This window comes from Ochrobactrum sp. CGA5 (assembly GCF_006345815.1).
Lineage (GTDB): Bacteria > Pseudomonadota > Alphaproteobacteria > Rhizobiales > Rhizobiaceae > Brucella.
The window spans coordinates 1-112534 of sequence record NZ_VCIG01000007.1 but is presented as its reverse complement, the minus strand read 5'-3'; the positions used below and the strand labels follow the sequence as shown (position 1 = coordinate 112534).

Below are 112534 nucleotides of genomic sequence, written 5' to 3'. Positions count from 1 at the left end.
AAAGCATTCGCAATGCTGGAATCACCAGCGAATGCGCATCGGTTGGTCCCGTAGCTCAGTAGGATAGAGCGCAAGATTCCTAATCTTGAGGCCACTGGTTCGAATCCAGTCGGGATCACCACTGAACCATCACTCCTCATACGGCCAGTTGGCCTGCGAAAAGACACCGCCATCGACCCAGATCGTCTGGCCGGTCACAAAACGTGCCGCGTCGGAAGCCAGAAACAGAACTGGCCCGGAAATATCTTCCGCTGTTCCCACCCTCCGTAGCGGCGTGATGCGCGCCCAAGTGCCTGCATAATCGGGTTGCTCCTCCGCCGTGCGCTCATTAAGGATCGCGCCGGGAGCAACACAATTCACCCGGATGCCATGCGGCCCAAGCTCCACTGCCGAGGCCTTGGTGAATTGCTCTATGCCGCCTTTCGATGCCGTGTAGGACACCAGTTTCGGAAAGGCGAGCTTGTTGCAGCCGGAGCCGATGTTGACAATGGCTCCGCCCTTATCTGCCTCCACCATGCGCTTGGCGGCAGCCTGCGTGTTGAGAAAACAGCCTTTCAGGTTGGTGCGGATGACATCATCCCACCCGTCTTCGGAAAGTTCCAGCAGGGGTGCCCAGGTCTGGATGCCAGCATTGTTGACCAGCACGTCAGGCGCGTCGCCGAACCAGTCGCAAACCTCATCAAAGAAGGTTTCCACCTCGACACGCCTACCGACATCGCAGCCGAGCCCCAACGCCTGACCGCCAGCTTCCTCTACTGCCTCCACCAGCGATTGTGCGGCTTCATCATCATGGCGATAGCTGAAAGCCACTGTGTAGCCCGCTTCGGAAAAAGCGGAAACCAGATGTCGTCCAATGCCGGTGCTGCCGCCCGTCACGACTGCGAATTCACCCATGAGCCCTCACTCCAAGACCTGTTTCAGGCAATAAACTTAACCGGTTTTCAGCGGTGGTAAATCGTCCAAAAAGAAAATATCCTTCGGCTGAATGCGAGGAGACAGAATGAACCCCGATATTAAGGAAGCCAACGGAGCATGCCACTGCGGAACCGTGCGTTTTCGCGTCAAATTATCCGATGGCCTGCATACAGCTCGCCGCTGCACCTGCTCCTATTGCCGGATGCGCGGAGCCGTCGCTGTTTCCGCAGGACTGGACGGACTGGAAGTTCTTGAAGGCGAAGATGCGCTGACGCTCTACCAGTTCAATACCGGCGTGGCGAAACATTATTTCTGCTCGAAATGCGGGATCTACACCTTCCACCAGCGTCGCTCCAATCCGCAGCAGTATGGCGTGAATGCAGCGTGTCTGGAAGGTGTATCACCGTTCGATTTTGCGGTCGTCGAAGTGAATGACGGTGTGAACCACCCATCCGACAATCCGAACCGGAAAAGCTCGGGCGTGGCAGGCTATCTCCGCTTCGAGCCGATTGAAAACGATTAGCGCCGGATCACCTTCCGCGCGTTCTTCTCCCATGAAAACACGACTGGCGGCAGCGGATCGAGGCCGCGAATAATATCCGCGCCCTTTTCTCCGACCATGATAGTCGGCGCATTGGTGTTGCACGATGGAACGCGCGGCATGATCGAACTGTCGCAAACCCGCAGACCTTCAAGACCGCGCACTTTCAGATCAAGATCGACGACTGCCATAGCATCAATCCCCATCTTGCAGGTGCCGACCGGATGGTGATCTGTCTTGGCGTTGGCACAGGCATAGTCGAACAGATCATCATCGCTCATCACCTTTGGCCCCGGCAGGCGTTCGGCCATGACATAAGGCTTCAAGGCATCCTGTTGCATGATTTCACGCGCGATCTTCAATCCTTCGAGCGACATTTCACGATCATGCGGATCGCTCCAGTAATTGGGATCAATCAGCGGCGCTGATGCCGGATCATTAGAAGCCAGTCGCACGGTTCCACGTGAGCGTGGATGCAGATAGGCGGAATTCAACGTCACGCCTGCATTCTTGAGCTTCTCGACGCCCGCTTCAATGCCCGATCCAAGCCCCAGATGGAACTGGATGTCCGGTGAACGGGCATCGGGATCAGCATACCAGAAACCGCCGGTTTCAAACAGGCTTGATGCAACCGGACCGGAACGCAGCAGGATATATTGCAGACCCGCGCCAAGCGTGCGGTGCAGTTTCGCAACGCCGTCATAGGTGTGATCGCCGGTGCATTCGGCAATCACAAACAGATCGAGATGATCCTGCAGGTTCTCGCCTACGCCGGGCAGGTCATGTTTCACCACGACTCCCATCTGCTCCAGATGATCAGCAGGGCCGATGCCTGATTGCAACAGGAGTTTAGGCGAACCGACCGCACCGGATGAAACGATCACCTCACGTGAAGCGCGCACGGTTTCGCCGCTCATCAGCGTAACACCGCCTACGCGGGTCTTTTCCAGCTCGAGATTGCGCACCGGCGCATTCATCCGCACTGTCAGGTTTTTGCGGTCCCTGGTCGTCGCAAGATAAGCAAGGGATGCCGAAGATCGGCGGCGATTGCGCTGCGTGAGCTGATAAAAGCCTACACCTGCCTGTTCGCGACCATTGAAATCCGGATTATAAGGAATCCCAAGTTCCTGCCCCGCGCGGATATAGGCATCACAGATCGGCAATGGCGCGGACGGCATTGAGACACCAAGCGGCCCGCCATAGGCATGAAAGTCATCATTGAAACGCTGATTGTCTTCGGCGCGTTTGAAATAGGGCAGCACATGGCGATAATCCCAGCCGGTGCAGCCTTCTTCCCCGGCCCATAGATCATAATCGGCTGCATTGCCGCGCGTATAAATCTGCGCATTGATGCTGGAGCCTCCACCGATCACTTTCGCCTGCGTATAGCGCAGAACGCGGTTTTTCAGGTGCTTCTGCGGCACGGTTTCCCAGCCCCAGCTCGCCACGCCCTTGGTCATTTTTGCAAAGCCGGCTGGCATATGAAACAAGGGATTCCAGTCGCTGCCACCTGCTTCCAGCAGCAGAACGTTGACAGATCCATCCTCGCTCAGACGATTGGCGAGAACGCAACCGGCAGGCCCGCCCCCGACGATGATATAGTCGTAATCCATCTCGCTGTTCCTAAAGCTTGGCAATCGACAGGCCGCCATCGGCATTGATTATCGACCCTGTGGCAAAAATGAAGTCGCCGCCTGCAAGGCTTGCAACAATAGCGCCCACATCGCCCGCCTCGCCCCAACGTTTCATCGGCACCAGACCGCCTTCGATCAGCGCGTCATAACGTTCGGCGACACGGGCCGTCATGTCAGTTCGGATGATACCGGGGCGCACCTCAAACACGCCGATCCGCGCCTCTGCCAGGCGCAGCGCCAATCCCTGCACAAAGGCCGAAAGCCCCGCTTTGCTGATGCAGTAATCAAGCCGTTCGGGCGAAGTCATCACCGATGAAACCGAACTGATCGTCACAATGCTGCGTGAAAAACGCACTTCGGTCGCAGCCAGCATGGCCGCCACCACAGCCTGCGTGAAAAACACCGTGCCGCGCAGGTTCACGCCCATGATCGTGTCGAAATTCTCTGGCTTCAGCCCGAGAAAATCGCCGCGCTCAACGGAGCCCATGCCGGCATTGTTCACCAGGCAGTCAATACCGCCAAACTCGTCCAGCACGGCAGAAACGGTTTTCTCATGCGTCTCGACCGCGGCAAGATCATTTTCAAAGAAAGCCACTTTTCGGCCCACCGCCCGCAATTCATGGATGACGGCCTCGTCACTTTCACGGTCAGTGATCGCCAGATCAAAGCCCTTGGCGGCCAAAGCGCGGGCAATACCCAGCCCGATACCGCGCCGCCCACCAGTCACCAATGCAACAGGTCTTTCACGGTTCATGCCAGTATCTCCCGGTTCAGATGATCTGCCACACGCAAAGCCTGCGCCGCGATGGTCAGCGCCGGATTGACCGCCGCCGATGTCGGCAGGAACGACGCATCGACCACATAAAGGTTGGGGTGGCCGTAAGCGCGGCAATAAGGATCCAGCGGTGCCGTCGCGGGATCGTTGCCGATACGGACCGTACCGCATTGGTGCGACGGCGTGCGCCGGTCAAAGGCTCGCGAGAACACGATCGGAAAGCCTGCCCGTCTGAGCGCGGATTTGAGCTTGTCGACCAGCATCAGATGCGCTTTCCAGTTGCTGCGCACCCAATGCAGAACAATGCGATCGCCATCCACGCTCACGCGGCTTTCCGGCGATGGCAGGTCTTCGCTCATCGCGTAGAAATCGATCGTATGTCCGGCAATCCGGTTCAAAAGCCATTCCGGCACTTGGCGCATATTGGACTTCAGGATTGCGCCCGAAACACGGCCCAGCAACTGCACATTGCCAAGCGGCGGCCCACCTGCCCCATCAGACAAATAGTAATCGTTGAAGCCGAAGGTCTTCTGGTAGACACTGTCATTGCGATAACGCGGATCAAATCCGATTACCGCACTGGCATTGTGATTCATGAAATTGCGGCCGACCTGATCAGAACCATTGGCCAATCCGCAACGCAGCAGAAGTGCTGCCGACTGCACCGCACCCGCTGAGAGAATGACCAGCTTCGGACGCAGAACCAGCGTCTGGCCGTTCTTCATATAATGCACCGCTGCAATAGTCTTTCCATCCGGCCCAGCTTCCAGTCGCGTCACCCGCGCCGATGTTTCAAGCCGCACATTCGGATGTCTGAGTGCCGCCGCAAGTGGACAGGTTTCCGCATCCATCTTGCCATCATCGCAATTGGGATGCGCATCCCACGGCGTTTTGGCCTTTGCCAACCAGCGCTCAATATCAACACCCAATGGCAAGGAAGCCGGATGTAGCCCGGCTTTCTTCAGCCGCACCCGTACATCAGCAATAGCCGGTTCATCGCTGATCGCCGAATGGGAATAGGGCTTTGAGTGATTGGGCTCGGTCGGGTCATCGCCCAACGCACCGCGCACCTGAAAAAGCTCTTCCGCCTTGCAGTACCAAGGCTCAAGTTCATCATATGTAAAGGGCCACGCGGGCGACACACCTTCCAGATGCGCAAGCTCTTCAAAATCCTCGCGGCGATAGCGGATCAGCACCGCACCATAGAACTTGGAATTACCGCCGACATTGTAATAATTACCGGGATTGAAAGGCGTGCCATCGGCCTCATACCAGAACTCTTTCGGACGAAAAAAGCCGCGCTGGAAAATGGCACGTGGATCGCGGTTTTCCGGCCTTTCAGCGAGCCGCTCCCCCGCCTCCAGAATAAGAATGTCAGCACCCGATGCGGCCAGACCGGCGGCAACCGTCGCGCCGCCGATACCCGATCCGATGATGACGATATCCGGCTGTCCTCCCAAAGCCATCACTCCTACTTTTCTTGCGGCATCCACCAGCCCGTGCGTGCACCGATATGCATGTTGAGTGTCTTGGTTTCGGTGTAATCCTCCACCGCGTGACGGCCCAGCTCGCGCCCCAGACCCGACTGGCGATAACCACCGAAAGGCAGTTCCGGCGTGCCATCCATGAAGGTGTTCATCCAGACTGTGCCAGCACGCACCTTGCGACCGATGCTCATGCAGGTGTCGAAATCGCGGCTCCACACACCGGCGGAAAGCCCGTAATCGACCGCATTGGCAATAGAGATCGCCTCATCCACCGTATCAAAGGAAAGCACCGAGAGAACCGGCCCGAACACCTCCTCGCGCGCCACGGCCATATCCGCCTTCACCCCGGCAAGAATGGTCGGCCCCATATATTGACCAAGGCCGAGATCGAGCACATCGCCGCCATGCGCAATTGCGGCACCGGCCTTCTTGGCCTGATCGACATAGGCACCGACCTTTGTCAAATGCTCACGCGTGATGATCGCGCCGACCTGCGTGCTGACATCCAGCGGATCGCCAACAATCACCTTTTTTGACAGATCGGCCACGCGCCCGACAATCTCATCGACAATAGAGCGATGCACGATCAGTCGCGAACCGGCATTGCAGCACTCACCGGCATTGAACCAGGCGCCGAACACTGCCGCATCGATGAAGGCATCCATATCCGCGTCCGGGAATAGGATTTGCGGGTTCTTGCCGCCAAGCTCCAGCGATACTTTCTTGAGCGTTTGCGCCGCATTGGCCATGGTCAGCTTACCCACACCCGTGGAGCCGGTGAACGACACCATATCGACGTCTGGATGCGTGCTCATATGCTGGCCAACCTCGGAACCCGTCCCGGTGACGATGTTCACAACACCGTCCGGCAGACCTGCCTCGGCCAGAATTTCACCCAATAACAATGTCGAACCGGAAGTCAGTTCCGAAGGCTTCACCACCGCCGTACAGCCTGCAGCCAGCGCAAATGGCAGCTTCTGCCCAACGATCAGGAACGGGAAATTCCAAGGCGTGATGATCGACACCACACCAATCGCCTCGCGCAGCACGACACCCAACGACCCATCGCCCAGATTATTGTAGCTTTCGCCGTGCAAATCGCGCGCGAGTGCGGCTGCGTAGCGCCATATATCGACCGAACCGGCAATCTCGCCGCGCACCTGGGAAATGGGTTTGCCGGCTTCAATTGCATCGAGATAGGCAAGCTCTTCTGCCCGCGCTTCGATCAGATCAGCGGCCTTCAACAGAACCAGCGAACGCTGCGAAGCGGTTCTGGAAGACCAGCGTCCATCGTCAAAAGCCTTGCGCGCAGCCGCAACAGCGCGTTCCACATCAACCTTGTTGCCGGCCGGATAGCGGCTGACCGTAACGCCATGACCAGGCGCCACACGTTCAATGGTTTTCCCGCTTTGGCTCTGCACCCATTCGCCATCAATCAGCATGGAGAATTCGCGGACTTCCAGCCCATTCAGCGGCTGTGGCTTTACGACGACGCTCATTACCATTTTCCTTCAAAATTTGCTTCGCGCTTTTCACTGAAAGCAAGCGTACCTTCTTTGAGATCGCCGGTCTTGGCGACGAGGATAGAACCCAGCGCCTCGACTGCCGTGCCATTGTCCTCACCATTGGCGACAGACAGCATCAGTTTGGAAATCTCCAACGCCGCCGGTCCGCGCTTGGCCACCCGCGCCGCATAATCCTGCGCCGCCTGCAACGCCTCGCCTGTCTCGACAACATGATCGACCAGCCCATGCGACAGTGCTTCATCCGCCGTGAACATTTCACCGCCCAACACCATGCGGCGCACGATCTGCGCGCCAAAGCGGCGCACAAGGCGCTGTGTGCCCGACCAGCCCGGGATCATGCCAAGCGAGGTTTCCGGAAGACCGATCTTCGCCTGACGTTCTGCAATGCGAATATCGGCAGCACCCGCCAGCTCCAGACCGCCGCCCAAAGCATGGCCATTCATGGCAGCGATCAGCGGCACCCGCAGAGTTGCAAGCCGCTCGAACACGCGATGACCGTAGCGCACCCATGCATGGCCGAACTCTGCCGGTTCCATGCCGCCCCATGCCTTGATATCACCACCTGCCGAAAAAGCCTTGCCCTCCCCGGTCAGGATCGCAACCCGGACGCTGCTATCCGCTTCCACCCGGTCACACGCAGCAGACAGCTCCTGCAACAGCTCAATATCAAAGGCATTGAGCTTTTCAGGCCGCCTGATCGTCATGACCGCGATATGGTTCTCAATCGAGATTCCTATCCGATCAATATTTACGTTTTCTGGCATTTAAGCCTCCAGCTTTCGCGCAGGCTTTTGCGGCAGTTCAAGCCCGATTGGCGCGTCACGGAACAGCGCTTCATCCATGAGTTTAAGCTTGTCCGAAACAATCAGCGGGAACTCGGCTTGATCGAGAATATGCGTCTGCAAATCCACGCCAGGCGCAATTTCTGTAAGCACAATGCCTTCCGGCGTCAGTTTCATCACGGCGCGTTCAGTGACATAGGTAATATCCTGCCCCTGTGCGACGCCGCGCGGACCGGAGAAGGTGACATGTTCAACCTCATTAACCAGCTTTTTGAGCTTACCGTCCTTTTCGATCACCAGCTTGCCATCAGCAACCGACAATTTCGCACCCGCATTGAACATGCCCGAAAAGACGATCTTTTTTGCCCTTGCGGTAATATCGACAAAGCCGCCAGCGCCCGCAGTGACATGCGGACGGAATGAAAGCTTCGACACATTGACCGAACCGTCGCGCCCGATCTCAAGAAATGAGAGCAGCGAAGCATCGAAGCCCGCACCCTGAAAATAGGTGAACTGATAGGGCGACGGCATATAGGCATCGGCATTGGATGCGCAGCCAAAGGCAAAATCGAGAAGCGGCACACCGCCGACAGCGCCCTGCTCGATCACCCATGTCACCGCACCATGCAAGCCTTCTTCCAGCAGAATACGCGGCACATTGGCGGAAATACCGAAGCCGAGATTGACCGCACTTCCTGCCTGCAACTCCTGCGCCACACGCCGTGCAATCGCCTTTTGAATATTGAACTCAGGCAAACGGAATGTGTCGAGCGGGCGAAAAATCTCGCCTGAGATCGCTGGATCGTAAAGCGTCTGCGTGGTCTGTTTCTGATCAGGATCAACCACAATATAATCAACCAGAACCCCCGGTACCCGCACATCATGCGGCTTCAGCGTGCCTTCCTTGGCAATGCGCTTGACCTGCGCAATGACAATGCCGCCATTGTTGCGCGCGGCCAGCGCCTGATCCAGCCCACCGAGATAAGCGCCTTCATGCTCATAGGTAAGATTGCCGCGTTCGTCTGCTGTGGTGGCGCGAATGATCGTGACCTGCGGCACGATATTGGGAAAATACAGCCAGTCTTCACCTTCAAAACTGACATGTTTGACAACCGGCTCCTCACGCGCCTTGTCGTTCATCGCCGTGCCCTGCCGCTTGGGATCAACGAAAGTATCAAGCCCCACCTTGGTCAACACGCCGGGACGCTTGGCAGCGGCTTCGCGGTGCATATCGAACAGGATGCCTGACGGAATATTATAGGCCGGTATCTCGTTATTGGTGATCATCTGCCAGATCAGCGGCGGCTCTGCACCCGACGGACCAGACGGATAGGAACCGCCGATGATCTTTTTCAAAAGCCCCTTTTTAGCGATGTAATCGACGCCCTTGATGCCGCTCATGTCGCCAGCCGCAATCGGATGCAGCGTGGTGATGTTTTTGGGATGGCCGGTTTCATCGAACCGTTCGCCAATCGCTTTCAGCATCATATCCGGACAGCCGAGGCCACTGGATGAAGACACCGAAACCACAGCACTGTCTGGGATAAGTGCAGCCGCTTGCGCAAATGAAATATGCTTGCTCATAATGCTCAAAGTCCTGAATGAATAGCGGTGGCCTTGCCGGTCTTGGCGGCCTCAGCAACGGCAAGTCCTGTCGCCAGCGACCAGATGCCGTCCTCCAGTGTTGCCGATGGCTGCCCCTTGAACGAAATTGCTTCGTGAAAAGCCTGCAAGGCGGTTTCGTAGAGATTTTTCTGATCAAGCGGCAATTCGTTCTCGCCGTCCCTGTCACGCAGGATGACGGTTCCAACTGGCTTTTGCGTCATCACATTGCGCGCCACCAGCGAGCCTTCGCTGCCATGCACTTCAAAGCCGGTTTCGGCATATTTGGTGGTAAATGCATCGTGGAACTGGGCAATTGCGCCGGATGGGAAGCGCAGAACACCCATCACGCCGTCCTCCAGCCCCTCGCCGCCAAGTCCCCCTTGCTGGCTGAAAGCCAGCGCCTCGAGCGGGTTTTCGCCCAGCACAAAACGCAATGTGTCGACATCATGCACGGTGATATCGAGGATCACTCCGCCACCCGCATCAGGCCGCTCAATGCGCCAGCCCTGCAAATGCGGCGGCAGATAAACCGCATGAAAAACCCGCGCGCCCAGCACCTTGCCGATCCTGCCAGATGCAATCGCATCACGCATGGCACGGTGGCTTGCGGCATTGCGCAAGTGATGATTTGTGCCCGCCACGACACCTGCCTTGCGCGCTGCTTTCAGCATTTCATGCGCGTCGCTCAGCGTCAGCGCCAGCGGTTTTTCACAGAGAATATGTTTGCCGGCCTTGGCTGCGGCAATCGCCTGATCGCGATGCAGCTCATTGGTGGTGGAGATATAGACGGCGTCGATTTCCGGGTCGGACAAAAGCGCTTCAAGGCTTGTCACAGAGCGGGCAATACCGTTCTCGCAGGCATAGGTTTCGCCACGCTCAGCATTGGTGCTATAGACGGAAACGACCTCACCGCCGGTGGCACGAATAGCTCCGATCACCCATTCTTTTGCAATGGTGCTTGCGCCTATCAGACCCCACTTTGCCATTCGAATTTATCCTCCTGTTTTCTGAACGGCGCGCCGCAACTTGCACGCACCGCAAGACGCACCGACAAGCGCTGCGCCTCCGCCTCCACCCGTTCCGAATTGATCTGTTTCAACAAAAGCTGCGCCGCACGTTCTCCCAAACCCTGCGGATCGACTGCCACAGTCGTCAATGCCGGAACAGCCGTCTTGGCTTCGATCACATCGTCAAAACCGACAACGCCAAAATCCCGGCCCGGCTCCAGATTTGCAGCGCGCAAACCATCGCAAACGCCGAAAGCCACAGCGTCATTGAAGCACACTGCCGCCGTCGGCCTCTCGCCATGGCGCAGCATCTGTTCCACCGCTTCCGCACCGCCAGCGCGCGAAGGTGCGGCGGTATAAACCAGTGCAGCGTCATAAACGATCCCAGCCTGTTCAAGCCCCGCGCGATAACCAGCAACACGCTCGGAAAACACCGCCGTATCAGCATAGCCGCCCATGAAAGCGATAGACCTGTGCCCCAATGAGACCAGATGCTCGACCGCCTTTGCCACGCCGCCGCGATTATCCGAAACAATCGAAGAAACGCCCGATCCCGGCACATCGCGCACCATCTGCACGACCGGCAAGCCGCTTGTCGCCAAAGGCTTCAGGTCAATAGCCTCAGTACCCCGCGCAGGAGAAACGATCAGCCCGGCAATGCCGTGTTCGCGCATCGAGGCAATCACCTCGCGTTGCCGGTCGATACTTTCCGCCGTATTGGCCAGAAACTGCACATAGCCAGCGGACTGCATGACGCGATCAACACCAACGGCCAGCTCGGCAAAGAAACTGTTAGTCAGATCATTGACCACAAGGCCGATGATTTTCGACTTCGACTGGCGCAAATTCGCAGCCGAACGATTATAGACATAACCGAGTTTCTCGATTGCCGCCTGCACCTTGGTGCGGGTTTCTGCATGAACCAGCGGACTGTCACGCAGCACCAGCGAGACGGTCGATTTAGACACACCAGCCTCGCGCGCAATGTCGATAACGGTGACGCTGTTCTTGCTCATAACCTGCTCCGGTTTCGATTGCTGATTTAATTGGAACGTTCCAATATTGTCAAGAGCAGGAACGGAAACGGGCATTTCTCTTCACTTTGCCATAACTGAAAGCCGATTTTGAGCGCAAACTCTTTGCGAAAGTACCAGTTTAATACAAAGAATTGCTCAAATCATAATTCTGCCTTAATTTACAACCGGATTGCTATTTGGAACGTTCTAAAATAACAATCAGCCATTCAAGCGGAGGAACGATAAGGGTATGAGCGAGCATCAAGTAACATTGCCGGATGGCAAGGGAAGCCTGAGTTCATACAAGTTGAGCGGTACACCAACCCCGCGCCCGGCAAGCCCGCCGCAGTTCAATCGCATCGCTTATGCGGCGGCCCACGTCGTTTCCAATCCGCTCAAGGACCGCCTGCCATGGAATGATCCGGCAATAGACTGGGACGCGACCATGGCTTTCCGCCATCATCTTTGGAGCCTCGGCTTTCAGATCGCAGAAGCGATGGACACGTCACAGCGTGGCATGGGTTTGAACTGGACGGGCGCGCAGGAATTGATCCGCCGCTCGCTGGCAGAAAGCAAGACCGTAACAGGTGCCGACCTTGCCAGCGGTGCAGGCACCGATCATCTCGATCCGGCAGAAGCCAAAAGCCTTGATGACGTTATCAAGGCTTACGAGACACAGGCCAGTTTCATCGAAAAACACGGCGGGCGCTTCATCCTGATGGCCAGCCGTGCGCTGGCGCGCATCGCCAGATCGCCAGACGATTACATCAAGGTTTATAGCCATATTCTCGCCAATGCGCAGGACAAGGTCATATTGCACTGGCTGGGCGATATGTTCGATCCGCAGCTCAAGGGCTATTGGGGTTCGCAGGCATTTGACGACACGCTTGATACGGTGATCGGTATCATAGAAGCCAATCGCGACAAGGTGGAAGGCATCAAGATTTCGCTTCTGGAGGAGCGCTACGAAATCGCGTTGCGTAGCCGCCTGCCGGAAGGCGTGCTGTGTTTCACGGGTGATGATTTTAACTATGCGCCACTGATCGAGGGCGACGGAAACAAGCACAGCCATGCCCTGCTCGGCATTTTCGATGCCGTCGCACCACAGGCGTCCAGCGCTCTAGCCGCACTCGCTGCGGGCGACAATGCCCGCTTCCGCGCGATCATCGAACCGACCGTACCCCTATCGCGCAAAATCTTTGAAGCACCGACGCAATACTACAAGGCAGGCATTGTGTTCCTCGCCTGGCTGAACGGCCATCAAAGCCATTTCACCATGCCTGCCGGAATGCAGTCGGCGCGCGGCATCCTGCATTACGCCGAGATCTTCCGCCTTGCCGATCAGGCCAATGTGCTTGATCAGCCGAACCTCGCTATCCAACGCATGAAGCAGCTTCTGGCGATTTACGGCATAGAATGAAAACAGGCGGTGGGTCTGTTTGTACGCCTGTTCCCATCACGCCTCAACGCCAGCCAAGACCCGGCGCGACATGCTTGAGGATCGACTCGATCACATGCGCATTGTACTCCACCCCAAGCTGGTTTGGCACGGTGAGAAGCAGCGTGTCGGCTTCGGCAATCGCCTCGTCCCTGGCCAGCTCCTCGATGAGCCTGTCAGGTTCGGCAGCATAAGACCGCCCGAAGACGGCCCGTAGGTCTTCCTCGATATAGCCGATCGAATCCTGCTCCTTGCCGCCATTGCCGAAATAGGCCCGGTCGCGATCATCGACCAGTGCGAAGATGCTGCGGCTCACCGAAACACGCGGTGCGCGCGTATGTCCGGCTTCCTTCCAGGCTTCACGGTAGGCGCGAATCTGCTTGGCCTGCTGGATGTGCAGCGGCTCGCCGGACTCATCCTTCTTCAGCGTCGAGCTTTGCAGGTTCATGCCAAGCTTTGCCGCCCAGACGGCGGTGGCATCCGAGGCAGCGCCCCACCAGATACGATCCCGAAGGCCTTCCGAATGCGGCTCGATGCGCAACAGACCGGGAGGGTTCGGAAACATAGGACGTGGGTTTGGCTGGGCAAAGCCCTGCCCCTTCAGCGCTTCAAAGAACACCTCGCCATGCTGGCGCCCCATATCGGCATCGGTCTTGCCCTCCTCCGGCGCATAGCCGAAATAACGCCAGCCATCGATCACCTGTTCAGGCGAGCCACGGCTGATGCCAAGCTGCAGGCGTCCCTTGGAGATCAAGTCCGCGGCGCTAGCATCTTCGACCATATAGAACGGATTTTCATAACGCATATCGATGACAGCGGTGCCAATCTCGATCTTGCTTGTCTTTGCACCGATGGCCGCAAGCAGCGGAAATGGCGATGCAAGCTGGCGCGCAAAATGGTGCACGCGGAAATAGGCGCCATCCGCGCCCAGTTCTTCGGCGGCAACCGCGAGGTCTATCGATTGCAGAAGCGCGTCGCTGGCGGAGCGGGTTCCCGATTGCGGCGACGGCGACCAGTGGCCGAAGGAAAGAAAGCCGATTTTTTTCATGATGATGTTCCCTGCTGCGGGCGAAAGATTTGCTCCTGCCCAATATGGCAGCGCGCAACCGAATTGAAAGGCTGCCGAACACTGACACAGTGTTCAGCATTCTGCACCCGCTGCTTTCGCCTATTCCATACGGGCGCTTCCTTCGGATACGTTGACAGTCCCAGCGGACCCGATTAAGCCTCAAATCTGGCGGATAAACCTTCAATCTGAGGTTATTGGAGAAAAGGTGTTTGCCGATAAGCAACGCACCAAAACAGGGGAGATTTTAATGCGTTCTATGCTTCTGGCCTTGTTGGCCGCAACGGCCATTGCCACCTCAGCACAGGCAAAAGACGTAACTGTCGCAGTGACCGCCATCGTTGAACATCCAGCCCTCGACGCTGCACGCGACGGCGTGAAGGATGCGCTGGCCGAAGCCGGCTACAAGGAAGGCGAAAATCTCAAATTCGTTTATCAGTCCGCACAGGGCAACCCGGCAACAGCCGCGCAGATCGCCCGCCAGTTCGTCGGCGAAGCTCCAGACGTGATCGTTCCGATCTCCACGCCTTCGGCACAGGCTGTCGTTTCGGCCACACGCGATATTCCGATCGTCTTCACCGCCGTTTCCGATCCGGTCGGCGCGCAGCTCGTCAAGGACATGACGAAGCCAGGCGGTAACGTGACGGGTCTCTCCGACATGTCGCCTGTGGCAGAGCATATCAAGCTCATCAAGGAAGTGATGCCGAACATCAAGAAGCTTGGCTATCTCTATAATTCCGGCGAAACCAATTCCGTGTCGCTGCTGGCCGCGCTGAAGGAAGCCGCTGCTGCCGAAGGCATCGAAATCGTTGAATCGGCAGCCACCAAATCGGCTGAAGTTCAGGGGGCCGCCCGCGCCCTCGTCGGCCGTGCGGATGCCATGTATGTGCCCACCGACAACACCATCGTTTCGGCTCTTGAAAGCGCTGTCGGTGTCGCCGAAGAAAGCAAGCTGCCGCTCTTCACCGCGGATACGGACTCGGTCAAGCGGGGCGCGCTGGCTGCGCTCGGCTTCAACTATTACGACGTCGGCAAGCAGACCGGCGCTGTCGTGGTTAAAATTCTCAAGGGTGAAAAGCCGGGCGATATTCCGGTCAACATCGCCAAGGGAACCGATCTCGTCATCAATCTCAGCGCTGCCAAGAAGATGGGCGTAGAATTCCCGCAGGCCGTTATCGACCGCGCTACCAGCAAGATCGACTGATCGTCCGTCATATTTTCATTGCATGTCGCCCAACAAGGGAACCGCCTCCGCAGGGAAATCAGTTCACTGGACTGATTTCCGCCCCTGCAAAGATGGAATAAAGACATACATGAACACAAACGCTTAAAGCCTGTCGTACAATTACGGTGTAGTGCGGCACGATTTAACCGGAAAGGGCGGGATGAAACTCCCGCCCTTTTCTTTGGAGCCTCTTTCCAACATTTGAGCTTGTAAAAATGCCTGCTATTCGAATCCTTCCCGCTGACGACAACACCAACGGCTGGAGCAAGATATTGCCAGTTCGCGTGCCAAATTCGGCGCTTGAAGGTGATATCAAGGCCGACTGGATCGTGCTTGGTGCAGGATATGCGGGCGTCGCAGCCGCACGGCGGCTGGCCGAGAACCGTCCCAGCGACCGAATTGCATTGATTGATGCGCAGGAAGTTGGAAAAGGAACGTCAGGCCGGGCTGCCGGCTTTGCCATCGATCTGCCGCATAATGTCAGCTCTTCGATGGAGGAACTGGCCAAGTCCCACAGCTACCGCGCTCTGGCGCGCGCGGCCATTGACCATCTGAAGCAGCAGATCGACCGCTATGGCATCGACTGCGACTGGCGGCAGGACGGCAAGTTTCACGCAGCGGTTTCCGATCAGGGTGTGCGCGAGGTTCTTGAGCCGACCGTCAAGGAGCTGGAACGCCTCAGGGAACCATTCGAGTGGCTTGAAGGCGATGCGCTGGTCAAACGGCTCGGAACGCACCATTTCAAGGCCGCGATCTTCACCTATGGCACTTCACTGTTGAATCCGGCTGCCCTCGTACGCGGCCTCGCCGACAGCCTGCCGAATAACGTCACGCTTTACGAGAACTCCGCTGTCACCAAGGTCGATTACGGCGAGCGCATCCACATCACGACGGCAAAGGGCGGTATCGAGGCTCCAGCCATGATCCTGACAGTCAATGGCTTTGGCGAGCAGTTTGGCTTTTTTAGGCGAAAGCTCCTGAACTTTGCCGCCCATGCCAGCCTGAGCCGCAAGCTTACGGACGAAGAATACCAAGCCATCGGCGAAATCGCTCCATGGGGATTGACGCCTGCAAACTCTTTTTCCGGCATCACCATGCGCCTGACCTCTGACCGGCGCATTCTGGTGCGGCAGAACGTGCATTTCTGCCCTTCGCTCCGCCAGTCCGATGCGCGTCGGCAAACAATCAAACGTGAACACAAGCGGCTGTTCAACGAGCGTTTTCCGATGCTGCCGAATGTGGACATGGAGCACACATGGACGGGTTTCATCTGCCTGTCGCGTAACGGTGCGCCGGGCTTCGGCCAGATTGCAAAGAATGTGTACACATCCCTCTGCCAGAACGGCGTCGGTATTACCAAAGGCACCATTGGCGGCATACTTGCCGCCGACATGGCCTGCGATATAGACAATCCGTTGATCGACGACATGCTGAAGCTTGGTAGCCCGACAGGATTGCCGCCGCGGCCTTTCCTCGACGTCGGGGTTCGGGCACGATTTGCATGGGAACTGTGGCGTGCCCGCGGCGAAGTATGACCGAAAGCAGTCTAATCCGAATGTTGTAACAGTCCCACAGAATGGTGCTTTTTGGCGCATTACCAGCGATAGTGCTTGCGTGCTGCCGCGTTTTGCGTTGTATCCCCAAAACGATACAGCAAGAAAACCGCAAGCAAAGCGGCAAATGAAATTTGAAGTGCCCTGCACTCGGTTGGATGCAGGTTCGCTACAAGCATAAACCGGGGAGATGTTTCAGGTGACAGGTTCACCGGAAGCGGACTCAGAACAAAACCGGTCGTGACTGAGGCTGGCAGCGTGGAACATCCGGGATTTCCCGGTTTTCGCAACGCCGACGATGAAAGCCGCCCTGTAGCGGAAATCGTTCGTTTTGGTCGCGGCGAGAAACAAGGAATGACATTGTGAGTCAGATCGCCTTCTGGGGTGCGGTCGAATTGGGCCTCGTCTTCGCATTTGTAGCCATCGGCGTCTATCTGGCGTTCCGTGTCCTCGATTTCCCCGATCTGACGGTTGACGGTTCGTTTCCGCTCGGCGCTGCCGTGACGGGTGTGCTGATCCTTGCAGGCATGAATGCCTGGCTGGCTGCTGCCATCGCCATGGTTGCAGGCGCTGCCGCGGGGCTCGTAACCGCAACACTGAATGTGCGTTTCAAGATTCTCAATCTTCTCGCATCCATCCTGACCATGATCGCGCTGTTCTCCGTCAATCTGCGCGTCATGGGGCGTCCCAACATCGCCCTCATCAATCAGGATACCATGCTAACGCCGTTCTTCGGTCACGGCATTCCCGAATATTATGTACGTCCGATGTTCCTCCTGGTTCTGGTTGCCATTGCAGTGTTCATCGTCTGGCGCTTTCTGGAAAGCGACATGGGTCTTGCCATGCGTGCGACCGGGGCCAATCCGAGAATGGCGCGCGCACAGGGCGTTCGCACCGAACGGCAGATCTATCTCGGTATGGCGCTTTCCAACGCACTGGTGGCTCTCGGTGGCTCACTGTTCGCGCAGACAAACGGCTTTGCCGATGTCACCTCGGGCGTAGGTACAATCGTGGTTGGCCTTGCAGCGGTTATCATCGGCGAAACTTTGTTGCGCAGCCGCTTCATCCTGGTGATCCTGATTGGCTGCGTGCTTGGCTCGATCATCTATCGTATCGCCATCCAGTTTGCACTTTCCAACGGTGATGTTCTCGGCCTGCAGGCGTCCGATCTCAACATCGCAACTGCCCTTCTCGTCACCTTCGCCCTGATATTGCCGCGCCTGCGTCGCGGAGGAGCATCCGCATGATCGAACTTTCCAATCTCGATGTCGTGTTCGGCCGCGGCACTCCGCTTGAAAAGCAGGTTCTGAACAAGATCGACCTGACCATGGAGAAGGGTTCCTTTGTCACTGTCATCGGATCGAACGGTGCTGGCAAGTCGACGATGCTGGGCGTTCTTGCAGGCGACGTAATCCCGACCGCCGGCAAGGTCGTCATCAGCGGTAAGGACGTAACCCGCAAACCCACCGCCGAACGGGCCGGTCTCGTGGCTCGCGTGTTTCAGGACCCACTGGCAGGCAGTTGTGGTACGCTGTCGATTGAGGAAAACCTTGCGCTAGCCGCTTCACGCGGCAAGACACGCGGGCTCACCCACGCGCTCAACGCCAACCGCCGTGCGTGGTTTCGCGAGCGCGTTGCAAGCCTCAATCTGGGGCTGGAAAACCGCATGCAGGACCGCATGGAGCTTCTTTCCGGCGGCCAGCGTCAGGCCCTGTCGCTTATCATGGCGACACTTGCCGGTTCGGAAGTTCTGCTACTCGACGAACATACCGCAGCGCTTGACCCCGGCATGGCCGAGTTCGTGATGGAACTGACACGGACGCTGATTGCCGAGAACAAGCTGACCGCCTTGATGGTTACCCATTCCATGCGGCAGGCGCTCGATTATGGCGACCGCACGATCATGTTGCATGGCGGTAGGATCCTGCTTGACGTCACCGGCGACAAGCGCAAGACGCTTGGCGTTGAAGACCTTATCGAAATGTTCCGCAAGGTACGCGGCCAGACGCTCGATGATGATGCCCTGCTGATCGAATAGGTTTGCAAACAGCTTTGTTTCGCAGCCGTCGTTCAGCTTGAGCGGCGGCTGTTTTGTTTGAAGGCGAATTGCGCTAATGAATGGTCATGGCGCAAAAGAAAGCAAATGAAGTCGACGGTTTTCTGGCAAGACCGACCAGTTCGTTCCCGATCGTGCTGCTTTACGGCCCCGATAAGGGGTTGGTGAGCGAACGTGCGCGCCGCTTTGCCGAAGCGAGCAAATTACCGCTGGATGACCCCTTTGCCGTCATTCGCATGGAAGCCGACGAGATTGAGGCCGATCCTTCAAAACTCGCCGATGAAGCCCGCACCATTTCCATGTTTGGCGGCCAGCGGCTGATCTGGATCAAGAATGCCGCAGGCCATAAGAAGCTGGCCGAAGCGGTTAAGTTGCTTGCAACCGAACCGCCGCATGAAACATTCGTTTTGGTCGAAGCTGGTGATCTCAAGAAGGGTGCGGCCTTGCGCAGCGCCATAGAAAGCGCTTCGGCAGGCATGGCCCTGCCCTGCTATTCGGATGATAGTCGCGGTATTGACGGCGTCATTGATGACGTTCTTGCTGAATGGAAGATGCAGATCACGCTCGACGGTCGCCAACTTCTGCGCGCAAGTCTCGGCGGTGATCGTCTCGCCACACGTGGTGAGCTGGAGAAGCTCTGTCTCTATGCACGCGGCAAGGAGCGGATCGATATAGATGACGTGCGCGAAGCTGTCGGCGATGTCGCAGGTCTTTCGACCGACGAGGTGATCGATGCGGTCCTGGCTGGCGATCTTCCGCGTTTCGAAGTCTCCTTCGATCGCGTCGTGAAATCCGGCACAGCGCCTTTTCTGCTGCTTAATACGGCAATGCGCCAGTTCCAGCAGGTGCAAACTTTACGTCATATCGCCGATACGGAGCGTAAAAGTGCATCCGTTGTTGTGGCGGCTGCACGTCCGCCAATCTTCTTCAATCGAAAGAAGCTCATCGAAAACGCCGTAAGCCGATGGACAGGCGAAAGCCTTGCGCGCGTTATGGAGCGCCTACAGCGCGCTGTTCTTGAAAGCCGGCAGAATGCAGACCTTGGCGTCCCCATCATTCGCCAATGTTTGCTGGCAATCAGTGTCGAATCGCTGCGGAATTCCCGTCGATAATAGAAATTGGTTCAAGTATTAAAAAGTAAACTCGCCGCGCTTCACAGCGGCGAGTTACTATTGTCTCTATATTATTCCAATTATCAACTCTGAAGACGACGGCAAATTTCGTCAAGTTGCTCAAGAGAGCTATACCGTATCTTGACCTCGCCGCCTCGCTCACGGTGATTGATTTCAACTTTCATACCAGTAACATCAGAAAGCAACTTCTCGAGCGCTTTGGTGTCAGCATCTTTCTCAACTGGCCCTGCTTTACCGGGCTTGGCTTCGACACCACCACGCGCCTCCGCCTGCGCAAGCGCCTCCACCTGGCGTACCGACAAACCGTCTTTGACGATCCGTTCCGCGAGCGCAGTTGGGTTTTCCATTGTGATAAGGCTACGTGCGTGACCTGCCGAAAGCGCACCATCGACAATGAAGTCCTGCACTGGTTGCGGCAGTTTCAACAGGCGTAGCGTATTGGCGACATGGCTTCGGCTTTTGCCGATTACCTGTGCAAGATCATTCTGCGTATAGTCATGATTATCGATAAGCTGTTGATATCCCAGCGCTTCTTCAACCGCATTCAGGTCAGCACGCTGTACGTTTTCGATGATCGCGATTTCCAGTGCCACTCGATCATCCACATCGCGAACAATGACTGGGATCGTATCGACACCGGCTCGCTGCGAGGCGCGCCAGCGGCGCTCACCGGCAATCAGCTCGAAGCGGTCGGGCTGGCCCGGCGCGGGACGCACAACGATAGGCTGAACAACGCCATGTTCCTTGATCGACTGCGCCAGGTCTTCCAGCTCACCTTCCGAAAACATGCGGCGTGGATTGCGTGGATTGCGCGTCACAAACTCAATCGGAACATTCCGTTCAATTGGAACGGGTGCCTTACGCTCTTCGACAGGGCGGTCAATTTCACCGATCAGGGCCGCTAATCCGCGTCCAAGGCGCTTTTTTGAAGGATCGTCATTCATCGTTCGGCTTATTCCTGAATTGTTTCGTCGTCGAATCGATTGGTTTAAGCAGCCTGTAATTGTCGCTCGCGCTGGATAACTTCAGAGGCGAGCTGCAAATAGGCCTGGCTACCGGCACATTTCAGATCGTAGAGAATTGCCGGCTTTCCATGAGATGGTGCTTCGGATACGCGCACATTACGCGGAATCACGGTACGATAGACTTTCTCACCCATGAAAGCGCGAACATCGTCCACAACTTGCGCGGCCAGATTATTGCGGCTGTCAAACATGGTCAGCACGATGCCCTGGATCGATAGCTCGGGATTGATTGATGATCGCACCTGATCGACCGTCTGCAAAAGCTGGCTCAAGCCTTCCAGAGCGAAGAATTCACATTGCAGTGGCACCAGAACCGAATCGGCAGCGGCCATCGCGTTCAGGGTCAGGAGATTGAGCGACGGCGGACAATCGACAAGCACATAGGAAAAACGTTCAGAAACGCCTGAATCAAAACGTAGCGCGTCACGCAGGCGGCGCGTACGATCGGCTGACTGCGCTATTTCCATTTCAATACCAAGAAGATCCAATGTCGATGGCACGAGATGAAGATTTGGCACGTCCGTCAGCATCGCGGCGTCAGGAACCGACGACTCCTGCGTTAGCACGTCATAAGACGATAAAGGCCGATTGCGACGATCAATACCCAAACCGGTACTGGCATTTCCCTGTGGGTCAAGATCGACAATCAAAACGGTCTCACCGATTGCCGCCAAGGCTGTAGCCAGATTGATAGCAGTGGTCGTTTTACCGACACCACCCTTCTGGTTTGCAATGGTTATGATTCTGGACATTCTGTTCATCACCGTCGCCTTGCTGCTGCCCGTCCCTCTGAAATTCCAACCATTAGACAGCTTTACGCCGAAGATTGGATATTTCGAGTATGACTGAAGCCTGATCGATAGCACTGTGATGTTCTACCAGATCGAAACTCCAACCGACACGGCTTTCATCGATCTCGCGCTGATAATCCCGGCCTTTTTGGAAGAGGGCCTTGGCGCCATTGGTCAGCCAAGGCTCAGCCAGCGCAAAAAGATCATTCAGCGACGCCAAAGCACGCGCCGTAACCACTTGAGGTACTTCTATTTTCTGCCACGTCGCTTCAATGCGAACGGAATGGACGCGCGCCGGTACATGTAAATGTCCGGCTGCGGTGCGCAAGAACGCTGCCTTTTTCCCTGCACTTTCTACAAGATCGATAGCACCACCGGACCGATCAGCCAGGAAACAGGCCGTCACAATACCTGGAAAACCACCGCCCGAACCGATATCCAGCCAATGTTTGGCGTCACTTGCCAAGGGAAAGAGCTGCGCGCTGTCCAGAATATGACGGGTCCATAGTTCGTTCAAGGTCGAGGGCGATGCGAGATTGATCGCTTTAGACCATTTGCGAAACAGGTCTTCAAAGGCAATCAGACGGTCCGCTGTTTCACGTGAAACAGTGGGAACGATTGCTTTCAGACTCCCAATGCGAGTATCGGCGCTCATGCTGCGCCTTGCCCCTCAGACAACAACGACGCGCTCCGATGGCGATATCCAAACTTCCTGATCTGTGCAATAAGGAGAGCCAATGCAGCAGGCGTCATTCCGTCCACACGCTGCGCTTCGGCAATCGTTTCCGGCTTACGCTGTTTGAGCTTGTGCTTCAACTCATTGGAAAGACCGGATATTCCATCAATGTCCAAGCCTGCTGGAATGAGCAGTTGCTCCTCACGCTCCATCACCGCGATGTCGCTCTTCTGCCGGTCCATATAGACCGCATACTGAGCCTCAATCTCTAGAGCTTCCCGCGTCGCGGGATCGATAGCTACCAGCTCGGGCCAGATCGGCATTAGACGATCCAGATCGATTTCTGGATAGGACAAAAGATCATAGGCCGAACGACGCACACCGTCCTGATTGAGACGTAGATCATAATGGCCGGCCTGATTGGGCGTAATCGTCAGTGATTGCGTCAGCGATCGCGCCTCATCCAACGCCGCCTCACGCGATTCAAACCGTTCCTTGCGTGCTTGCCCCAGTATGCCAAGCTTGTCCGCCAATGGCGTCAGGCGTTGATCGGCATTATCTGCGCGAAGCGACAGCCGGAACTCTGCGCGGGATGTAAACATACGATAAGGCTCACTGACCCCCCGTGATGTCAGATCATCGACCATGACGCCGATATAGGCTTCCGTGCGCTGTATGATGACAGGTTCGCCACCAGATGCGCGCCGTGCCGCATTGATACCCGCAAGCAAGCCTTGCGCACCGGCCTCTTCATAACCGGTCGTGCCGTTGATTTGCCCCGCCAGAAACAGACCCGTAACTTTCCTGGTTTCCAAGCTGCGCTTTAACTCGCGAGGATCAATGAAATCATATTCAATTGCATAACCGGGCTGCAGCATAACAGCCTTTTCAAGACCTGGTATGGTTTTGAATATGTCGCGCTGCACATCTTCAGGGAGCGATGTTGAAATACCGTTCGGATAAACAGTATCGTCATCCAGTCCCTCCGGCTCCAGGAATATCTGGTGACCATCGCGATCCCCAAATTTGACGATCTTGTCTTCAACAGACGGACAGTATCGCGGACCAATCCCCTCGATAGAGCCAGAATACATGGCGGACCGATGCAGGTTGGCTCGAATGATTGCGTGAGTTTCCGGCGTCGTGCGCGTGATACCGCAATCAATCTGGGGTGTGGTTATCCCATCCGTCATGAGAGAGAAAGGTACAGGCTCCTCATCGGCAGACTGCATATCGAGGCTCTGCCAATCAATAGTACGCCCATCCAGCCGCGGCGGCGTGCCTGTCTTGAGACGACCAAGCGCAAAACCAAACGAGGTCAGGCGTTCAGACAGACCAAGCGCCGGCCGTTCACCCATACGGCCAGCCGGGATCTTCTTCTCTCCAATGTGGATCAAGCCATTCAGAAATGTACCGGTCGTCAGAACAACGGCACCGCACGCCAAAATCCGACCGTCAGACAGAACAACTCCCGTGATACGTCCCTCTTCCTCCCGAAGGTCGTATGCGCCACCTTCGATCACAAACAGATCGTTCTGGGCCGCAATCAGCTTCTGCATGGCAAGCCGATAGAGCTTGCGGTCCGCCTGGGTTCGAGGACCACGAACGGCGGGTCCCTTGCGGCGGTTCAACAGGCGAAACTGAATACCGGCTTCGTCGGCGACACGCCCCATCAGGCCGTCAAGTGCATCGATCTCGCGTACAAGATGCCCTTTTCCCAACCCACCAATGGCAGGATTGCAAGACATAACACCAATAGTATCAAAGTGATGCGTTACAAGAGCGGTTCTGGCGCCAGCACGTGCCGCTGCCGAAGCGGCCTCGCATCCCGCGTGGCCGCCGCCGATCACAATGACATCAAAGACTGTAGCTTCGGTCGAACTCATTTGGTTCATCCTGACGCAATTCGAATCCGCTTCTGAAAGATGTGTCTTTGCCACGAATGGGCAGAAAACGGAAGATCAAATCGGCCGGTTGGGTGATCAAATCTGGCGATGGGATGACTCATGAATGACAGAGGGAGTCAATCGCTCCTGCGAGATTCCACAGATGTTTCACGTGAAACAATCCTTAAACTGGATTCCTCCGTGTTTCACGTGAATCATTTCCCAATGCAGAACTGTGAAAAAATAACGTCCAGAATTTCTTCAACATCGACATCCCCGGTAATGCGTCCGAGATACTGGGATGCCAGACGCATGTTCTCCGCACGCAGCTCCAATGGTAGATGTGTACCGTTCACTGCCTTCTCTATCTCGGTGACGGTCGATTGCAGAAGACTGATATGTCTTTGCCGCGTGGGGACAGCATCTTCTATCCGGCCGATCTGAGATTCGGCGAAGCTTTGGAGATCGCTCAGCAGCTCATTCAACCCCTCACCGGTTTTCGTTGAAATGCGCCGCGTCCAGCTATCCGTGGACGCATCCTCAAGATCAGCCTTGGTCCCAATCTTCCACAGCACCGCTGACGTCTCCTCAGGCGCGACAGCAATCGGATCATTCATATCTTCGAGCAGGAGAACCAGATCAGCGTCAGCCATACGTGCACGGGCACGTTCAATCCCGATCCTTTCGACGGAACTATCGGTGTCCCGTAGGCCCGCCGTGTCTATGATGTAAACCGGGATGCCGCCCAGATCGAGTTTGACTTCCAGAAGATCGCGGGTTGTCCCGGCTTCTTCAGAAATGATCGCCACTTCGCGCCCTGCCAGAAAGTTGAGCAGGCTGGATTTACCTGCATTCGGCGCACCGACAATCACGACATGCAACCCGTCGCGTAGCATGGAGGCACGCTTACCGCTCGCTATATGGTCCTTGATCTTACTCTTCAACAGTGTCAGCGATTGCCAGACCTGTTCCGATATTGATCCCGGCACGTCACTTTCATCTGCAAAGTCCAGTTCGGCTTCGATGAATGCGCGCGCACGGAGCAAATGCTGACGCCATTCCGTGTAGAGCTGGCGCTGCGCGCCGGATGCGACTTGTAAAGCAAGTCGCCGCTGTCCTTCTGTCTCGGCTGCGATCAGATCCGCGAGACCCTCCGCTATGGTCAGATCCATCTTACCGTTGGAAAAAGCGCGCCGCGTAAACTCTCCTGCTTCCGCTATCCGACAGCCGGCCAGCTCACCCATTACCGATAAGAGCTTTTCGACAACGGCTTTACCGCCATGCAAATGAAATTCGGCGCAATCCTCGCCTGTAAAGCTGTTGGGTCCGGGGAAGAATAACACCAGTCCCCGGTCGATAGCGTCTCCATTTCGGCTACGGAATAGCTTGTAGGCCGCATATCGCGGCGTCGGTATATGTCCGATTATCGTTTCGAGTACGAACCGAACTTTAGGGCCAGAAATACGCACGACGGCAACACCGGACGGCAGACGCCCGCTGGACAGAGCAAAAATCGTATCTTGAAAGGAAGAGATCTCGCTCATTTCTTTTCCTGACCTATAATCAATAAGGACAAAAACAACCAAACGGATGCTGAAGGAATGGCATATTCATTCATGCCGTGAAAGAAAAGCCCTATGACAGAGTTAGACCGCAATCGCCTTGCCGAAGCACCCAGCGCCTATCTGCGCCAGCATGCCGATAATCCAGTCCACTGGCAGCCCTGGGGCAAAGAAGCATTGGGCGTTGCAAAAAAGCTCGACCGGCCAATTCTGCTATCGGTCGGTTATGCCGCCTGCCACTGGTGCCATGTTATGGCGCATGAGTCGTTCGAGAATCCTGACGTGGCCGCGGTTATGAATGCCTTGTTCGTCAATGTGAAGGTGGATCGCGAAGAACGCCCCGACATAGACCAGATTTATATGGCCGCGCTTGGGGCGATGGGACAACAGGGCGGCTGGCCGCTAACCATGTTTCTGAGACCGGACGGCAAGCCCTTCTGGGGAGGTACCTACTTTCCACCGCACAGGCGCCACAACATGCCGGGCTTTGTCGATGTGCTGCATGCGGTCAACAATCTGTGGCAGAAAGACAAAGAGAAAATTAACCATAACGCACAGGCCGTCTTCGATCATCTGGAAGGTCGTCTGGCAGCGCAGATCGCCCCGGTAACAAATGAAGTTGAGCGATTTGACGAGATCGCCACACGCATCAGCAGCCTGATTGATCGGGTTTGGGGTGGAATAGAAGGAGCGCCAAAATTCCCCAACGCGCCTTTCATGGACAATCTATGGCTCTCCTGGCTCTATGGGCGCAACGAAACCCATCGGGACAATTTCCTCCTGTCGCTCAAGGTTATGCTGCAGGGCGGGATTTATGACCATCTGGGTGGCGGGCTTTGCCGGTACTCTACCGATGCCAACTGGCTGGTGCCGCATTTCGAAAAAATGCTCTATGACAACGCCCAGTTCATTCGCCATGCGACTTACGCTTTCGCCGAGACCGGAAATGATTTGTTTCGTTTGCGAATCGAAGAGACCGTCGATTGGCTGATGCGGGAAATGCGTCTTTCCGATGGAAGTTTTGCTTCCAGTCTCGATGCCGATAGCGAAGGCGAAGAAGGACGGTTTTACGTCTGGAGCGAACAGGAGATTGATAAGGTGCTTGGCGACGATAGCCAAGCCTTCAAGGATTATTACGGCGTCACAACGGGTGGAAACTGGGAAGGGCACAACATCCTGAACCGCCTTCACGCAGTCGATAACGGCACATCCCTGCCCCCAATGATAAAAGCGTCACGACAAAAGCTGCTTGCGCGTCGCGAGTTGCGGACACGCCCCGGACGGGATGAGAAAGCGCTGACTGATTGGAATGGGCTAGCTATCAGGGCATTAGCCGAAGCAGGTCGGAGTTTTGGACGACAGGACTGGATCAATCTTGCGGTCGATGCCTATCGCTCCAAAGTGAGCAGCTTTCGCGACGGCCGGATCGCACATTGCCGCATGGAAAATTCGCTTCTCTACCCTGCCCTTTCAACTGATTATGCATCGATGATCAATGCAGCCATTGCTCTTTATGAAGCAACAAATGGGCAGGCTTTCATTGATGATGCATTAAACTTCAAGAAGGCGCTCGATGACAGTCACCGCGACGGTGCCGGTAATTATCGCCTGTCCGCACTGGATACCGATGATGTCATCCTACACGCCTATGGCGACTATGATGAAGCGATACCGAGTGCGACCAGCCAGATCATTGAAGCACTGACAAGACTGTTTCTCGCAACGGGTAATATCGATCTCTATCAGAGCAATGAGAAGCTGATCGAACAGGCGCTCGGGCGAGCCTTCGCGCAGCAATATGGACAGATTGGAATATTGAATGCGGCTCGCTTTGCAGCCGAACCGCTTTCCCTTGTTGTAGCGACCGAGGACGACGCCGGAGAACTTGTTTCGACAGCGAATCGAAATCCCGATCCGCGACGTGTGGACAAGTTTGTGCGATTTGAGACGGGCAGGACAATAGAACTACCGACCGGAGGAACTGCGGAGCCTGCGCATCCGTCGGCCTGGTTCTGCAAGGGCCATGTGTGCCTGCCACCCGTTGAAAGCGCCGACGCATTACGACTGCTTCTCGGCAAAACTTCCTGAAACAAGAAGCGCCGCAATGGTTTCCCGTGCGGCGCTTCTCAAACGGTTTGAACCGGACAATGTTTAGGTATTCATCGAGTCGAAGAATTCCGAATTGCTCTTGGTCTGCTTGAGCTTGTCGATAAGGAATTCGATCGCATCGGTCGTACCCATCGGTGCGAGGATACGGCGCAGAACGAAGATCTTCTGCAGATCGGCGCGCGGAACCAGCAGGTCTTCCTTGCGGGTGCCGGATTTGAGAATGTCCATGGCCGGGAAGATACGCTTGTCTGCAACCTTGCGGTCGAGCACGATTTCCGAGTTGCCGGTGCCCTTGAATTCTTCAAAGATCACTTCGTCCATACGGCTACCCGTATCGATCAGCGCGGTTGCGATGATGGTAAGCGAACCGCCTTCTTCGATGTTACGCGCAGCACCGAAGAAGCGCTTCGGGCGCTGCAATGCATTGGCGTCCACACCGCCGGTCAGGACCTTGCCGGAAGACGGCACAACCGTGTTGTAGGCGCGGCCGAGACGTGTGATCGAGTCCAGCAGGATCACAACATCGCGACCATGTTCGACAAGGCGCTTAGCCTTTTCGATGACCATTTCGGCCACCTGAACGTGACGTGCAGCCGGTTCATCGAAGGTCGAGGAAATCACTTCCCCCTTCACGGAGCGCTGCATGTCGGTCACTTCTTCCGGACGCTCGTCGATCAGGAGAACGATCAGATAGCATTCTGGATGATTTGCAGTGATCGAATGGGCAATGTTCTGGAGAAGAACAGTCTTACCGGTACGTGGCGGAGCGACGATGAGACCGCGCTGGCCCTTTCCGAGCGGGGCCACCAGATCGATGACGCGCGGCGAAAGATCCTTGGAGGTTGGAACTTCCAGTTCCATCTTGAAGCGCTCGTTCGGGTAGAGCGGCGTCAGATTGTCGAAGTGAACCTTGTGTCGGATTTTTTCCGGGTCTTCAAAATTGATCGTATTAACCTTGAGCAGCGCGAAATAACGCTCGCCTTCCTTGGGGCCGCGGATCGGGCCTTCGACCGTGTCACCGGTCTTGAGAGAAAAACGACGCAGCTGCGAGGGTGAAATATAAATATCGTCAGGGCCGGGCAGATAGTTGGCATCGGCAGAACGCAGGAAGCCAAATCCGTCCTGCAGCACTTCAACGACGCCCTCGCCGATAATTTCGACGTCCTGAGCCGCCAGCTTCTTGAGGATCGCGAACATCAGTTCCTGCTTGCGCATGGCGCTCGCGTTTTCGACCTCAAGCGTTTCGGCGAAAGCCAGCAGCTCCACCGGTGTCTTGTTCTTTAGTTCTTGTAGTTTCATTTCCTGCATGGATGAGGAACTCTTTTTAAAATGTAAGGAGAAAATGCAGTTGTTCGGAAAGGTGGCCACCTGAAGATCGTGACCGGCATCGAAGGCCTGCTGTCTTGAAGGGAAGAGGCTTACTACATACCGATTTGAAGCATGCAGAGCAAGTCTCATGTAGGGATAGCGGAAAATTTCTGCAACAGAAAAATGGCAGAAAACCGGCAATCGGTTTTGATTGTGAACGACGCCGGAGAAACGCCGACCAGAGCCAGATCGATCTAACTACCTGTTTCTAAACAGTTCCAGCAAAGCCACTTCCTACTCTGCTGGAACTGTTTAGTGGAATCAGAACGGTTTAACGATTACCAGTATGACGATCAGAATCATCAGAACCGTCGGCACTTCATTCATGATTCGCCAATGTTTGGCCGAGCGCATGTTGCGGTCTTCAGCGAATAGCCGCGTGGATTTTGCCAGATAGCCGTGCAGACCGGACATCAGCACAACCAGCAGCAGTTTCGCATGCAGCCAGCCGCCCTGGAAACCGAAGACTTCCCAGGCCATCCAAAGACCGGCAATCCAGCTCACGATCATGGCCGGATTGATGATGAAGCGCAGAAGGCGCTTTTCCATAACCTTGAAGGTCTCCGATGTTTCGGAACCGGGCTTTGCGGCACAATGATAGACGAACAGGCGCGGCAGATAGAGCATTCCCGCCATCCAGGCTATGACGGCGATCACGTGCAGCGATTTGATCCAGAGATAGGCATCGGCTGGATTCACGTGAAACAATGCCCAAACGCCGAGCGCCACGACGACCAGCGAAACGACAGTGCGTATGGCAACTGCCGAGCCGCGATTTTCTGGAGCTGTCTGGCTCATGATTTCCCTCCACGAATCCGATCAATCATACGATGTACATTTTCGATCGGTGCCTGTGGTGTAATCCCGTGCCCAAGATTGAAAATCAACGGGCCTTGGCCGAGACGTTCGAGGATAGTGTCCACGCCTTCATCCAGCGCATTGCCGCCTGCTACCACACGCAGCGGATCGAGATTGCCCTGTATCGCGCCTTCTTCTTGGAGCGCAGCGGCAAATGAAAAGGGAACGGACCAATCGAGACCAAGAGCGTCCACTCCAGTCTTTTCGCGATAGCCTGCATAAAGTATCCCTGCCCCTTTCGGGAAGCCGATGATGCGGGCCTCCGGATAAACCGCCCTTACCTTCTGGACGATCCGTGCAACGGGCCGGATACAGAAACGCTCAAAGCAATCCTCATCCAGAACGCCCGACCATGAATCGAAAATCTGGACCGCATCAGCACCGGCATCGAGCTGTTCGATGAGATACTCGGCGGAAACATCGGCAAGATCGTTCAGGAGCTTTTCAAAAGCTTCCGGGAAGCGGTAGGCGAAAAGACGGGCTGGTGCCTGGTCCGGTGTGCCATGACCGGCGATCATATAGGTCGCAACAGTCCAAGGAGCGCCACAGAAGCCGAGCAGCGTGGTTTCGTCGGGCAGCTGCTCCCGCAGCAACCGAACCGTCTCATAGACCGGCTCCAGCCTTTTGGCGACCCCTTCCGTCTCGAGCCAGAAAATCTCGTCTGCATCAATCGGTGTCATCAAGGGCCCCTTGCCTTCTTCAAACCGAAGGTCGCGTCCAAGGGCGTGGGGAATGACAAGAATATCCGAAAAGAGAATGGCTGCATCAAAGCCAAACCGGCGGATTGGTTGAAGCGTCACCTCGACAGCAAGATCGGGCGAATAGCAAAGATCGAGAAAGCTCCCTGCCTTTTTACGCGTCTCGCGATATTCGGGAAGATAGCGTCCGGCTTGGCGCATCATCCAGATGGGAGGTGGAAAGACCGTTTCACCGTCGATCACTCTCAAGACTTTGCGCTTCATCTGATTTCTATCCGCCCTGTTGGTTAGCTGATCCGGCTTTGGTCTGAAGTTATCCAGTCCGGCTCTCATAAAGAAAGGATGATTCAGGAATCTTTTGATTCTTAGAGTCTGTTGGAATCGGGGATTAAGGTCTGCCCCTGTTTTCCCCACAGTTCCGCGTTTGACACTTCATCCTGTGCAATCATTCACCGATAGTCTGATCAAATACAATGAAAACTCAGTTCTTTCTTTTAATATAAAGGGTTACCAATTGACGCAGTTCATGCGCATATGTGGAAAAGCTGGGAATTAAGACGGGATTTCGCGTTTTCATGAGTCTTGTCCACACATGTTGAAGACCGCTCGCCACATGTTCGCCCATTGTGGATGACTTGCCAAGTTTCCCACGGCCTGCCATGGCTTGTGGAAGACGTTCGGCCTTTACGCACAGCCGTCAACAGGAGGGCAACAAAACTGTGACCAGACCGCTTTCCTACTTTCATCTTCATTTGATTTCTGATGCGACGGGAGAGACTCTCTTGGCGGCTGGCCGAGCGGCAGCGGCGCAATATGCCAATGCGCGTGCCATCGAGCATATCTATCCGCTGATCCGCACCGAAAAACAGTTGCGCAAGGTTCTTGAGGGCATCGATGCGGAACCTGGCATCGTGCTCTATACAATAGTCGACCAGAAACTGGCGGCGATCATTGACGAATCCTGCGCCGAAATGGGCGTGCCGAGCGTGTCTGTGTTGGAACCGGTGCTGAATACGTTTCAATCCTATCTAGGCGCACCGGCCCATCGCCGCGCCAGCGCGCAGCATGTCCTCAATGCCGATTATTTCCGGCGGATCGACGCGCTTAATTTCACGATGGAACATGATGACGGGCAACTGCCTTATGATATCGAGGAAGCCGACGTCATTCTTGTCGGTATTTCACGCACTTCCAAGACCCCGACAAGCATCTATCTCGCCAATCGCGGCATCAAGGCCACCAATGTTCCGATTGTGCTGGGGATTCCCCTGCCCGAGGTGCTTTTCACGGCGAAACGGCCGTTGATCGTGGGGCTGGTCGCGACAGCCGAACGGATTTCGCAAATCCGTCAAAACCGGCCACTCGGCAATGTGCCGTCGCTGGATACAGGGCTTTATACGGATCGCGTTTCCATATCGGAAGAACTGGCTTATGCGCGTAATATATGCAACCGGCACGGCTGGCCGATCATTGATGTATCGCGCCGGTCGATTGAGGAAACCGCAGCCGCCATTCTGGCGCTGCTCCGCGCGCATAGCGAAAAGGCATAAACAAGGATTGCAGCCATGACGGACAAACTCGTTCTCGCCTCCAAAAGCCCTTTCCGTTCAGCTTTGTTGAAAAATGCCGGCATAGAGTTTTCAACAGCAAGCGCGGATATCGACGAGCGCGCGGTAGAAGCCCCGCTTTATGAAACGGGCGCCACGCCGGAAGAAGTCGCACAGGTTCTGGCCGAGGCGAAGGCGATCGATGTGAGCGAGAAGAACCCCGGCGCGGTGGTGATCGGCTGCGACCAGACATTGTCGCTCGGCGACGAGATTTTCCACAAGCCCGCAGATATGGAAGCGGCGCGCCGCCAGCTTCTGAAATTTTCTGGCAAGACCCACCAGTTGAACAGTGCTGTCGCGCTGGTGAAGGATGGCAAATCCCTGTGGCGTCACGTTTCGATTGCCCGCATGACCATGCGCGATCTCGATCCGGGCTTTGTCGGGCGTTATCTCGGTCGTGTCGGGGACGTCGCGCTTTCGAGCGTCGGTGCCTATCAGGTTGAAGGAGCGGGCATTCAGCTTTTCGAGAAGATCGAAGGCGATTATTTCACGATTGTCGGTCTGCCGTTGTTACCGCTGCTGGCTGAACTGCGGAAGGAAAAACTGATCGATGGCTAAGAAGGCGTTTGTCACCGGCTTTCCTATCAAGCATTCGCGGTCGCCGCTGATCCATGGTTTCTGGCTCAGGGAACTTGGGATCGATGGTTCTTATGAGGCGATAGAAGTGAAGCCGGAGGATTTCGGCGCTTTTGCTTCGTCGCTTGCCGAAAACGGTTTTGCCGGTGGCAACGTCACCATTCCGCACAAGGAAGCGGCCTATGCTGCCGCGGAAAGTCTGGATGAAGCCGCCAAAGCTATTGGTGCGGTCAATACCCTCTGGCTGGAAAATGGCAGGCTTTGTGGTGGCAATACCGATGCCTACGGCTTTGCGGCCAATCTCGATGCGTCGGCCCCCGACTGGGACGATGCCGACAGTGCGCTTGTCCTGGGTGCGGGTGGTGCAAGCCGGGCAATCGTTCACGCGCTTTTGTCGCGCGGCTTTAAGAAAGTCGCCATCGTCAATCGGACGGTGAGCCGGGCGCAAGATCTCGCGACCCATTTCGGACCGCGTGTCTCGGCACATGGCTGGGATCAGGTGCAAAATCTGGTCTCCGATGCCGGATTGATCGTCAACACAACATCGCTTGGCATGAGCGGGCATGACGAGCACGAAACATTTCCGCTCGATTTCGGCAAGGCGTCGCGAAAGACAGTTGCGACCGATATTGTTTATGTGCCGCTCAAGACGCCATTCCTGAAAAAAGCCGAGGAAGCCGGTCTGGTGACTGTGGATGGGCTTGGCATGTTGCTGCATCAGGCCGTTCCGGGTTTCGAGCGCTGGTTCGGCGAAAGGCCGCAAGTGACGAAAGCGCTGCGTGAGCATATTCTGGCGGATATGGCAAAGGCTGGTGCTCTATGATCGTACTCGGGCTAACCGGTTCCATCGGGATGGGAAAGACAACGGCGGCGAACATGTTCGCCGAAGCCGGTGTTCCGATCTATAGCGCCGACGATGCGGTACATCGGCTTTATTCGGGTCGTGCGGCACCACTGATCGAGGCTGTGTTTCCGGGTACGGTGGAAGACGGCACGGTCAATCGGGAAAAGCTTTCCGCAGCCGTTATCGGAAACCCCGAAGCCTTGAAAAAGCTCGAAGCCATCGTTCATCCGCTTGTGCGTGAGGAAGAAGAGGTTTTTCGCCAGAGTGCGGAAGAAGCTGGCGCGCCTCTGGCGCTGATCGATATTCCACTGCTTTTTGAAACAGGCGGAGACAAGCGCGTGGACAAGATCGTCGTTGTCTCTGCCCCGGCCGAGGTGCAACGCATTCGTGTGCTTGCGCGACCGGGCATGACGGAACAGAAGCTCGATGCCATTCTCGCGCGCCAGACGCCGGATGCGGAAAAGCGCGCAAGAGCCGACTTCATTCTCGATACAAGCGGGAGTTTCGATAATCTACGCCGCCAGATTGCCGACATCATTGCGGAATTGAGTGGAAAGCCGGCGGTCGCCACCGAATAGTGGCCGGCAGCGTGTTATAGTGTGCTCAAAGTATGTCCTGAGAGGTTCTTCAATGCGTGAAATCGTTTTCGATACGGAAACCACCGGTCTGGAAAGGCTTGAGGACCGTGTGATCGAAATCGGCGGCGTGGAACTGATCAACAAGTTCCCCACAGGCCGTACTTTCCATAAATACATCAACCCGCAGGGACGTCAGGTTCACCCAGAGGCGCTCGCGGTGCACGGCATCAGCAATGAACAATTGCTGGACAAGCCGACATTCGCGGAAATTCTGGACGAGTTTCTCGAGTTTTTCGATGGTGCTAAGCTGGTGGCACACAATGCCATGTTCGACCTCGGCTTCATCAACGCTGAACTGGCAAGGCTTGGACAGGCTGAAATCCAGTCGGAACGCATTATCGACACATTGGCGCTTGCTCGCCGCAAGCATCCGATGGGGCCAAATTCGCTCGATGCGCTGTGCAAACGCTATGGCATCGAAAATGGACACCGTACCCTGCACGGCGCATTGCTCGATTCCGAGATTTTGGCTGAAGTCTATATCGAACTGATCGGCGGCAAGCAGACGGCGCTTGGACTTAGCATGGGCGATGTCACAAGCGGCAACAATACCGGGCAGAGCGCTGTGTCAATTGTTCTTGCCTCCCGCCCGAGGCCTATTGCGCCACGGGTTTCCGATGCAGAGCGCGCTGCACACGCGGCGCTTGTCGGTAAGTTGGGGGACAAGGCCATCTGGAAAAAATATCTACCCTGAACGAAAAAAGCCCGGCTCAGCCGGGCTTTTTGCATCATGAAGCAGTCGATCAGCTCTTTACAGCGGACTTGGCCTGTTCTTCGGCCATACGCTGCTGGAACATCTGCGCGAAATCGATCGGGTCGATCATCAGCGGCGGGTAGCCACCGTTGCGCGTCGCGTCAGCAATGATCTGGCGAGCGAACGGGAACAGAAGACGCGGGCATTCGATGAACAGAAGCGGAAGCATGTGCTCCTGCGGGATGCCCTGAATGCGAAACACGCCGCCATAGACGAGTTCGGTGTTGAAGAGGACATCCTTGCCGTCAACGGCCTTGGCTTCCAGCGTCAGCACAACGTCGAAATCCGTTTCGGAAAGCGGATTGGCGTTTACGTTCACGTTGATGTTGATGGACGGTGCCTTTTCGCGCGGACGCAGCGACAGCGGCGCGCCGGGGCTCTCAAAGGAAAGGTCCTTCACATATTGCGCCAGAATGTTGAGGGACGGCTCAGCCGTCGCGCCATTCCCGTTCTTTACTTCGCCCGCGGCCTTATCGCTCATTATGGGTATGCCTTCTATCGATGATTAAAATTTTTGTCCTCTCCGGCGCGAGCTGCATTCAGCTTGCACCGAAAGGTCGGAATGTTTGGCTAGCATGTGCGCGGACATGAGGCAAGAAAGGCTTTTTAGGTTAGTATTTGCGCATTCAATGATCTTTGCGGTCGTCTTTCCATGGCGAGTTTTCATTCGGCCTTGTGGTGTAATCCTCGGGATCGAGATCGATGATATGGTCCTGACGCGGATTTGAACCTGGGCGCTGGTGTCCATAACTGTCCGAATAGCGCGTGGTCGTAGCGACGACCATGCGACCGCGCATGAATTTCTCCCACATGAAATCGCGAATGAACGGAATGAACAGCAAAATGCCGATAGCGCTGCTCACAAAGCCGGGCACAATCAGCAGGATCGCCGCCAAAACCAGCATGGCGCCATGCACCATTTCGCGATCCGGTACGCGACCAGCCGCGGCTTCGGTGCGAATGCGCTGCAAAAGCCCGATGCCCTGAACACGCAGCAGAAAGAAACCCAGCATTGCGCTCAGAATAATAAGACCCAAAGTCGCGAAAACGCCGATCTTGCTGCCGATGATGACGAAACCGGCAATTTCGATGAAGGGCATCGCCAGCATGATGAGTGGGGCGAGAGAGGAGGACACGTAAATTACGACCTTTGTTGTTTGGCTTCACTTTTTCAGTTTAGCCGGAATTGTAACTTTTTCAGGTTCGGAACGAAATTGAAACTGTCTGTCATGCAATATCAAATAGGTACGCATGATCGGGATTTGAATGATGACGTAAGCCGATCTATATGTATGAAATACAAACTAGGGATAGGGAAAGGCGAAATGCCTGTTCCTTCAATTAGCGGCAGGCGGCATGGAATTTTTTGATTTTGGCACGATATTCTTCTTCATCGCAGCGGTGATTATCTTTCTCCAGCTGAGGAATGTTCTTGGCCGTCGTACCGGAAGTGAAAAACCTCCCTTCGATCCTTACACATCAGCTCGCAGTGCCGATACTTCACCGGCCAGCGGTGAAATGGACAACGTCGTTTCCCTGCCACGCCGTGCGGGCGAAAAAGATTTCACCGCTATCGACAAAGCCGCTCCGGCTGGTACGCCGGTCAATGATGGTCTGCGCGCGATTTATGCTGCCGATCCATCGTTCGATCCGCCCAGCTTCGTGGATGGCGTGAAGATCGCTTATGAAATGATCGTAATGTCCTTCGCCGACGGTGATCGAAATGTTCTGAAGAACCTGCTCTCCAAAGATGTTTTTGAGGGGTTCGTTTCGGCAATTGATGAGCGTGAAGCCCGCGGTGAAAGCGTGCGTTCGTCCTTTGTTGGCATTGATAAGGCAGAAGTTGCCGGTGCCGAGATGAAAGGATCGGAAGCGCACGTGACGGTCAACATCGTCAGCCAGATGATTTCCTCCACCTATGACAAGGACGGAAAACTGATCGATGGTGATCCGGAAAATGTGCTTGAGATTAAGGATCTCTGGACGTTTGCCCGCGATACACGATCGCGTGATCCAAATTGGAAGCTTGTCGCGACCGAGGCGGAAGACTAAGAGAAAGCGTGTGAATCGGGCCGCTGACCCACCTCAGCGGCCTTTTTGTTTGTGCATAGTTAGACGGATGCGGCGATGAACGGCTTGGCGAGGATTTTGCGCCCGGTGGCTTTTTCCGATTGTCCGGGCTGGAACCGGGACGATCAGTCTGCAGCATTCGCTGCGTTTCGCCGTTCTGCCGATTATGCGTCACACCAAACTTACAAGAGCGGCGGTCTCGGCATCCGTTTCGAGGCCCTGGAGCCGATCTTTGCGGCCGCGCGCAACCTCGACAATCCGGGTGTGGAAGATGCACGCGTTTTTTTTGAACGGAATTTCACCCCCTGCCAGATCGCTGCCAATCAGGGAAAAGGCTTTGTCACCGCTTTCTATGAACCGGAGATCGAAGCTTCTCTCCAGGCCGACGGCCGGTTCAAAGTGCCCTTCCTGCGCCAGCCCGACGACCTTGTGAAGGTAACAGACGAAAACCGCCCGGCGGGCCTCGATCCGTCCTTTGCCTTTGCGCGTCGAACCAAGACCGGTCTTGCGGAATATGACGACCGTCGGACAATCGAACAGGGATGCCTTTCCGGGCGCGGGCTGGAAATTGCTTTTATCGCCGACCGGGTCGATGCCTTTTTCGCGCATGTGCAGGGTGCTGCGCGCCTCAAACTGCGCGATGGTGGGTTGATGCGCATTACATATGCAGCCAAATCCGGCCACCCGTTTACAGGCATTGGCCGTATTTTGGTTGCGAATGGTGAAATTCCGGCTTCAGAGATTTCCATGCAGTCGATCCGCCGCTGGCTGACCGAGCATCCAGACAAGGCCGATGAACTCATCTGGCAGAACCGATCCTACATTTTTTTCCGGGAAGCTCCGGTGGACGACCCTAACGCCGGTCCGATTGCGGCAGCAAAAGTCCCGCTGACTGCCGGGCGTTCGCTTGCTGTCGACAAATTACTCCACACATTCGGAACGCCGATCTATATTAGCGCACCCAATGTCACTGTCTTTGACGGCGAACCCTTTGCACGCCTGATGATCGCGCAGGATACGGGAACGGCGATCGTTGGCCCCGCCCGCGGCGATCTGTTCGCAGGCTCCGGCGATACTGCAGGCGAGATCGCCGGCGGCGTGAAGGATGATGCCGACTTTTATGCGCTTGTGCCGCGCGGGCTTCTGGAGGCCTGAGCGGGATGGCGCGCGAGACCGGAAAGCCGGAAAAGGATTATTTGCGGCCCGAAGACCGTATCCTGTGGGAAGCGGTTGCGAAAACCGCAAAGCCCCTGATCAAGCCAAACGCGAAACAGGATGAGCTTCCCGACTTCGAATCGTTGATGGCGGAAGAAGACAAGCGCCCTCCCAAGGCGAAGCTTCAGCCTGTGGTCGAAACGAGCAAACCGAAGAAGGGCTTGTCGGCGCTCGGCGAAATGCAGATTCGGTCACTCGACAAGCCGACGCATAGAAAGCTTGCAAAAGGCCGTGTTGATATTGAGGCCCGCATCGATCTGCATGGTCTCACGCAGGGAGAGGCGCACGGCCTGCTCTATGGATTTCTGGTCAGCGCTCATGCACGTGGCTTGCGTCATGTCATGGTCATTACCGGCAAAGGCCGTTCATTTGGTAGCGAAGGAATTTTGCGACAGGCGGTGCCCCATTGGTTCTCTACACCGCTGTTCCGGCTTCTGGTGAGTGCCTATGAGGATGCGGCTCGGCATCATGGCGGGCATGGCGCCCTTTATGTACGGCTTCGCCGCCAGACCCAAAACAAAGCACAGCAGATACTGCCGGGAGGAAGCAGGCCGCGATGACGCCATTTGGAATACGCCTGCGTGAATTGCGGGAAGAACGCGGTGTGACGCAGAAGGATATGGCGGCAGCGCTTCGCGTTTCACCCGCCTATCTGTCTGCACTGGAACATGGCCGGCGCGGCCAGCCGACCTGGGACCTGCTTCAGCGTATCATCACCTACTTCAATATCATCTGGGACGAGGCGGAAGAGTTGCAGAATCTTGCCGCCGTATCGCATCCCCGCGTGGTGATCGACACGTCTGGCCTGTCACCGCAGGCCACGGAACTCGCCAATCTTCTGGCGCGCAATATCCGCATCATAGACCGCGAGACAATAAGGCATCTCAGCGAAGAAATAGAGGCAGCGCGCAAGCGCCGCCGTGGTATCAAACCCGTTCAGATAAATTAGAAAAGCGCCTTAAGCTCGTCGAGCTTGGAATTCACCAGCCAGCCATAGTAGTTTTCCTGCGGTAGCGTCGGTTCCTGGCCAGCAGCTTTTCGTTTGGCATTTTCGCTGGCCAGCGCCCGGGCTCGTGCTTCTGCGCCACCGGTGTTGTAGAGCGTTGCCGTCAGCCCAGGATTTTTCGAAATATCGAAATCGGCAATCTGTCGGTAGGCGTTGATCGACTGTTTCAACGTTGCTGCAATGTAAGGCAAGGTCAGATCTGGATCCATGATCGTCTTGTAGACGGCATTTCCGTCTTCGGCATCGAGTTTAGGCAGGCCAGAAACGCGGTGCACCATGTCGGACATTTGCAAGGCTGTCAGCGGATTGATCTGACCGAGACCGAACGTCTGCCCGGCATAGAACGGCTGGAAGAAAACCGCGCTGAAACGATTGTTGGGATATGCGTTGCCGTCGACCGATCTGCCGCGGAAACTTTTGTTCCAGACATTTTCGCGACAGGACCATAGCGAATAGCTGTCCTTGAATTTCAGGCAGTCGGCAAATTCCGGTCGTTTGATGAACTGACCGATGCTTTCACCATTGTAGCCGAAGCTTACGCCTTGGTTCACATAGGACATGGCTTTGACGTAGTAGGTCTGGAGCCGGTCGTAGACGTCGACATTATAGGTGTGCTCGCCCACAATCGCGCCGACGATGTGGACAGGATCAATGCCATAGGCTGCTGCTGTCGACCGGATCTTGGAGCGCAGCGAGGCATCCTTTTTCAGGAGATTGTAGATCTTCTGATATTTCTTCTCGTATGTCGTGCTGAGCTCACGCGTGCGCTTGGCCGATGCGCCGGGAATCGGCGGCTGTTCCAAATTGCGATTGCCCGGGGGCACGACCGTTGCCGCATAGGCGCTCTGGCAGGCAAGGCTGATAGCCAGGACAAATCCGGCAAAGGTACGTCGCGGCTTTGCGCCCATTATTCTGATCATTGTAAGGGAACTGTCCTGCTATCGTGAATATACGGGAAAATTTGCGGCGAAAATAAAAAACCCCCCGATGCAAGTCGAGGGGTTTTTGCAGTATTTACGAAAGTGAACTCGCTCCGTGGCTTTATGGCCACTTTTACAGGATGAAGCGCGACAGATCTGTATTCTTGGCAAGGCTGCCGATCTTGTCTTTTACATAGGCCGCATCGATGACGAATGTCGCACCGGTTTTGTCGGGCGCGGTGAATGAAATCTCGTCCAGAACGCGTTCCATCACCGTCTGCAGCCGACGCGCACCGATATTTTCTACTGTTGCATTCAGATCGACAGCAATATCGGCCAAGGCGTCGATGGCGTCATCGGTGATGTCGAGCTTCACCTCTTCCGTCTCCATCAGAGCGATATACTGCTTGATCAGGCTCGCTTCGGTTTCTGTCAGGATGCGGCGGAAGTCTTCGCGCGTCAGCGCGTTGAGTTCCACTCGGATCGGCAGACGGCCCTGCAATTCCGGCAGCAGGTCGGACGGTTTGGACACGTGGAACGCACCGGATGCGATGAACAATACGTGGTCGGTCTTGACCGGTCCGTATTTGGTTGCAACCGTCGTGCCCTCTACCAGCGGCAGCAGATCGCGCTGCACGCCTTCGCGTGACACACCGGCACCCATACCGCCTTCGCGCGATGCGATCTTGTCTATTTCGTCGATGAACACGATGCCTTCGTCTTCGGTGACGCGGAGCGCTTCCTGCACGATCTGGTCCTGATCCAGAAGCTTGTCGGATTCATCGTTGATCAGGATCGGATAGGAATCCTTGACTGTGGTCTTGCGTGTCTTGGTACGTCCGCCCATGGCCTTGCCCAGCATGTCGGACAGGTTCATGACGCCGATATTGGCGCCCGGCATACCCGGAATTTCAAAGCTTGGACCCGAGCCGGTATCGGCGACTTCGATTTCGATTTCCTTGTCGTCCATTTCGCCATTGCGCAATTTCTTGCGGAAGCTGTCGCGAGTGGCGGGGCTGGCGGTCTTGCCAACCAGCGCATCCAGCACCCGTTCTTCTGCATTGAGATGCGCCTTGGCCTTCACGTCCTCGCGGCGTTTTTCACGGACGAGCGTGATGGCAACCTCGACGAGATCGCGAACGATCTGCTCGACGTCGCGGCCGACATAGCCGACTTCGGTGAACTTGGTTGCTTCCACCTTGACGAATGGCGCACCGGCCAGTTTTGCGAGGCGCCGGGAAATTTCCGTCTTGCCGACGCCGGTCGGTCCGATCATCAGGATATTCTTTGGCATTACCTCTTCGCGCATCTGGCCTTCGAGCTGCTGGCGACGCCAGCGATTGCGCAGCGCGATAGCGACCGCGCGCTTGGCGTCGTTCTGGCCGATGATGAAGCGGTCGAGTTCGGAGACGATCTCACGGGGAGAGAAATTACTCATAATTATAACCCACTTTGCCACTGCTTGATGAACTCGAACGGATGCAGCAGCATGATCACGTTGAGCGTAAGATTGTCGCGAATGACGATCAGCGCCAGAACTTCAAAGAACAGCGCGATGGCGACGGTTATTTTCGTTGGTAGTTTGGATGCAATCAGAAAGCCGAACAGGGCGGCAACCGTGTCTGAGACCGAATTCACGATGCTGTCGCCGAAATAGTCCACCGAGGACGTATTTGCCCGATAGCGCTCGATGATGAAGTTCGAGTTCTCGACCAGTTCCCATACGGCTTCGATGCCGACCGCAGCTGCAAGTCTCAAGCCGAGCGGGGCTTTGGGTGCAATGACCGTGAACAGCCAGTAGAACAGAAAGCCATGGATGACGTGTGACAGCGTATACCAGTCGGATATATGCTGCGAGTTTTCGGTCATCAGCGAACCAGACCATAACTTTATGGTCCCGCATTCGCACATAGCGATCCGCCCGTCGAGGTAAAGCCATAAGGCTTGGACCGCGAGTATGGCGAAAACGATAAGGGCACCCAGACCCCAGCGTTGCGCACTCAGTTTTGAAGCCTGTGCGAGCGAGCTCATTCTGCGTCCAGGCTTTCCACGATGATGTTGTGGTTGGTGTAGATGCAAATATCGGCAGCGATATCCATCGCCTTGCGGGCGATTTCCTCGGCGGACTTGTCCGTATCGACCAGCGCGCGGGCAGCAGCCAGCGCATAGTTGCCGCCGGAACCGATGGCCATCACGCCATGTTCGGGTTCAAGCACATCGCCGGTGCCGGTCAGCGCCAGCGTCACCTTGCTGTCGGCGACCAGCATCATGGCTTCCAGCTTGCGCAAGTAGCGATCAGTGCGCCAGTCCTTGGCAAGTTCGACAGAAGCCCGCATAAGCTGGTCTGGATATTGTTCGAGTTTCGCTTCGAGGCGTTCCAGAAGGGTGAAGGCATCGGCGGTTGCACCTGCGAAACCGGCAATCACATTGCCCTTGCCGATGCGGCGAACCTTTCGCGCATTGCCCTTCATGACGGTATTGCCGAGCGAAACCTGTCCGTCGCCCGCGATGACGACCTTGCCGCCCTTGCGAACGGTAACGATAGTCGTGCCGTAGATCGTCGTGGGATTATGTTCGATCATGGATGCTCCTTTGGCGGCATATGCAATCCCGGAAGGCAATTGCAGACGCCCCTTGATCTAAAGCATTTCCTGTTTTGCTTGAATCATTGGAAATACTCTAACTGCTTTTGTCGCACATCTGGTTCCGAAAACCGCTTTGCACTTTTCGGGATGCGCTCTGTTGAGGAAACAGGTTCGGCCAGCCAGCGGTGGATGAATCGTGCTTCGCTGAGAATATTTAAGAACGTACGGACGAATTGCAAATGCCGATTTGCAGCTTGCCAACCCGGCAAAAGGAATTGGCAAAGTGGGCAAGCTGTTCTAGAACGCCTCCAAGCTATTGAATGAGGAAAGCTTATGACTGCAGAAAGCGCCCGCAAAGCAAGCATCGAACGTTCGACCAAGGAAACGAGCATTGCCGTTTCCGTCGATCTGGACGGTAACGGCAAGTTTGACATCACCACCGGTGTCGGCTTCTTCGATCATATGCTGGAGCAGCTTTCCCGACATTCGCTCATTGACATGCGCGTGATGGCCAAGGGTGATCTGCATATTGATGATCATCACACGGTGGAAGATACCGGCATTGCATTGGGTCAGGCTGTGGCGAAAGCCTTGGGCGAGCGTCGCGGCATCGTGCGTTATGCGTCGATGGATCTTGCCATGGACGATACGCTGACTGGTGCTGCCGTCGATGTTTCGGGACGGGCCTTTCTGGTCTGGAACGTGAATTTTACAACTGCCAAGATCGGCACATTCGATACCGAGCTGGTGCGCGAATTCTTCCAGGCTTTTGCCATGAACGCTGGCATCACGCTTCATATCAACAACCATTATGGTGCTAACAATCACCATATTGCAGAGTCGATTTTCAAGGCCGTGGCAAGGGTTCTGCGTACAGCGCTTGAAACCGATCCGCGCCAGAAGGATGCAATCCCCTCCACCAAGGGTTCGTTAAAGGGATAGACCCCGAACGAAAGGACAAGTCATGGCGCAATATGTCGTGCTGGAACCGAGCGATAGTAAAGATGCTGAAAAGGCAATTTTCGTGCGCGACGGATTCCATGTTCTGGCGCTGGTCCTTCCCTTCGTTTGGCTTCTGACTCAACGTTTGTGGTTTGAAGCGTTTGCCGTTCTGGGCATTTCGATCCTGCTTGGACTTGTCGGTACTTATTTCGGCATAGCTGATGTGATTCCGTTTCTGACCTTGCTGGTTTCTCTGTTTGTGGCGCTGGAGGGCGTCAATTGGAGGATATCCAAGCTCAAACGTCAGGGGTTTGTGGAAAAAGCCGTCATCGATGCTTCTGATCTGGATGAAGCGGAAGTCCGCTATTTCTACGGTCTCGAAGAAGCTGATCAGCCTGCAATGGTCCTGACGACAGTTTCAGCGCAAACGCCTGCACCGGAATGGGCGCAAAAGGCCCCTCGCCCCACCTATTCCTCATTGGGCTCGACGATCGGGTTTGTCGGTCATCGCGGAGAAAACTGAAAATGCGTGTTGCAATTATCGACTATGGTTCCGGCAATCTTCGCTCGGCCACCAAGGCCTTTGAGCGTGCCGCCCATGAGAGCGGTGTGAATGCCGAGGTAGAACTCACAGCAGATGCTGATCGGGTGGCGAGCGCTGATCGCATCGTGCTTCCGGGCGTCGGCGCCTATGCCGATTGCCGTCGCGGCCTGCATGCCGTTTCAGGCATGGTGGAAGCGCTTGAAGATGTGGTTCTGAAAAAAGCCCATCCATTCCTTGGCATCTGTGTCGGCATGCAACTCATGTCCGAGCGCGGGCTGGAAAAGGAAGTGACCGAGGGTCTTGGCTGGATCGCCGGCGATGTGCGCGCAATGGCACCGTCTGATCCTGCGCTCAAGATTCCGCAGATCGGCTGGAACAGGATTCACGTGAAACATTCGCATCCGGTCTTTGACGGTATCGACACCGGCGAGAACGGTTTGCATGCCTATTTCGTGCATTCCTATATGTTCGACGCGAAGAACAAAGCGGACGTGCTTGCTGTCACGGATTATGGTGGCGATGTCACGGCGATGGTTGGCCGCGACAACATGATCGGCACGCAGTTCCATCCTGAAAAGAGCCAGTTGCTCGGCCTTTCGCTCATTGCCAATTTCCTGAAATGGAAGCCTTGAAGATATGATCCTTTTTCCCGCTATCGATTTGAAAGACGGTCAATGCGTGCGCCTCAAGCTCGGAGACATGGATCAGGCAACCGTCTATAATGAAGACCCCGCAGCGCAGGCCAAAGCTTTTGAGGATCAGGGCTTTGAATGGCTGCATGTGGTTGATCTCAACGGTGCCTTTGCTGGCGAAAGCGTCAATGGCAAGGCTGTGGAAGCGATCCTGAAAGCCACGAAAAATCCGGTTCAGCTTGGCGGCGGTATTCGCACGCTACAACATATTGAAAGCTGGCTTTCCAAAGGGCTGCGCCGTGTCATTCTCGGTACTGTTGCCGTGCGTGATCCAGCACTGGTGATCGAAGCCTGCAAGGAATTTCCGGGTCAGGTTGCTGTCGGCATCGATGCCAAGGGCGGCTATGTTGCCGTTGAAGGCTGGGCCGAAGCGTCCGAGCTGGGCGTGGTCGAACTGGCGAAGAAATTTGAAGGTGCTGGCGTTGCAGCCATCATCTATACCGACATCGACCGCGACGGCGTTCTGGCTGGTATCAACTGGGATTCAACGCTCGGCCTGGCAGACGCGGTTTCGATCCCGGTGATTGCATCAGGTGGCCTCGCCTCGATGGATGACATCAAACGTCTGGCTGCACCTGATGCGCGTAAGCTGGAAGGCGCGATTTCCGGTCGCGCGCTTTATGATGGCCGCATCGATCCGGCGGAAGCATTGTCTGTATTGAGGGCCGTGTCGCCCGCAGCCGCACGGCGGCGAGGATGCGCAGATGAGGGAACAATGGCATGACTTTGAAAGCACGCGTAATCCCTTGTCTTGATGTCAAAGATGGACGTGTCGTCAAGGGGGTTAACTTTGTCGATCTGATCGATGCCGGTGATCCGGTGGAAGCCGCGCGCGCCTATGATGCGGCGGGCGCAGACGAACTGTGCTTCCTTGATATCACGGCGTCTTCGGACAATCGCGAGACAATTTTCGATGTGGTGGCCCGGACGGCAGAACAGTGCTTCATGCCGCTGACCGTTGGCGGCGGCGTGCGACAGGTCGCTGACATCCGCAAACTGCTTCTGGCTGGTGCCGACAAGGTTTCGATCAACACGGCTGCGGTGAAGAACCCGGAATTTGTTGCCGAGGCTGCTGACAAGTTCGGCGACCAGTGCATTGTCGTGGCGATTGATGCCAAGAAGGTTTCGGGTGAAGGCGAAGCGGATCGCTGGGAAATCTTCACCCATGGCGGTCGTCAGACGACCGGCATTGATGCGGTGGAATTTGCGCAGAAGGTTGTTGGGCTGGGCGCTGGTGAAATTCTGCTGACCTCGATGGATCGCGACGGCACCAAGGCTGGCTATGACGTGGCATTGACCCGTGCTGTTGCCGACAGCGTGCGCGTTCCCGTTATTGCTTCGGGTGGCGTTGGTAATCTGGACCACATGGTTGCAGGCATCCGTGATGGTCACGCAACGGCAGTTTTGGCCGCGTCGATCTTCCACTTTGGCACCTATACGATCGGCGAAGCCAAGCGCTATATGGCCGAAGCTGGTATTCCCATGCGGCTTGATCCGGTCCGTTGAAAACAAGATTTAAGGAAACCCGATGAGCGAGTTCACACTTTCCGATCTTGAACGGATAGTCGCGGAGCGTGCCAGCGTAACGGACGGCTCGTCCTATACGGCAAGTCTTGTGGCCAAGGGACAAACGCGGGCGGCGAAAAAGCTTGGCGAGGAAGCCGTTGAAACGGTGATTGCCGCAGTTGAAGGCAACCGTGCGGAAGTGATCACGGAAAGCGCTGACCTGCTTTATCATCTTCTGGTGGTTCTCAAGGTTGCAGATGTGCCGCTTGATGAGGTTCTTGCAGAGTTGCAACGTCGCACGGCGCAGACTGGCCTTGAGGAAAAGGCCGGTCGTTAGAAAGTATAACTGCATGTCTTCCAAAATTGGCTACCGGTTTTGGGAGACATGCATGGAACAAATGATGAGAGCATTTTCTCTGCTTGAAAAATTGGAAATGCTCTGAATGCAAAGCGAATTGAAAGCTGCTAGTGCAGAATTGGCGTTGAGGGAGAGCAGCGACAATATGTGGGAAAAAGTGGACCAGCTAACGCCGTCGCGTTACTCGCCTTACCGTTTCTTTACGGCGACCGAATGGGCAGGCTTTCGCGCCGACACGCCCCTCACCCTCACCTATGAAGAGGTCAAACGGCTGCGCTCGCTGGGCGATCCGATTGATCTTGATGAGGTGCGGCGCATCTATCTTTCACTGTCTCGCCTGCTCTACGCACATGTGGAAGCCAGCCAGCTCTTGTTTGAGCAGCGTAAGCAGTTCCTCAATATGGAAGACAGTTTCAAGACGCCTTTCATTATCGGCATCGCGGGTTCGGTTGCCGTGGGCAAATCCACGACGGCGCGTATCCTGAAAGAGCTTCTCGCACGCTGGCCCTCGAGCCCGAAGGTCGATCTGGTGACGACGGACGGATTTCTCTACCCTAACGCAGTCCTGCGCGAGCAGAACATGATGGAGCGTAAGGGCTTTCCAGAAAGCTACGATGTCGGTGCGGTCCTGCGTTTTCTCTCAGCGATCAAGGCAGGCATGAGCCAGGTTCGTGCACCGCTTTATTCGCATCTGAGCTACGACATATTGCCGGGCGAGTATCAGATCGTGGACAAGCCGGATATTCTGATTTTTGAAGGCATCAATGTGCTTCAGGTGCGCGATCTGCCCGAAGACGGCAAGATGGTGCCATTCGTTTCCGACTTCTTCGACTTTTCGATCTATATTGATGCGGAAACGCAACTGATCCACAAATGGTATATTGACCGCTTCATGCGGCTGCGGGAGACGGCTTTCGTCAATCCGGAATCCTTCTTCCATCGCTATTCGCAGCTTTCGGAAGATGCGGCGCGTTCGATTGGCGAAGGTCTATGGAACAATATCAACCTGAAGAACCTCAAGGATAATATCCTGCCGACGCGTCCGCGCGCCGATCTGATCCTGCGCAAAGGCAGCGATCATCTGACCGAAGAAGTGGCTCTCAGGAAGTTATAAGAAGGGCCGGATATCCGGCCCTTTCGTCTTTTTGTTGATTGCAGCAGGTCAGGCAGTGCAGTCGCGCATAAAACGCCGCAGATACTCGTCGAAGACAGCTGGCTTCTCACGGAAGGGGGCATGCCCTGCCCCATTGATGATATGGGTTTTATCTTCCCAAAGATTGCCGAAACGGACTTTCGAGACGAAATCCAGTTCAACAAACGGCTCATCGCGACCGTTGACGACCGCAATCGGCAGTTTGGCATCGGCAACAATATCGCGCTGGTTGCCGCCGGTTCCCGCTGCAAATTTTTCGAACATGATGCGCCGCGCGCGTCCGTCCGTGCGGGCGACGATCTCGATCAGCTGATCCTCAAACGGTTCGCCGCAGGTACTGCGCGCATAGGATTCGACATCGCGGGCGGAAAAAACTTCCTGTCCGGCAAGTGCCATATCCGGACCGCTCTTGAATCCCTGTCCCACTTCCTCACGCGCCACGGGCGGCGTGCCGGTAATCATCAGCCCCCGCATGCCGGGATATCGTGAAATCATCTCGATGCCGATATGGCCACCGAGTGACCAGCCGAAGACGACCGCATCCAAAATGCCCAGCTTTGCGAGAACTTCCGTCATCGCGTCGGCATAGCCTTCCATGGAATAGCTGCGGTCCGGGTCGAGGGCGTCGCCGGATTGACCATGGCCCGGCAGATCCGGCGCGATCACCCGCCATTTTCTGCCGATTTCTCCTTCGAGCTGGGGGGCGAATATGGCGCCCGCGCTGGAATTGCCGTGGATCATCAGCAAGGGCGCCCCCTCACCTGTGCTTTCACGGATGGCGATGCGACCGTGGCTGGTTTCAAGCTCGCGATAATTGATTGTCATGTCATTTGTTCCCGCAGTCTGGATGTTTTAGAGCGGTTCCGATTAGAACGGAGCCGTTGAAACCGCGCTATCCATTTGTTTTTTCCCGCATCTTTTCCGAAAGCAGCCTCGCCCTTTTCGGGATGCGCTCTAATCGTAAGAAACCTTGCCACGCCCCTTCTTGATGTCGGATCGCCCAGATTTGGCCTTGAGACGGCGTTCGACCGAACCCTTTGTGGGCTTTGTCTTTTTGCGTGGCGGCGGCGGTGGTTCGGCAGCCTTGGCAATAAGCGCGATAAGCCGCTCGCGCGCGTCTTGTCGGTTGCGCTCCTGTGTTCGGAAACGATTGGCCTCGATCAGAATATCTCCGTCCTTGGTGCCTTTCTGTCCGGCCAGCTTGACGAGTCGCGACAGAATATCTTCCGGCAGGCCGGACCGCGCTGCATGAAAACGCAACTGCACCGCAGTGGAAACCTTGTTGACGTTCTGACCGCCGGGGCCGGAGGCACGGATGAAGCTCTCCTCAAGGTCGTCCTCGCGGACCGACAGGCGATTGGTAATGCGGATGATGTTCCGGTTCTCTTCCATGCCGGAAGACATACACTGATTTGGCGGAAGACGAAAATCCCGTGGCGATGCATGTTCAAACCAAAGAATGCTGGCTCAAAGAGAAAACCCGGCACAATGGCCGGGTTCTCTCCTTCTCAGTATTGCGTAAAAGCAATTATTCTGCAGCAACACGGATCGCCGGGGCTGCGTCCTTCACCTCGTGATCGACGTGGCTTTCGAACTTCTCGAAATTCGTGACGAACATGTCGACCAGCTTCTTGGCCTGTGCGTCATAGGCAGCCTTGTCGGCCCAGGTCGAGCGCGGATCAAGGATGGACGGGTCCACGCCCGGTACGTCGACCGGAACCGCGAAGCCGAAATTCGGATCAATGCGGAATTCGGCATTGTTCAGCGAGCCGTCGAGAGCTGCCGCCAAAAGCGCTCGGGTTGCCTTGATGGGCATACGCTTGCCGATGCCATAGGCACCGCCGGTCCAGCCGGTATTGACCAGCCAGCAATCGACCTTGTGCTCAGCGATCAGCTTGCGCAGAAGATTGCCGTATTCGGACGGATGGCGCGGCATGAACGGTGCGCCGAAGCAGGTCGAGAAGGTTGCTTCCGGTTCAGTCACACCCTTTTCGGTACCAGCGACCTTGGCCGTGTAGCCGGACAGGAAGTGGTACATAGCCTGTGCCGGCGTCAGCTTGGCGATCGGAGGCATCACGCCGAAGGCGTCGGCGGTGAGCATTATGATGTTCTTCGGCTGTCCGCCCTTGCCCGTCTTAGATGCATTCGGGATGAAATCGAGCGGATAAGCGCAACGGGTATTCTCCGTCAGCGAACCGTCGTCGAAATCCGGCTGCCGGTTCTCGTCGAGAACGACATTTTCCAGCACCGTGCCGAAACGCTGTGTGGTCGCATAGATTTCCGGTTCCGCTTCAGCGGACAGGCGGATGGTCTTCGCATAGCAGCCGCCTTCGAAGTTGAAGATACCATGTTCGCCCCAGCCATGCTCGTCATCGCCGATCAGCGTGCGGGTCGGGTCGGCGGAAAGTGTGGTCTTGCCGGTACCGGACAGGCCGAAGAAAACAGCCGTATCGCCATTCGGGCCTTCGTTGGCCGAACAGTGCATCGGCATGACGCCCTTGGCGGGAAGTATGTAGTTGAGAGCCGTGAAGACCGACTTCTTCATTTCACCGGCATAAGAGGTGCCACCGATCAGCACGATCTTGCGGGTCAGGTCGACCGCGATCACCGTTTCGGTGCGTACGCCATAACGCTCTGGATCGGCCTTGAAGGATGGCAGGTCGATGATCGTCATTTCCGGGATATAGGAAGCGAGCGCTTCCTGTTCCGGGCGGATCAGAAGATTGCGGATGAACAGCGAATGCCAGGCATATTCGGTGATGACGCGGGCATTGATCTTGTTGTCGGCATCGGCACCGCCGATCAGATCCTGCACGAAAAGCTCCTTGCCTTTCGCGTGGTCGATGAAATCGGCATAGAGCAGCTCGAAGGCCTCACGGCTCATCGGCTTGTTGTTGTCCCACCAGACGTGATCTTCCGTGTCTGCATCGCGCACGACGAACTTGTCCTTTGGCGAACGGCCCGTGTGCTGGCCTGTGCGCGCCACAAGCGCACCTTGCGCCGACAGTTCGGCTTCGCCCCGGCGGACGGTTTCCTCATAGAGCCGGGCGGCCCCGAGATTGTAAAAGACTGCGGAGAGATCCTTCAGTCCTGAAGTGGCAATGGAAGCGGCCGTGTTGTGAATGCCGGTCTCTCTCATGATGTCTCCGCCATATGGTTTGACAATTGATCGGTCTCTTTTCGCGACTGCCAGATTGATCGCGAAATAGATGACGGCAGTCAGAAACAGATTAATTGTGACAATTCAAATATTTAATCGATTTAAAATTTTTGAATTTTTTTTAAATCGTTTAATCTGTGTGTTATGAGCTGTGAGTTTCCAGGATCGGCCGTCGCGCTGGCTTCAGCCTCGATATTAACCAAAGCGCGATTCGGCGAGGGATGTTTGCTCCCTTCTGCTGGCGCCGCCACATTTTGTACCTAATTTGTACTGCACAAGCAGGCACATTGTAATAGTATCGATGTGTAATAAGGCGCTCGATCTGTAACTCGCCGGTTTTTCTGGCGGCTGAAAGACGTAACCAGCCGGACCTCCGGTTGGCCAGTTGAAGGAGAAAGGTTCGCATGAAGGAAGCCTCGGCAACGCAGACGATTGCGCTGGTCGACGACGACCGCAACATCCTGACCTCCGTGTCCATTGCGCTGGAATCGGAAGGCTATCGGGTCGAAACCTATACTGATGGCGCGTCCGCGCTGGATGGCCTGACGGCGCGTCCGCCCAATCTTGCGATCTTCGATATCAAGATGCCGCGTATGGACGGTATGGAACTTCTGCGCCGTCTGCGCCAGAAATCCGACCTCCCCGTCATCTTCCTTACCTCTAAGGACGATGAGATTGACGAGCTTTTCGGCCTCAAGATGGGCGCGGACGATTTCATCACCAAGCCGTTCTCGCAGCGTCTGCTGGTCGAGCGCGTCAAGGCAGTGCTTCGCCGGGTCGCCGCACGCGACGGCACAGCCAAACCGACCGGACAGCAGGCCAAATCGCTGGAACGTGGCCAGCTTGTGATGGATCAGGAGCGCCACACCTGCACCTGGAAGGGTGAGCCTGTCACACTGACGGTCACCGAATTCCTCATCCTCCATTCGCTGGCACAGCGTCCGGGCGTGGTGAAAAGCCGTGACGCCCTCATGGATGCGGCCTATGATGAGCAGGTCTATGTGGATGACCGTACCATCGACAGCCATATCAAGCGCCTGCGCAAGAAGTTCAAGGCGGTTGACGACGATTTCGAAATGATCGAAACGCTCTATGGCGTGGGCTATCGCTTCCGCGAGGCTTGATAGATAATTACATATCGCCAGTCCGTGAGGTCTGGCGGTAGTTTAATGAGAGCAGACAGAGCGACATGGTCGCAGAAACCCGGAACGACGGCCATGTCGGCCAGAAATCGGATTTGCGCGAACGCAGAGCCCGGCGGCAGCGATCGGTGTTCTGGCGTCGCTTTTTCGCGCCTCTGAGCAAGTTTCTCAGTCAATATCTGTTCTCGAGTCTGACGCGCCGTATCCTGTTTCTCAATCTGGCGGCGCTGGCCGTTCTTGTTTCCGGCATCCTCTACATGAATCAGTTCCGCGAGGGGCTGATCGACGCGAAGATCGAAAGCCTGCTCACCCAGGGCAAGATCATCGCCGGTGCCATCTCGGCTTCAGCGACCATCGACACCAATTCGCTGATGATCGATCCGGAAAAGCTTCTGGAGCTTCAGGCCGGACAAAGTCTGACGCCCTCACCGGATTCACCCGACAACTGGGAGTTTCCGATCAATCCGGAAAAGGTTTCCCCCCTGTTGCGCCGGTTGATTTCGCCGACAAGCACACGGGCACGCATCTATGATCGCTATGCCAACATGCTGCTCGATTCGCGCGCGCTCTATTCGCCAAGCTTTCCTTCGGCGGGGCCGGTATTGCGCTATGACCTGCCACCGATAGAAGAAGAGACCCCGTCCATCTGGGAACGCGCCGGAACGTGGATTTCACATCTGTTCTACGGCGGAGGTCTGCCGGTCTATCAGGAACAGCCGGGTGGCAATGGTCTCGCATATCCAGAAATCGTCAAGGCGCTGGCCGGTTCGCCGCAAACAGCACAGCGGCGCAACGAGAAGGGCGAGCTGGTCGTTTCTGTTGCGGTGCCGATCCAGCGCTCGCGGGCAATATTGGGTGTGCTCCTTCTTTCCACGGAAGGCGATGACATCGACAAGATCGTGCAGGCTGAACGCATGGCGGTTTTCCGCGTGTTCGGCGTCGTATCACTCGTCATGGTTATTCTGTCGCTTTTCCTCGCATCGACGATTGCAAGCCCGCTGCGTAAGCTTTCCGCGGCTGCTGACCGTGTTCGTCATGGCGTGAAAAGCCGTGTGGAGATTCCCGATTTCTCCCAGCGTCAGGATGAAGTCGGCCATCTTTCCACGTCTATCCGCGAGATGACCGATTCGCTCTATACCCGTATCGAGGCCATTGAGAGTTTTGCCGCCGACGTCAGCCACGAGTTGAAGAACCCCCTCACCTCGTTGCGCAGCGCTGTCGAAACGCTGCCACTCGCCAAAACCGAAGAATCGCGCAAACGGCTTCTCGATATCATCCAGCACGACGTTCGCCGCCTGGATCGCCTGATTACCGATATTTCCGATGCGTCGCGTCTGGATGCGGAACTGGCGCGCGAACATATCGACCGTGTCGACATGAAGACGCTTCTCACCAATCTGGTCACTGCGGCGCGTGAAGTGCGCCGCAACAAGGTCGGCACCGAAATCGTCTTCGATACCGGCAAACTTCCCGCCGGAAAGAAGGGTTTTTATGTCGCCGGTCACGATCTGCGTCTCGGTCAGGTGGTGAGCAATCTGATTGAAAATGCGCGTTCTTTCGTGCCCGATGATACCGGACGGATTGTGGTTACGCTTTCTGGTGAGGGCAGCCGCCTGCGCGTGCTTGTCGAGGACAATGGTCCGGGCATTCCGATCGAGAACATCGAACGAATCTTTGAACGCTTTTACACGGATCGCCCGGCATCGGAGGCTTTTGGCCAGAATTCCGGTCTTGGGCTTTCGATCAGCCGCCAGATCATCGAGGCGCATGGCGGCACGCTGACAGCGGAGAATATTGTCGATCCGGCCAAGCCCGACCAGTTCAAGGGTGCTCGATTTATCGTTGACCTGCCTGCAAGCGCATGACACCTGAAGAGGAAAAAAGCGGACTTCACGCAACCACGCTTCAAGTCCAGGGGCGCGGTGTTATGATCATGGGGCGTTCCGGCGCAGGTAAGACGGAGCTGGCGCTGACACTTGTGGAAAGGGCGCTCCTTCGCGGAGAGGCTGCTTCGCTGGTTGCCGATGACCGCACATTGCTTCATGTGGAAAGCGGCAGGTTGATAGCCAGTGTTCCTGCGGCTCTTGCTGGCGGTGTTGAGATTCGCGGCGCAGGGCTTTTCAAGGTCCCTTTCGTGGAGTCCGCACTGCTCTATCTCGTCGTCCGGCTTGTGGATCGTGATGAAGCTGAACGCTACCCGAGCGGTGAAACGTGGGGATTTGAGGGCGTTTCACTGCCTCGACTTCTTTTGCCGGCTCTGTCGTCGAATGGCGATTCCAATGCGCTTTCGCGGGCTATCGAGGCCACCTTGTTTTACGAAAAATGGCCCCCAGGCGCAGGTTGAAACCAGCTTTGTTACGAATCGATTAATTTTTCACGACGCTGCGGCATTTTGCTTTTTTCATGGCAGCGCGGGAATTTTTCACTTGCTATCAAGATTTGCGCTGCCAAGATGCACAACTCGCCGGCACTTGCCCGGCGTGGTTTCAGTGCCATCTGACACTCCGGCGGGGTGATGCGGCGGGCACGCGACGGGAGCTTTTATAGTATGATCGGACTCGTGCTTGTCACGCACGGAAGGTTGGCCGAAGAGTTTTTACATGCTGTCGAGCATGTAGTCGGGCCGCAAGACAATTTCGAGACCATTTGCATCGGTGCCGAAGACGATATGGAACAGCGTCGGCGGGATATCGTTGACGCGGTGGAGCGTGCCGATAATGGCAGAGGGGTCATCATTTTGACCGATATGTTCGGCGGTACGCCGTCCAATCTCGCCATTTCAGTCATGAAGGAAGGCAAGGTTGAGGTCATCGCAGGTGTCAATCTGCCGATGCTCATCAAGCTGTCCAGCGTCCGCATCGGGGGCGACATCAAGACAGCTCTGCGCGAGGCGCAGGACGCGGGCCGCAAATATATCAATGTTGCGAGCCAGGTCCTGACAGGAAAGTAGTTCATGCACTCCAGCGTGCCCGTTACCGGTGAATACGAACCCGAAACCGCAGTTTCCCGATCTTTCGAGATCGTCAACAAGCGTGGCCTGCACGCCCGCGCTTCGGCCAAGTTCGTGCAACTGGTTGATGGTTACAATGCGCACGTCCGCGTCAGCAAGGATGGCATGACCGTTGGCGGCACCTCGATCATGGGCCTTATGATGCTTGCCGCTTCACCGGGCTGCTGCATTGATGTCAGCGCCTCAGGCGAACAGGCTGCTGCCGTTCTTGATGCGCTTCAAGCGCTTATCGCCGATAAATTCGGCGAAGAATGCTGAACCGCAGGCGCGTGTCTCCACGAACGTTTGATTGCAGGCCAATTCGCGCTGAGTATAGTCTTTTTAGAAATGTTCATATGCAGGTATAAAGATTTCTTTATATCGCGTTGTGCTTCTGGCTGCGATCTGCTAGTCAAGGCGGCAGCCGGAGCGCTTTCTCGCATGGAAAGCCGCCCCACATTGGAATGCAATTCCGGCCGCTGATTACACCTTTGTCCAGCCGGAACTGCCTCTTATTGGAGCACGCGATGACCGCAAGCCAAGATTTTATCGTCAAGGATCTTAGCCTGGCCGATTGGGGCCGCAAAGAACTCGACATCGCAGAAACCGAAATGCCGGGCCTGATGGCTGCCCGTGAGGAATTCGGCAACTCGCAGCCGCTTAAGGGCGCGCGTATTTCCGGGTCGCTGCATATGACGATCCAGACTGCGGTTCTGATCGAAACGCTGCAGGCGCTTGGCGCACAGGTCCGCTGGGCTTCCTGCAACATTTTCTCGACACAGGATCATGCCGCCGCTGCGATTGCCGCAACCGGCACGCCGGTTTTCGCCATCAAGGGCGAAACGCTTGAAGAATACTGGACTTATACCGACAAGATCTTCCAATGGCCGGACGGCGAGCCGTCCAACATGATTCTCGACGATGGCGGCGACGCTACGATGTACATTCTCATCGGTGCACGCGCCGAAGCGGGCGAGGATGTCTTGTCGAACCCGGGTTCGGAAGAAGAGGAAGTGCTTTTTGCCCAGATCAAGAAGCGCATGGCTGCAACGCCGGGCTTCTTCACCCGCCAGCGGGATGCCATCAAGGGTGTGACGGAAGAAACCACTACTGGCGTCAACCGTCTCTACCAGTTGCAGAAGAAGGGCCTCCTGCCCTTCCCCGCGATTAACGTCAATGACAGCGTCACCAAGTCGAAATTCGACAACAAGTATGGCTGCAAGGAATCGCTCGTCGACGGTATTCGCCGTGGCACGGATGTCATGATGGCTGGCAAGGTTGCTGTCGTGTGCGGTTATGGCGATGTCGGCAAAGGCTCCGCCCAATCGCTCGCCGGTGCAGGCGCGCGCGTGAAGGTGACGGAAGTCGATCCGATCTGCGCGCTACAGGCTGCAATGGACGGTTTCGAGGTCGTGACGCTCGACGATGCCGCTTCCACCGCTGATATTATCGTGACCACGACCGGCAACAAGGACGTGATTACCATCGACCATATGCGCAAGTTCAAGGACATGGCGATCGTCGGCAATATCGGTCACTTCGACAATGAAATTCAGGTGGCAGCACTTCGCAACCTGAAATGGACCAATGTGAAGCCGCAGGTCGATCTGATCGAATTCCCGGACGGCAAGCGTATCATCTTGCTTTCCGAAGGCCGCCTGCTCAATCTGGGCAATGCAACGGGCCATCCGAGCTTCGTCATGTCGGCTTCGTTCACCAATCAGGTTCTGGGCCAGATTGAGCTCTTTACCCGTACCGACGCTTACAAGAACGAAGTCTATGTGTTGCCAAAGCATCTCGACGAGAAGGTCGCGCGCCTGCATCTCGACAAGCTCGGCGCCAAGCTGACTGTGCTTTCCGACGAACAGGCTGCTTATATCGGCGTCACTCCACAGGGCCCGTTCAAGTCGGAACACTACAGGTATTAACCGCGCGTTAAGTATTGCACTACATGTTGAGATCGGGCGGTTGACAAGCTGCCCGGTCTTTCTTTTTGCGTGCAAGATGCTTCACGTGGATTCGCCGGAAGGGTATTGTGTAGGCGAATCAAGGTGTTTGAGCGGGTGTTTGCGTTGCGCGTTTTTTGCCGGTTGTGGCGGGAAGCGAGAGGACGATTTATCCCCTAAACACCTGAAACGGTTTGGCTATCGCGCACTGTGGCGGCGTGCGTATGTCAGATTCTGATGTGTATTGAAGTGTTTTAATACGGCCAGTCTGCCTTTTTGGCGGTTTTCATGGCCCGGTGGCGGAGAAAAGGACAACATGCCAGAGTTCGGCGCAACGGGGATTTTGCGGAATGTTTCCGCAATCGTTACTGGCAGGCAATGGCGTCCTGCCGCCCATGTTGCAAAGCCGTTCGCATGGCTTGCCCCGAAAAAAGCCCTGATGAAGGCTTCCGTTTCTCTTGCAACGCTTTTCACTGCCGTGCCCGCTTTTGCGCAAGGTACGGAATCGGCGCGAATCGCGTTGCCCTTCGGGGGCGGCAGCATCGGCGCTTTCGAGGTTATCCAGTTCTCCATGTTTCTTGGCGTTATGGGCGCGGCGCTTCTTTCTGCCGGCTGGCTGATTCGCGAACGGTCGCGTGTTGCCGCGGAAAACAAGGAACTGCGTTCCAAATTCGCCGATCTCAATCTTGTCGCCCAGCGCAATGAAGCCCTGCTTAACCTCAAGGATCAGCGCATTGTGGTCTGGGACGGCCACAATACGCGCGCTGAAGTCGTCGGACTGCTGCCAGACGAAAGCGCTGCCCCGCAGGATCGTTCGGTTTTTCTGGCTTTTGGCCGCTGGTTGCGCCCGCAATCGGTGGTGGCACTTGAGCGCGCTATTGGATTGCTGCGCGAACAGGCGCGGTCTTTCGACCTCACCGTTGAAACGATCAACGGAACCCTGCTCGACGTGCGCGGGCGCACATCGGGCGGCTTCGCCGTCGCGCGTTTCCTTAGCCTGCAAGGTGTGCAGGCCGAACGCGCGGCATTGCAGGCGCAGAATCGTGAATTTTCGGAGCGTATAGAGCTTTTCCGCCGTCTTCTTGATCGGATCGACCAGCCGGTCTGGGCACGAGATGCTGCTGGCCGCGTCGAATGGGTCAACGCCGCCTACGCGCAGGCGGTTGATATGGCCGATGCAAGCCAGGTCATTTCCGAGGGGCGTGAGCTTTTCGGCGCGCACGCGCGTCAGCGCCTAGAGCGCGACCGTTTTGCCGAGCCTGTCCTGCAGGAACAATTGACGGCAGTCGTGCATGGGGACCGCCGCATTTTCAACGTGACAGATGTGAGTGCCGAATCGGGTTCCGTCGGCCTTGGCTTCGATCTGACCGAAGTGCAGACGGTGCGGGACGAACTGAACCGCACAATGAAGAGCCATGCCGAAACGCTTGATCAGCTTTCGACCGCTGTGGCGATCTTCGATCCCGAGATGAAGCTTCAGTTCTTTAATCAGGCTTTTGCCAAGCTTTGGTCGCTTGACACGGCTTGGCTGGAGTCGCAGCCGAGCAACACGCTGATCCTTGACCGACTTCGTTCGGAAGGCAAGCTGCCTGAACAGCCGGAATGGCGCAAATGGAAGGATTCGGTACTTTCTGCCTATCGCGCTGTCGAGCCGCAGGAACATATGTGGCATTTGCCGGATACGCGGACGATGCGCGTTGTCGCAAACCCCCATCCGCAAGGTGGCGTGACTTGGTTCTTCGAGAACATGACAGAAAAGTTCGAACTCGAAGGCCGATACAACACGCTCATCAAGGTGCAGGGCGAAACACTTGATCATCTGGCGGAAGCAGTAGCTGTGTTCGGCTCCGATGGTCGCATCCGGCTTTCCAACCCCTCATTCGCTGATCTCTGGGCGCTGCCGATGCCGCTCATTGTTGAAGGCACACATATTTCGTCAATTGCCAGAATCTGCGGTGAGCGTGGCGGCAACGGGTTGTGGGATGATTTTGTCTCCACTGTCACCGGCTTCCTGGACAAACGCGACGGACGCATGGGGCAGGTGGAACTGGATGATGGAACAATTCTTTCCTTCGCCGTGGTGCCGCTGCCGAAGGGCCAGACCATGCTGACGTTCATTGACGTCACCGACACGGTGCGCGTCGAACGGGCGCTCAAGGAGAAGAACGAGGCGCTGGAGCTGGCAGACCAGATCAAGAACGATTTCGTCCAGCACGTTTCCTACGAGTTGCGTTCGCCGCTGACCAATATCATCGGCTTCACCGAGTTGTTGCAGACACCCGCTTTCGGATCACTGAATGAGCGTCAGATCGAATATCTTGATCATATCAGCACCTCGTCATCGGTATTGCTGACCATCGTCAATGATATTCTCGATCTCGCAACGGTCGATGCCGGCATCATGGAACTCGAGGTCGGTGAAGTTTCTGTCGTAGAAGCGATTTCCGCTGCGGCCTCCCGTGTCGGCGAGCGCATGCGCGACCACGATATCGGACTCGACATCGACATTGCCGACGACGTGGATGTGTTCAAGGCCGATGCGAACCGCGTCCGCCAGGTGCTTTTCAACCTTCTGTCCAATGCTACCAACTATGCGCCGGAAGGTTCCAGCATACGGCTGCAGGTGATGCGCGAGGGGGCGGAAGTCGTCTTTGCCGTTCACGATGACGGCCCCGGCATGCCCGGAGAAGTGCTCGACACGGTTTTCAAGCGCTTCCAGTCCTACCCAAATGGCGGTCGCCGCCGTGGCGCAGGACTGGGACTCGCCATCGTCAAGAGCTTTGTCGAACTGCATGGCGGGTCGGTCGATATCGATACGGGGTCCGGTCGTGGAACAACGGTGATTTGCCGTTTTCCCTCGGAAACACGCAGCTTCCGCGTCGCCGCCGAATAAGGTAAAGGGTGCCCATGAGCGCCTCACAATCCAGCATCAGCTATTTCTTGCCCGACGAAGCTGCAACGCAGCGTTTCGGCGAGGATTTCGCCCTCGCCTTGCAGAAGGGCGATCTTGTCACGCTTTCCGGTGATCTGGGAGCAGGAAAATCCTCGCTTGCCCGCGCAATCATTCGCGCAATCGCTGACGATGAGAGGCTAGACGTTCCGAGTCCCACCTTCACGCTGGTGCAAAGCTATGAGGCCTTGCGCATTCCCGTTGCGCATGCCGATCTTTATCGTATTTCGCACGGCGAAGAATTGGATGAGCTGGGGCTGTTGGAGTTTCTGGAGGACGGTGTGGTTTTGGCCGAATGGCCGGAGCAGGGCGAAGAATTTCTGCCTGAACCGTCTTTCGCCGTCACGTTGAGCCATGAAGGGGCAGGACGGCGTATCGTGGTGTCCGGGCCGTTGGCTGCAGTCCAACGGCTTGAACGAAGCCATGCGATCCGAGCGTTTCTGGACCTCCATGGCCGTTCCGGCGCAACGCGCCGCTATTTGCAAGGCGATGCATCACCCCGCAAATATGAGACGGTACGTACGGCTGTTCATGGCGTCGAGATTGTGATGAATGCGCCGCAGATGCCCTATGACCCTCCATTACGCGACGGAAAATCCTATCGGCAGATTGCGCATCTTGCGGAAAACATCCTTGCCTTTGTCGCGATCAATGCGCTTCTGGACCACCATGGTTTTCGCGTGCCGCAGATGCGTGCCGTCGATCTTGATGCCGGTTTTCTCATCCTCGAGAATCTCGGAACCGAGAGCGTACGTGCAGCTTCCGGTGAACCTGTTGCGGAACGCTACGAAGCTGCCGCGCGCTTTCTGGCGCATCTGCATGGCGTTGGCTGGCCCGATCATGCGCCGGTGACTGGACATCCAGACCATATCATCGCCGGTTTTGACCGTGATGCAATGATGATCGAGGTCAGCCTGATCGGCCAGTGGTATGCGCCGCTGATGATGGGCAGGCAACTTACAGACGCAGAAAAGCAAGCTTACGAAGCCGCATGGGACCACGTGATCGCCGACATTACCGATGTTGAGAAGAGCCTGCTCTTGCGCGACTATCATTCGCCTAATCTGTTCTGGTTCCCGAAGGCGGAAGGCAAGGACAAGATCGGTGTCATCGATTTTCAGGATGCGATGATTGGACCGGCAGCCTATGACGTGGCTTCGCTGGCGCTCGACGCGCGTGTGACGATTTCGCCGGAACTGGAAAAAGCTGTGGTAACGGCCTATTGCGATGAACGTCGTGCACTCGGACATGCGTTCGACGAAGCCTTGTTCCGCAAGGCCTATGCAGCGATGGGCGCACAGCGCAACGCCAAGCTGCTCGGCCTTTTCGTGCGGCTGGATGAGCGTGATGGTAAGCCGGATTACCTAAAACACCTGCCACGCATTCATGACTATCTCGGGCGTGTGCTGAAGCATCCGGTCATGGGGCCTGTGGCGACATGGTTTGAGGAACTGGGATTGATGCAGCAGGAAGAGGCCGCGCAATGAAAATGCCTGAAATGGCCCCAAAGATGGCTATGGTTCTTGCCGCCGGACTCGGCAAGCGCATGCGTCCCATAACCGAAACCATTCCAAAGCCGCTAGTCAAGGTGGCGGGCAAGCCTTTGATCGATTGGGGGCTCGATGCAGCGGCGCAGGCAGGGATCGGCACGGCAATCGTCAATGTACACTATTTAGCCGACCAACTGGAAGAGCATCTGTGTCATCGCAACGATCTCAATGTTGTGATTTCGGACGAACGCGAAATGCTGCTCGATTCCGCTGGCGGTATTGTGAAGGCGCTGCCGCTGCTCGGAGCAGAGCCGTTTTTTGTTCTGAATGCCGACACATTTTGGGTCGGAGACGAGAAGGCCCCCAATCTGTCGGCGCTTGCCGAGGCCTGGGACGCGGAGCGGATGGATATTCTCCTGATGACAGCGCGTCGCGATCAGGAAACGGGTTACGAGGGCAAGGGCGATTTCGTTGTCGATGAGAAGGGGCACCTGCGCCGCGCTCGGGATATCTCCGGCGAGCCGGTAATCTATGCGGGCGCAGGGATCATCCATCCCCGTATCTTCGATCGTGCGGAGCCAGGTGCGTCCTCGCTCAACCGCTATTTCGATGAAGCGATTGCAGCGGGTCGCCTTTATGGTATGCCAATGATCGGACACTGGCTGACCGTCGGCACGCCGGATGCAATAGGCGAGGCGGAGGCAGTGCTGACAACATTGGCATGAGGGAGGCGAACGGCATGAGCGCACGACAACCCAGAGATGGGAAACAGCGCTTGTTTTCAATTCCTCCCGGCACGCCGTTTTTGCCTGCTTTTGCCAAGGCGCTTCTGGAAGGTCGGCTGGTCGAGGGCTTTCCCGGCAATCCGTCCGATCCGCTGGCATTGGCGAATGCAACCATCTATGTCCCGACGCGCCGTGCTGCGCGCGCTTTACGGTCCATTTTGGTTGATATGAATCCGGCTAAAGCATTCCCAGTAAAAGTGGGAACCGGCTTTGCGTACGGAAATACGTCGGAAAAAAAGAGTGCAATCCTGCCGACCATTCGCCCTCTCGGCGATGTCGATGAAGATGCCGCTTTCTTCAATGCAGGTTCGTCGGGGGTCTTTGAAGTCAATCCACCTATCGGTACGGTGGAGCGGCTTTTGCTTCTGGCGCGGTTGATCCGTCCCTGGCGGGAATCACTGCCTTCCCATGTGCGCGCGCTGTTCGGCGTCGATGATGTTTCTGTTCCGGCAACGACTGCTGATGCGATCTGGCTCGCCCGCGATCTGGCTGGGTTGATGGATCAGGTCGAAACCGACGGGGCGAAGTGGAGCGAGCTTGGGGGTATTGCTCCGGAAGACCTTGCCGACTGGTGGCAGGTCACGCTCGGCTTTCTCAACATCGTCACCAATCTTTGGCCGGATATCCTGGCGGAACGCAGGCTTTCAAATCCCGCTGCGTATCGTAACGATCTCATCTGGAGCGAAGTAAAGCGCCTGCGCGCCCATCCGCCCGCCGGGCCGGTTATCGTGGCGGGGTCCACCGGCTCCATACCGGCGACTGCCGAGCTTATTTCCGCTATTGCGGATTTGCCGAACGGCGCGGTGGTGCTGCCGGGGCTGGACCGCGATCTGGATGATGCAGCCTGGCAGATGCTGGCATCGGCAACCGACAATCCGTCGACCTTCGGTCATCCGCAATTCGGATTGCGCAAGCTCCTTGATGCGATGCAGACATTGCGTGCGGACGTGGAGCATCTGGACGATATGCCGGCTTCCAAACGCCTGCGCGAGCGGGTAGTCAGCGAAGCCCTTCGCCCGGCGGAAACGACCGACGCATGGGGGAATCTTGCACGTGATCCCGATATGCAGCCGTCTGCATTGCGACATGCGGCGCAGACAATCGACCTGATTGAGACCGCCAATGAACGGGAAGAGGCGCTTACTGTGGCTCTCGTCTTGCGCGATGCGATCAATGATGAAGGCAAAACAGCGGCGCTTGTTACCGCTGATCGCAATCTGGCGCGGCGTGTGGTCGGCGAACTTGCCCGATTCGGCATAGACGCCGACGATTCCGGCGGGCGGCATCTGCGCGATGTCGAGACCACGACATTGCTGCGACTGCTGGTCGAGACGGTCTTTAACCCGGGCGATCCGGTTGCATTGCTGGCGCTGGTCAAGCATCCGTTGCTGCGGCTGGAGGCCCCACGCATTGAACGACGCCTTGCCGCTGAAACCCTGGAACTCATCGCCTTTCGCGGTGGCACGGGCCGTGCCTCTGTGCTTGACCTCCCAGCATTTTTCGAGCGGCGGCTGGAGGAAAGCGCCAACCAGCCATGGCAACCGGCATGGCATGACACGGTTACGCCGGACATGATCGCCGCTGCCCGAAATCTTTGCGAAAGCCTGTCTAACGCAGTGACACCATTGGTGCCTTTCGTCATCGCCGGACGCAGGACCGAGATCGGTGAAATCGCGCGCGCTACGGTCGAAGCATTGGAAAATCTGGCCCGGAATGAAAAAGCCAGCATCGCGCCTTTCTATTCCGGCGAACGCGGTGAGCAGCTCGCCGCCTTTCTGCGCGGTCTCGTTTCAAGCGAAGCCGGGCTCGACTTTGAAGCTTCGGAATGGCCGGCCGTGCTCGATGCGCTGATGGCGGGCGAGACGGTCAAACCCCATCCGGGCGGTCATCCGCGCCTCTTCATCTGGGGTGCGCTGGAAGCGCGCCTGCAAACCATGGATACGGTGGTGATCGGGGGACTCAACGAAGGGAGCTGGCCTGCACGCACCCGCAACGACCCGTTCATGTCACGCCCGATGAAGTCGATGATTGCGCTCGATCCGCCCGAACGCCGCACCGGTCTTGCTGCACACGACTTTCAGATGGCGCTCGGTATGGATCATGTTGTGCTGACGCGCTCGCAGCGTTCCGATAATGCCCCGACCGTTCCTTCCCGCTGGCTACAGCGGCTTGAAACGGTGCTGGGCGCTGATGTGACCGCCGAAATGCGCAGGCGCGGGGCGCGTTTTGTCCAGTGGTCACGTGAAATCGATCAAGCGCCCGATGTGCCTTTCGTCAAGCGCCCGGAGCCAGCGCCGCCGGTTCTCGCGCGCCCGAAGCATTTTTCGGTGACGGAAATTGAAACGCTGCGTCGTGATCCCTATGCGATCTTCGCCAAGAAGATACTGAAGTTGCGGCCGCTGGAGCCATTGATCCGTGATCCGGCTGCTGCCGAGCGCGGCACTTTGTTCCACGACATTCTGGGGCATTTCACGCAAGAGGCCATCGATCCGCTGGCACCCGACGCCGCAGAGCGATTGATGGAACTGGGGCGTATCCTTTTCGCCGACATGGATTTGCCGACGGAAATCGAGGCCGTATGGTGGCCGCGCTTCACGGCGCTCATCCCGCAATTCCTGGCTTGGGAAGGGGAACGTGCTTATAATGTCCAAACCCGCTTTGCGGAGATTTCCTCCGACAAACGCGAGGTCGATGGGCTTGGCATCACGCTTTCCGGCCGTGCTGACCGCATTGACCTTATGCGAGATGGAACAGCGGAGATCATTGATTACAAGACAGGATCGACACCATCCCCCAAACAGGCACATGTGCTGTTGTCACCGCAACTGGCGCTGGAGGCTGCACTTCTCGTGCGCGGTGCATTCCGAGAGCTTGGTTCGGTTCGTGCGTCTGATCTGACCTATGTGCGCCTCAAGGCGGGCGGCGAGGTAAAGCCAGAGTCGATCCTCAAGATCGGTCGACCGCCATCAGAGAAAACAGCACCCGCACTTGGCGAGGAATCCTGGCAGCGGCTGGCGCAATTGCTGGCCGAATATCAGAAGCCGGAAAAAGGGTATCTTTCTCGTGCGCTGCCGTTTCGCGAGACAGACTTAACCGGAGATTACGATCATCTGGCCCGGGTGCTGGAATGGTCAGCCGGAGGCGATGCCGGCGGGGAGAGCAGCGAATGAAGAAAGTTCCATTCATCCCCGGCGAAACGCTGCGCGCACAGGCGACGGCAGCCGATCCCGCTGCTTCCGTGTGGGTTTCCGCCAACGCCGGCTCTGGCAAGACGCATGTTTTGACTGAACGTGTTATCCGCCTGTTGCTTGAAGGCACGGACCCGTCGAAGATTCTCTGCCTTACCTATACGAAGGCGGCGGCGGCGGTGATGCAGAACCGCGTGTTTATCCGGCTTTCCGAATGGGCGGTCTTGCCTGACGAGGAACTGGCCGAACGTCTGAAATCGCTGGAAGGTCGCAGACCGGGCGATGCGCGCCTTGCAGCGGCGAGGCGGCTGTTCGCGCGTGCGCTGGAGACACCGGGCGGGCTTAAAATCCAGACCATCCATGCTTTCTGCGAGGCGATCCTGCACCAGTTCCCGCTTGAGGCGAACATTGCTGGTCATTTCGAGATGATGGATGACCTGATGCAGGCAGCCCTTGTCGGCGAAGCGCGGCGACAGTTGCTCGAAGCCGCGCATGGCGGCGGCGATATTGAGCTGGTGGCTGCCTTTGCCGATGTTCTGCAGGCATCGGGGGAGATGGGGCTGCAATCGCTTCTCGATGAGGCCGTAAGCAGGCGCAACGGCTTGCAGACCTACATCGCCGAACTGGGCGTGGCGGCGCATCGCAGCGAAGCTCTGCACCGGGCTTTTCATTTCGATCCGCAAACCAGCGAAGACGATCTTCTAGCGGACCTCTGGCCGCTACCGGAATTTTCAGACGATGCGCTCGATCTCATCATGTCGATTCAGAAGGGGGCGTCACGCGCACAGGATTTCGCGTTGCAGCTCCGACGCTTTGAAAAAGTGGCCAACCAGAGAGACCGCGAAGCCGTCTTGCGCGCAGCGTTCCTTAAAAGCACGGGCGACCCGAAATCCGGTTCCTATGTTGGCTCGGCGGCGGTCAAGAAGCTTCTGCCGGATTTCGAAGAGGATTTTGACGCGGCGGCGGCGCGTGTTGAACAAGGCCTTGACCGGCTGAAGGAACTGCGCCTCGTGCGGCTCAATCTGGCCGCGTTGACTTTGATCGATTATCTGCTGCAACGCTATCACGACCTGAAACGCCAGCGCGGCCTTCTCGATTTCGAGGATCTCATCACCCGCACGGTGGCGTTGCTTGCCCGCAACGGGGCGGGACAATGGGTCCAGTACAAGCTCGATCGCGGCATCGACCACATTCTGGTCGACGAAGCGCAGGATACCAGCCCCGACCAGTGGCAGGTGATCCGCATGCTGTCGGAAGAGTTTTTCTCCGGCCTCGGACAGCGCAATATCAGCCGCACACTTTTTGCCGTCGGCGACGAAAAACAGTCGATCTATTCGTTTCAGGGCGCAGTGCCCGAGGATTTTGCGGCGCAAGGGCGCTCGGTCAGTCTTCGTGCAGAAAATGCGGAGCTGAAGTTCGAGCGGGTAAGCCTCAATTTTTCGTTCAGGTCTGCGCCCGATGTCTTGCAGGCGGTGGACGAAGTGTTTGCAAGGCCGGAAGCCAATCGCGGCCTTGCGGGTGCGACAGTTCATGAAGCCATTCGTTCCGATGCGCCGGGCGAGGTGGAAATTTGGGACATGTTGACGCCGGAGGAGGTGGAGGAGCCTGACGACTGGCGTGAGCCGGTCGATCATCTGGCTGCACCAGCTGTCCGGCTGGCGGAACAGATCGCAGCCACCATTCGCCGTTGGCTGGATAGTGGCGAACCCATTCCGGGCCAGAACCGGCGGATTAAGCCGCGTGACATCATGGTTCTGGTGCGAAAGCGCGACCAGTTCATGCCTGCGCTGTCGCGGGCGCTCAAAAACCTGTCCGTTCCGGTGGCCGGTGCAGACCGTCTGCGGCTCACCAGCCATATCGCCATTCAGGACCTGATGGCACTCGGTCGTTTCGTGCTTCAGCCTTCGGATGATCTTTCGCTGGCATCGGTACTGAAAAGCCCACTATTCGGCTGGGATGACGACCAGCTCTTCGAGCTTGCATATCCGCGAGGCGCAAGCCTCACGCTGTTCGAGCGGCTTTATCAGATCTCGCGTGACGATGCTGCGCTGGCGGAGGTGCACAAGACCTTGAGCCGCTGGCGCAACATGGCCGACACGATGCCGGTGTTCGAATTTTATGCGCGGATATTGAGTGCGGATGGTGCACGGCGAAAACTTCTGGCGAGGTTGGGGCCGGAGGCGGGGGATATTATCGACGAATTCCAGAACTATGCGCTTTCCGCCGAGCGAGCCGGTCTGCCCGGCCTGCAAGCCTTTCTTGAAACGCTGGAAGCGGCATCGCCGGAAATCAAGCGCGAACTGGATCAGGGCCGCAACGAAGTTCGTATCATGACCGTCCACGCTGCCAAGGGGTTGGAAGGAGCGGTGGTGTTTCTCGTTGATCCGGGAAGCGCTGTGTGGACCGGCAGTCGTGCGCCAAAGCTCATTCCTTTTGATCTTTCGAACGATAACCCGGTGAAGGGCTATCTTTGGCAACCGAACGCCAGTTACCAGACCGGGTTCACGACAGCGCAGATCGAGAAGCTGAAGACGCGGGCGGAGGAAGAATACCGCCGGTTGCTTTATGTCGGCATGACGCGGGCGGAAGATCGCCTGATCATCTGTGGCTATCGCGGCGCGCGCGAAAGCGGCGAGACATGGCACCGCCTTGTAGAGGATGCACTGGCCAGTAGGGCCGAGACGTTTGTGCATCCTGTTCTGAATGTTGCCGCAAGGCGTTATCGCAATACACCGCGAGGAATGCTTCAGATTGCCGAGCAGGATAGAGCCGAAGACCATACGCTGCCAGAACTTCCAGACGAGTATAGAAAGCCGATAAAGCCGGAAATCGGGTTACCGCGGCCGCTCGCGCCGTCCGGCGCTTCCGCGCTGATTGAGGCGGACGAAGAGCCGCCGCTCGATACGTCTTCACCGGTTCTGCGGCCGGACAATGGGACGCCAGCCTTTGCGCTGCGACGCGGCACGGCGATCCATATGCTGCTGCAATATCTGCCGGATATACCGCAAGATGGGCGTGAAACGCTGGCGCGCAACTATCTTGATCGGATCGCTTCCGACTGGCCGGAAACGGAGCGCTTGATAGCCTGGCAAAGTGTGCGGACCATTCTGGACGATCCGACCTATGCACCCGTCTTTGCCGAGGGCTCGCGTGGGGAAGTGGCCATCATGGGTACGATTGAGCTTGGAGGCCGCGATCATGCCGTGTCCGGTCAGATAGATCGTATCAGCGTGAGCGAGGACCGTGTCCTGATCGTAGACTACAAGACCAATCGACCGCCGCCGAAAGCCATCGAGGCAGTTCCTTTCGCCTATCGGGCGCAGCTTGCGCTTTATCGCGAATTGCTGGCCCCACTCTATCCGGGACGAATTGTCGAAACGGCGCTTCTGTTCACCGAGGGCCCGTTTTTGATGCCCATGCCCGATAGCGTTCTGGATGAAGCGCTGCAGTCTCTGAAAGACTCTCAAGGAAAGGTGACGAACCAGAACTTGACGGATGGCAGCAGACACGCCACATGATATAGCGAGTAAAGAGCGGACCGTGTTGTGAGTCTGAAAAGATGTCTGCCGTTCTTGGTGATAAAAGAGGATAGCCCTATGGCAACCGTTAAGGTCGATAACAGCAATTTTCAGTCGGACGTTCTTCAGTCGAGCGAGCCTGTTGTGGTGGATTTCTGGGCGGAATGGTGCGGTCCGTGCAAGATGATCGCTCCGGCTCTGGATGAGATCGCAACCGAAATGGCCGGTCAGATCAAGATCGCCAAGGTGAATATCGATGAGAACCCGGAACTGGCAGCCCAGTTCGGTGTCCGCTCGATTCCGACGTTGTTGATGTTCAAGGACGGTGAGCTTGCAGCCAATATGGTTGGTGCTGCTCCGAAGAGCCGTCTCGCTGACTGGATCAAAGCTTCCGCTGCCTGATCGTTTCAAGCGCGAGAAATGAAAAACCCGGCCTTGGAGCCGGGTTTTTGTTTATTGGGGTGATGTACCATTGTCGCGCAAGACCTCGCCTGCGAGATAGAGCGAGCCGCCGATCAATATACGGGGGGGAGCTTCGTCGGAAGGCCATGTGTCACGCAGCAGCTTTAAGGCATTGGCAACCGAATGTACGGGCTCTGCCGACAGATTGGCTTTCTGGGCTGCGACAGCCAGCTCATCATTGGGAATACTGGCATCGCTGGAGAGAACGGGCACTGTGAAAACGTGCCGCGCCATACCGGCGAAGGCTTCGAAATAGCCAACCGGGTCTTTGGTGTTGATCATGCCGGTGATGAGAAACAGCGGGCGCTCATTGCGTTCTTCAAGATCGCCCAGCGTCTCGGCGATGACTACGCCGGCGCCCGGATTATGGCCGCCATCAAGCCAGATTTCGGAGGCCGCCGGGGCAAGATCCACGAGTGCACCATGGGTCAGCCGTTGCATACGTGCTGGCCAGTCAACCACCATCAATGCTTTCTCGACCGCTTTGTCAGTCAGGCTGAAGCCAGCCATCTGGACCGCCTCGATTGCTGCTGCGGCATTGGAAATCTGGTGGCGTCCGGGCAGGCGCGGCAATGGAAGATCGATCAGGCCGTCCTCGTTCTGGAAAACCATACGGCCATGTTCCTCGAAGGCGAGGAAATCCTGTCCGTAAACCGAAACCGGACAGCCGAGCCGGTCGGCGGTCGAGACAAGAACTTCCCGTGCTGCGTCGAAAGGCTGGAAACCGACGACGACGGCACAATCCTTCTTGATGATACCGGCCTTTTCAGCGGCAATAAGTTCCACGCGGTCGCCAAGATAGGCTTGATGGTCGATGGAAACCGGCATGATGAGCGAGACGGCAGGATCAATAATGACATTGGTGGCGTCGAAGCGCCCGCCAAGACCGACTTCCATGACAACGACATCCGCCGGATGCTCGGAAAAGAGTACGAAAGCGACTGCGGTCAGAATTTCGAAAACAGTAATGTGTTTGCCGTTATTGGCTACTGCAACGCGCTCTATGGCGTCGGCCAGAACATCATCGCCGACTAGCCTGCCGCCGCCTGGAGCGGCTAGGCGATAGCGTTCATGCCAGTTGACGAGGTGCGGCGAGGTATGGACGTGAACATCAAAACCGCCCGCCTCCAGAAGCGCGCGGCAGAAAGCCGTCGCCGATCCCTTGCCGTTTGTGCCTGCAATATGGATGACAGGCGGCAACTTCAGATGCGGATTACCGAGTTTTTCCAGAAGGCCGCGGATACGGTCCAAGGAAAGATCGAAGCCCTTCGGATGCAACTGCATAAGCCGCTCGATTGCGGCGGCGGCTTTTTCTGTCACGATCAGGCTGCCTTGTCGGTTGCTTCCGTCTTTTCGCTTCCCGGCGCGTCGCTATTGCCGGGCTGCCTGGTCATGATCTTGAGAAGGCGCGCAATCGTACCTTTCAGCTCGAGACGCGAGACGACCATGTCCACCATGCCGTGTTCCATGAGATAGTCAGCGCTCTGGAAGCCTTCCGGCAGCTTTTCGCGGATCGTCTGCTCAATGACGCGCGGCCCTGCAAAGCCGATCAGTGCACCGGGTTCGGCAATATGGATATCGCCGAGCATGGCGTAGGAAGCCGTCACGCCGCCCGTGGTCGGATTGGTCAGGACGACGATATAGGGCAGACCAGCCTCTTTCAGCATTTCAACTGCGACCGTGGTACGCGGAAGCTGCATGAGCGACAGGATACCTTCCTGCATGCGTGCGCCACCGGAGGCTGCGAACAGAACCAGCGGGCGCTTCAGCTCGATGGCCTTTTCAAAACCCTGGATGATTGCTTCGCCAGCACCCATGCCGAGCGAACCGCCCATGAACCCGAAATCCTGAACGGTAGCGACAATCGGCAAGCCTTCAATCGTACCGAGGCCGTTGACGACAGCATCATCCATGCCGGTACGCGTACGGTAATCCTTGAGACGGTCGATATATTTCTTTTCGTCGCGGAATTTCAGCGGATCGACCGGTACTTTCGGCGCTTCAAGCGTGGTGTATTCGCCATTGTCGAAGAAGAAGCGCAGACGATCCTTCGCCTTGATGCGCATGTGATGCCCCGAGGAGGGGATCACAAACTGGTTGCTCTCAAGATCCTTGTGAAACACCATTTCACCAGTCGATGGATCCTTGATCCAGAGGTTTTCTGGCATTTCACGACGGCCGAGCATCGAATTGATCTTCGGACGGACGTAGTTGGTGATCCAGTTCATGACGTTTACTTCCGTTTCTTGTTCTTCGGCAAAGAGCGTCAGCCGCTTAGCACTTTTAAGATGTGCCCTAAATGGACGATTTATTGGGCGGCTTCAAGGCGTGCGGCGCGCACACTCTCAGCAAGGGCGTGGACAAGCCGGGTTGCAGCAGCGACAGGATCGCCTTTCGCCTTGCCATTTTCATCAAGTTCGCCTGCAATCGCGTTGACGATCGCCGTGCCGACGACAACGCCATCGGCATGGGCGGCGATGGCTGACGCCTGTTCCGGCGTCTTCACGCCAAAACCGACACAGATCGGCAGATCGGTGCTCTTCTTGATGTGACGCACGGCTTCGCCGACCTTTGTCGTATCGGCAATGGCCGAACCGGTGATGCCGTTCATCGAAACGTAATAGACGAAGCCAGATGAATTATGCAGCACCTTTGGCAAGCGCTTGTCGTCTGTGGTCGGCGTGGTGAGGCGAATGAAATTGACGCCCGCCTTCATCGCCGGAATGCAGAGCTCTGCATCCATTTCAGAGGGAAGATCGACGACGATCAGCCCGTCCACGCCGGATGCCTTTGCATCGGCCAGGAAACGTTCCACGCCATAGATATAGATCGGGTTGTAATAGCCCATCATGACAATAGGGGTCGTGTCATCTTCCTTGCGGAATTCTGCTGCCATTTGCAGCGTCTTGGGAAGCGTCTGACCGGCGTTCAGGGCGCGCAGACCTGCGGCCTGAATAGCGGGGCCGTCTGCCATCGGATCGGAGAAGGGCATGCCGAGTTCGATCACATCGGCACCGGCCTTTGGGAGAGCCTTCATTACCTTGATCGAAGTTTCAAGATCTGGATCGCCACCCATGAAATAGGTAACGAGCGCCGGACGGCCCTCGGCCTTCAGTTCAGCGAATTTGGTGTCGATTCGAGTAGTCATACCGTGCCCCGTGGCAAAGTGCGCGCCAGATAGTCGGCAACGGGATTGCCCGCCATCGCCGTTTCCATCCATGCACGCCGTTCAAAGTCTATAATTCCGAGTTCCCATACGCACGCCATCAGCAGCGGCTGTGCGGGCATGAATTCCACCTCGTCGCCGAGTTCCGACTGCCAGAGGATTTCAGTGGCTATGCCGCCTTCCAGCCACCAGTGCAGAAGCAGCCAGAGGCTCTCCTCGCCCTGATGAAGAATAGCGAAACCAGCGCCCGAATGCGGCAGAGCGGTGAGCTTTTCTGCGGCGGTTTCGATCTGTCTGCGGGCGAGGCCGACAGCAGCTTCCGCGACAGGGTTGGTTGGATCGGCTTCTATGATGTTGAGCTTGATCGTCGCCGGACCGCACGTCGTCAGGCCGTCGAACCATGCGGCACGCGGCTTGTAGACGGAGACTTCGGCGACATCGCTACCCATATCAGATGTCCATGCCGAGAAGCTTGCCGACCGTGTGGACATCCTTGTCGCCACGGCCCGACAGATTGACGATCATAACCTGATCCTTGCCCATGGTCGGGGCCATTTTCACAGCCTGTGCGATGGCATGGGCGGATTCGAGCGCGGGAATGATGCCTTCGGTGCGGGTGCAAAGCTGGAACGCATCAAGCGCCTCATCATCAAGGATGGGCACATAGTCGACACGCCCGCTGTCCTTGAGCCACGAATGTTCAGGCCCGACACCCGGATAGTCGAGACCAGCGGAAACGGAATGGCCTTCGAGAATTTGACCGTCGTCGTTCTGGAGGAGATAGGTGCGGTTGCCATGCAGAACGCCGGGGCGACCCGCGCTCATAGAGGCGCAATGTTCTTCACCGTCAAGACCGCGCCCGCCGGCTTCGACGCCAACGATCTTCACAGAGGTATCATCAAGGAATGGATGGAACAGGCCGATGGCATTTGAGCCGCCGCCGACCGCTGCCACGATCACGTCTGGCAGGCGTCCTTCCTGTTCCAGAATCTGCTGGCGGGCCTCATTGCCGATCACCGACTGGAAGTCGCGGACCAGCTCAGGATAGGGGTGCGGACCGGCAGCGGTGCCGATCAGGTAATAGGTGTCTTCGACATTCGTAACCCAGTCGCGCAGGGCTTCGTTCATCGCGTCCTTCAGTGTACCGTTGCCTGCGGTGACTGGCTTCACTTCGGCGCCGAGCAGTTTCATACGGAACACATTCGGCTTCTGACGCTCGACATCGGTCGCGCCCATATAGACTACGCAAGGCAGACCGAAACGCGCGGCAACCGTAGCCGAAGCCACGCCATGCTGTCCGGCACCGGTTTCGGCGATGATGCGGGTCTTGCCCATGCGCTTGGCGAGCAGAATCTGACCAAGGCAGTTGTTGATCTTGTGGCTGCCCGTGTGATTAAGGTCTTCGCGTTTGAAGTAGATTTTTGCACCGCCCCCGAGGCCCTTGGCCGAGGAAACGTCACGAAGATGTTTCGTCAGGCCTTCTGCATAATAGAGCTTGGAAGGACGACCGGCATAATAGGTGGAAAGCGCGTTCAGCTCTGCCTTGAACTCAGGATCATTCTTCGCCGTTTCATAGGCTTCCTGCAATTCGAGAATAAGCGGCATGAGCGTTTCAGCGACGAAGCGTCCGCCGAAAATACCGAACATGCCCTCTTCGTCGGGGCCTGTTTTATAGGAATTTGGTGCAACCGGCTTGTTCAACGCTTCCACTCCGTCATTTCAGGCTGTCTACAGGGCATCGGCGCGCATCGGCGACAGCCCGGAAAAAATTCTCAATGAGGCGCACATCCTTCTCACCGGGCGTGCGCTCGACGCCGGACGATATATCGATGCCCGGCGCATGGGTCTTTTCCAACGCCTCTGCGATATTGTCCGCATTCAGTCCACCGGAAAGCATGTAATCGATATCCGCGTCAAGCGCAGCCAGAAGTTCCCAGTCGAATGACACGCCATTGCCGCCCGGAAGGTCTGATCCCTTCGGCGGCTTGGCATCGAACAGGAAACGGTCTGCTATACCCTTGTAGGCCGCAACCGTCGCAAGATCGCCGGCTTCACGCACCGAAAAAGCCTTCATGACCGGCAGTCCATAACGTGCCTTGATAAAGGCCACGCGTTCCGGCGTTTCATGGCCGTGAAACTGCAATATATCAGGTTTCACCGTTTTTACGATGTTATCCAGCGTTTCATCATCTGCATCGACTGTAACAGCTACGACAAGCGCACGTCCCTTGGCCGCATCGCGCAAGGTTGCCGCTATCTGCGGGGTTACATGGCGCGGGCTTTTGGGAAAAAAGATGAGGCCGATATGCGTCGCACCGCCGTCGAGGGCGGCGGCAACAGCGTCGGGGGTTTTAAGCCCGCATATCTTGATATCGAGAACCATGGTTTTCCGTCGCATAAATCCGGGGGCTACTCAAGTTATTCCGTCTGTTCGGAGATCGGATGGCCATCAAAGCCTTTTGCCATCAGAAAATCATACGCCTCCATGACTTCAAGGGGAACAGCCTGCGCAATCTGATAGCCCTTGGCAGGATATTCCAGAATGCGTTGAAGATCGCCGGTCATCTCGTTGATAAGCATTTCGACGGGGTGGTCTGCGGTTGGCTGGGCCTCGAAGGAGATGAGCGGTGCGGTTATGCTTGCGCGCGCTTCCGGCCATTGACGGGCCATGGTCGCCAGAACGCGGCGCTGCGTCTGCGGCTTGGTGACAAGGATGGCGCTGATTGCGCCGGGCGCAAGCCGTTCACGACTGAACCTTATGTTTTCGCCGATATTAGTGGCATTGGGTTCGATGATAATTGCTTCTTCAGGCACGCCGCGCCTGATTGCGATTTCCGCAAAAGCTTCCGCTTCGCTTGCTTTGTAGAGCTTGTCTGTCCAGTGACCACTTTTGCCGGTGAACACCAGCCACGTCCCCATGCCGGCCAGAAACAGATCGGCTGCTCTCTCGGCAACACGAGGATCATAGCTGCCAAGCCCGATGATGACATCGGCGGTTTCCAGCGGATCATAGATGCAGTGATAATCCCAAAGCACCTTGGCGGCGGTCAGTATGGATGCGGTCATGTAAAGTCGATAGCCTGTAATGCGCTGCCATTGCGCTTCAGCCAAGCCTTGCAGCGCTCCGTGTCGGGGCAAAGCTCGTGGCAGAGTTTCCAGAATTTCGGCCCGTGGTTCATCTCGACGAGATGAGCCACCTCATGGGCGACAAGATAGTTAATCACCGGAGCAGGTGCCATGCCGATGCGCCAGGAGAAGGAAAGGGTGCCATCAGAAGTGCAGGAACCCCAACGGCTCTTCGTATCCTTGAAACGCACGGCACTGGCCTTGCGACCAACAGCGGCAGTGTGGCGGGCGACAAGCGCCTCAATCTCCCGCTTCACTTCGCGCTTGATGTAATCGGCGACGCGGCGCGGCAGATGCGCCGGATCACCATGGACAAGCAGAATATTGCCTTCAAGGAGCTGCGTCGTGCCGCGTCCGGGCTGATGCACGATCTTGTGTGGCACCCCGCGCAGGGGAATCCTGATACCGGCGCGCACGCCCGGCTGGTCGGGCAGTTTTGCGATACGGCTTTCGATCCAGCCCTCGTGGCGGTTGAGGAAGCTCAGCACTTCGCGCTCGGGAAGGCCGGGCGGAACCGTAATGCGCAGTCCTCTGCCACCTGCTTCGATCCGCAGGGTCAGCCGTTTGGCACGCGGGTTTTCGAAAACACGCAAGGGAAGTTCCCGTCCGGCAACCGCATGGATGCGCTCGCTGCGAACGGTTGTCGTCCCAGCGGATGCCCCTTTACCGCTGATTTGCCGAAGAAAGGAAAGACCCATCATTTAAGAATAAGCGATTCGCCCCTAAGCGCATCCCGAAAAGTGCAAAGCGGTTTTCGGAACAAGATGCACTTAAAATTGGGCGTTGGAGCGCATCCCGAAAAGTGCAAAGCGGTTTTCACGCAAAATAATAGTCTAAACCATTGATATTGGGCGGATTCTTTTGTGACGATAAACAAAACGGCGCAGACGTGCCGCGCCGTTCGATTGTTTTGCAGGCGATTTCATCGATCAAAGATCGGTGATGTCATCCTTGCCGCCTTTCGCGCGTGAGGCAGGAGTTTTCCGCGCACTCGCACGGCGCTCAGCCATGAAGCGGTCGAATTCTTCCTTGTCGCGGGCGCGGCGAAGTTCTGCAGCATAGGCCTCGAATTCGGCGCGTGCCTCTTCGAGCTTGCGGCGTTCCTCGGCCAAGCGCTCCAGCTCGGCGCGACGCCAGTCGTCAAAAGCCTCGTTGCCGGTTGTACCACCGAAGTTGAAGCTTTCGCCCTTACGGCAGTTGCGGAACGAGCCGAACATGGAATCGGTCTTCTCGTTCACGCCGCGCTTGAATCCCTCGAGGCGATCACCCCAGAGGATATAGGCGAGCATGGCAAGGCCAAGCGGCCAGAACAGGAAAAAGCCGAGCACCATCAGCGCAATCGTGGCTGGCGTCCATGCCGGGCGGATCAATGCAGTATTGGTCATGGTCTGCTCCGTCGAAATGCGCATGCCATTCAGCCGTCGGACAATCGTTCAGCCACATGCGCGAAACCAAGGCCAACCAGCCTACCCAAGCGGGCATTTTCTTCTGGCGGCTTGATATCGACGTGGTGAAAAGATTGCGGTTTTTCAAGAATACACCCAGAGGATTCGGATGCCTCTTGGCCTAACCAATGCGATTAATTCGAGATTTTTTTGCGGAGATGCTCAAGAAAAGTGACGCAAAGCCCGGCTATCAGCGCCCAGAAAGCAGAGCCGATGCCGAAGAATGCAATGCCGGATGCTGTCACGGCAAAGGTTATGGTCGCTGCAAGACGCTCATGTTCATCCTTCAGCGCCAGTGACATCGCGTTGATGAATGGGCCTGTCAGCGCCAGACCGGCAACAAGGGCGATGAGCGTTACCGGCAGTACAGCGAAGATCGCGACCAGTGAGGCTCCGAAGAGCGCAAACACGACATAGATCACGGCATAAACCGGCCCGGTCAGCCAGCGTTTGGCCGCATCGGGGTGAGCGTCAGGGTTGGTGCAAAGTGCCGCCGATATCGCCGCGAGATTGGTGGTCGATGCACCAAAGGGAGCTGTCAGCAGCGAAAACAGACCAGTTATACGCAGGCAGGCGCTGGTCGGCGGCTCATAGCCCGAAGCGCGGAGCACGGCGAAGCCCGGCAGGTTTTGTGAGGCCATGGTCACCAGATAGAGCGGGATCGCAATGCCGACCATCGCGCCCATGTGAAATTCCGGCCAGATAAGGGTGAGTGTGGAAATTTCGGGTGCAGGCAATGCGGGCGAACGTCCCGTGACCAGAGCAAAGGCCATGCCGACGACAAGAACAGCAATCACGGCGAGCGACGGATTGAACAAACGTATGATGAAGAACAGCGCCACCAGCGGCAGGACAAAAAGCGGATCGCCGGACACTGTTTTGGCCGCGGCAATGACGAAACTCAGTAGCACACCTGCGAGCATGCCCGAAGCCACAGAGGCTGGAATGCGTGAAACGAGTACCGACAATTGCCGGATCAGCCCAGTGGCGACCAGCGCGAGTGCGGTCACGATGAATGCACCAACCGCTTCTGGCATGGTGAAGCCGATACTGGCGCCGATCAATGCCAGCCCTGGTGTGGACCATGCTGCGATGATCGGCATCTTGTAGCGGGCGCTGAGCCAAGCGGAGGAGGCGGCGATTGCAAGGCATATCGCCGTCACCCAGCTTGCGGTTTCGGCCTGTGTAGCGCCCAGCACCTGCGCCGCGGCGATGATGAGTGCCAGCGTGCCGCCGAAACCGACGATGGCAGCAACCGCCGAGGAAGCGAGAACCGAGAACCGCATGACTGTGCTCCGTTACGATTCTTCGCCCACGTGTTTTGCCAGACCGGATACGGTACGGATCAGAAGCTTGAGATCCTGCGGTCGCGACAGGCGATGATCGCCGTCGCGCACGAGTGTCAGGGTTACGTCATCGACGGGCAAGTGTTCGACAAGTGTTAACGCATGCTTGTAAGGAACATCTAGGTCCTGCATGCCTTGCAGAATGTGAACCGGACATCCGGTTTCGATGATACCCTTGAGAACCAGATTTTTTCGTCCGTCCTCGATCAATGCGCGGGTATAGACATAAGGATTGGGTGAATATTCGGAGGGTTCCTCAAAATAGCCCTTTTCCTGCAGATCGTTCTTCTGTGCATCGGAAAGCGAGGGTTCCACGAGCACAGCTGTAAAATCCGGGGCGGGCGCGATCAGGACGATTCCGGCAGGTGGGTTGCCTTCATTCTTGAGTTCCTGCGCCATGCGCAGCGCAATCCAGCCGCCCATAGAGGAGCCAACCAGGATCTGCGGACCTTTTGCATACTTGCGGTAGACGGCAAGGCTTTCGTTCAGCCAACGTGAGATGGTGCCTTGATTGAAATCGCCACCGGATTCACCGTGGCCTGAATAATCAAACCTGAGTGCGCTGTGCCCGGTTTCAGCCGCCCATTCGTCAAGAATCACGGCTTTGGTGCCCAGCATGTCGGAACGATAGCCGCCGAGCCAGACCAGGCCTGGGGATTTGTTTCCGGCTCTGTAACGCAGGGCGATTTTCGCTCCATTCACGTCGATGAATTTCGGCCCCGCAACGCTCATGTCAAATCTCCTCAATTCTCGGGATCGTTTTGACATGTTTGAAAAAGAGAGGAAAGCCGCCATCTGGGCCGAGGCTCTTGAAATGACGGCAAATGTGGCCGATATGCCGCTTTGCCGCCGCGAAATGACGACAAAAAGAACGTTTATCACGTGGGGGTGATTTTTCCTGCCAAAGATGCTATTGACTTCGCCGCCTGCTTGACGACATTTCCGCAATCAACTGCGGTTTGATCGGGGACATGTCGTCTGGCAGCAGGTATCCGACCGCATGAGACGTAACAATTCAGGAGATAACGACCATTCGCCGACCCTTCAGAGCGACGCCGGTTCAGAAAGACGGACCGCGCTCCAACCGTGATATCCGGGTTCCCCGGGTTCAGCTTATCGATGCCGAAGGCCAGAACCACGGTGATGTTTCCATTCAGGAAGCTATCGCCATGGCTGAAGAAGCAGGTCTCGATCTTGTAGAGATCGTGCCGAACGCCGAGCCTCCGGTTTGCAAGATCGTCGATCTCGGCAAGCTGAAGTATCAGAATCAGAAAAAGGCCGCCGAAGCGCGCAAGAAGCAGAAAACGGTTGAAATCAAGGAAATCAAGATGCGACCGAACATCGACACCCATGATTATGAGGTGAAGATGAAGGCTGCTCAGCGTTTCTTTGAGGAAGGCGACAAGGTCAAGGTTACCTTGCGTTTTCGTGGGCGCGAAATGGCGCACCAGGAACTTGGCATGAAGCTTTTGCAGCGCGTCAAGGAAGACACTGTTGAAATTGCCAAGGTCGAGTCCGAGCCGAAGCTCGAAGGCCGTCAGATGATGATGGTTCTCGCTCCGCGCTGAACATTGGGAAATGCCTTGGAAAAGCCGCCTTCGGGCGGCTTTTCTTTTAACCGGGTAAATATGGGATCATGGAACCGCAATGAAGACTTTGGGCGAACTGGGTAAATATCAGCAACGACGGCGCCTTGCGATCGGCGCCGTCGTGGTACTTCTGGTCGTGGCGTTGTTTTTCGTCAGCGCGCGATCTACCGGTCGCTTCCATGAGTATATCGAAGCCTTCGGTCTGAGCCTGATCGTTGCGGCCATCATCGGACGTATGTGGTGCACGCTGTATATCGGCGGGCGCAAGAGCGCGGAAATTGTTCAGAGCGGACCATATTCGGTTACGCGCAATCCACTTTACGTCTTCAGTAGCATCGGTGCGATGGGCATTGGCGCGCAGACTGGCAGCCTCATCATTGCGATCGCCTTTGGCGTGCTTTGCTATCTCGCTTTCGCTGTTGTTATCCGGACGGAAGAGAAATTTCTCAAGCAGAATTTCGGGAAGCCTTATGAAGCTTATTGTGCGAGCGTTCCGCGGTTCTTCCCGAAATTTTCGTTGTTTCGTGACGACAAGGAGTTGATCGTTCGTCCTGACCGTCTTTATCGGACCTTCATGGATGGTCTGGTGTTTTTCGTCGCCTATCCGTTTTTCGAGTTCATCGAGTATTTGCAGGACATTCATATCCTGCCGGTGCTTCTGCGGCTTTATTGACGTTTGCGCTGCGATTTGGCCCGATTCGGGCATTGCATTTTGCGGCCTTTGAGCCTATAAGGCCGCGTTCGAACCGCCCGGCAGGGCATGCCGTGGCGGTTTCGTATGCTTTTCGGGCTTGGTCAGTCCGGAAGTAAAACTAGATTCCCGTCCGCATCAGGCATGACCAGACGCCATGACAAGAGGCGTCGAGTGCCGGAGGCACGAGGGGGATCGCAAAGAAGGAGTAGCAAAATGCCCAAGATGAAGACCAAATCGGCCGCCAAGAAGCGGTTCAAGATCACCGGCACCGGCAAAATCAAGGCCGCAGCTGCTGGTAAGCGTCATGGCATGATCAAGCGTTCGAACAAGTTCATTCGCGATGCACGCGGCACCATGGTTCTCGCCGATGCCGATGCAAAGATCGTGAAGCAGTTCCTGCCGAACGGCCTCTAAGATTAGTCTGAGAAGGAGATCATAACATGGCACGCGTAAAACGCGGCGTTACCGCCCACGCAAAGCACAAGAAGGTTCTGGATCAGGCTGCTGGTTTCCGTGGCCGTCGCAAGAACACCATCCGCACCGCCAAGGCTGCAGTTGACCGCTCGAAGCAGTATGCTTACCGCGACCGCAAGAATCGCAAGCGTTCGTTCCGCGCTCTCTGGATTCAGCGCATCAACGCTGCTGTCCGCGAGCAGGGCCTGACCTATGGCCGTTTCATCGACGGTCTTGCCAAGGCTGGCATCGAAATCGACCGCAAGGTTCTGTCCGACATCGCAATCCACGAACCGGATGCATTCGGTGCGCTGGTTGCGTCGGCAAAGAAGGCTCTCGAGTACCTCAAGAATACCGAGACGCCGAACGCTTTTGAAGGCGCTGTCCGCTAAGCCAGCCGCCTTTCCCAAGCAGTATCGATAATTTGGGGACCCGCGCTGGCTCGGCTGGCGCGGGTTTTCCTTTTTCGCCTCGATGCGCAGGATAATGCGTGAAAGCAAAGGTAAGAGCCGGGCATGAAGGATGAACCGGGCAAGCTGAGACTGGACCTGGAGGCGGACGATCTTCGCAGCCTGCTGGCTCTGCTTGTTCAAAGCCAGGGTAAGCGCATTTCCAGCGCTGTTATTGGTGATCATCGGGTCTGGATCAAGCGATACGATGCCGAAAGACGGCCACTTCCGAAGCGCCTGCATAGCCTGATTTCGCCGTCTCTTCCCTATCCGTTCCTGCGCAGCCCGAAGGATGTCGGAGAAGCAGGCATGGCCGACCGCGAAGAGCACAAGATGAACGCTTTTCGGCAGGCTGGCTTTCAGGTGCCCATGATTGTCTACCGCCAGGGACCTGTAATGGTTCTTAGCGACGTCGCGCCGATCATTCAGGACCGGCTCGACCAATTGCACCGCACTGATCCGCAGCGCCATGACGCGCTTCTCATCCATTGTGCCCGTGCCTTGGGAGAGGCTCATGCCGCCGGGCTCTGCCACGGGCGACCACATCCGCGCGATTTTTTCGAGAAAAACGGTGTTGCCGGCTTTCTCGATTTCGAGGAAGAGCCGGAAACGGTCATGCCGCTTGCTGTCGCCCAAGCACGCGATGTTTGGCTCCTGTTTTTCCAGGTCACGGCACAGGCATGTCTTGCCGAAACGCCGCAACAGGCCTTCGTTACCTATCGTGCGATCGCGCCCTCTGCGGTGATTCCGGAACTGAATAGAATCATCGGATTCTTCCGATTCACTATCGCGCCGCTACGCCTTTTCCGTCGCATATTTCTAGGAGGCGATGGGGAGCGGCTTTTGCGGGCGATGGAATTTTTTGACGCCAATCTTGATGCGTCTCACCAATCAGGCCAAAGAGAGTGACAACAACGCTTCTTTGGCTGAAAAGCGAAGTATGCGGAACGCGACAGGCGTAACGGGGAATTCAAACCAAGAGGCGTGGAGCGCGGCCAGCGCGACAGGGATTTAAACAATGAGTGATTTAGAACAACTGGAACGGCAGATTCTCGAAGACATTGCGGCGGCGGTTGACGAGCCTGCGATTGAAGCGGTGCGCGTGGCAGCACTCGGCAAAAAAGGCACTATTTCAGAAAAGTTGAAGACGCTGGGCTCGATGTCGCCGGAAGAGCGTCAGGCGCAGGGGCCAGCGATTAACGGTCTGAAGAACCGCGTTACAGAAGCATTGACCGAACGCAAGACAGAGCTGCGCAAACAAGCCATTGCAGCGCGCCTTGAGCGCGAAAAGGTCGACGTGACACTTCCGGTTCGTGAAAGCGCGGCATCGCGTGGACGTATTCATCCAATTTCTCAGGTTGTCGATGAAATCACCGCGATCTTCGCTGATATGGGGTTCTCGATTGCCGAAGGGCCGGATATCGAAACTGACTATTACAATTTCACGGCGCTGAACTTTCCCGAAGGCCATCCGGCGCGTGAAATGCACGACACGTTCTTCTTCAATGCGGATGAGAAGGGTGAGCGCAAGCTTCTGCGTACGCATACCTCTCCGGTGCAGGTGCATACGATGGAGAAGTTTGCGGCAATCCGCGACAAGGAAGGTCGCGACGAGCCGATTCGTATCGTCATTCCGGGCAAAACTTATCGTATGGATTCCGACGCCACCCATTCGCCGATGTTCCATCAGGTTGAAGGACTGGTCGTCGACAAATCGGCCAATGTCGCCAATATGAAATGGGTGCTGGAAGAGTTCTGCAAGGCTTTCTTCGAAGTGCCAACAGTAACGATGCGCATGCGTCCAAGCTTTTTCCCATTCACTGAGCCATCGGTTGAGGTTGATATTCAGTGCGACCGTTCCGGCCCGCATGTGAAGTTCGGTGAAGGCAATGACTGGCTCGAAATTCTGGGTTGCGGCATGGTGCACCCGAATGTGTTGCGCGCTTCTGGCTATGACCCGGACGTTTATCAGGGCTTCGCTTGGGGCATGGGCATCGATCGCATCGCCATGCTGAAATATGGCATGCCTGATTTGCGTGCCTTTTTCGATGCCGATGTGCGCTGGATCAACCATTATGGTTTCCGTCCACTCGACCTGCCGACACTTTTCGGCGGACTGAGCGCGTAAGGACAGGAAGGGACAAGACAAATGAAATTCACGCTTTCCTGGCTCAAGGATCACCTTGAAACCGATGCGACGCTTGAACAGATCGTCGAAAAGCTGACCGATATTGGTCTGGAAGTGGACGGGGTTGATGACCGCGCCGCTTTCAAGGCTTTCAAGATTGCCAAGGTTGTGAGCGCCGTTCAGCATCCTGATGCCGACAAGCTGCGCGTTCTTTCCGTTGATACGGGCGAGGGCCAGCCGGTTCAGGTTGTCTGCGGTGCACCAAATGCGCGCGCTGGTCTGGTCGGTGTTCTGGGCCGTCCGGGGGATTATGTTCCCGGGCTCGATGTTACGCTGTCGGTTGGAAAAATCCGTGGCGTCGAAAGCTTCGGCATGATGTGCTCCGAGCGCGAGCTGGAGCTTTCTGACGAACATAACGGCATTATCGATCTGCCGGAAGATGCACCGGTCGGCACAAGCTTTGCCGCCTATATGGGCCTTGATGATCCGATCATCGAAATTGGCCTGACGCCAAATCGCGCCGACTGCACCGGCATTCGCGGGATTGCGCGCGATCTGGCCGCAGCCGGTCTTGGTACGCTCAAGAACACGCTGCCGGAAGCGGTGAAGGGCGAAGGCGAAACGCCGGTCAAGATCATTCTGGATCAGGACGCCGCAAACCCGTTCTGTCTCGGCTTCGCGTTGCGTCTGGTCAAGGGCGTGAAGAATGGCCCGAGCCCGAAATGGATGCAGCAGCGTCTCAAGGATATTGGCCTTCGTCCGATCAATGCACTGGTGGATATCACCAATTACGTAACGTTCGATCAGGGCCGTCCGCTGCACGTTTTTGATGCGGCCAAGGTCAAGGGCGATCTGACAGTGCGCGCAGCCAAGGATGGGGAAACCATTCTCGGCCTCGACCAGCGTGAATATAAGTTCAAGCCGGGCATGTATGTGATCGCCGATGAAAACGGCCCCGAATCGATTGCCGGCATTATGGGCGGAGAACATTCGGGCTGCGATGAGAACACGGTCGATGTTCTGATCGAATCGGCTCTCTGGGACCCGCGCATGATTGCTAGCACGGGCCGCGAGCTGGGCATCGTTACCGATGCGCGCTATCGTTTTGAGCGTGGTGCCGATCCGGAAATGATGGTTCCGGGCGTGGAAATTGCGACCAAGCTGGTTTTGGAGCTTTGCGGTGGTCAGCCGACGATTCTCGATGTGGTCGGCTATAGCAAGCCTGAGCCGCGTGTGATCGATTTCCCGGTTTCGGAGGTCAAGCGCCTCACGGGCATCGAAGTGTCCTATGAAACATCGCTTGATATTCTGAAGCGCCTCGGCTTCGGCGTCGAAGGTGACGGCAAGGTCATCAGGGCAATTGTTCCATCATGGCGCGGAGATGTGGAAGGCAAGGCCGATCTCGTTGAAGAAGTCATGCGTATTCATGGCATCAACCAGATCGCACCGCAGCCGTTGCCAAATCATGGTGCCGTCAATGGCCGTATTCTGACGACGCTGCAAATCCGTACGCGTCTTGCACGTCGCACGCTTGCTTCGCGTGGCATGATGGAAGCTGTGACCTATTCCTTTATTTCTGAAGCGCAGGCCAAAGCCTTTGGCGGTGGCAAGCCGGAATTGAAGCTAGCGAACCCAATTGCAGCGGACATGTCGGATATGCGTCCATCGCTGCTGCCGGGGCTGCTTGCAGCCGCACAGCGCAACGCGGATCGCGGCTTTGGCGATACGGCATTGTTCGAAGTGTCGGGCATCTATGAAGGCGACAAGCCGGAACAGCAGCGTCGCGTGGCAGGCGGCATCCGTCGCGGCACTGCCGGTGTTGAAGGTTCGGGCCGTTTTTGGTCAGGCAATGCGGCCCCGGTCGGCGTGTTTGACGCCAAGGCCGATGCACTCGCAGCCCTTGAAGCAGCCGGTGCGCCGGTTGACCGTATCCAGATCGAAGCCGGTGGCCCACAATGGTTCCATCCGGGGCGTTCCGGTACGCTGAAACTCGGACCGAAGGTTGTTTTGGGCTATTTTGGCGAGTTCCATCCGGATACGCTGGAAGTGCTTGATGTGTCGGGCAATCTTTGCGGCTTTGAAATCTATATTGATGCGATCCCTGAGCCGAAGGCAAAGGCAACCCGCACCAAGCCTGCTCTCAGCCTCTCGCAGTTCCAGAGCCTCAAGCGCGACTTTGCTTTTGTTGTGGATGCAGATGTTGAAGCCGGAAATGTTGTGAAGGCAGTCTCAAGTGCCGACAAGAAGCTGATCGTTGGTGTTCAGATCTTCGATATTTTCACTGGCGCTTCGCTCGGTGAAGGAAAGAAGTCGATTGCGGTTGAGGTGCTGTTGCAGCCGCAGGACCGCACATTGACGGATGAAGATCTGGAAGCGCTATCGAAGCAGGTCGTGGCCAGCGTGGCCAAGCAGACCGGTGGCGTCCTTCGCGGATAAGGATAAACGAAAAAGCCCGCCGTTTGGCGGGCTTTTTCATGCAGCTATTCAGCGGCCTGTTTCGTTCTTGCGGGCAGAGCCATCATCGCCATGTCGATGATCTTCTGCACAGCCGCGCGCGAATTGCCGTCGCGTGCTTCAAAAGAAATGCTCTGCTGGATCATGTGATAGAATTCGGTCATCTGCTCAATGTCGGCATCGGCGGGTAGATCTCCTGCCACGACCGCTTGCTGCAAGCGTTTGAAAAGCCGGTCATGATTCGTGTGGCGCACAGCTTTCAGAAATTCTTTTAACGGCATGTTTTCCGGCTTACACTGGATGGAACTGATGCTGATCATGCAGCCGCCAGCCGGACATGCAAAAGCACTGTCGGCGGAAAGTTCCAGCCATTGCCGCATACCATCGTGAATGGTCGGCGCATTTTCAAGCGCGTCGAAAGGACCAGCGCCAATCGTGCGCTGATAATAGTCCACGGCCTCGCGAAACGCCTGCTCCTTGTTGCCAAAAGCGGCATAGAAGCTCGGCGGCGTGATGCCGATCGCAGCTGTGAAGTCGTTGATCTGGGCGCATTCATAGCCTTTGCTCCAGAAAACCTTCATGACTTTCTCCAATGCAGCATCGCGGTCGAAGCTGCGTGGACGCCCACGCGGAACCATTTTTCTCCCTTTCTATAGTCATCCCTATATAATTTGCTTGACGTTCAGGCGCAAGGCGATATGAGTTATGTAGTCTTGACTACATAAATAGGATTCGTCCCATGAACGAAGTGTGTGATTCTGCCCTTGCGGCGGAAGGGGTTGCTGCGTCCTCAAATCAGACGCATTCCATTCCTCTGGTGGTTTACTGCCTGACGTTGGGCATTTTTGCGCTGACGACGTCCGAATTGATGATTTCGGGTATGATGCCCGCCCTTCAGGAAGCATTCGGACGCTCGATCTCCGATATTGGCAATTTGATTTCCGTCTATGCTCTGGGCATGACGGTCGGTGGACCGCTGGTGACGGTGCTGTTTCTGGCGCTGAAAATCGAGAACAAGCGCGGTCTGCTGTTTCTCCTGATTTTTTATGCGCTGGCGCAAAGTGTTGCTGCCTCCACCAGCAATTTCCATGTGATGCTGGTGGCGCGTGTTCTCACTGGTATGGCGGCGGCGACCAGTTTCGGTTTGATGTTGGCAATCACCGCGAAGCTTGTCGTGCCTGAACTGCGCGGCCGCGCATCCTCGCTGGTCTTTGCGGGGCTGATGCTTTGCACGGTTTTAGGTGTACCGCTCGCAACCGCCATTTCCAATAGCTTCGGCTGGCGGGCAAGCTTCTGGGCGATTGTGGTGCTGGTCCTGTTCTGTGCGCTGGTGATTGCGCTCAAGATTGAAGCAAAGCCCAACCATGCCGAGGTTAACCTACGCTCCGAGCTTAACGAAATGCGCAAGCCAAAGCTCTGGGCAGCCTATGCAACCAGTGCGCTGGTGATCGGCGCGTCATTCTCAGTCTATAGCTATCTCTCGCCGATCACGGCACAACTCGCAGGCTTCCCGGAAGCGCAATTGCCATTTCTGCTCGCTGTTTATGGAGCGGCCAACATTATCGGCAATTACATTATCGGGCGCTTTGCTGACCGCCATACGATTGCAACTATTTTTATTGGTATTCTGATCATGCTGACTGCAATGGTGATCTTTGCACTCTTTGCCGAGCTCAAATTTGCAGCGGTGCTGGCAATCGTCATGATCGGCCTGACGGGTATTGCGCTCAATCCGGCTTTCATTGCGCGTGTGATGCGGATTGCGCATCCGGGTGCACTGGTCAATGCCATGCATGCGTCGGTCATCAATATCGGACTGGGGCTTGGTCCATGGGCGGGTGGCTTTGCACTTTCGTCAGGTTACAGCCTGCATGCGCCGCTTTGGGTGGGGGTAATCATGACGCTTGGCGGCCTTCTGACGCTCGCGCCCCCAGTCCTGCGCCGGATGTAATAAAAGGGAGCCTGACAGGCTCCCTTTTTCTCTGGAGAGTTCAATCAAAGACCAGTCAGTGCAAGTTGCTGTTCGTTGTAACGCTTGCCCGCGATCAGGTCGGGTGTGGAGACCTCATCCAGAAGCTGGAGGTCCTGCTCGGTTAGCGCGATGTCGACAGCTTTCACATTATCTTCCAGATGGTTGATCTTGCGAACGCCGGGGATCGGCACGATGAAATCGCCTCGGCTCAGCACCCATGCCAGGGCCAGTTGCGCGGGCGTAATCTGCCTTTCCTCTGCGATTTCGACAATGCGATCCACCTGCCTGTTATTAGCTTCCAGATTGCCTGGCTGAAAACGCGGCAGCGTCCTGCGGAAATCGCCTTCGGCAAGGTCTGACTGTGAGCGCAGTGTTCCTGTCAGCATTCCCCGCCCAAGCGGGCTGTAGGGCACGAAACCGATACCGAGTTCACGGCAGGTAGGCAGCACATCGCTTTCTGGATCGCGCGCCCATAGCGAGTATTCGCTTTGCAGCGCAGCGACGGGATGGACCGCATGCGCGCGACGCAGTGTGGAGGCGCTGGCTTCCGAAAGGCCGATGGTCCGTATCTTTCCTTCATCTATAAGGTCTTTCAAGGTGCCGACAACATCTTCGATTGGCACGGTCGGATCGACGCGGTGCTGGTAGAACAGATCGATCACGTCGATGCCGAGCCGTTTGAGGGAGGCTTCGGCTACGTCGCGAATATGTTCGGGGCGGCTATCGACACCCCTCATTTGGCCGTCTTCGATCTTGAAGCCGAACTTCGTTGCAATCGTCACCTGGTCACGGAAGGGCTTGAGTCCCTTGCCCACGAGTTTCTCATTCTCGAATGGGCCATAAACCTCTGCGGTATCGAAAAATGTCACGCCAAGATCGATGGCACGATGCAACGTGCGGATCGCATCCTGCGCATCCTGTCCGCCATAGGCATGGGTCATTCCCATGCAGCCGAAACCGAGTGCGGAAACGCTCAATTCTTGGCCAAGTTTGCGCTGTTGCATTGTCGTTCCTTTCTAAGGACTGATTGAAAGTACTGAAAATTGTATGGGAAAATCGGCAGGAGACTCTCGCTGAGGCGCGCTTCTTCAGCGACCCGCAGCCAAAGATCACAAGGCAACAGTACAGGGGGATAATTCATTCGATAGTACCGATTTATTTTCACGGCTTGTTCTGTAATTTATAACAATGAATCGAAGTCAATTGTCGCAACTTGCCGTTCTCGCTGCCGTTGCCGCGCATGGCAGTTTCCGTGGTGCGGCACGGGAACTGGCGATTGCACCCTCCGCCGTCAGCCACGCGGTCGCAACACTGGAGGACAGTCTGGGCGTGCGTCTTCTTGCACGCACAACGCGCAGTGTCGCGCCGACGGAGGCTGGCCGGCAACTGCTGGAAAGGCTGGCGCCAGCGCTTGAGGAGATCAATGCGGCTTTGGATGCCGCCGTCGATTCGCGTGATCGTCCGTCGGGCGTGCTGCGTATCACGGCGCCCTATGCGGCGGCGCAGCTTGTCATCGCTCCGCGTCTGGGCGATTTCGCCCGAGCTTATCCCGACATCACACTCGATCTGCGGGTGGAAAATGGCTTCACCGATATTGTAGCGGCAGGTTTCGACGCAGGCGTGCGTCTTGGTGAAAGTCTTGAAGCGGACATGATTGCGACGCGGCTTACAGGAAATGTGCGTGCCGCAATCGTCGCCGCACCGGCTTACTTTGAGAATCGTCTCATTCCGGTCGAGCCGCATGAGCTCCTGCACCACGCTTGTATTCGCCATCGTTTTCCGAGTGGACGAACCTATCGTTGGGAGTTTGAAAAGGAAGGTGAACTGCAGGAAATTGCAATCGAAGGGCCTTTGATCGTCAACGATGACAGGGTTATTCTGGAAGCCGCTCTTGACGGTACCGGGCTTGCCTATTTGTTCGAGGCCTATGTTCATGACGCTTTGGAGGAGGGACGTCTCGTGCGGGTTCTGGAAGACTGGTGCCAGCCGTTTGCGGGGCTTTATCTCTATTATCCAAGCCGACGCCAGATGCGCCCTGCGCTACGGGCGTTCATCAACTTTTATCGCCACGGAAGTAGTGACCGAGATTGATGTCGAGCCATTTGCGTCATGCCGGTTTGCCGCTCGCAGAGCAGCGGAGTATCTTTTCACAGATGATTCTGGAAAGCCCGCTGCTGACCGATGCGCTGCAACGGCTGCATGAATTCGCCGGGGAAGCGTCCGAATTCTGGCTCGTCTCAGGCGCGCTCTATAACACCGTCTGGAACCGGTTGACCGGAAGGCCGGCCCTGCACGGGATCAAGGATCTTGATATCGTCTATTTCGACGGCAGCGATCTTTCCTTGGAAGCAGAGGACGCGGTTATCAGGCGCGGGGCTGATGTCTTTCGCGGCTTTCCGCTTCCAGTGGAGATACGCAATCAGGCGCGGGTGCATCTGTGGTTTGAAGAGCGCTTCGGACAGCCCTATACGCCGCTTCATTCCGCGACCGAATCGATAAAGCGCTATTCGACGATTGCCCACTGCGTGGGTGCAAGGCTGGTAAAAGACGGCGAGGCCACGAAGGATGAGCTTCTCCTCCACGCTCCTTTCGGCCTTGATGATATTTTTTCGTTTAGCATTCGTCCCAATCGTGCCATCGATAACCGCAAGACGCATGAGATCAAGGCCGCCCGCGCGCTGAAATTCTGGCCAGAGCTGAAAGTTCAGTATTGGGATACGCCGGATTGAGCTCTTTATAAACGAGGGAATGACATGTTTCGTTGGGGGATACTTTCAACCGCCAAAATTGGCGTCACGCAGGTCGTTCCAGCGCTTTGCGCGTCGGAGAACGGCGTTGTTCACGCCATTGCAAGCCGCGATCTGTCGCGGGCGCGCGCCGTCGCCGACCGTTTCGGCGCGCCGCTGGCATTTGGTTCTTACGACGAGCTTCTGGCAAGCGATGCCATTGACGGCGTGTATATACCGTTGCCAACGTCACAACACATTGAATGGAGTCTAAAGGCGGCTGAAGCGGGCAAACATGTCCTGTGCGAAAAGCCGATTGCCCTGAAGGCAGGCGATATCGACCAGCTCATCGCCGCGCGTGACAAATACAAAGTGACGATAGCTGAAGCCTTCATGGTCTATTATCATCCGCAGTGGATCAAGCTGCAGGAACTCCTTGCCGAAGGAGCTATTGGACGGTTGCGCCATGTGCAGGGCGCTTTTTCCTACTTCAATGTTGATCCGGGTAATATGCGCAACCAGCCGGAACTTGGCGGCGGTGCCCTACCGGATATTGGCGTCTATCCGACGGTGGTAACCCGTATGGTCACCGGCCAGGAACCAGTGTCTGTTCAGGCGTCGGTCGAATATGATCCGGCTTTTGGTACCGATCGTTACGCCAATGTTTCGGCACGTTTCGACGGATTTGACCTGACCTTCTATGTTGCGACGCAGCTCGCTGGACGCCAGACGATGATTTTCCATGGCGACAAGGGCTTCATCGAAGTCTACGCCCCGTTCAATACCGGCAAGTATGGTCATGGCAGCATCGCGCTTTTCGATGCCAGTCACACCAAGGCAACCGAATGGTCATTCAGTGACGCCAATCACTATCAGCTTCAGGCCGAAAGTTTTGTGCGCGCTGCACTTGGCAACGAGGATGCGCGGCTTTTCGCGCTTGAGAACTCAAAGGCGAACCAGAAATTCATTGATGCGATCTATCGTGCGGCAAAAGATGGCGGATCGGCTATGGTGTGATGATCGGCTCGCCATGTTGTGCCGCAATCCCTGTACGGTTAACCGTTCCTGTCAGGTTTTGCGGGTATAGAATCTGCATTAGCTTGGTTCTTGTGACTTGCAGTGAAAAACTGCGTTTCTTATATACGCCACGCACAGGGCAGTGATGTCAGGCCAGAAACCGGTTTGGTGTCTGGACGAGCATCTGGAAGCAAGCATTGTGAAATCTGTAGGAACCGCCCATGGAACGCTCGGTAGAGGTCTTGGCGGTTTGCTGAATGGAGAGAAATATGGCTAAAGTTATTGGTATCGATCTGGGAACGACCAACTCCTGCGTATCCGTCATGGACGGCAAGAACGCGAAGGTCATCGAAAATGCCGAAGGTGCGCGTACAACCCCTTCGATCGTTGCATTCAGCGACAGTGACGAACGTCTCATCGGCCAGCCTGCAAAGCGTCAGGCCGTCACCAATCCGGAAGGTACCATTTTTGCGGTCAAGCGCCTGATCGGCCGCCGTTTTGACGATCCGATGGTTACCAAGGACAAGGGTCTGGTTCCTTACCAGATCGTCAAGGGCGACAATGGCGATGCCTGGGTCGAAGTCCACGGCAAGAAATATTCCCCGTCGCAGGTCTCTGCGATGATCCTTCAGAAGATGAAGGAAACTGCTGAGTCTTACCTCGGTGAAACGGTTACGCAGGCGGTTATCACGGTTCCAGCTTACTTCAACGACGCCCAGCGTCAGGCCACCAAGGATGCCGGCAAGATCGCCGGTCTCGAAGTGCTGCGCATCATCAACGAGCCGACTGCTGCTGCGCTCGCTTACGGTCTGGACAAGAACGACGGCAAGACCATCGCCGTTTATGACCTTGGCGGCGGCACTTTCGACGTTTCGGTTCTCGAAATTGGCGACGGCGTCTTTGAAGTGAAGTCGACGAACGGCGACACCTTCCTCGGCGGTGAAGACTTTGACATGCGTCTGGTCGAATACCTCGTTTCCGAGTTCAAGAAGGAAAGCGGCATCGACCTCAAGAACGACAAGCTCGCTTTGCAGCGCCTCAAGGAAGCTGCCGAAAAGGCCAAGATCGAACTGTCGTCGTCGCAGCAGACTGAAGTCAACCTGCCGTTCATTACCGCTGATGCTACTGGACCGAAGCACCTCGCCATCAAGTTGTCGCGGGCTAAGTTCGAAAGCCTGGTGGACGATCTGGTCCAGCGCACCATTGAGCCTTGCAAGGCAGCGCTGAAGGATGCTGGTCTCAAGGCTGGCGAAATCGACGAAGTGATTCTGGTCGGTGGTATGACCCGCATGCCGAAGATTCAGGAAGTTGTGAAGGCCTTCTTCGGCAAGGAGCCACACAAGGGCGTCAATCCTGATGAAGTTGTCGCCATGGGCGCGGCAATTCAGGCCGGTGTTCTGCAGGGCGACGTCAAGGACGTTCTGCTGCTCGACGTGACCCCGCTTTCGCTGGGTATCGAAACGCTGGGCGGCGTGTTCACCCGTCTGATCGAACGCAACACCACGATCCCGACCAAGAAGTCGCAAACCTTCTCGACCGCTGAAGACAATCAGTCGGCCGTGACGATCCGCGTCTTCCAGGGCGAGCGTGAAATGGCTGCCGACAACAAGATGCTCGGCCAGTTCGACCTTGTTGGTATTCCGCCCGCACCGCGTGGCGTGCCACAGATCGAAGTGACTTTCGACATCGACGCCAACGGTATCGTCAACGTGACTGCCAAGGACAAGGGGACAGGCAAGGAGCACCAGATCCGCATTCAGGCATCCGGTGGTCTGAGCGATGCCGACATCGAAAAGATGGTCAAGGATGCAGAGGCGAATGCCGAAGCCGACAAGAAGCGTCGTGATGCGGTTGAAGCCAAGAACCAAGGCGAAAGCCTCGTTCACTCGACCGAAAAGTCGTTGAGCGAATATGGTGACAAGGTTTCGGCTGACGACAAGAAGGCCATTGAGGACGCTCTTGCAGGCCTCAAGACCTCTCTTGAAGGCGACGACGCCGAGGATATCAAGGCCAAGACGCAGACGCTCGCCGAAGCTTCGATGAAGCTCGGTCAGGCTATGTACGAAGCCGCTCAGGCCGCTGAAACCAGTTCTGCTGGTGGTGGCGAAGAAGCTGCTTCAAACGACGATGTCGTCGACGCCGATTATGAAGAAATCGACGACGACAAGAAGAAGTCGTAATTTTAGGCTCAATACACTCAAGCCCGGGGCGATGCTCCGGGCTTTTGCCAGTTTTTGAGATGTTTGCATTCGCGGGTTTTGTATAAGCCTGCATATTGGCTGGTGTCGAGGAAACGCCGATGGGCGTTTCGGGTATATCCGCCTCCATTTGAAAAATCGCTCTGGCCTGCATACATCTTGAAAAGCACGAGACGGTTTCGGGCAAGTGGGTATCGATGCTGAAGCCCGGAGTGCTGATCTGACGCATGGGTCGGAAGGCGCTTCGACAGATGAAAAATAGGAAACGCTGGCCCCTGACAAGTGTTGAACGCTTTGGGGCGTGTCGCACGAATCTGGGGACCGGTTTCGGGATACGATGTCCGTGAAAGCAAAAGGCGCGTTCCTGTCGCCGGGATAACGAACTGATGAAGATCGACTACTACGAAGCTCTGGGTGTTGAAAGAACAGCAGACGACAAGACGCTGAAGACAGCCTTTCGCAAACTCGCGATGGAATATCACCCTGATCGCAATCCGGATAATCCGGAAGCTGAACGCAAGTTCAAGGAAATCGGCGAGGCTTACGAAACGCTGAAGGACCCGCAGAAGCGTGCTGCCTATGATCGGTTTGGCCATGCAGCTTTTGAAAATGGCGGCATGGGCGGTGGTTTCGGTAACGGCTTTGGTGGTGCAGGCGGTTTTGCGGATATCTTTGAAGACATTTTTGGCGAGATGATGGGTGGCGGTCGCCGCCGTTCCAATGGCGGACGCGAACGCGGTGCTGATCTTCGCTACAATATGGAAGTGACGCTTGAAGAAGCGTATTCGGGCAAGACCGCACAAATTCGCGTTCCGACCTCCATCACCTGCGATGAATGCTCGGGTTCCGGCGCAAAAGCGGGTTCCCAGCCGACCACCTGCACCATGTGTTCTGGCTCGGGCCGGGTTCGCGCAGCCCAGGGCTTCTTTTCGGTGGAGCGCACCTGCCCGACCTGTAACGGTCGCGGACAGATAATCAAGGACCCTTGCGGCAAGTGCCATGGTCAGGGCCGCGTCACGCAGGAACGTTCGCTGTCGGTCAACATTCCGGCAGGCATTGAGGACGGCACCCGCATCCGTCTTGCCGGTGAAGGCGAAGCCGGTATGCGGGGTGGCCCAGCGGGCGACCTCTACATTTTCCTTTCCGTCAAACCGCACGAATTCTTCCAGCGCGACGGCTCCGACCTTTATTGCAAGGTGCCGATCTCGATGACGACGGCGGCTCTTGGCGGCCAGTTCGAGGTCTCGACGCTTGATGGCACACAGACGCGGGTCAAGGTTCCAGACGGTACACAGAATGGTAAGCAGTTCCGCCTCAAGGGCAAGGGCATGCCGGTTCTGCGTCAGGCTGCGGTTGGTGATCTTTATATACAGATCGACATTGAGACGCCGCAGAACCTTTCCAAACGCCAACGTGAACTGCTGGAAGAGTTCGAAAAACTTTCCTCACAGGAGAATAGCCCGAAATCAGCCGGGTTCTTCTCAAGGATGAAAGAATTCTTTGAAGGTATTGGAGAATAATAAAGGGAGCCCAAAGGCTCCCTTTTTTTGTTCTTTTCCTTATTCCCGCCTTGCTTAGGGAATTCAAAGCGGCATAAACTTGCCCAATAACGACAATGGGAGCAGCGAGAATGGCAGGACAGCTCGGCAGGAAACTGGCCGCTAAGTTCGATGAGGAGATCCGTTTCTTTAAGGGATGGATAGACGGGCCGAAAGCGGTCGGCGCTATTTTGCCAACGAGTTCCATTACAGCGCGCCGTATGGCCAGCGTCATCGATACCAACTCCGGTCTTCCTGTTCTGGAACTTGGACCGGGCACGGGCGTCATCACCAAAGCGATCCTGAAACAGGGCGTGAAACCTGCCGATCTCTATTCCATCGAGTATTCGCAGGATTTTGTGGATCACCTGACCACGATCTTCCCAGAGGTCAATATCATTCAAGGTGATGCCTTCGACCTCGACAGCGCGCTGGGTGAGAAAAAGAACCAGAAATTCGACTGCATCATCTCTGCCGTGCCAATGCTCAATTTCCCAATGGACAAGCGTATCCAGCTCGTGGAAAGCCTGCTTTCACGCATTCCAAGCGGACGGCCCTTGATGCAGATTACCTACGGCCCTTTACCGCCGGTTCCAGCCGGTCGCGGCAATTATACCGTCCAGCACTATGATTTCGTGGTGCGCAATGTGCCACCGGCACAGCTTTGGGTTTATCGAAGCCCTCTGGTCTAGTTTTCTTGTCGCGGAGTTCCGGCATGACTGCACGTATTCTCGTATTCGCGGGCTCGGTTCGGATCGGAGCTTTTTCCGGCCACATGGCTGATGCCGCTGAAAAGGAACTGCGGGCGCAGGGTGCCGAGGTCACGCGAATAACGCTCGCAGACTATCCATTGCCGATCATGGACCAGAATCTGGAAAACGAGCATGGTGTTCCAGAGAATGCCATGAAACTTGCTCGCCTGTTCGCCGAACACGGTGGCCTGATGATCTGTTCGCCGGAATATAATGCGTCGATCCCGCCGCTTCTTAAAAACGCCATCGATTGGGTCAGTCGTATTTCAAAGGACGGGGACAAACCGTTCAGGCCTTATGCCGGCCTGACAGTCGGTCTCTGTTCCAGCTCCGACGGAATGTTCGCTGGAATGCGTGGGCTTTATCATTTGCGTGCTGTTCTGATGAGTGTTGGCGTGCAAATCGTCACTGAGCAATGTTCGGTCGGTCGCGCTTCGGCGGCGTTTAATGATGACGGTACGCTGAAAGAAGAACGCAGCGCTAAGATGCTCTCCGCTGTCTGCCGCAGCCTCATAGCACGGGTGGAAGAGGCAAAAAGCTGATTCCGTCTCTTTCGTAACGGGTCTTGTTGTGCGAAGAGAGTAAAAATCACCACGGAGACTCTCATGACGACGACAGATTTGCGCGATCAAGCATCCGGGCGCTTGATCGTGGGCCTCGACGTGCCAACCATTGCCGAAGCGGAAAAGGTGGTTGAAGAGTTGGGTGATACCGTTTCCTTCTATAAGATCGGCTATCAGTTGGTTTTTGCTGGTGGTCTCGACTTCGCAAAAAGCCTCGTGGCGGCCAAGAAGAAGGTCTTCCTCGACATGAAGCTGCTCGACATCGACAATACCATTGCCAAGGGGGTCGAGAATGTCGCGAAGATGGGTGTTTCCATGCTTACGCTTCATGCTTATCCGAAAGCGATGCGCGCGGCGGTGGAAGCCAGCAGAGGATCGGAGCTTTGCCTTTTGGGCGTGACGGTTCTGACGTCGATGGATGATGCCGATCTGCGGGAAGCCGGCTATTCTGACAATGCGGAAGCGCTGGTGTTGAAACGCGCCCGTCAGGCGGGTGAGGCGGGTATGGGTGGCGTTGTAGCGTCCGCGGTCGAAGCGGCAACCATCCGGCAGACGGTTGGCCCGAACATGGCGATCGTCACGCCTGGCATTCGTCCTGCAGGTTCAGAAAAGGGCGATCAGAAGCGGGTCATGACCCCTGCGGATGCGTTGAAGGCCGGAGCCAGCCATCTGGTTGTGGCCCGTCCGATCATCGGTGCGGTCGATCGCAAAGCGGCAGCCCTTGCCATTCTGGAAGAAATGCGCTCGGTTGCTTAAGAGAACACTGGAGGAGAGAGCATGACGAAAGCCTATTGGATTGCCCGTGTGGATGTCCGTGATCCCGAGCGATACAAGGATTATGTTTCGACCGCAAAACCGGCATTCGAGCGTTATGGTGCAAACTTCATTGCACGTGGCGGCAAGGCTGAGGCTGTCGAAGGGCAGGGCCGTGCTCGGAATGTCATCATAGAATTTGAGACCATGCAGCACGCACTCGATTGCTACAATTCACCGGAATATCAGGCAGCGAAGGCGATCCGCCAGACGGTTGCTGATGGCGAGATTATCATCGTCGAAGGTATCTGAATTCAAAGGGCCCGTAAGGGCCCTTTTCATTTTAGAGTCGGACTGGCGGATCATGCCGTCCGGTAAGGGTCAAATCGAGCAGCAGCACCTTTCCGGCGTGGGGATCCGAACGGAGGGCTTCTTTGTCGAGGCCTTCATTGGCACTGGTTACGATCATCGCCGTTGCCTCAGGTCCGACGAACGCAGGGCAGGATGGCTGGCGGACTGGCAGGGAAATCGAGCGGATCAGACGGCCCTGCGGAGAATAGGCGTTGAGCGAACCGCCACCCCAGCAGGCGTTCCACAGCGTGCCTTCTGTATCAACAACCGAACCGTCGACGCCGCCTTCTTCTGCCCGGTGATGGAAGACGCTTTTGTCGGATACCGGCAATCCGGTTTCGGGGTCCGTATCGACACGCCAGATAATATTGCGATCCGTATCGGCGAAATAGGCGATTTTTCCATCGGGAGAAAAGCAGATCGAATTGGTGATCGTGATACCGGAGAACAGCTTTTTCACCTGGCCTTCGCGATACCACCAGATAGAACCTGCATCGGCTTCGGCCTTTTTGCCCATCGTGCCGATCCAGAACGATCCTGACGGATGCACGCGTGCATCATTAGAGCGGGTAGTTTCATTCTCGGCTTCAAGTGGGTGATGCAGGGTCAAGCGCCCATTTGCCCGCTCGCGAATGAAAAGTCCGTGCTCACTGACGATCAACTGCCGGTCGCGATCAATGACGGCGAGGGCGCTGGCCTTCATGCCCAGCGCATGGACGTGTACTTCACCGTTTTCCCAGTTTTTCTCGATCAGCTTCTGGCCGAGAATATCGAACCACCAGACATTGCCGCTCAGCGGGTCATAGCCGGGGCCTTCGCCCAGTTCCGCTACATGGTCGGCAAACAGGGTAGTTTTAACCACGGTCACCTTTTCCTCCTGAAATGCCCGAAGCGATTAGATGCAGCATAAACAACGGATGAAAGCCAATCCAGCTCAACTTCACAGATTGCAATAGCAGGCTAATACCGGGAACAGATCAAGAGAAAGGACTATGTTGCCTGACCATTCCGTTTTAAATTTCCCGCAACTTCGAATCGCGAGGAAATCATGGCTCTCAAAGTCGCGGTCCAGATGGACCATATCAGCACGGTGAATATTGCGGGCGATACCACATTCGCCCTCTCGCTAGAGGCGCAGAAGCGCGGACACGAGCTTTACCATTATACGCCGGATCGACTTTCGATGCGCGACGGTGTCGTTTCAGCCCGCTTGGAAAAGATGGAAGTGCGCGACGTTAAGGGCGATCACTATACGCTGGGTAAGCCGGTCCGCCGGGACCTGTCGGAAATGGATGTGGTTTTGTTGCGTCAGGACCCGCCCTTCGACATGAACTACATCACCACCACCCACCTTCTGGAGCGAATTCATCCGAAAACGCTGGTGGTCAACGATCCTGCCTGGGTGCGTAACAGTCCCGAGAAAATCTTCGTGACAGAGTTTCCTGATCTGATGCCGGAAACGCTCATCACCAAGGACCCGCAGGAAGTCATGGATTTTCGTCGCGAGTTCGGTGATATCATTCTGAAACCGCTTTACGGTAATGGCGGTGCCGGAGTCTTCCACCTGGCCGATGGTGACCGCAACCTGACCTCGCTTCTGGAAATGTTCGGTCAGCTTTTCAAGGAGCCGTTCATTGCGCAGCGCTATCTCAAGGACGTACGCGCCGGCGACAAGCGCATTATCCTGATCGATGGCGAACCCGTCGGTGCAATCAATCGCGTACCGTCAGAGACCGATGCCCGTTCCAACATGCACGTCGGTGGGCGTGCCGAACAGAGCAAGCTTACGCCCCGTGAACTTGAGATTTGCCAGCGTATTGGCCCATCGTTGAAAGAACGCGGTTTCATTCTGGTCGGCATCGATGTGATCGGCGACTATATGACCGAAATCAACGTCACCTCTCCAACCGGAATCCGCGAAATCCAGAAGTTCGACGGGACCAACATAGCAGCCCTGTTCTGGGAAGCGGTCGAAGCCAAGCGGTAGGGGCGGCTCCAAATTTGTTCCCTTAACGTTCTTGAACTTACCGCTCGCTCGTGCTTAACTCTCTAAGTTGTATTTAAGTTTAATCTCACTTAAGAGATGTGGGGCGTGGCGAGCGGGGGCACATGGTCGCGCGGGTTGGAACAGTTGCTTTTCAAGGCATAGAAGCTGTGCCTGTCGATGTGCAGGTGATGGTTGCGCCAGGCAAGATGGGTATGTCCATCGTTGGCCTGCCGGACAAGGCTGTAGCCGAGAGCCGCGAGCGTGTGCAGGCGGCGCTGCACGCTTCTGGACTATCGATGCCGACCAAGCGGGTGACCGTCAATCTGGCGCCCGCCGACCTGCCGAAAGAAGGATCACATTACGATCTGCCTATCGCTGTCGGGCTGATGGCGGCGATCGGTGCCATTCCGGCGGATGCGATCCAGTCCTATCTCGTTCTGGGTGAGCTGTCGCTCGACGGTTCGATAACATCGGTGGCGGGCGTCCTGCCTGCTGCGATCGGCGCGAACCGCGACGAAAAAGGGCTTATCTGCCCTTATGCTTGTGGGCCAGAAGCGGCTTGGGCGGGGGCCGACATCGATATTCTGGCTCCGCGTAGCCTAATCGCCCTTGCCAATCATTTTCGCGGCACGCAGGTTCTGACCCGACCGGAACCATCCATGCGAATTTCGGGCGAAGCGGAGCTGGATCTTGTCGATATAAAAGGGCAAGAGACTGCCAAGCGAGCGCTTGAAATCGCCGCAGCGGGCAATCACAATCTGCTCATATTGTGCTACATTAATCCGGCACTCGTCCACAGCTTGCGCAGATACGAAGGGTATAAGGGCCAGCCCTCACCGCACCTTCGTGCGGCTCACCCGGGATATTTATAGAGCAACTGCATGTGCAGGGCTTGCGCCAAGTTGGCCGACGAGTGATGATATGAGGGCAATACAGCCGGGGACGGCGATTGTTGTGAGCATAATGCATTATTTTCTTAGACTCCCGCCACAATTTTGATGGCGGGTTTCTTCGTTTAGGCTTCCCGCACTTTTCCACGCGATTGCGACGGTTTTGCAGGCGCTTTCAAAGGTTTTTTGCCATTGGGCTTGCGCAAATAGATGGGTTTAAGCCTCGTTTTAGCGACTTCTGAATCTGCCATTGACGTCATGCGTTGCATAGCTGCGCGTGAAATCGCTTCCGCGCCAAGAGTTTTCCACTTCCTCAACGCATTAAGCCGATTGGATTGGCATTCCTTCAGGAGACGCTGCCAGCGATAGCTTGCCTCAGGGTCGCCGGGGTCGGGTGCGCATAGTGCGAAAAAGACTTGAAGAAAGATATCATCGCGCACCGATGTATCTGGGCCTAAATAAATATCCCATGGCTGGCCGTCTTGTCGGATTCTACGGAAAGGCAATGCGTTAGCGAGTGCAAATGCCTTTTCGACTTCCTGCCCGCCTGATGAGTATTCGGCCATTTTCAGGCCTTTTGAGCGCCGAAACAGGTAGCGGCGCAAGCTGTGTGCTTGCGCCATTTCTTCGGCATTAGGAGCGAGGTCGGTGGCGATGGTCATGGCGTGAACCTTGGCGCTGGCTCGTTGTCCTCTGGCACGGGCTCGAAATCGTACGCGTCTTCATCGTCAAAGTCGTCTTCGTCATTATCCAGCGACAAGGCGTTTTCTATGTACGCCCTGACGGAATCGGCATTTTCAGCTTTAGCGTTGTTAGCCCTCAAGGTTTCGGCGTATTTTGCAAAGAATTCGGTAAATGGATTTGTCATTTTCGTTCCCCTTTTTTGATTAAGCTGGCTGTGGAGCCTTGGTTTTGCGAGGTTCCGGCTCGTCATCTGGTGTTGGAGCTTGTGAAGCGGATTCCGGTGTGCCTGCGTCTTGCTCGATGTCGCGCCCCACTGCGCGGAATCCGTCAAGATTGGCTTCGATGGATTCGATTGTCTCTGCTCGGAATGCCGCGATTTGGTCTTCATCGAAATTGGTGAGCAACAGCCACAGGTGATAATCACGCTCTTTAAGGTCTGAGAGCGCTTCCTTGTTATTTCCGCTTGCGGCTTCCAGCATGAGGTCGCTGACCTTTTTGCGTTGGCGGATGCCTTCAAGATCGAGTACCTGGGCGTCGAGTTTGGCGCGGTCGGCTTCGAACTGAGCGCGGATTTCCGGCGACGGTTCGTAGACTTTGCCGGACTGGTCGTAGACCTTCACACCCTTACGCTGTGCTTCCAGCCAAAGAGCATCCTTGAATTGAGTGCTTCCGTAAGCCTCCAATTCTCCGCCCCATTCCTCCAGACTTTTCGCGAGCAATGCGTTGATTGCAGGGTCTGAGGCTTTGCCGTGGATTCGGACTTCGGTGCCAAGGTCTTGAAGGCGGGCTTGGCCGATGGTCACATAAACACCGTCTGGCGCTTCGATGACGTTGGTGTAACCGCGAGAACGCCATTTGTCGGCAATGCTTTCGATGGCGGTTTCTGGCAGTCGGTAGCTTGCTGGAATATCACCGGATGGCGTTGCTTGCTGGCGCGGGCGAGGTTTCTGGCCGCGTCGTGTAATGGCTGCGGTTTCGGTGAGGCGGTCGATGTAGTCTGCACGATCCGCTGTTACGATAGCAGCACCCATCTTATCCGCCATGCCCGCAGGCCCGTAGATCGTGACTTTTCGGTTTTCGACCTCAACCCAACCGCCATCGCGCATGTTGACGCGTAGTTTTTTTGGGTCTTTAGCGTCGATCATATGAATGTCGTCGCTACTTCCTGCGACCCCAGGCAAGTGCTGGGTCATGAGTTTTCGCTTAAAGTCTTGTTGGTGGCGTGGGCGGATGCCGTTTTCTTTGTCGGATTGCATTCTTGGAAAATCAGACATTATTTCTTCCTCCAGTTGATTAAGTGCTTGTTTTGTTGCGCGAATTGCGCGGTGATTTGCGACCTCGTTGATGACGTGGTCGGGTTTTTTCAGACTCTTTGCTGTCTGAATTCTCTGCTCGCCCATGGTCGGCTCTGGGGCCTGATCGAGCTCGCGGGCGACGTTTGAAAGGTGGGAAACTCGGCGCGGACTGTTTGCGCGCTCAAGGTGTTCGTTCATCACAGTTGCAATGCGTTCACGCTGGATTTTAAGCTTATCTCCGCGCTCGCCGCCGTATCGGCCTCCACTGGCGTGTAAGGCTTCTAAATCGGCGTTTTTCTTGCTTGCAAAGCCTGTTTCCGTGCCGGAATCGAGCTTACGCATTGTCAACATTATGTGGGCATGCGGTTGCGGCTGGCCGTATTGATCCAAAGGACAATGAATCGCGATATCTGCGATTGCGCCTGCGTCGATCCACGGCGCGACGATTTCGCGAGTGAACGGCTCCCACTGATTGACGGGAATATCGCGGGGGATCGTTATCAACCATTCTCTGGCGACTTGAGCATCCTGACGACGCTCTGCAAGCTCGGCACGGCCCCATACTTGTTCGCGATCCTGTATCCAATCCGGCGCGGAATCTGGCGCGACAATGAATGAGGAAATGACATGGCCTTTGTCGCGATAGTCGAATGTTTCACCTGTGCGGGGGTCTGTTATCTTGCTCGCAGACCTGTATGCACTTGCCGCGCATGATGATCTGCCCTTCGATCTGGAGAAGATTTGATGCTCGGCGCGAAAAAGAGCCTGATCTGCGGCGAGGGAGGTTTTCAATTCAAACCTCCACGTTTTGCGATAGCGACGGATTCAACCGTCGCTAGCTTGGAGACAATAAAGGCCTCCATGTCGCGCAGCAGTGCATGATGTGCGGGGCTTTCAGGAAACTCGCGAGCAACGAATTTGCGCTGGAGCTTGATGACAGACTGGGCGTGGCGGTCAGCATTACGAAAATCGCCAGCGTTCATGCACTCAAGCATGCGATTCCAAGCGACAGTCATGTCGCGAAGGAGAGCTTTATTGCGCTTCGCGATGGCCGGATGAACACGGTCAAAGGCTCTGGTCTTGGCCTCGGTTACCGAGATTAGCTGGATGCGAGATAGAGAGGTCATATACTCGTCCCCTCGCGATCAACGTGATTGTGGCCTTCGCCACGTAAAATCTCAATTTGGTCTTCTATGAGCTTTGCGGCGATAAGGAGAGATGCCCCAGAAGAGAAAGGGCGCAGGCCGAATTCGTCGGGCCAAAATAGCTCAAGTGCCCAAACACTAGCGTCAGAACTACGCCCAGCCTGACAAATGTAATAACGACCGTCTATTTGATAGACTTTCTCGCACTTTTCATTTGCCAGAAGACGCCAGCCGCATAGATGCGGCAGGGTGTCGAATACGTTGTTTATGGCTCGGCACAGGTGGAATTCCTCAACAATTCGTTGAGGCGACTTTCGACGACCTGGCAAGTTGCGGATTTCTGCGAGCAGCAAATTGATGTGGTCGTAAGCGGATTCATTCCCGGCAGTGCGAGGGCCTAAAAAGCAGTCTGCCGTAAGAGGGAAGAGGTTGGTCATGATGCCACCTCGTCCATTGCTTCATTCCAAATATCACGCTGAAAGAACGCGACAGTCTTTTCAACCTGTGCGATTGCGTGGTCGGCGGTCCATGCTGGTTCGCCAACATGATTTCGGCCCCAGCATATTTCCCAATCCCACATTCCCGCACTTGATGAGTGCAGCGGCACATAGCGAACACTGGCAATGACCTCATCAAGTGCAATCTCGTAGGCCTTTTCAAGCATGGTCGGATAGCGAACTTTCCAGCCATCAAAGCGGGGAATATTCGAAAAAAGACGTTCAAGTTCTGCCCGTTGAACTGTGAGATTTTGGATTTTAAGAGCGGCGTCCAGCTCCCTGAATGTGTCGTTAATCTCGGCCTTCCATGATCCGATATAATCCAGCGGTGACAAGGAAGACATTTGTGCGTTTGACTTGAGCGCACAGTTAAGCATGGTCATTCTCCTTTTTCAGGGCGAGCGCAATATCGGCCCAGTCGTCGTCTATGGACGTGGCGGCGTCGGTGGCGGTTTCGGTGGATGGGGAGTCGGAAGGACAAATGCGGTCGAGCAGCCGAAGAGCGTCCGACGCACCCCGTTCAGTGCCTAAAATCCAAAAACCCAGGCCGCTAAAGGCAACAAGGAAAACGAGATGCGCGATTTGAAGATAGTTCAAGCTGCACCTCCCATTATATCGTCGTCCCAATAGTCGGCAGGAATAAGCGGCATGGGTGGAAAAATATCGTGGCCCGCCAAAGACGTTGAAACGTCATACCCAGCGTTTTCCAGAGTGAGAAAGAGCTTAACTCGCGGATGTAATCGACGAGAAACAAATCTCTGAGTTTCTCCCGGTGCGGTGATGAATAAAAATCCAGAGTTTTGAGCGTAATGCTTAAGCTGCTCTGGCGTTAACCCGATGCAAGAAACAGCGGCGTATCCGCTTTGATATTTTGTGTAATGAAGATGGACTTGGTTCATCTTATTTTCTCCCTTTTGAAATCTAAAAGCCGTCTGCAAGACCGAGGCGCATCAGAATGATGCATAACCGCGCACTTAACAGCAGTGGGCTGTTGTTGGTGTCGTAGGGAGATATTGAGTTCACTACTTGACTAATACAAGGTGCCAGCAAATCATAATTACAGATGACAAAAGTAGATATTGCAATATCACTAGATACAACTTGCGTAGTCTACATTTTTGGAAGTCTATAAATTAAAACGGTCGGCGGTTATTTAAATCTGTCGGCGCTTATCGGGGAGAAAATTGATGTCGATTGTTTTGAAAAGTCCACACCGCGAAAAGTTGGATTCGAAGTTGCAGAAATTGGCGAAGCTTCAATCTGAGATTAAGCGGCTGGAGAATGCCGATAAGACGGCTGCGCGAAAACTGGAAAGTCGTCGCAAGATCGTGCTGGGCGGGTGTCTATTAAAGGCTGAACGCGAGGGCCGAATTACTGAAAACTGGATTCAGAATCTGGTGAACACGTATGCGAGCGAGCGCGATAAACCGATTTTCGATTTTGCGAAAACGGAATCGGAAAATGACGGCGTAGATGGCGTGGTAATCGCAAATCGGGAGTAAGTGAAATGGCGATTTTCACCGATCTCCTGAGAGAACCATCACAACACAATATTGCGTGGTCGTGGGTCACGACCCTAATCCCGCAAGACGTGAATACGCCGTTTGGTTATGCAATCGGCGCTTTTAATTCTATGCTTGTTTACCTCGGTGCGCTCGCAGTCATCTGGGCGGTGATTATGGGCATCGTCCATTCCGCGTACACTGGCAAAGTTCTTGGCGATAAGTTTCACCAAATCTGGGCACCGCTACGCGTTTTTGTTGGCTTCGGATTGCTTATTCCGCTCGGTGCGAGTTTTGCGAGCGGGCATTATCTTTTACGCGATGTCGTTGCACGGGCTGGCATAAACTTTGCGGATAATATCGCAAATGTTTGGTTCGACGGCGCTCAAAAAATGCCAATGGTTCCGCCTACGAAAAACGGCATAAATCTGGTTTTAGATATCTATGAGTCTGAGATTTGCGCTGCTTATAAAAATTTCTGGCAGTCATACGATAATTCGCTAGAACTCATCGGGCCGACTGCCGCGATGGGGTACCACGACGACAAGTCGACAGAATGGCGATGGGGGTCTTGCGGAACGATTTCAATGCCGATGCTCGAAGGCCATCAAACTTTAAACGTGCAACGCCAGATTTCTATCGGCAAAATCGTACTCGCTGCGCGAAAAGACGTGAAGCCCTTTGCGTCGCACCTTTTTGACACGGCTCGCGGGATCAAATCGCAACAGGATGCTGTTGCATTTATGAAAAGCGGACTGCTTCCGAAATTACTGGATCGCGTGAAATCGCTAGCAAATCAATACGATACTGAAAATATGAAAGCGGTGGCGAAAGACCTGAGCACAGAGAGCGAAGGCCAAGCTATACGCGACAAGCTGAAAGCGAGCCTGAAACAGCAGGGTTTTATCGCGATTGGCATGTATTTCGTGAACTTGTCTACACAGAGTCAGCAGGTGCTTGCGCTGACAGACGTAAAGCATACTCGAAACGTGTTGCAACGAGACGCGGACGGTCAAGGAAAGTATGAGACGGCGAAGGAAGCCATCAAGGCGTTCCGCCTGTCCCTCGTAGCAGAAGAAGCTGAGATCGAAGTTAGCTCGCAGGAAATGACGTTCAACGCCGACGAAGACAGCAATATTCTAACGAAAATTATCAATAAGTTTTCGCGACCGTTGCAAGAATGGGCGATGTCGAAAGGCAAAAAAGATGCCAGCGACACAACAGTTGATCAAATCCGAAAGTCCGACCCAATTCTTGATCAGATCGAGTCCGGACATTGGTTTATAACGATTGCCGGATTGATGATTGCCGCTGCTTATTTACCAATTATCGGGGCATTTTCGATGGTGGGCGATGCTGGCGGAATGGACGGTGCCGCTCTCTGGTCGATGATCTGGTTGTCTCTGCCAATTGGCTCGCTCGGAACTGTTGGAATTTTACGCGCTTACGTGCTTCCGATCATCCCCTTTGTCTCAATAATGATCTTCGCGAGTACGTGGCTAATCGCGCTTATAGAAGTTGTAATCCAGTTGGGTGTTTGGGCGTTGTCATGGCTGAAGATGGACGGCGATGAATTTATGCATCGCGGCTCTGAACTCGGTTCGAAGATCATTTATCAGGTCTTTCTAATGCCTGCTCTGGGTGTCCTATCTTATGCCGCTTCATTCGTGCTGCTGCCAATGGTCGTGGGCACTGTTGAAGTCCTGTGGGCTAAGGCATTTTACAGCCAAACGGGAGGTTATCCGGTCGGAATTACAGCGCTCATCACATCCTTTGCGATGATTACATTCTTGACCCTTTACCTCACAATGCACGTTTTCAGCCAGATTTTGACGATCCCGCAACGCGTGATCATGTGGGCTGGCGGTGGTCAGGGTAGCGATTTTGGCGACAAGGGAATGGCACTAGGAGCAGCTACCGCAGTAGCCGCGACTATGGGACGTGGAATGCCTGGCCTGCCGAAAATTCCAACGCCAAAAGGATCGAGCGACAGCTCCGGCGAAGGCGAAAACGGCGGCGGCAAGCGCACGGTAAAAAGCGCGCCAATTGGCGACAAAACAAGAACAAATTAACAGAAGTCCCCACCGTCATGGCGGCGGCGGTGGGGAAATTTAGCGATGCCGCTGGGGAAATCAGATGTTTAGAGTTTTACTTATAACCGCTGCTGTTGCGGCATTCGTCGCAACACAAGGACATACAGAAGAAATTCAGTTTGATGACAGTCAGCATGCAAACGTTGAAGGCGTTCTGACCAGCCACGCAGACCGCAAAATTCGGAAAGCGGGCGAAGTCATCGAGTTTGCTTTCAACGTGTCAGGCCTGACACGTTCGATTCCGGCTGGGGATTATGTTCGCGTTGATTATGGTGCAACTGACATAGTGCGGAATGACGGCTCGTTCGATAGCAATGTCGATTTCGGCCTCGCTTGCCCTAGCGTCGGCTCTGGGTTGCCAATTAGTGGCTCATTCGCATGCACGGGATCTTACACCGTACGGCAAGCGGACATTGACGCTGGCGGCTTTCTGTTGGCTTTAGGTGTAGCTCTTTCTACGCGAGATTTTGCATTATACGGCGGTTCCGTGTTGGAAAATTTTGAAGTCGATGAAATGGCAGAGCCGGAGAAGCCAAAACCCGAAGATGAAGAAAAGACGGCATGCAAGCCAGCACCCATGCCTGCTAATGGGGCAAAATTTGTATTCCGATACAGAACTGGATCAATATGCTCGTAGAATTGAAATCCAGACACCAAAAAGCCCCCGTAATTGAAGGCCTTTTATTAGAAACTAACTGGCTCTCGACTTAGTAACCGAGAGCCGTCATTACGAGGCCGCCGACGATAGCGACTGGGTAGAATGCGATGCTTGCGGCAACGATGAGAGCGAAAGGGTGAATAGCCATGTTAGTTCTCCTTAGTTGTGTTTGATGCTGTCTGAAAATCTGACCAAAAACAAGCTGCTAACGTCGATTTGCAAGTAGTTTGGCGCGGGCCGCTGCTTGTCAGCAACACGGACTACTTGCAAAGAAAAGACGAGAGTAGCTAAATGAAGGTCGAATTTTCAAAGAGCATTTGGCACACCGGAAACCGATATGCCGGATTTGCAATGTGTCGCTGTCAGGATTTTGCCAGCATTGCTCGCCGCACCTCGGCTTCGGCGGTTGCGACTTCCGCTATGGCGTCGTCAAGTTTCAGGCGGGTTGCCAGTTCCCAAAGTCTGTCATCTTCCGATGCGGCTCCGATTTTCCAGATGCGGGCCTCGTCATGGATTTTGGATGCTATTTCGCGGGCGATAAGTGCCGATTTCAGGCGTTTGTTTGCGGCACGTGTGGCTGAGATTGCGTTTGCCATGATGGCCCCTTTCTGGCGGTTTTCGTGACGTCACGAAATTAGGCGCTGGGGGTGGATCTCGTTTCGTATCGCGCTGCATATCTCTTACGCGCTTCAAGCGCCCGTTCGTTGCTTGATTTGGATTCTTCCCAGCCATTTTTTTGATAAAACGGCTTGCGTTCGATCTCTGCGCGCATGAGTTCTAGCACGTAAAGCGACGGAATTCTGTTTTGCTCAAGACTCGGTAACTGACGGACAGTATTGTAAGAGAGGCCCGTCAATTCAGCGACTCCCCGTTGCGTAAGACTGAGATGTCGACGCAACTTCCGATATTCGAAAGCGCGCCATTCTTTCTCGTCAAACGTTTTGGCGACTTTCGGTCTATGTGAATAATACATTGTATTTCCTTCCATTTTGAGGGTTCTGGTTGTTATGCCCCTCTGAAAGCCTTCCGTTTCTGGAAGACTTTGGGCGAGGCATTAGACGGCTGCGGGTGTGTCGTCGTCGTCGTCCGGCTTGGATTTGAATTTGTTGATTGCCCAGGCGGCGGCAAGAATTGGCAGGCGAATTGAGCAGTAAACAACGAACGGGACTGCAATAATCATTGCAATGACGATGATGCCAACGACGCCATATCCAATTTTGGCTTCTAATGGTAGTTGAGAATATAGTTCAATAAATTGTTCCATTTGATTATTCCTTTTGTTTTAATGATCTTTATTAATCATCCTATATATATTATTGTTACATATTTCTGTCGGCGCAATGGTACATATAGGAAATATGATAAAATAAATCGCGATTATGATGCTTATTTTTATTCTAGTTTGTAATATTATTTCGTATTTATGCTTTTCGATACTTTGTTGACAGACTGACGTTGCTCTAACGCGTGACGCATGCGTTCAAGAGTCATAAGATTTGGGGGTTGAGAAACGAATGAATTATTCACAAGTGTGAGCGTTGACACTCCCGCAACTTTTGAAAGCTCGGAATATGAAAGACCCAAGCACTCGCGAAGGAAATTGAACTCGTTGCATCGCCATTTCGCTTCGCTGGAGTGAGGCGGTGCTTTCAAATGAGATCGGGCGGTGTAATACATTTTTGAAATCCTTTTTGTGACGACACGAAATTATGTAGCATGACGCTGACGACGCTCTTCTAACGCCTCCCGCATCCGCTCAAGCACAGCAAGCGATACGGCCTTGTCGCGATATGGAATTTGATTCAAGGTTGTAATGGACAGACCGGTCACAGCAGAAAGTGATGGGCGCGATAGTGACAGGGCTCGTCTGAGGCGACGGTACTCGGCATTTCGCCAAACTTTTTCCTCTGGTGTCGTAGCGAATATGGGGCGGTCTGCGTAATACATATTGGGAATCCTTTCGTGCTGAAAATGGTTGCCCCTGCCTGATTGAAGGGGCTGGGCGAGGCATTTAGGCAGCCTGTTTTTCAGGCTGGCAAGCAAAACGACTAATGGTGATTTCTTTAATCTTTTCAGCCTGTTGCGGGGTAATGGCAATTTTGACTTTTCGCGCACGAGAGTCGGCTGGGTACAGCTTCACACGAGACACGTTCATCACCCGCCAGCCATCCGCAAATCGACGAAACTGGACTTCAGTGCTATCGACACCGTATTTGTAGCTGCGACCAGGAGCATAGCCGTATGTCGTAGCTATCGCACCGACGCGATAAGTTTTCGGGAGAAGCACAGCATCAAACTGCTGCTCTGCTTCATTGGCAGATTTTAAAACTGTCGCATGAGAGCCAATTACCCAGGTCGAAGCTCGCCCATTTACCTCAGCTAAAGCCTCTTCAATTTTCTCTACTTGATCAAGCTTCAGTCCATTTTTACCAATAGTATTTTTCGACATTATATTTTCCTTCCTAATGCTTAGGTGACCGTTATTGAATCTCCTGTTTTCCGACTTCCAAGTGTCTATCCATACAGGCGAACGATTGAGTGGCTTGATGCCCCTCTAAAACCCCTTCTGGCTTCAAAAGAAGGGGTTTGGGCGAGGCATTTAAGGCGTTGGGGTCAACACTGCTTCTTCGGTCAAATCAGACTGGGGATTGGCTTCAAGCCAGTCGATAAGCTGCTGGCGGATATTTTTCGCATCACCAGCATCTAAGCTGTCATCTGCATACAACTGGGAATCTTCCCTGAGACAGAGATCGCCATCTACATCAAGAAATTCGTGACGATCCTCACCAAGTGCGTGAAAATTAATAACGCGATAGTAGTGGTCACCACCGCCCTCGTTGATGACTTCGATATTGCTTAATTCAATATTTGACATATAAATTCTCCTATACTTACGTAACCTTAATTGGTCATCCTATGTATAGTATTTGAGAGGAATTTGTCTGCGTCAATAGTAAATATAGGAAAAATTAAGAATTATTTTTGGAATAATGCGTTGACTTTGCTCGATATTGAGCGGCGATTTCCACTAATTTGGCCATTATGTTACAAACTATCCATGCTGATGCAGTTAGTATAGACAGTTTGTAACATCGTCGCGCAGCTATACTATACGACAGTGCGCTGTCGTATAGTAAGACTTATGTGGAGTTGCCCCATAAAAACCGGACATTTTCAGGATTGAGCATTTCGGCTCAGGAACTCTCGTGGAGATTGATATCCTAAAGCCTTGTGCGGGTGAAGATTGTTGTAGTGCTCGAACCATGATGGCAGTTGAGCCATGACAGTTTC

General features: G+C 55.7%; 114 protein-coding genes, 1 tRNA gene and 1 pseudogene. 60 read left to right on the top strand and 56 right to left on the bottom strand.

Annotated features, from left to right (window positions below):
* Positions 1-44 precede the first annotated feature (44 nt).
* Positions 45-121: transfer RNA gene (locus FJQ48_RS08520), tRNA-Arg, on the top strand.
* An 8-nt stretch (positions 122-129) separates the two neighbouring features.
* Here FJQ48_RS08520 and FJQ48_RS08515 read toward each other — a convergent pair.
* Positions 130-894 (bottom strand): SDR family NAD(P)-dependent oxidoreductase, encoded by a 765-nt coding sequence (locus FJQ48_RS08515; protein WP_139974751.1) that lies wholly within the window; start codon positions 892-894, stop codon positions 130-132.
* 106 nt (positions 895-1000) lie between these two features.
* Here FJQ48_RS08515 and FJQ48_RS08510 point away from each other — a divergent pair, with 106 nt between their 5' ends.
* Positions 1001-1438 carry a GFA family protein gene (locus FJQ48_RS08510; RefSeq protein WP_139974750.1) on the top strand — a complete coding sequence of 146 codons (438 nt, stop codon included), beginning with the start codon at positions 1001-1003 and terminating at the stop codon, positions 1436-1438.
* On the opposite strand, the gene FJQ48_RS08505 is transcribed toward FJQ48_RS08510, so the two are convergent.
* The 8 genes from FJQ48_RS08505 to FJQ48_RS08470 are packed head-to-tail and all read right to left on the bottom strand — an operon-like array spanning position 1435 to position 11288.
* Positions 1435-3069 carry a GMC family oxidoreductase N-terminal domain-containing protein gene (locus FJQ48_RS08505; protein ID WP_139974749.1) on the bottom strand — a complete coding sequence of 545 codons (1635 nt, stop codon included), beginning with the start codon at positions 3067-3069 and terminating at the stop codon, positions 1435-1437. The two genes, FJQ48_RS08510 and FJQ48_RS08505, sit on opposite strands and share 4 nt — an antisense overlap.
* A 10-nt stretch (positions 3070-3079) precedes the next feature.
* The gene (locus tag FJQ48_RS08500) at positions 3080-3844 is read right to left on the bottom strand and encodes a 3-ketoacyl-ACP reductase (protein ID WP_139974748.1); all 765 of its coding nucleotides are present in this window, start codon (positions 3842-3844) and stop codon (positions 3080-3082) included.
* Complete coding sequence (locus FJQ48_RS08495; RefSeq protein ID WP_139974892.1) at positions 3841-5325, bottom strand: GMC family oxidoreductase; 1485 nt, start codon at positions 5323-5325, stop codon at positions 3841-3843. The genes FJQ48_RS08500 and FJQ48_RS08495 overlap by 4 nt, the downstream gene beginning before the upstream one ends.
* A gap of 11 nt (positions 5326-5336) precedes the next feature.
* Complete coding sequence (locus FJQ48_RS08490) at positions 5337-6857, bottom strand: aldehyde dehydrogenase family protein (RefSeq protein WP_139974747.1); 1521 nt, start codon at positions 6855-6857, stop codon at positions 5337-5339.
* Positions 6851-7642, bottom strand: coding sequence for an enoyl-CoA hydratase/isomerase family protein (locus tag FJQ48_RS08485; RefSeq protein WP_139974746.1), 792 nt, complete (start codon positions 7640-7642; stop codon positions 6851-6853). Before FJQ48_RS08485 ends, FJQ48_RS08490 begins: the two co-directional genes overlap by 7 nt.
* Positions 7643-9244: an acyl CoA:acetate/3-ketoacid CoA transferase gene (locus FJQ48_RS08480; protein ID WP_139974745.1), complete on the bottom strand. Its 1602-nt coding sequence runs from the start codon at positions 9242-9244 to the stop codon at positions 7643-7645.
* A gap of 5 nt (positions 9245-9249) precedes the next feature.
* On the bottom strand, positions 9250-10251 hold the full coding sequence (locus tag FJQ48_RS08475) for a Gfo/Idh/MocA family oxidoreductase (RefSeq protein ID WP_139974744.1): 1002 nt from the start codon (positions 10249-10251) through the stop codon (positions 9250-9252).
* Positions 10233-11288 carry a LacI family DNA-binding transcriptional regulator gene (locus FJQ48_RS08470; RefSeq protein WP_139974743.1) on the bottom strand — a complete coding sequence of 352 codons (1056 nt, stop codon included), beginning with the start codon at positions 11286-11288 and terminating at the stop codon, positions 10233-10235. Before FJQ48_RS08470 ends, FJQ48_RS08475 begins: the two co-directional genes overlap by 19 nt.
* Positions 11289-11538: 250 nt before the next feature.
* Here FJQ48_RS08470 and FJQ48_RS08465 point away from each other — a divergent pair, with 250 nt between their 5' ends.
* Positions 11539-12708 carry a dihydrodipicolinate synthase family protein gene (locus FJQ48_RS08465; protein WP_139974742.1) on the top strand — a complete coding sequence of 390 codons (1170 nt, stop codon included), beginning with the start codon at positions 11539-11541 and terminating at the stop codon, positions 12706-12708.
* A 43-nt stretch (positions 12709-12751) separates the two neighbouring features.
* Here the strand turns inward: FJQ48_RS08465 and FJQ48_RS08460 are convergent, their stop codons facing one another.
* Entirely contained in the window at positions 12752-13774 is a 1023-nt protein-coding gene (locus FJQ48_RS08460) for an LLM class flavin-dependent oxidoreductase (protein ID WP_139974741.1), read from the bottom strand.
* Between the two features lie 268 nt (positions 13775-14042).
* Here FJQ48_RS08460 and FJQ48_RS08450 point away from each other — a divergent pair, with 268 nt between their 5' ends.
* The 5 genes from FJQ48_RS08450 (at position 14043) to holA (ending at position 19738) form a co-directional block, all read left to right on the top strand.
* Entirely contained in the window at positions 14043-14996 is a 954-nt protein-coding gene (locus FJQ48_RS08450) for an ABC transporter substrate-binding protein (RefSeq protein WP_139974740.1), read from the top strand.
* 236 nt (positions 14997-15232) lie between these two features.
* A complete protein-coding gene (locus tag FJQ48_RS08445; RefSeq protein ID WP_139974739.1) occupies positions 15233-16552 on the top strand; it encodes an FAD-binding oxidoreductase in 1320 nt (439 codons plus the stop codon).
* Between the two features lie 380 nt (positions 16553-16932).
* Positions 16933-17817: an ABC transporter permease gene (locus tag FJQ48_RS08440; RefSeq protein ID WP_139974738.1), complete on the top strand. Its 885-nt coding sequence runs from the start codon at positions 16933-16935 to the stop codon at positions 17815-17817.
* Positions 17814-18608 carry an ABC transporter ATP-binding protein gene (locus FJQ48_RS08435; RefSeq protein WP_139974737.1) on the top strand — a complete coding sequence of 265 codons (795 nt, stop codon included), beginning with the start codon at positions 17814-17816 and terminating at the stop codon, positions 18606-18608. The genes FJQ48_RS08440 and FJQ48_RS08435 overlap by 4 nt, the downstream gene beginning before the upstream one ends.
* An 86-nt stretch (positions 18609-18694) precedes the next feature.
* Complete coding sequence (gene holA / locus FJQ48_RS08430; protein WP_139974736.1) at positions 18695-19738, top strand: DNA polymerase III subunit delta; 1044 nt, start codon at positions 18695-18697, stop codon at positions 19736-19738.
* Between the two features lie 83 nt (positions 19739-19821).
* Here the strand turns inward: holA and FJQ48_RS08425 are convergent, their stop codons facing one another.
* The 5 genes from FJQ48_RS08425 to mnmE form a co-directional block, all read right to left on the bottom strand.
* Positions 19822-20703, bottom strand: coding sequence for a ParB/RepB/Spo0J family partition protein (locus tag FJQ48_RS08425; protein WP_139974735.1), 882 nt, complete (start codon positions 20701-20703; stop codon positions 19822-19824).
* A gap of 44 nt (positions 20704-20747) precedes the next feature.
* Positions 20748-21545 carry a ParA family protein gene (locus tag FJQ48_RS08420; protein ID WP_139974734.1) on the bottom strand — a complete coding sequence of 266 codons (798 nt, stop codon included), beginning with the start codon at positions 21543-21545 and terminating at the stop codon, positions 20748-20750.
* A 43-nt stretch (positions 21546-21588) separates the two neighbouring features.
* Entirely contained in the window at positions 21589-22230 is a 642-nt protein-coding gene (gene rsmG / locus FJQ48_RS08415) for a 16S rRNA (guanine(527)-N(7))-methyltransferase RsmG (protein WP_139974733.1), read from the bottom strand.
* Positions 22227-24137: a tRNA uridine-5-carboxymethylaminomethyl(34) synthesis enzyme MnmG gene (gene mnmG / locus FJQ48_RS08410; RefSeq protein WP_139974732.1), complete on the bottom strand. Its 1911-nt coding sequence runs from the start codon at positions 24135-24137 to the stop codon at positions 22227-22229. The genes rsmG and mnmG overlap by 4 nt, the downstream gene beginning before the upstream one ends.
* Positions 24138-24352: 215 nt before the next feature.
* On the bottom strand, positions 24353-25681 hold the full coding sequence (gene mnmE, locus FJQ48_RS08405; RefSeq protein WP_139974731.1) for a tRNA uridine-5-carboxymethylaminomethyl(34) synthesis GTPase MnmE: 1329 nt from the start codon (positions 25679-25681) through the stop codon (positions 24353-24355).
* Positions 25682-25774: 93 nt separating this feature from the next.
* On the opposite strand from mnmE, the gene FJQ48_RS08400 reads away from it, so the two are divergent.
* Entirely contained in the window at positions 25775-27787 is a 2013-nt protein-coding gene (locus FJQ48_RS08400) for a thioredoxin domain-containing protein (RefSeq protein ID WP_139974730.1), read from the top strand.
* Positions 27788-27850: 63 nt separating this feature from the next.
* Here the strand turns inward: FJQ48_RS08400 and rho are convergent, their stop codons facing one another.
* The 3 genes from rho to hemE form a co-directional block, all read right to left on the bottom strand.
* Positions 27851-29116: a transcription termination factor Rho gene (gene rho, locus FJQ48_RS08395; protein ID WP_109987171.1), complete on the bottom strand. Its 1266-nt coding sequence runs from the start codon at positions 29114-29116 to the stop codon at positions 27851-27853.
* Positions 29117-29437: 321 nt separating this feature from the next.
* A complete protein-coding gene (gene hemJ, locus FJQ48_RS08390; RefSeq protein ID WP_139974729.1) occupies positions 29438-29974 on the bottom strand; it encodes a protoporphyrinogen oxidase HemJ in 537 nt (178 codons plus the stop codon).
* On the bottom strand, positions 29971-30996 hold the full coding sequence (gene hemE, locus FJQ48_RS08385; RefSeq protein WP_139974728.1) for a uroporphyrinogen decarboxylase: 1026 nt from the start codon (positions 30994-30996) through the stop codon (positions 29971-29973). Before hemE ends, hemJ begins: the two co-directional genes overlap by 4 nt.
* Positions 30997-31451: 455 nt before the next feature.
* Here hemE and FJQ48_RS08375 point away from each other — a divergent pair, with 455 nt between their 5' ends.
* From FJQ48_RS08375 to dnaQ, 5 genes are read left to right on the top strand one after another with little or no spacing between them, the layout of a single operon-like run.
* Entirely contained in the window at positions 31452-32282 is an 831-nt protein-coding gene (locus FJQ48_RS08375) for a pyruvate, water dikinase regulatory protein (protein WP_109986999.1), read from the top strand.
* A 15-nt stretch (positions 32283-32297) separates the two neighbouring features.
* Entirely contained in the window at positions 32298-32897 is a 600-nt protein-coding gene (locus FJQ48_RS08370; protein WP_139974727.1) for a Maf-like protein, read from the top strand.
* Positions 32890-33738 carry a shikimate dehydrogenase gene (locus FJQ48_RS08365; RefSeq protein ID WP_139974726.1) on the top strand — a complete coding sequence of 283 codons (849 nt, stop codon included), beginning with the start codon at positions 32890-32892 and terminating at the stop codon, positions 33736-33738. Before FJQ48_RS08370 ends, FJQ48_RS08365 begins: the two co-directional genes overlap by 8 nt.
* Positions 33735-34337, top strand: a complete 603-nt coding sequence (gene coaE, locus FJQ48_RS08360) for a dephospho-CoA kinase (RefSeq protein ID WP_139974725.1) — start codon at positions 33735-33737, stop codon at positions 34335-34337. Before FJQ48_RS08365 ends, coaE begins: the two co-directional genes overlap by 4 nt.
* A gap of 52 nt (positions 34338-34389) precedes the next feature.
* On the top strand, positions 34390-35091 hold the full coding sequence (dnaQ, locus tag FJQ48_RS08355) for a DNA polymerase III subunit epsilon (RefSeq protein WP_139974724.1): 702 nt from the start codon (positions 34390-34392) through the stop codon (positions 35089-35091).
* 49 nt (positions 35092-35140) lie between these two features.
* On the opposite strand, the gene secB is transcribed toward dnaQ, so the two are convergent.
* Both secB and FJQ48_RS08345 read right to left on the bottom strand, forming a co-directional pair.
* On the bottom strand, positions 35141-35632 hold the full coding sequence (gene secB / locus FJQ48_RS08350) for a protein-export chaperone SecB (protein ID WP_010657658.1): 492 nt from the start codon (positions 35630-35632) through the stop codon (positions 35141-35143).
* A gap of 145 nt (positions 35633-35777) precedes the next feature.
* Positions 35778-36287, bottom strand: a complete 510-nt coding sequence (locus FJQ48_RS08345) for an FxsA family protein (protein WP_139974723.1) — start codon at positions 36285-36287, stop codon at positions 35778-35780.
* A 220-nt stretch (positions 36288-36507) separates the two neighbouring features.
* Here FJQ48_RS08345 and FJQ48_RS08340 point away from each other — a divergent pair, with 220 nt between their 5' ends.
* The 4 genes from FJQ48_RS08340 (at position 36508) to FJQ48_RS08325 (ending at position 39385) form a co-directional block, all read left to right on the top strand.
* Positions 36508-37203 (top strand): Tim44/TimA family putative adaptor protein, encoded by a 696-nt coding sequence (locus FJQ48_RS08340; protein WP_139974722.1) that lies wholly within the window; start codon positions 36508-36510, stop codon positions 37201-37203.
* Positions 37204-37278: 75 nt separating this feature from the next.
* Entirely contained in the window at positions 37279-38376 is a 1098-nt protein-coding gene (locus tag FJQ48_RS08335) for a murein transglycosylase A (protein ID WP_139974721.1), read from the top strand.
* Between the two features lie 5 nt (positions 38377-38381).
* On the top strand, positions 38382-38996 hold the full coding sequence (locus FJQ48_RS08330) for a Smr/MutS family protein (protein ID WP_139974720.1): 615 nt from the start codon (positions 38382-38384) through the stop codon (positions 38994-38996).
* Positions 38993-39385 (top strand): helix-turn-helix transcriptional regulator, encoded by a 393-nt coding sequence (locus FJQ48_RS08325; protein ID WP_139974719.1) that lies wholly within the window; start codon positions 38993-38995, stop codon positions 39383-39385. The genes FJQ48_RS08330 and FJQ48_RS08325 overlap by 4 nt, the downstream gene beginning before the upstream one ends.
* Here FJQ48_RS08325 and FJQ48_RS08320 read toward each other — a convergent pair.
* From FJQ48_RS08320 to hslV, 4 genes are all read right to left on the bottom strand, one after another.
* Entirely contained in the window at positions 39382-40362 is a 981-nt protein-coding gene (locus tag FJQ48_RS08320; protein WP_247870333.1) for a DUF1402 family protein, read from the bottom strand. The genes FJQ48_RS08325 and FJQ48_RS08320 overlap by 4 nt on opposite strands.
* A 133-nt stretch (positions 40363-40495) precedes the next feature.
* Positions 40496-41800 (bottom strand): ATP-dependent protease ATPase subunit HslU, encoded by a 1305-nt coding sequence (gene hslU / locus FJQ48_RS08315; RefSeq protein WP_139974718.1) that lies wholly within the window; start codon positions 41798-41800, stop codon positions 40496-40498.
* Between the two features lie 2 nt (positions 41801-41802).
* The gene (locus FJQ48_RS08310) at positions 41803-42393 is read right to left on the bottom strand and encodes a DUF2585 domain-containing protein (RefSeq protein WP_139974717.1); all 591 of its coding nucleotides are present in this window, start codon (positions 42391-42393) and stop codon (positions 41803-41805) included.
* Entirely contained in the window at positions 42390-42944 is a 555-nt protein-coding gene (gene hslV / locus FJQ48_RS08305; RefSeq protein WP_139974716.1) for an ATP-dependent protease subunit HslV, read from the bottom strand. The genes FJQ48_RS08310 and hslV overlap by 4 nt, the downstream gene beginning before the upstream one ends.
* A gap of 336 nt (positions 42945-43280) precedes the next feature.
* Here hslV and hisB point away from each other — a divergent pair, with 336 nt between their 5' ends.
* From hisB to coaA, 7 genes are all read left to right on the top strand, one after another.
* Positions 43281-43889, top strand: coding sequence for an imidazoleglycerol-phosphate dehydratase HisB (hisB, locus tag FJQ48_RS08300; RefSeq protein ID WP_007872453.1), 609 nt, complete (start codon positions 43281-43283; stop codon positions 43887-43889).
* A gap of 22 nt (positions 43890-43911) precedes the next feature.
* On the top strand, positions 43912-44412 hold the full coding sequence (locus FJQ48_RS08295) for a DUF2628 domain-containing protein (RefSeq protein WP_139974715.1): 501 nt from the start codon (positions 43912-43914) through the stop codon (positions 44410-44412).
* A gap of 2 nt (positions 44413-44414) precedes the next feature.
* The gene (gene hisH, locus FJQ48_RS08290) at positions 44415-45065 is read left to right on the top strand and encodes an imidazole glycerol phosphate synthase subunit HisH (RefSeq protein ID WP_139974714.1); all 651 of its coding nucleotides are present in this window, start codon (positions 44415-44417) and stop codon (positions 45063-45065) included.
* Between the two features lie 4 nt (positions 45066-45069).
* Entirely contained in the window at positions 45070-45849 is a 780-nt protein-coding gene (hisA, locus tag FJQ48_RS08285; protein ID WP_139974713.1) for a 1-(5-phosphoribosyl)-5-[(5-phosphoribosylamino)methylideneamino]imidazole-4-carboxamide isomerase, read from the top strand.
* Positions 45846-46631, top strand: a complete 786-nt coding sequence (hisF, locus tag FJQ48_RS08280) for an imidazole glycerol phosphate synthase subunit HisF (RefSeq protein WP_139974712.1) — start codon at positions 45846-45848, stop codon at positions 46629-46631. Before hisA ends, hisF begins: the two co-directional genes overlap by 4 nt.
* Before the next feature lie 22 nt (positions 46632-46653).
* Positions 46654-46968, top strand: coding sequence for a phosphoribosyl-ATP diphosphatase (locus tag FJQ48_RS08275; protein WP_139974711.1), 315 nt, complete (start codon positions 46654-46656; stop codon positions 46966-46968).
* A gap of 166 nt (positions 46969-47134) precedes the next feature.
* Entirely contained in the window at positions 47135-48103 is a 969-nt protein-coding gene (gene coaA, locus FJQ48_RS08270; RefSeq protein WP_139974888.1) for a type I pantothenate kinase, read from the top strand.
* Positions 48104-48151: 48 nt separating this feature from the next.
* Here coaA and FJQ48_RS08265 read toward each other — a convergent pair whose 3' ends face one another.
* The 3 genes from FJQ48_RS08265 to FJQ48_RS08255 form a co-directional block, all read right to left on the bottom strand.
* On the bottom strand, positions 48152-48967 hold the full coding sequence (locus FJQ48_RS08265; RefSeq protein WP_139974710.1) for an alpha/beta hydrolase: 816 nt from the start codon (positions 48965-48967) through the stop codon (positions 48152-48154).
* A 129-nt stretch (positions 48968-49096) separates the two neighbouring features.
* Positions 49097-49546, bottom strand: coding sequence for an alternative ribosome rescue aminoacyl-tRNA hydrolase ArfB (gene arfB / locus FJQ48_RS08260; RefSeq protein WP_180350159.1), 450 nt, complete (start codon positions 49544-49546; stop codon positions 49097-49099).
* 124 nt (positions 49547-49670) lie between these two features.
* Positions 49671-51281, bottom strand: a complete 1611-nt coding sequence (locus FJQ48_RS08255) for a phosphoenolpyruvate carboxykinase (RefSeq protein ID WP_139974708.1) — start codon at positions 51279-51281, stop codon at positions 49671-49673.
* A gap of 425 nt (positions 51282-51706) precedes the next feature.
* Between FJQ48_RS08255 and FJQ48_RS08250 the strand changes: the two genes are divergently transcribed.
* From FJQ48_RS08250 to FJQ48_RS08240, 3 genes are all read left to right on the top strand, one after another.
* Positions 51707-52426, top strand: coding sequence for a response regulator transcription factor (locus tag FJQ48_RS08250; protein WP_139974707.1), 720 nt, complete (start codon positions 51707-51709; stop codon positions 52424-52426).
* Between the two features lie 65 nt (positions 52427-52491).
* Entirely contained in the window at positions 52492-54309 is a 1818-nt protein-coding gene (locus tag FJQ48_RS08245; protein WP_139974706.1) for a stimulus-sensing domain-containing protein, read from the top strand.
* Positions 54306-54788, top strand: a complete 483-nt coding sequence (locus tag FJQ48_RS08240; protein WP_139974705.1) for an HPr kinase/phosphorylase — start codon at positions 54306-54308, stop codon at positions 54786-54788. Before FJQ48_RS08245 ends, FJQ48_RS08240 begins: the two co-directional genes overlap by 4 nt.
* Before the next feature lie 11 nt (positions 54789-54799).
* Here FJQ48_RS08240 and FJQ48_RS22325 read toward each other — a convergent pair whose 3' ends face one another.
* Complete coding sequence (locus FJQ48_RS22325) at positions 54800-54940, bottom strand: hypothetical protein (RefSeq protein WP_180350158.1); 141 nt, start codon at positions 54938-54940, stop codon at positions 54800-54802.
* A gap of 52 nt (positions 54941-54992) precedes the next feature.
* On the opposite strand from FJQ48_RS22325, the gene FJQ48_RS08235 reads away from it, so the two are divergent.
* The 9 genes from FJQ48_RS08235 to trxA all read left to right on the top strand — a co-directional run bounded on the left by FJQ48_RS08235 (position 54993) and on the right by trxA (position 69712).
* Positions 54993-55394 carry a PTS sugar transporter subunit IIA gene (locus FJQ48_RS08235; protein WP_139974704.1) on the top strand — a complete coding sequence of 134 codons (402 nt, stop codon included), beginning with the start codon at positions 54993-54995 and terminating at the stop codon, positions 55392-55394.
* 3 nt (positions 55395-55397) lie between these two features.
* A complete protein-coding gene (locus tag FJQ48_RS08230) occupies positions 55398-55712 on the top strand; it encodes an HPr family phosphocarrier protein (RefSeq protein WP_139974703.1) in 315 nt (104 codons plus the stop codon).
* Between the two features lie 248 nt (positions 55713-55960).
* Positions 55961-57361 (top strand): adenosylhomocysteinase, encoded by a 1401-nt coding sequence (gene ahcY / locus FJQ48_RS08225; protein ID WP_139974702.1) that lies wholly within the window; start codon positions 55961-55963, stop codon positions 57359-57361.
* 457 nt (positions 57362-57818) lie between these two features.
* Positions 57819-60272 (top strand): PAS domain-containing sensor histidine kinase, encoded by a 2454-nt coding sequence (locus FJQ48_RS08220; RefSeq protein WP_247870336.1) that lies wholly within the window; start codon positions 57819-57821, stop codon positions 60270-60272.
* 14 nt (positions 60273-60286) lie between these two features.
* Complete coding sequence (gene tsaE / locus FJQ48_RS08215) at positions 60287-61816, top strand: tRNA (adenosine(37)-N6)-threonylcarbamoyltransferase complex ATPase subunit type 1 TsaE (protein WP_139974700.1); 1530 nt, start codon at positions 60287-60289, stop codon at positions 61814-61816.
* Positions 61813-62544 (top strand): nucleotidyltransferase family protein, encoded by a 732-nt coding sequence (locus tag FJQ48_RS08210; RefSeq protein WP_139974699.1) that lies wholly within the window; start codon positions 61813-61815, stop codon positions 62542-62544. Before tsaE ends, FJQ48_RS08210 begins: the two co-directional genes overlap by 4 nt.
* Positions 62545-62558: 14 nt before the next feature.
* Positions 62559-65774, top strand: coding sequence for a double-strand break repair protein AddB (gene addB / locus FJQ48_RS08205; RefSeq protein ID WP_139974698.1), 3216 nt, complete (start codon positions 62559-62561; stop codon positions 65772-65774).
* On the top strand, positions 65771-69310 hold the full coding sequence (gene addA, locus FJQ48_RS08200; protein ID WP_139974697.1) for a double-strand break repair helicase AddA: 3540 nt from the start codon (positions 65771-65773) through the stop codon (positions 69308-69310). The genes addB and addA overlap by 4 nt, the downstream gene beginning before the upstream one ends.
* 78 nt (positions 69311-69388) lie before the next feature.
* Positions 69389-69712, top strand: coding sequence for a thioredoxin (trxA, locus tag FJQ48_RS08195; RefSeq protein WP_075041819.1), 324 nt, complete (start codon positions 69389-69391; stop codon positions 69710-69712).
* Positions 69713-69763: 51 nt separating this feature from the next.
* Here trxA and FJQ48_RS08190 read toward each other — a convergent pair whose 3' ends face one another.
* The 11 genes from FJQ48_RS08190 to FJQ48_RS08140 form a co-directional block, all read right to left on the bottom strand.
* Positions 69764-71056, bottom strand: a complete 1293-nt coding sequence (locus FJQ48_RS08190) for a folylpolyglutamate synthase/dihydrofolate synthase family protein (RefSeq protein WP_180350165.1) — start codon at positions 71054-71056, stop codon at positions 69764-69766.
* A 38-nt stretch (positions 71057-71094) separates the two neighbouring features.
* Positions 71095-72000 (bottom strand): acetyl-CoA carboxylase, carboxyltransferase subunit beta, encoded by a 906-nt coding sequence (accD, locus tag FJQ48_RS08185; RefSeq protein WP_139974695.1) that lies wholly within the window; start codon positions 71998-72000, stop codon positions 71095-71097.
* An 80-nt stretch (positions 72001-72080) separates the two neighbouring features.
* A complete protein-coding gene (trpA, locus tag FJQ48_RS08180) occupies positions 72081-72920 on the bottom strand; it encodes a tryptophan synthase subunit alpha (protein WP_139974694.1) in 840 nt (279 codons plus the stop codon).
* Positions 72917-73387, bottom strand: a complete 471-nt coding sequence (locus FJQ48_RS08175) for a hypothetical protein (RefSeq protein ID WP_139974693.1) — start codon at positions 73385-73387, stop codon at positions 72917-72919. The genes trpA and FJQ48_RS08175 overlap by 4 nt, the downstream gene beginning before the upstream one ends.
* 1 nt (position 73388) lies before the next feature.
* A complete protein-coding gene (gene trpB, locus FJQ48_RS08170; protein ID WP_139974692.1) occupies positions 73389-74639 on the bottom strand; it encodes a tryptophan synthase subunit beta in 1251 nt (416 codons plus the stop codon).
* A gap of 13 nt (positions 74640-74652) precedes the next feature.
* Positions 74653-75321: a phosphoribosylanthranilate isomerase gene (locus tag FJQ48_RS08165; RefSeq protein WP_139974691.1), complete on the bottom strand. Its 669-nt coding sequence runs from the start codon at positions 75319-75321 to the stop codon at positions 74653-74655.
* Positions 75322-75356: 35 nt separating this feature from the next.
* On the bottom strand, positions 75357-76004 hold the full coding sequence (locus FJQ48_RS08160) for a YdcF family protein (protein ID WP_139974690.1): 648 nt from the start codon (positions 76002-76004) through the stop codon (positions 75357-75359).
* Positions 76001-76762: a M48 family metallopeptidase gene (locus tag FJQ48_RS08155; RefSeq protein WP_139974887.1), complete on the bottom strand. Its 762-nt coding sequence runs from the start codon at positions 76760-76762 to the stop codon at positions 76001-76003. The genes FJQ48_RS08160 and FJQ48_RS08155 overlap by 4 nt, the downstream gene beginning before the upstream one ends.
* 231 nt (positions 76763-76993) lie before the next feature.
* The gene (locus tag FJQ48_RS08150; protein WP_139974689.1) at positions 76994-77449 is read right to left on the bottom strand and encodes a DUF2852 domain-containing protein; all 456 of its coding nucleotides are present in this window, start codon (positions 77447-77449) and stop codon (positions 76994-76996) included.
* 194 nt (positions 77450-77643) lie between these two features.
* On the bottom strand, positions 77644-78795 hold the full coding sequence (locus FJQ48_RS08145) for a benzoate/H(+) symporter BenE family transporter (RefSeq protein ID WP_139974688.1): 1152 nt from the start codon (positions 78793-78795) through the stop codon (positions 77644-77646).
* Positions 78796-78807: 12 nt separating this feature from the next.
* Complete coding sequence (locus FJQ48_RS08140; protein WP_139974687.1) at positions 78808-79587, bottom strand: alpha/beta hydrolase; 780 nt, start codon at positions 79585-79587, stop codon at positions 78808-78810.
* A 34-nt stretch (positions 79588-79621) separates the two neighbouring features.
* On the opposite strand from FJQ48_RS08140, the gene FJQ48_RS22835 reads away from it, so the two are divergent.
* The 8 genes from FJQ48_RS22835 (at position 79622) to pheT (ending at position 86604) form a co-directional block, all read left to right on the top strand.
* On the top strand, positions 79622-79747 hold the full coding sequence (locus FJQ48_RS22835) for a hypothetical protein (RefSeq protein WP_282183535.1): 126 nt from the start codon (positions 79622-79624) through the stop codon (positions 79745-79747).
* A 139-nt stretch (positions 79748-79886) separates the two neighbouring features.
* The gene (gene infC / locus FJQ48_RS08135) at positions 79887-80423 is read left to right on the top strand and encodes a translation initiation factor IF-3 (protein WP_112586884.1); all 537 of its coding nucleotides are present in this window, start codon (positions 79887-79889) and stop codon (positions 80421-80423) included.
* Positions 80424-80502: 79 nt separating this feature from the next.
* Complete coding sequence (locus tag FJQ48_RS08130; protein WP_139974686.1) at positions 80503-81117, top strand: isoprenylcysteine carboxylmethyltransferase family protein; 615 nt, start codon at positions 80503-80505, stop codon at positions 81115-81117.
* A gap of 234 nt (positions 81118-81351) precedes the next feature.
* Entirely contained in the window at positions 81352-81552 is a 201-nt protein-coding gene (rpmI, locus tag FJQ48_RS08125) for a 50S ribosomal protein L35 (protein ID WP_006473268.1), read from the top strand.
* 26 nt (positions 81553-81578) lie between these two features.
* Positions 81579-81983, top strand: a complete 405-nt coding sequence (gene rplT / locus FJQ48_RS08120; protein ID WP_006468099.1) for a 50S ribosomal protein L20 — start codon at positions 81579-81581, stop codon at positions 81981-81983.
* A 123-nt stretch (positions 81984-82106) separates the two neighbouring features.
* The gene (locus tag FJQ48_RS08115) at positions 82107-82949 is read left to right on the top strand and encodes a serine/threonine protein phosphatase (protein WP_139974685.1); all 843 of its coding nucleotides are present in this window, start codon (positions 82107-82109) and stop codon (positions 82947-82949) included.
* Positions 82950-83058: 109 nt separating this feature from the next.
* Positions 83059-84168, top strand: coding sequence for a phenylalanine--tRNA ligase subunit alpha (gene pheS, locus FJQ48_RS08110; protein ID WP_139974684.1), 1110 nt, complete (start codon positions 83059-83061; stop codon positions 84166-84168).
* 21 nt (positions 84169-84189) lie between these two features.
* Complete coding sequence (gene pheT / locus FJQ48_RS08105; protein ID WP_139974683.1) at positions 84190-86604, top strand: phenylalanine--tRNA ligase subunit beta; 2415 nt, start codon at positions 84190-84192, stop codon at positions 86602-86604.
* Positions 86605-86648: 44 nt separating this feature from the next.
* On the opposite strand, the gene FJQ48_RS08100 is transcribed toward pheT, so the two are convergent.
* Positions 86649-87260 carry a TetR/AcrR family transcriptional regulator gene (locus tag FJQ48_RS08100; protein WP_139974682.1) on the bottom strand — a complete coding sequence of 204 codons (612 nt, stop codon included), beginning with the start codon at positions 87258-87260 and terminating at the stop codon, positions 86649-86651.
* A 101-nt stretch (positions 87261-87361) separates the two neighbouring features.
* Here FJQ48_RS08100 and FJQ48_RS08095 point away from each other — a divergent pair, with 101 nt between their 5' ends.
* Entirely contained in the window at positions 87362-88573 is a 1212-nt protein-coding gene (locus tag FJQ48_RS08095) for an MFS transporter (protein WP_139974681.1), read from the top strand.
* A gap of 44 nt (positions 88574-88617) precedes the next feature.
* Here FJQ48_RS08095 and FJQ48_RS08090 read toward each other — a convergent pair whose 3' ends face one another.
* Positions 88618-89598 carry an aldo/keto reductase gene (locus FJQ48_RS08090; RefSeq protein WP_139974680.1) on the bottom strand — a complete coding sequence of 327 codons (981 nt, stop codon included), beginning with the start codon at positions 89596-89598 and terminating at the stop codon, positions 88618-88620.
* Between the two features lie 184 nt (positions 89599-89782).
* Between FJQ48_RS08090 and FJQ48_RS08085 the strand changes: the two genes are divergently transcribed.
* From FJQ48_RS08085 to FJQ48_RS08045, 9 genes are all read left to right on the top strand, one after another.
* Positions 89783-90685 (top strand): LysR family transcriptional regulator, encoded by a 903-nt coding sequence (locus FJQ48_RS08085; protein WP_139974679.1) that lies wholly within the window; start codon positions 89783-89785, stop codon positions 90683-90685.
* Positions 90685-91323 (top strand): nucleotidyltransferase family protein, encoded by a 639-nt coding sequence (locus FJQ48_RS08080; RefSeq protein WP_139974678.1) that lies wholly within the window; start codon positions 90685-90687, stop codon positions 91321-91323. Before FJQ48_RS08085 ends, FJQ48_RS08080 begins: the two co-directional genes overlap by 1 nt.
* 24 nt (positions 91324-91347) lie before the next feature.
* Entirely contained in the window at positions 91348-92337 is a 990-nt protein-coding gene (locus tag FJQ48_RS08075; RefSeq protein ID WP_139974677.1) for a Gfo/Idh/MocA family oxidoreductase, read from the top strand.
* 269 nt (positions 92338-92606) lie between these two features.
* Complete coding sequence (gene dnaK, locus FJQ48_RS08070; RefSeq protein WP_139974676.1) at positions 92607-94517, top strand: molecular chaperone DnaK; 1911 nt, start codon at positions 92607-92609, stop codon at positions 94515-94517.
* A gap of 404 nt (positions 94518-94921) precedes the next feature.
* Positions 94922-96055 carry a molecular chaperone DnaJ gene (dnaJ, locus tag FJQ48_RS08065; RefSeq protein WP_180350157.1) on the top strand — a complete coding sequence of 378 codons (1134 nt, stop codon included), beginning with the start codon at positions 94922-94924 and terminating at the stop codon, positions 96053-96055.
* 110 nt (positions 96056-96165) lie between these two features.
* Positions 96166-96765, top strand: coding sequence for a phospholipid N-methyltransferase PmtA (pmtA, locus tag FJQ48_RS08060; RefSeq protein ID WP_139974674.1), 600 nt, complete (start codon positions 96166-96168; stop codon positions 96763-96765).
* A 23-nt stretch (positions 96766-96788) separates the two neighbouring features.
* Complete coding sequence (locus tag FJQ48_RS08055) at positions 96789-97367, top strand: NAD(P)H-dependent oxidoreductase (protein ID WP_139974673.1); 579 nt, start codon at positions 96789-96791, stop codon at positions 97365-97367.
* A gap of 63 nt (positions 97368-97430) precedes the next feature.
* On the top strand, positions 97431-98144 hold the full coding sequence (gene pyrF, locus FJQ48_RS08050; RefSeq protein ID WP_139974672.1) for an orotidine-5'-phosphate decarboxylase: 714 nt from the start codon (positions 97431-97433) through the stop codon (positions 98142-98144).
* Positions 98145-98165: 21 nt separating this feature from the next.
* Positions 98166-98453: a DUF1330 domain-containing protein gene (locus FJQ48_RS08045; RefSeq protein WP_139974671.1), complete on the top strand. Its 288-nt coding sequence runs from the start codon at positions 98166-98168 to the stop codon at positions 98451-98453.
* Between the two features lie 31 nt (positions 98454-98484).
* Here the strand turns inward: FJQ48_RS08045 and FJQ48_RS08040 are convergent, their stop codons facing one another.
* Positions 98485-99360, bottom strand: coding sequence for an SMP-30/gluconolactonase/LRE family protein (locus tag FJQ48_RS08040; RefSeq protein ID WP_139974670.1), 876 nt, complete (start codon positions 99358-99360; stop codon positions 98485-98487).
* A gap of 180 nt (positions 99361-99540) precedes the next feature.
* Between FJQ48_RS08040 and gshB the strand changes: the two genes are divergently transcribed.
* Positions 99541-100479: a glutathione synthase gene (gene gshB / locus FJQ48_RS08035; protein ID WP_139974669.1), complete on the top strand. Its 939-nt coding sequence runs from the start codon at positions 99541-99543 to the stop codon at positions 100477-100479.
* Positions 100480-100601: 122 nt separating this feature from the next.
* A pseudogene (locus tag FJQ48_RS08030) lies at positions 100602-101249 on the top strand (magnesium chelatase domain-containing protein); the annotation flags it as partial.
* Between the two features lie 245 nt (positions 101250-101494).
* Here FJQ48_RS08030 and FJQ48_RS08025 read toward each other — a convergent pair.
* From FJQ48_RS08025 to FJQ48_RS07990, 8 genes are read right to left on the bottom strand one after another with little or no spacing between them, the layout of a single operon-like run.
* A complete protein-coding gene (locus FJQ48_RS08025) occupies positions 101495-102031 on the bottom strand; it encodes a hypothetical protein (RefSeq protein WP_139974668.1) in 537 nt (178 codons plus the stop codon).
* Positions 102028-102237 (bottom strand): hypothetical protein, encoded by a 210-nt coding sequence (locus FJQ48_RS08020; protein ID WP_139974667.1) that lies wholly within the window; start codon positions 102235-102237, stop codon positions 102028-102030. Before FJQ48_RS08020 ends, FJQ48_RS08025 begins: the two co-directional genes overlap by 4 nt.
* 19 nt (positions 102238-102256) lie before the next feature.
* Complete coding sequence (locus FJQ48_RS08015) at positions 102257-104140, bottom strand: MobA/MobL family protein (RefSeq protein ID WP_180350156.1); 1884 nt, start codon at positions 104138-104140, stop codon at positions 102257-102259.
* The gene (locus FJQ48_RS08010) at positions 104137-104475 is read right to left on the bottom strand and encodes a hypothetical protein (RefSeq protein WP_139974665.1); all 339 of its coding nucleotides are present in this window, start codon (positions 104473-104475) and stop codon (positions 104137-104139) included. Before FJQ48_RS08010 ends, FJQ48_RS08015 begins: the two co-directional genes overlap by 4 nt.
* Entirely contained in the window at positions 104472-104930 is a 459-nt protein-coding gene (locus tag FJQ48_RS08005; RefSeq protein WP_139974664.1) for a hypothetical protein, read from the bottom strand. Before FJQ48_RS08005 ends, FJQ48_RS08010 begins: the two co-directional genes overlap by 4 nt.
* Positions 104927-105367: a hypothetical protein gene (locus tag FJQ48_RS08000; protein WP_139974663.1), complete on the bottom strand. Its 441-nt coding sequence runs from the start codon at positions 105365-105367 to the stop codon at positions 104927-104929. The genes FJQ48_RS08005 and FJQ48_RS08000 overlap by 4 nt, the downstream gene beginning before the upstream one ends.
* Complete coding sequence (locus tag FJQ48_RS07995; protein WP_139974662.1) at positions 105360-105587, bottom strand: hypothetical protein; 228 nt, start codon at positions 105585-105587, stop codon at positions 105360-105362. The genes FJQ48_RS08000 and FJQ48_RS07995 overlap by 8 nt, the downstream gene beginning before the upstream one ends.
* A complete protein-coding gene (locus FJQ48_RS07990) occupies positions 105584-105889 on the bottom strand; it encodes a hypothetical protein (protein ID WP_139974661.1) in 306 nt (101 codons plus the stop codon). Before FJQ48_RS07990 ends, FJQ48_RS07995 begins: the two co-directional genes overlap by 4 nt.
* Positions 105890-106177: 288 nt before the next feature.
* Here FJQ48_RS07990 and FJQ48_RS07985 point away from each other — a divergent pair, with 288 nt between their 5' ends.
* The 3 genes from FJQ48_RS07985 (at position 106178) to FJQ48_RS07975 (ending at position 109222) form a co-directional block, all read left to right on the top strand.
* Positions 106178-106492 (top strand): hypothetical protein, encoded by a 315-nt coding sequence (locus FJQ48_RS07985; RefSeq protein ID WP_139974660.1) that lies wholly within the window; start codon positions 106178-106180, stop codon positions 106490-106492.
* Positions 106493-106497: 5 nt separating this feature from the next.
* A complete protein-coding gene (locus tag FJQ48_RS07980; protein WP_139974659.1) occupies positions 106498-108564 on the top strand; it encodes a DotA/TraY family protein in 2067 nt (688 codons plus the stop codon).
* 64 nt (positions 108565-108628) lie between these two features.
* Positions 108629-109222 (top strand): hypothetical protein, encoded by a 594-nt coding sequence (locus FJQ48_RS07975; protein WP_139974658.1) that lies wholly within the window; start codon positions 108629-108631, stop codon positions 109220-109222.
* Positions 109223-109605: 383 nt separating this feature from the next.
* Here FJQ48_RS07975 and FJQ48_RS07970 read toward each other — a convergent pair whose 3' ends face one another.
* The 6 genes from FJQ48_RS07970 to FJQ48_RS07945 form a co-directional block, all read right to left on the bottom strand.
* Positions 109606-109839 (bottom strand): hypothetical protein, encoded by a 234-nt coding sequence (locus tag FJQ48_RS07970; RefSeq protein ID WP_139974657.1) that lies wholly within the window; start codon positions 109837-109839, stop codon positions 109606-109608.
* A gap of 38 nt (positions 109840-109877) precedes the next feature.
* Positions 109878-110216: a hypothetical protein gene (locus FJQ48_RS07965; protein ID WP_139974656.1), complete on the bottom strand. Its 339-nt coding sequence runs from the start codon at positions 110214-110216 to the stop codon at positions 109878-109880.
* Between the two features lie 81 nt (positions 110217-110297).
* On the bottom strand, positions 110298-110507 hold the full coding sequence (locus FJQ48_RS07960) for a hypothetical protein (protein WP_139974655.1): 210 nt from the start codon (positions 110505-110507) through the stop codon (positions 110298-110300).
* 747 nt (positions 110508-111254) lie between these two features.
* Positions 111255-111692 carry a hypothetical protein gene (locus FJQ48_RS07955; RefSeq protein WP_139974654.1) on the bottom strand — a complete coding sequence of 146 codons (438 nt, stop codon included), beginning with the start codon at positions 111690-111692 and terminating at the stop codon, positions 111255-111257.
* A 150-nt stretch (positions 111693-111842) separates the two neighbouring features.
* Positions 111843-112118 (bottom strand): hypothetical protein, encoded by a 276-nt coding sequence (locus FJQ48_RS07950; protein WP_139974653.1) that lies wholly within the window; start codon positions 112116-112118, stop codon positions 111843-111845.
* 299 nt (positions 112119-112417) lie between these two features.
* Positions 112418-112534: integrase core domain-containing protein (locus FJQ48_RS07945; RefSeq protein WP_139974652.1), on the bottom strand; the 117-nt coding region annotated here is incomplete at its 5' end.

Excerpts from the sequence above, each read along its gene's own strand:
- FJQ48_RS08515 (WP_139974751.1), bottom strand. The coding sequence starts at position 894 with ATGGGTGAATTCGCAGTCGTGACGGGCGGCAGCACCGGCATTGGACGA.
- FJQ48_RS08510 (WP_139974750.1), top strand. The coding sequence starts at position 1,001 with ATGAACCCCGATATTAAGGAAGCCAACGGAGCATGCCACTGCGGAACC.
- FJQ48_RS08505 (WP_139974749.1), bottom strand. The coding sequence starts at position 3,069 with ATGGATTACGACTATATCATCGTCGGGGGCGGGCCTGCCGGTTGCGTT.
- FJQ48_RS08500 (WP_139974748.1), bottom strand. The coding sequence starts at position 3,844 with ATGAACCGTGAAAGACCTGTTGCATTGGTGACTGGTGGGCGGCGCGGT.
- FJQ48_RS08490 (WP_139974747.1), bottom strand. The coding sequence starts at position 6,857 with ATGGTAATGAGCGTCGTCGTAAAGCCACAGCCGCTGAATGGGCTGGAA.
- FJQ48_RS08485 (WP_139974746.1), bottom strand. The coding sequence starts at position 7,642 with ATGCCAGAAAACGTAAATATTGATCGGATAGGAATCTCGATTGAGAAC.
- FJQ48_RS08480 (WP_139974745.1), bottom strand. The coding sequence starts at position 9,244 with ATGAGCAAGCATATTTCATTTGCGCAAGCGGCTGCACTTATCCCAGAC.
- FJQ48_RS08475 (WP_139974744.1), bottom strand. The coding sequence starts at position 10,251 with ATGGCAAAGTGGGGTCTGATAGGCGCAAGCACCATTGCAAAAGAATGG.
- FJQ48_RS08470 (WP_139974743.1), bottom strand. The coding sequence starts at position 11,288 with ATGAGCAAGAACAGCGTCACCGTTATCGACATTGCGCGCGAGGCTGGT.
- FJQ48_RS08465 (WP_139974742.1), top strand. The coding sequence starts at position 11,539 with ATGAGCGAGCATCAAGTAACATTGCCGGATGGCAAGGGAAGCCTGAGT.
- FJQ48_RS08460 (WP_139974741.1), bottom strand. The coding sequence starts at position 13,774 with ATGAAAAAAATCGGCTTTCTTTCCTTCGGCCACTGGTCGCCGTCGCCG.
- FJQ48_RS08450 (WP_139974740.1), top strand. The coding sequence starts at position 14,043 with ATGCGTTCTATGCTTCTGGCCTTGTTGGCCGCAACGGCCATTGCCACC.
- FJQ48_RS08445 (WP_139974739.1), top strand. The coding sequence starts at position 15,233 with ATGCCTGCTATTCGAATCCTTCCCGCTGACGACAACACCAACGGCTGG.
- FJQ48_RS08435 (WP_139974737.1), top strand. The coding sequence starts at position 17,814 with ATGATCGAACTTTCCAATCTCGATGTCGTGTTCGGCCGCGGCACTCCG.
- holA (WP_139974736.1), top strand. The coding sequence starts at position 18,695 with ATGGCGCAAAAGAAAGCAAATGAAGTCGACGGTTTTCTGGCAAGACCG.
- FJQ48_RS08425 (WP_139974735.1), bottom strand. The coding sequence starts at position 20,703 with ATGAATGACGATCCTTCAAAAAAGCGCCTTGGACGCGGATTAGCGGCC.
- FJQ48_RS08420 (WP_139974734.1), bottom strand. The coding sequence starts at position 21,545 with ATGAACAGAATGTCCAGAATCATAACCATTGCAAACCAGAAGGGTGGT.
- rsmG (WP_139974733.1), bottom strand. The coding sequence starts at position 22,230 with ATGAGCGCCGATACTCGCATTGGGAGTCTGAAAGCAATCGTTCCCACT.
- mnmG (WP_139974732.1), bottom strand. The coding sequence starts at position 24,137 with ATGAGTTCGACCGAAGCTACAGTCTTTGATGTCATTGTGATCGGCGGC.
- mnmE (WP_139974731.1), bottom strand. The coding sequence starts at position 25,681 with ATGAGCGAGATCTCTTCCTTTCAAGATACGATTTTTGCTCTGTCCAGC.
- FJQ48_RS08400 (WP_139974730.1), top strand. The coding sequence starts at position 25,775 with ATGACAGAGTTAGACCGCAATCGCCTTGCCGAAGCACCCAGCGCCTAT.
- rho (WP_109987171.1), bottom strand. The coding sequence starts at position 29,116 with ATGCAGGAAATGAAACTACAAGAACTAAAGAACAAGACACCGGTGGAG.
- hemJ (WP_139974729.1), bottom strand. The coding sequence starts at position 29,974 with ATGAGCCAGACAGCTCCAGAAAATCGCGGCTCGGCAGTTGCCATACGC.
- hemE (WP_139974728.1), bottom strand. The coding sequence starts at position 30,996 with ATGAAGCGCAAAGTCTTGAGAGTGATCGACGGTGAAACGGTCTTTCCA.
- FJQ48_RS08370 (WP_139974727.1), top strand. The coding sequence starts at position 32,298 with ATGACGGACAAACTCGTTCTCGCCTCCAAAAGCCCTTTCCGTTCAGCT.
- FJQ48_RS08365 (WP_139974726.1), top strand. The coding sequence starts at position 32,890 with ATGGCTAAGAAGGCGTTTGTCACCGGCTTTCCTATCAAGCATTCGCGG.
- coaE (WP_139974725.1), top strand. The coding sequence starts at position 33,735 with ATGATCGTACTCGGGCTAACCGGTTCCATCGGGATGGGAAAGACAACG.
- dnaQ (WP_139974724.1), top strand. The coding sequence starts at position 34,390 with ATGCGTGAAATCGTTTTCGATACGGAAACCACCGGTCTGGAAAGGCTT.
- secB (WP_010657658.1), bottom strand. The coding sequence starts at position 35,632 with ATGAGCGATAAGGCCGCGGGCGAAGTAAAGAACGGGAATGGCGCGACG.
- FJQ48_RS08340 (WP_139974722.1), top strand. The coding sequence starts at position 36,508 with ATGGAATTTTTTGATTTTGGCACGATATTCTTCTTCATCGCAGCGGTG.
- FJQ48_RS08335 (WP_139974721.1), top strand. The coding sequence starts at position 37,279 with ATGAACGGCTTGGCGAGGATTTTGCGCCCGGTGGCTTTTTCCGATTGT.
- FJQ48_RS08330 (WP_139974720.1), top strand. The coding sequence starts at position 38,382 with ATGGCGCGCGAGACCGGAAAGCCGGAAAAGGATTATTTGCGGCCCGAA.
- FJQ48_RS08325 (WP_139974719.1), top strand. The coding sequence starts at position 38,993 with ATGACGCCATTTGGAATACGCCTGCGTGAATTGCGGGAAGAACGCGGT.
- FJQ48_RS08320 (WP_247870333.1), bottom strand. The coding sequence starts at position 40,362 with ATGATCAGAATAATGGGCGCAAAGCCGCGACGTACCTTTGCCGGATTT.
- hslU (WP_139974718.1), bottom strand. The coding sequence starts at position 41,800 with ATGAGTAATTTCTCTCCCCGTGAGATCGTCTCCGAACTCGACCGCTTC.
- FJQ48_RS08310 (WP_139974717.1), bottom strand. The coding sequence starts at position 42,393 with ATGAGCTCGCTCGCACAGGCTTCAAAACTGAGTGCGCAACGCTGGGGT.
- hslV (WP_139974716.1), bottom strand. The coding sequence starts at position 42,944 with ATGATCGAACATAATCCCACGACGATCTACGGCACGACTATCGTTACC.
- hisB (WP_007872453.1), top strand. The coding sequence starts at position 43,281 with ATGACTGCAGAAAGCGCCCGCAAAGCAAGCATCGAACGTTCGACCAAG.
- FJQ48_RS08295 (WP_139974715.1), top strand. The coding sequence starts at position 43,912 with ATGGCGCAATATGTCGTGCTGGAACCGAGCGATAGTAAAGATGCTGAA.
- hisH (WP_139974714.1), top strand. The coding sequence starts at position 44,415 with ATGCGTGTTGCAATTATCGACTATGGTTCCGGCAATCTTCGCTCGGCC.
- hisA (WP_139974713.1), top strand. The coding sequence starts at position 45,070 with ATGATCCTTTTTCCCGCTATCGATTTGAAAGACGGTCAATGCGTGCGC.
- hisF (WP_139974712.1), top strand. The coding sequence starts at position 45,846 with ATGACTTTGAAAGCACGCGTAATCCCTTGTCTTGATGTCAAAGATGGA.
- FJQ48_RS08275 (WP_139974711.1), top strand. The coding sequence starts at position 46,654 with ATGAGCGAGTTCACACTTTCCGATCTTGAACGGATAGTCGCGGAGCGT.
- coaA (WP_139974888.1), top strand. The coding sequence starts at position 47,135 with ATGTGGGAAAAAGTGGACCAGCTAACGCCGTCGCGTTACTCGCCTTAC.
- FJQ48_RS08265 (WP_139974710.1), bottom strand. The coding sequence starts at position 48,967 with ATGACAATCAATTATCGCGAGCTTGAAACCAGCCACGGTCGCATCGCC.
- arfB (WP_180350159.1), bottom strand. The coding sequence starts at position 49,546 with ATGTCTTCCGGCATGGAAGAGAACCGGAACATCATCCGCATTACCAAT.
- FJQ48_RS08255 (WP_139974708.1), bottom strand. The coding sequence starts at position 51,281 with ATGAGAGAGACCGGCATTCACAACACGGCCGCTTCCATTGCCACTTCA.
- FJQ48_RS08250 (WP_139974707.1), top strand. The coding sequence starts at position 51,707 with ATGAAGGAAGCCTCGGCAACGCAGACGATTGCGCTGGTCGACGACGAC.
- FJQ48_RS08245 (WP_139974706.1), top strand. The coding sequence starts at position 52,492 with ATGGTCGCAGAAACCCGGAACGACGGCCATGTCGGCCAGAAATCGGAT.
- FJQ48_RS08240 (WP_139974705.1), top strand. The coding sequence starts at position 54,306 with ATGACACCTGAAGAGGAAAAAAGCGGACTTCACGCAACCACGCTTCAA.
- FJQ48_RS22325 (WP_180350158.1), bottom strand. The coding sequence starts at position 54,940 with ATGGCACTGAAACCACGCCGGGCAAGTGCCGGCGAGTTGTGCATCTTG.
- FJQ48_RS08235 (WP_139974704.1), top strand. The coding sequence starts at position 54,993 with ATGATCGGACTCGTGCTTGTCACGCACGGAAGGTTGGCCGAAGAGTTT.
- FJQ48_RS08230 (WP_139974703.1), top strand. The coding sequence starts at position 55,398 with ATGCACTCCAGCGTGCCCGTTACCGGTGAATACGAACCCGAAACCGCA.
- ahcY (WP_139974702.1), top strand. The coding sequence starts at position 55,961 with ATGACCGCAAGCCAAGATTTTATCGTCAAGGATCTTAGCCTGGCCGAT.
- FJQ48_RS08220 (WP_247870336.1), top strand. The coding sequence starts at position 57,819 with ATGAAGGCTTCCGTTTCTCTTGCAACGCTTTTCACTGCCGTGCCCGCT.
- tsaE (WP_139974700.1), top strand. The coding sequence starts at position 60,287 with ATGAGCGCCTCACAATCCAGCATCAGCTATTTCTTGCCCGACGAAGCT.
- FJQ48_RS08210 (WP_139974699.1), top strand. The coding sequence starts at position 61,813 with ATGAAAATGCCTGAAATGGCCCCAAAGATGGCTATGGTTCTTGCCGCC.
- addB (WP_139974698.1), top strand. The coding sequence starts at position 62,559 with ATGAGCGCACGACAACCCAGAGATGGGAAACAGCGCTTGTTTTCAATT.
- addA (WP_139974697.1), top strand. The coding sequence starts at position 65,771 with ATGAAGAAAGTTCCATTCATCCCCGGCGAAACGCTGCGCGCACAGGCG.
- trxA (WP_075041819.1), top strand. The coding sequence starts at position 69,389 with ATGGCAACCGTTAAGGTCGATAACAGCAATTTTCAGTCGGACGTTCTT.
- FJQ48_RS08190 (WP_180350165.1), bottom strand. The coding sequence starts at position 71,056 with ATGCAGTTGCATCCGAAGGGCTTCGATCTTTCCTTGGACCGTATCCGC.
- accD (WP_139974695.1), bottom strand. The coding sequence starts at position 72,000 with ATGAACTGGATCACCAACTACGTCCGTCCGAAGATCAATTCGATGCTC.
- trpA (WP_139974694.1), bottom strand. The coding sequence starts at position 72,920 with ATGACTACTCGAATCGACACCAAATTCGCTGAACTGAAGGCCGAGGGC.
- FJQ48_RS08175 (WP_139974693.1), bottom strand. The coding sequence starts at position 73,387 with ATGGGTAGCGATGTCGCCGAAGTCTCCGTCTACAAGCCGCGTGCCGCA.
- FJQ48_RS08165 (WP_139974691.1), bottom strand. The coding sequence starts at position 75,321 with ATGGTTCTCGATATCAAGATATGCGGGCTTAAAACCCCCGACGCTGTT.
- FJQ48_RS08160 (WP_139974690.1), bottom strand. The coding sequence starts at position 76,004 with ATGACCGCATCCATACTGACCGCCGCCAAGGTGCTTTGGGATTATCAC.
- FJQ48_RS08155 (WP_139974887.1), bottom strand. The coding sequence starts at position 76,762 with ATGGGTCTTTCCTTTCTTCGGCAAATCAGCGGTAAAGGGGCATCCGCT.
- FJQ48_RS08150 (WP_139974689.1), bottom strand. The coding sequence starts at position 77,449 with ATGACCAATACTGCATTGATCCGCCCGGCATGGACGCCAGCCACGATT.
- FJQ48_RS08145 (WP_139974688.1), bottom strand. The coding sequence starts at position 78,795 with ATGCGGTTCTCGGTTCTCGCTTCCTCGGCGGTTGCTGCCATCGTCGGT.
- FJQ48_RS08140 (WP_139974687.1), bottom strand. The coding sequence starts at position 79,587 with ATGAGCGTTGCGGGGCCGAAATTCATCGACGTGAATGGAGCGAAAATC.
- FJQ48_RS22835 (WP_282183535.1), top strand. The coding sequence starts at position 79,622 with ATGTTTGAAAAAGAGAGGAAAGCCGCCATCTGGGCCGAGGCTCTTGAA.
- FJQ48_RS08130 (WP_139974686.1), top strand. The coding sequence starts at position 80,503 with ATGAAGACTTTGGGCGAACTGGGTAAATATCAGCAACGACGGCGCCTT.
- rpmI (WP_006473268.1), top strand. The coding sequence starts at position 81,352 with ATGCCCAAGATGAAGACCAAATCGGCCGCCAAGAAGCGGTTCAAGATC.
- rplT (WP_006468099.1), top strand. The coding sequence starts at position 81,579 with ATGGCACGCGTAAAACGCGGCGTTACCGCCCACGCAAAGCACAAGAAG.
- FJQ48_RS08115 (WP_139974685.1), top strand. The coding sequence starts at position 82,107 with ATGAAGGATGAACCGGGCAAGCTGAGACTGGACCTGGAGGCGGACGAT.
- pheS (WP_139974684.1), top strand. The coding sequence starts at position 83,059 with ATGAGTGATTTAGAACAACTGGAACGGCAGATTCTCGAAGACATTGCG.
- pheT (WP_139974683.1), top strand. The coding sequence starts at position 84,190 with ATGAAATTCACGCTTTCCTGGCTCAAGGATCACCTTGAAACCGATGCG.
- FJQ48_RS08100 (WP_139974682.1), bottom strand. The coding sequence starts at position 87,260 with ATGGTTCCGCGTGGGCGTCCACGCAGCTTCGACCGCGATGCTGCATTG.
- FJQ48_RS08095 (WP_139974681.1), top strand. The coding sequence starts at position 87,362 with ATGAACGAAGTGTGTGATTCTGCCCTTGCGGCGGAAGGGGTTGCTGCG.
- FJQ48_RS08090 (WP_139974680.1), bottom strand. The coding sequence starts at position 89,598 with ATGCAACAGCGCAAACTTGGCCAAGAATTGAGCGTTTCCGCACTCGGT.
- FJQ48_RS08085 (WP_139974679.1), top strand. The coding sequence starts at position 89,783 with ATGAATCGAAGTCAATTGTCGCAACTTGCCGTTCTCGCTGCCGTTGCC.
- FJQ48_RS08080 (WP_139974678.1), top strand. The coding sequence starts at position 90,685 with ATGTCGAGCCATTTGCGTCATGCCGGTTTGCCGCTCGCAGAGCAGCGG.
- FJQ48_RS08075 (WP_139974677.1), top strand. The coding sequence starts at position 91,348 with ATGTTTCGTTGGGGGATACTTTCAACCGCCAAAATTGGCGTCACGCAG.
- dnaK (WP_139974676.1), top strand. The coding sequence starts at position 92,607 with ATGGCTAAAGTTATTGGTATCGATCTGGGAACGACCAACTCCTGCGTA.
- dnaJ (WP_180350157.1), top strand. The coding sequence starts at position 94,922 with ATGAAGATCGACTACTACGAAGCTCTGGGTGTTGAAAGAACAGCAGAC.
- pmtA (WP_139974674.1), top strand. The coding sequence starts at position 96,166 with ATGGCAGGACAGCTCGGCAGGAAACTGGCCGCTAAGTTCGATGAGGAG.
- FJQ48_RS08055 (WP_139974673.1), top strand. The coding sequence starts at position 96,789 with ATGACTGCACGTATTCTCGTATTCGCGGGCTCGGTTCGGATCGGAGCT.
- pyrF (WP_139974672.1), top strand. The coding sequence starts at position 97,431 with ATGACGACGACAGATTTGCGCGATCAAGCATCCGGGCGCTTGATCGTG.
- FJQ48_RS08045 (WP_139974671.1), top strand. The coding sequence starts at position 98,166 with ATGACGAAAGCCTATTGGATTGCCCGTGTGGATGTCCGTGATCCCGAG.
- gshB (WP_139974669.1), top strand. The coding sequence starts at position 99,541 with ATGGCTCTCAAAGTCGCGGTCCAGATGGACCATATCAGCACGGTGAAT.
- FJQ48_RS08025 (WP_139974668.1), bottom strand. The coding sequence starts at position 102,031 with ATGACCATCGCCACCGACCTCGCTCCTAATGCCGAAGAAATGGCGCAA.
- FJQ48_RS08020 (WP_139974667.1), bottom strand. The coding sequence starts at position 102,237 with ATGACAAATCCATTTACCGAATTCTTTGCAAAATACGCCGAAACCTTG.
- FJQ48_RS08010 (WP_139974665.1), bottom strand. The coding sequence starts at position 104,475 with ATGACCTCTCTATCTCGCATCCAGCTAATCTCGGTAACCGAGGCCAAG.
- FJQ48_RS08005 (WP_139974664.1), bottom strand. The coding sequence starts at position 104,930 with ATGACCAACCTCTTCCCTCTTACGGCAGACTGCTTTTTAGGCCCTCGC.
- FJQ48_RS08000 (WP_139974663.1), bottom strand. The coding sequence starts at position 105,367 with ATGCTTAACTGTGCGCTCAAGTCAAACGCACAAATGTCTTCCTTGTCA.
- FJQ48_RS07990 (WP_139974661.1), bottom strand. The coding sequence starts at position 105,889 with ATGAACCAAGTCCATCTTCATTACACAAAATATCAAAGCGGATACGCC.
- FJQ48_RS07985 (WP_139974660.1), top strand. The coding sequence starts at position 106,178 with ATGTCGATTGTTTTGAAAAGTCCACACCGCGAAAAGTTGGATTCGAAG.
- FJQ48_RS07980 (WP_139974659.1), top strand. The coding sequence starts at position 106,498 with ATGGCGATTTTCACCGATCTCCTGAGAGAACCATCACAACACAATATT.
- FJQ48_RS07975 (WP_139974658.1), top strand. The coding sequence starts at position 108,629 with ATGTTTAGAGTTTTACTTATAACCGCTGCTGTTGCGGCATTCGTCGCA.
- FJQ48_RS07970 (WP_139974657.1), bottom strand. The coding sequence starts at position 109,839 with ATGGCAAACGCAATCTCAGCCACACGTGCCGCAAACAAACGCCTGAAA.
- FJQ48_RS07965 (WP_139974656.1), bottom strand. The coding sequence starts at position 110,216 with ATGTATTATTCACATAGACCGAAAGTCGCCAAAACGTTTGACGAGAAA.
- FJQ48_RS07960 (WP_139974655.1), bottom strand. The coding sequence starts at position 110,507 with ATGGAACAATTTATTGAACTATATTCTCAACTACCATTAGAAGCCAAA.
- FJQ48_RS07955 (WP_139974654.1), bottom strand. The coding sequence starts at position 111,692 with ATGTCGAAAAATACTATTGGTAAAAATGGACTGAAGCTTGATCAAGTA.
- FJQ48_RS07950 (WP_139974653.1), bottom strand. The coding sequence starts at position 112,118 with ATGTCAAATATTGAATTAAGCAATATCGAAGTCATCAACGAGGGCGGT.